Origin of the sequence: Weissella bombi (genome assembly GCF_900094835.1) — a bacterium.
GTDB lineage: Bacteria > Bacillota > Bacilli > Lactobacillales > Lactobacillaceae > Weissella > Weissella bombi.
The window spans coordinates 1-114,246 of sequence record NZ_FMAO01000005.1 but is presented as its reverse complement, the minus strand read 5'-3'; the positions used below and the strand labels follow the sequence as shown (position 1 = coordinate 114,246).

The following is a 114,246-nucleotide window of genomic DNA, read 5'->3' as shown; positions in this document are numbered from 1 at the left end:
CGATCCCTGTAACGTCCATTGGTCGCATGGTCTAGTTGGTTATGACGTTCGCCTGTCACGCGAAAGATCACGGGTTCGAATCCCGTTGTGACCGTATAATTAAGTATTGCATTATTGTTATAGGGGTATAGTTTAGCGGTAGAACAACGGTCTCCAAAACCGTCGGCGGGGGTTCGATTCCCTCTACCCCTGCCATGGCGGTAGTGGTGAAGTGGTTAACACACCGGTTTGTGGTTCCGGCACGCGTGGGTTCGATCCCCATCTACCGCCCTTGTTTAATGTAATACTTGATATAATGCCGTTGTGGCGGAATTGGCAGACGCGCTGGACTCAAAATCCAGTTCCCGCAAGGGAGTATGGGTTCGACCCCCATCGACGGCATATATGAAAGTCTCGAGGTCTTGTTTTACAAGGCTTTGAGACTTTTTCTTTTTGCTAGGTGATTACTAATTAATCTTTGTTTTTAGTACATTATGATTCGATTATCTTACACATGTTTCAAATTATAAAATTAATAATGGTTATCATTACAAGTAGCATGATATTATTTATTAAGTATAAAGAAAATGGAGGCAATGTTTATGGCAAATGAACCTATTACAAGTGACAGTCATCAACAGCTAATGTTAGATTTTAGTGTAGCAGGACCTCAAATAGGCGAAAAGAATATAACGTTACCAGATGGTATTTTAGTACGTGATGAAAGTGGTGATGAGACGTCATACTCTCACTGGGAGGTTATTCATCGTGCTGATGAGACGTACTGGTCACCATTAGATGGCGATCGTAAAACATTGTATGATATTACGGATTATAAAATTCAAAATAAGCGTGATAATCAATGGTTAACAGTCGCTGAGTGGTTTAATCTAGACAAGTTTTAAAAGAATACAAAAAACTTCTACGAAGAATACATTCGTAGAAGTTTTTTTGTATAAATATTTAAATTATTTTTTTATAAAAAGTAACACATGACGGATTAAAATTAACAACAAAATAATAAAACCAGTTAGACAAAGATACTTTGCCACACGCATGCCAGGTGTGTGATATGTTAATGTAACACGGTTTTGACCAGCTTTAAGGGGTATACCTATAAAACCACTATTTAGTTTGATTAGTTTATTATTACTATTTATTGTCCAACCATGACTATATGGGATGGTTGTTGCTAATATCTGAGGTTTCTTAACCTTTATACGAGTACTTACCTGATTGTCAGTTAGTTTATACTTTGGTGCTTGTTTGATAATTTTTTGAGCTACTTTGTCAAAGCGTTTGTCAGTAGGAATACCTTTAATTTGAACATCAAAACTGTAATGACCAGCTTTACTAAAAGTAAATGGAATAAATGTTTCCTGATTAGTCTTTACAGCTTGTCCAAGATTAAGGGTAATATTTCTTTGTGGATTATAAAATGATAGATTAGTTTGACCAGTTTGAGTAAAAGAATTGGTAACATCATTATATGTTGAGGTTATTGTATAACCACCAATGCCGTTGCCAATGCTACTAATATGCTTTTTATACCAATTCCATGAATAAGCTTGTGGATTATACTGGCGATTAGTTGGTCGTTGTGGATTTCGTTCCATTTGTTTTTGATTGTATTGGTAATCAGCTAAGTCCGCTTTTTGTCGTTGCTTAAACGTAAATGGTTTGAATTTTAAATTAGAAATTTCTAAATGTAATTCTGTACCTTTTAGTGCTTTAGATGGGCTAAGATACACACCTTCAGATAGTAGTTCCGGATGTGTTGTATAAGAAACGTGTTGTATCTGAGTAGGGGATTTAGTTAAATCGGTACGAAGATCACCCGTAACGACAGATTTAGCAAATTGAGAAGAATGCTTTTTACCAGTAGAAGTAACAACACTATCGGCTAAAATAGCTTCTTTTTCAGTAGCTGATAATTTATTATAAAATTTTTGGTTAACCGTGTTTTTTATTAAATATAATAGTGGGTAGGCATCGTTAGAATGTGTTAGCGTCTGCCCGTTAATGATTTGATTATTGTCGGCAATATAAGAATTGGGCGTGATTGTGTCTGGGTTTTCAAAACGATCGGATACACCTAGTACGTTACTTAGTACGTTTCGTGAATCTAAATTACCCGTAATATCGTTTGGATTAGCATTATTAATATTTAATGCTGATAGACCTTTTCCAACGGCACCATTTTGTAATGACCAATAACTTTCAACATTATTTAATGAACTGTTAATAGTTAAATTGGTTGCAGGGGCAATACCAGTTGCGTTGTTTAATTGATTATCAACATAAGATCTTGTAAAAATTCCTTGTTTGTTTTTAGGGTATTCTCTTTGTTGTTTTGTTAATTGTTTTACGATGTTGTTCGGTAATAAGTCAGTTTTACTTGGATCAGTATTATTAGTGTGATTTCTGGCTGTTATGAAAAATACATTCAATAGTACTATGGCTATTAACCATATTGGTTTAAAATTAGGAACGGCTTGTGTAAACCATAATATAAGTAATGTTACAAAATAAATGGCGATAACCATCCCGTAGCGACTATTAAGGCTTAAATTACTAGTTATAAAAAGTGATGCGGTTGAAATTATACCAACAATAAGAAACCAAATATAATCTTGATTGGTTAATTCGGCTAAATGATTGAGCATTAAGAAAAGCATGAAACTAATAGGTAACGATAGCATAAATACCCAACGATTAGATGGGGATGAACCACCATTCAAGATAGCTGCGAATACAGGTATGCAACAACCAATTAAACTGATAATCCATAAAATGTTGAATGATTGATAAGTGTGCCAGCGACGTAATGAAAAAATGATAGCCATAACACTAATTGCGCTAAAGCCACCGGTTAACCAAAAAGATGGTGTATTGAGATTGGCAATTAAATTACCAGGTAATGCTAAATAATAGTAAAGTGGGTAAATATGCAAGCCATTAGCTAAACCACTATTACTACGAGCTGAATTTAAGACAGCGTCAATGCTTGGTAAAAATAATGGTGCCGCTAACAAAGTACCAATGGCACCGGCACCTAATATTTTGAGGTGCGAATGCCAATTTAACCACGTTTTGTTTTGAAAATGATGACCTAACCAGAATATGAATAAACCAATGATTAACATAAAGGCAAAATAAAAGTTATTCCAAATTGTCCAAAAGCTCATGAAGATGAGTGGTAAATATTTATGGTGCGCTAATGCATAATGCATTGCTAAAATAAGCAACGGGAAGATGATTAATGGATTAATAAAAAAAGGATGCTCAAAAGTGGCAAAAGCAGTGTAACCAGAAAAAATATAAGTAAACGATGCTAGTTGATATTGCCAATTTAAAGCTTTTTTAAACCAGTGATAAATAAATATTAAGCAGCTTAGTCCGGCTAAATACAGTCTTACAACAATCATTGTATTGTAATAAGTTAACAAATGGGCTTTTGAAATAAAAGCAATGCCATATGTGAAGATATCACCTAATGTATAGTAAGAAAAGGTCTGATAATAATCAGCACCAAGACCTAATTTCCAAGACCAATTGGTGGGAAATGTGTGGTGAAAAATAATGTTCTTAAGATCTGATTGCCACTGTATTAAAGCTGGATAATGTTGTGCAATACCATCCGACTGCCAAATTAAAGAAGTGTTGGTGAAATAATAAGGTGCAAATATAAAAATTGCTAAAATAAAAAATAAAATTGTATAAGTCATAACGAGTTTATATGACTGTTTTAGTTGCCTGGGCATGGTTGATACCTCCAAAAGACTATCAAGTCATTATATCATTTTAAGAGGTTGTATCGGATTAAAAAATATGGACATGCATCATGTAATTTTGATGTTTTTAAAAAACTAATAAAAGTCTCATAAATGGCTCTATTGCAACCGTTTACAGGTTCTATAACATAGTTTATAATAAAAGTAATACAGAGCGATTTGTATGTTGATTTTAATATATATATTAAGGAGCGTGGCAATTATGGTAAATTTCATTATTGCTAGTCATGGTGAATTTGCTGCGGGTATCCGACAATCTGGACAAATGATCTTTGGGGAACAGGAAAATGTACAAGTTGTTACATTTATGCCTAATGAAGGCCCAGAAGATTTGATGAAGAAGTTCGAAGATGCCTTAGCAACATTTGATCCTGAGGGGCAAGTATTGTTCCTCGTTGATTTATGGGGAGGATCACCATTTAATGCTGCATCTCGTATTCAGGCTTTGCATGAGGACCGTATGGCCATTATTACAGGCTTGAACTTGCCAATGTTAGTAGAAGCTTATGGGGCTCGTTTCACAATGGAAACGGCTGCTGAGATTGCAAGTTACTTGATGCCAGTGGCACGAGATGGTGTTAAAACATTACCTGAGACTGAAGATGTAGCGGAGGCACCTAAGGAAAGTGCTGAAACTGCAGAACCAGCTGTCGAAGCTGGCGATGTGAATGAAGTTATTCACACCGGTTCAGCAACGATGGATGTTCGTTTGGCACGTATTGATTCACGTTTGCTACACGGTCAGGTTGCAACGGCATGGACTAAGACTGTGGCACCTAATAGAATTATTGTTGTGTCAGACAGTGTATCAAAGGATGAGCTACGTAAGACTTTGCTAACACAGGCTGCACCGGTAGGAGTTAAGGTTAATGTTGTCCCAATTCAAAAGTTAGTTGATGTTTGGGATGATCCACGTTTTAAGAGTGTTAAGGCTTTACTTTTGTTTGAAACACCGCAAGATGTCGCTAAAGCAGTTGAGGGTGGTGTCAAATTAGGTGAAGTGAATATTGGGTCAATGTCTCATTCGGAAGGTAAGCGTATGTTGACTAATGCGGTTGCCGTTGATGATGAAGACGTTAAAACTTTAGAGTACTTACGTGATAATGGCGTTACGTTTGACGTACGTAAGGTTCCTGCTGATCAAGGCAAGGATGTTTTTGATTTATTGAAGAAGTCATAATTACTTATATTAGAAAATTATTCGGGAGGATAACGCATGATTTCAGCGTTTTTCGTAGTTATATTTGCATTCCTAGCTGGAATGGATGGAATTCTGGATCAGTTTCAATTCCATCAACCATTGGTAGCTGCCACATTAATTGGGCTTGCGAATGGTCATCTAACTGAGGGAATTATTCTTGGTGGAACATTGCAAATGCTAGCGCTAGGTTGGATGAACATTGGAGCCGCTGTTGCTCCTGATGCCGCTTTAGCATCAGCAGTTTCAGCATATTTGGTTACTGGTCCAGCACAAGTTAGTGTTGATACTGGAATGGCTATTGCTATTCCTTTGGCCGTAGCCGGTCAAGTTTTGACAATTGGTGTTCGTACATTAACAGTTGCTTTGGCTCATATTGCTGATAAGCAAGCTGAAAAGGGAAGCTTGCGTGGTGTTGAAACAGTTCACTGGACAGCGCTAAGTTTACAAGGATTGCGTATTGCAATTCCTGTTATTATCGTAATGGCTGTTGGTGCTGGTCCTGTTAATGATGCATTGAACGCAATCCCTGATGTGATTACTAAGGGATTGGCCGTAGCCGGTGGATTTATTGTTGTTGTTGGATACGCAATGGTTATTAATATGATGGCTACTGCTGAACTTTGGCCATTCTTCTTCTTGGGATTTGCTTTATCAGCAGTTTCAGAGTTGAACTTGATTGCCATGGGTATGATTGGTCTTGTGCTAGCTTTGATTTACCTACAACTATCACCACGATTTAATGGTGGTTCAGGTAAGGGCGGTTCAGGAAACGGCTCAAACGGTGGCGATCCAATCGATACCATTTTAAATAATTACTAGGCTTGGAGGAAAGTACATCATGAGTGAAGAAGCAAAGAATGAAGTTCACTTGACTAAAGGTGATCTTGTTAATACTTGGTGGCGTTCAACTTTCTTGCAAGCTGCATGGAATTATGAACGTATGCAAAACGTCGGATGGGCATTCTCAATGATCCCCGGTATCCGTCGTTTGTACAAAACAAAAGAAGACCGTGCTGGTGCTTTAAAGCGTCATTTGGAATTCTTTAATACACATCCATATGTAGCTTCACCTATTTTAGGTGTTGAGTTAGCTATGGAAGAGCAACGTGCTAATGGTGCTGACATTAATGATGAAGCAATCAACGGTGTTAAAGTCGGAATGATGGGACCTTTAGCCGGTGTTGGAGATCCAATTTTCTGGGGAACAATGCGTCCTGTGCTAGGAGCTTTCGCTGCTGGTATGGCACAAGGTGGTTCAATTTTGGGACCTATCATTTTCTTCGTTGTTTGGAATGCAATTCGTATGTTGTTCCTATGGTATACCCAAGCATTGGGATACAAAGAAGGAACAAATATTACACAAGACTTAGCTGGTGGTGCAATGCAAAAAATTACCACTGGAGCTTCAATCTTGGGTATGTTTATCATGGGAGTGCTTGTTCCACGTTGGACAACGATGAATTTCCCAATTGTTATGTCAAAGGTTAAGGTACAAGATGGTGCTGCAGCCGATATTCCAGGTTTGGCAAAAGCAATTAACGGTGGTGATGTATCGGCATCAAAAATTGCAGATGTTGTTACTCAAATTCAAGGTGGCCAATCATTATCAGCTTATAAGGTGACGACACTACAAGATACATTAGATCAACTATTGCCAGGTTTGGCACCACTATTGTTGATGTTCATTGTATTGTGGTTGCTACGTAAGCGTGTATCAGCTATCACGATTATCTTTGGATTGTTTGTTGTTGGTATTTTGGCATATGCATTTGGTATTATGGCATAAAAACAAATATAGATAAATTTGTTAAAATAGAGATGGAACAGTCAGATAACAAACTGTTTCATCTTTTTTGTATAAACAGGAGAATAAAATGGTACAAGCTTTAAACGTAAATATATCACTAGCAGGTAGTGCCAATGCGATGATGTCACCTGTCAATATTCAGCAAGGTCGAATATTTTATGGGGATCGTGGAATTGAGTTTCGTGCTAATACTGGTGGGGGTTACATTCAAATTCCGTGGCGGAATGTTGAATCAATTAGTATGGAAATCTTTTTAAACTTTTATTATCGTGGTTTTTTTATCAAAACAACAGATGGTAAAACTTTTGAATTTGTTGGTGGTAAAGCTAAAAAGGCGATCGCTATTTTTAGAGAACATTTAAAAGGTAGTCAAATATTACGACGTAAGGGTATTTTAGAACGTAGACGTAAATAAGTTTAATCATAGGGGGATAGGATTATGAAGACGTTGCACTTATATGTTGTTCGTCATGGGAAAACATATTTTAATCGTTATAATAAGTTGCAAGGGTGGGGCAATTCACCACTGATGGCAGCAGGGATTAAGGACGCTCAAGTTGCAGCACAGCGTTTGGCTAACGTTGATTTAAAGGCCGCTTATAGTTCTGATACGACAAGAGCAATGGATACGGCTAAAATTATTATCGAGGGTAATAAAAATAAGCAGCACTTACAGCTAATTACGGCACCAAACTTTCGTGAAGAATTTTATGGTAGTTTCGAAGGTTCTAATATGGATGTTGCCTGGACAAATGCTGGTGCATCGGTTGGACTTAAAACGTATACAGAAATCGTTGACAAATTTGGTGTTGATAAAACAAAAGATTTATTAAAGGCAGCAGATCCATGGCACGATGCTGAAAATAGTGAGGAATACTGGCAGCGTGTCGATAAAGGGTTACAACGTATTTTAAATAACCCAATTCTAGATGATGGTGATAATGTTTTATTGATAAGTCATGGTAACACGTTAATTTCTTTAGCTGATCGTTTTGGAGAGGGAAAAATTCAAGTTCATGAGCGACCAGCAAATGGTTCAATCGCACGTATGGAATTGAATAAAGAGGGATTAACAATTTTGACGTACAATGATAAGCCTGTACAGGATTAAGTTGATTAAAAAGAATTTCTATTACAAATAGCATAATAACTTTTTATGACATGATATACTTATTCAGGTTATAAAAAGGAGATTTAGATGGCACGTAAAAAAAAGCAAAGAACAAAGACAATTTCTATTAGTACGATTGTAGTGGTTATCGGTGTTGCTATTTTGCAGCAGACAGGAATTATTTCTGATGTTGATAATTTTATACAACCTTCTAGTAGCAAAACGTCAAGTTCCAAAGTTAGTCAACCAACAGTAAATGTCAAAGATGGTGTCAACTACGGTACTGTTTCTGATGAACATCCCAGTGAGTCTCTAAGTAAAACAGTACTAACTGAAGACGTGGTTACTCAACTTAATGCTAGTAAGGCGACATTTAACAAAACAGGGTCGTATATCATTAATGATGATAAAACTGATTTGAATGCAAATGTTAGAGTTGCACCATATGTTCAACTTTCATCACAAGATGCACAGGGACGTCCAGGTGTTGCAAATGCGTTTTTAAATAAGAGTAGTCGTCAGTATCGTTCACGTACTGAAACCGGAAATTCAAAAACAATTGATCCGGTTGGGTGGCAGCAAGCAACGATTGGTGGTACTTATCGCACTTTATATAATCGCGGTCATCTAATTGGCTATGCATTGGCGGGAAATATAAAATCTTTTGATCCGTCCGAAGCAAATCCACAAAATATTGCTACGCAAACAGCTTGGGCAAATCAAGCATCAAATGGAAATGATGCTAATACAGGTCAAAATTATTATGAAACACAAGTTCGTCGAGCATTAGATCGTAATGAGCAAGTTCGCTACCGGGTTACACCTGTTTATATTGGTAATAACTTGGTTCCTTCAGGAAATCATATGGAAGCTAAATCAAGTGATGGTCAATTACAATTTAATGTGTTTGTACCAAATGTGCAGCCAGGTGTGAAAATTGATTATGCAACGGGTGCTAGCACTCTTGTGAAGTAAAATATTGAATTAGTATAAAATCTGTGAAACTAATAAAGCACTAACATCTTGATGTTAGTGCTTTATTCTAGTTATTGTAGAGAAAAACCACCAAGTGTAGATGACTAACACTTGATGGTTAAAAATTTTTGCCACTAATTCGGCACTAAGTACAAGGTAAATACCTTTAAAGCAACGTTCAGAGAACGTATAAAATGGACCCGGGGGGAATCGAACCCTCATCTCCGGAACCGGAATCCAACGTGATATCCATTACACTACGGGTCCATAACAAATAGTAATTATAACTCAATAGATTAGTATTAGCAATAGAGGTGGATGTGTGTTATCAATATAATTAGGTTAAACCTTGCGAATGGTTAAGTTTACCTTTATAATGAAGAGTATAATAATTTAATTCTAAGATAGAAAAAGGTGAAGACAATGGCATCATCAGAAGGAAAGGCCACGATGGGCCGTAATATTAAACGCTACATTAAACAAAATGAGATAACAGCAGCTCATTTGGCTGAGATTATTGGCGTGTCAACAGCGACTATTTCAGATTGGTCAAATGGTAAAACCTATCCAAGAATCGATAAAATTGAAGCAATGGCAGAATATTTTAAGATTTCAAAATCAGACCTTGTTGAAGAACCAAATCGGGTATCAAAAACTGATGTTTCTGATGAACCGGTACTAATGGCAGCACATTGGGGATTAGACATTTCGGGATTACCCGATGAAGAACGATCACGTGTTATTGATCGTGCAAAATCATATATAGAAGGTTTAATTGCTGATTACGAGGATCGGAATGGGAACAGATAGTTACGATAATCTTTTAATAAGGGTTGAAAATGATTTGATAGATTTGGGGATGACACCGGTTATTTTGGATACGATGCCTTTAAAGGAAAATTCAGGATTAGATGGTGTTGCCTATCTTAAGGGAGATAAAGCTTATATTTTTATCGATAAGACTCTATCAGTCTTTGATAAGGCTCGTACTTTGGTAGAAGAGTTTCACCATGCAATTTCTGATATTGGAAATCACTTAGATTATAACTCTAATCTAGCACATAATGATGAAATTACTGCACGCGAAGATGTTATAAGGTATATGACTAGTGAAGCAACAATTATTAAAATAGCTCATGAATATGAGAATCAAGCATTTGAAGCCTGGATGTTGTGCGAATATTTAGGATATCCGTTAGATTTTGCACAAGAAACGGTGGATCTATATAGGAAAAGTGGCTTGTTAAATTAAACCTAATTAATTTGTTGATTTTAGTTTAAACCTATTATATACTTAATTGAGTCCTAAGTTATTGTACTTAGGACTTTAATTAGACATTTTGATTAAGTTTAAACTAACAGGAGGCGGAGTTATGACTAATGCTATGATTGCATTTTTTGTTGTTTTTGGGGTTTTTATTTGTTTATGGATTGTGACAGTAGCAATCATAACAATGCTTGAAAACTTGTTTATGAATAAACTATATAGGTACGTTCGGGGAATAATCTTATTAATACGATATGCCTTAATAAGATTAGGTGGAGCTAATGATGAAGAAGCGCATCGAATTGTTTTAGAAAAATGATTTGTGAAACATTTCCTAATCAGAGAGTAATTTTGTAAAATAATTGAAAAATAAATAGTTATGAATATTAATACAAAACAGATTGTTGATATTTATTTTGTATTAATATAGTTGGATTAAGCGCTTTCAACTGAGAATAATTAATATATTGTAATTGATTTAATATAAATTTTATTAAAATAAACTTGTATGATGTATGTTTGTTTAAAAGGGGCGCTTTGTTTGCGAAAATATAATTAAAGTCGTATAATAAATCATGTAGAAACGTAACAAAAAAGAATTTTTTGGGAGGGATCTTAATAATATGACTGTTAAGATTGGTATCAACGGTTTCGGCCGTATTGGTCGTTTAGCATTCCGTCGCATCCTTGAGTTGAAGGATACTGCAGATGACATTGAAGTTGTTGCAATTAACGATTTGACAAACCCTGCTATGTTGGCATACTTGTTGAAGTATGACTCAACTCATGGTACTTTGGCAGCTGAAGTTTCAGCTGACGAAGAGGGTATTATCGTTGACGGTAAGAAGATTCGTGTATACGCTGAGCGTAACGCAGCTGACTTGAAGTGGGTTGCTAATGATGGTGTTGAAATTGTTTTGGAATCAACTGGATTCTACACTTCAGCAGAGAAGTCACAAGCTCACTTAGACGCTGGTGCTAAGAAGGTGTTGATTTCAGCACCTGCTGGTAACATTCCAACGGTTGTGTATGGTGTTAACCAAGATACATTGACTTCAGATGACAATATTGTATCTGCAGGTTCATGTACTACACAATCACTTGCTCCATTGGCAAATGCTTTGGACAAGGAATTCGGTATCGAACTTGGTTTGATGACTACTGTTCACGCTTTCACTGGTACTCAAATGCTATTGGATGGACCTAAGGGTAAGAAGATGCGCTCAAACCGTGCTGCATCTGTAAACACTATCCCTCACTCAACTGGTGCTGCTAAGGCTATCGGTTTGGTTGTTCCTGCAGTTGCTGGTAAGTTGGATGGTCACGCACAACGTGTTGGTGTCGTAGACGGTTCAATCACTGAATTGACTTCAGTATTGTCAAAGACTGTTTCAGCTGAAGAGATTAATGCAGCTGTTAAGAAGTACGAAAATGATTCATTTGGATACAATGATGATGAAATTGTTTCATCAGATATCATTGGCGACACACACGGTGCCGTATTTGATCCAACTTTGACTAAGGTTATCACTGTTGGTGATAAGCAATTAGTACAAACTGCTGCTTGGTATGATAACGAGTATGGTTTCACTTCAAACATGATCCGTACTTTGTTGCACTTGGCAACACTTTAATAGTTAGATAACTATTATTGAAAACGGGTGGTTTAGTAATAGTCTGAACCGCCCGTTTTTTATATAAATTTCCTAGTGATTTTTAACAAAGAAAAGAGGAATCTCATGGCAAAATTAACAGTTGATGACTTAGAGTTAAAAGGTAAAAAAGTATTGATGCGTGTTGACTTCAATGTTCCGCTAAAGGAAGTTGATGGTCAACAAGAAGTTGCTAATGATAACCGTATTGTGGCAGCTTTACCAACAATTAAGCATGTTTTGTCAGAAGGTGGACGTGCTATCTTGTTCTCACACTTGGGTCGTATTAAGAGTGAAGACGATAAGCCTGGTCTATCAATGAAGCCAGTTGCACAACGTTTGGCTGATTTACTTGGTCAACCTGTAACGTTTGTTCCTGCAATTGAAGGCCCTGAACTTGAAGAAGCCATCAATCAATTAGAAGATGGTCAAGTATTGATTTTTGAGAATACACGTTATGCAGATGTTGTTGATGGCGAACAAGTTAAGCGTGAGTCAAAGAATGATCCTGAATTAGGTGCATACTGGGCATCATTGGGTGATGTATTTGTAAATGATGCGTTTGGAACGGCTCACCGTTCACACGCTTCTAACGCAGGTATTGCAGCTAATATTGCACAAACTGCTGCTGGTTACTTAATGGAAAAGGAAATTAAGTTCTTGGGTGGTGCAGTTGAGAACCCAGAGCGTCCATTTGTTGCCATTATTGGTGGTGCAAAGGTTTCTGATAAGATCACAATCATTCAAAATCTGCTAGCAAAGGCCGATAAGGTTATCGTTGGTGGAGGAATGGCTTATACTTTCGCTGCTGCAAAGGGTGAGAAGATTGGTAATTCATTGTTTGAAGAAGACAAGGTTGAACTTGCTAAGCAATTAATTGCTGATGCTGGTGATAAGCTAGTATTGCCTGTTGATGCTGTTGCGGCTGACAAGTTTGCAAATGATGCTGACACATATGTAGCTGAAGGTGACATTAAAGATGGTTACATGGGACTAGATATTGGTCCTAAGTCAGTTGAATTGTTTAAGTCAGTTCTTGCTGGTGCAAAGACAGTTGTTTGGAATGGACCTATGGGTGTATTCGAAATGGAAAACTTTGCTAAGGGAACTTTGGCTATCGGTGAAGAACTTGTTAAGGTTACTGAAGAAGGCGCTACAACCATTGTTGGTGGTGGTGATTCAACTGCAGCCGTACAACAATTGGGTGTTGCTGATCAATTAAGCCACATCTCAACTGGTGGTGGTGCTTCATTGGAGTACCTAGAAGGTAAGACTTTGCCAGGAATTGCTGCTATTTCTGAAAAGTAATTAATTTAAAATATGATAAAAGACTGAATGCAATTGTGTTCAGTCTTTTTTTATATATTCTATTATAGTCATATTTGTGATAAACTATTCCAAATAGTAATGTTTATTAAGGAAGATTGTTATGGATATTAATAAATTTAACGTGTTTTTAGATTTAGCTAAGACCGGAAATTATTCTGAAACAGCACAAAGACTATATACAACGCAAGGAAATATCTCTAAGCAAATACTAGCTTTGGAAAAAGAGTTAAAAACGAAATTGTTTATACGAGGACATCGTCAAATTACGTTAACTGAATCCGGCCGTATTACAGAGATGTATGCAAAAAAAATTTTGCATGAGTTTGATGCATTACAACAGACATTAAACAAACATAATGTTGAATCTGATAATGTTTTAACGATTCATACAATGTCGTCCTTCTCCAATTATGAAGGCTTTTCGTTGATGAGTGCCTTTCATCAAAATTATCCTGAAATTACTTTACATTTTTCAGAAATTAAAGATAGTGATTTAATTAATTCGGTAATGGATAATCAAGCGGATATTATTTTTGGACATTATACACCCGATTTAAATCACCGTTTGGAAACATTATTGACTGATCAGGACAACTTAGTTGCCGTTTTACCAGCAAATCATCCTTTATCGGCAAAAAAAATACTTTCACTAAATGATATAATTCAGGAAGATCTCTTATTACTTGAAGGTGAAGAAACGTTAATATTTAATAAATTTAAAGTTATGGTTGAAAAAAAGCAATGGCAAAATGCAGTTGCTTATCAGGGTAAGCGTATTGATATTATTTTAAATATGGTGTCTAACGGTATGGGAATAGCTTTGGTGATGGATAAACGTGTTGATACCAGAAATGATAGTCAATTAATAAAACGTAAGATAGGATTAAATACAACAAGTAATTTTGGCTTTATGCGTCTAAAACAAGCACACGAGTCTCACGGTAATGAATTATTTTGGAATTACATCACACAAACAATTAATTAACATATTAATTAGTCAGTATTTTTATAATTAATGTGATATTATAGAACTATAAAAGAATATTAATCACAAAGGGGAGCCATTCTTGGCTGAGAAAGAGTATTACTCTAAACCCTTCGTACCTGTTTTAGTTATTTAAGCGTAGGAATTGTGAAAAACCATTATCAATACTTGTATTTATAAAGGCCTTTTTGTAATTTCTTATTACAGGAAGGTCTTTTTATGTTGTTGTCATAGGGGGTAGAAGAGTTGGGAGAAATAGGATGAACTCGAATATTAGAAAGATAACATATTTAGCGATGATGATTGCCTTAGATGTTGTGTTATCACCAATTTTACGTATTGAAGGGATGGCACCTATGTCAAGTGTCATTAATATTTTGGCGGGTGTATTAATGGGGCCTTTATATGGCACTATCATGGCAGTGTGCTGTGGTGTTATACGAATGATGTTAATGGGTATTCCGCCATTAGCATTAACGGGAGCTGTTTTTGGTGCTTTGTTAGCCGGTGTTGGTGCACGCCTGACACGGAATATTTATGGTTCGATTGTGGGAGAAATTATTGGAACCGGAATTATCGGATCATTGGTATCTTATCCAGTAATGGTACTATTTACTGGCACAAAGACTGATTTATATTGGTTACTGTATACACCAAGATTTTTAGGTGCAACCATAATGGGCGCGGTGGCTGCATGGCTAATTTGGCAACAAGCAAAGAAAATTTCTTTATTTAAAGATATGATGCAAGTATTTAATGGAAAAATGGTGATACGATAATGAAAAAAATAACGATGCCTTTAACTAATTCACCATTGGTTCACTGTATAACGAATACAGTTACTGTTGAAACAATGGCTAATGCATTACTCTATGTAGGAGCAAAACCAATCATGACGGAAGATGTCCGTTCTTTTGATGATTTAGCAAAACAAACAAATAGTCTATTACTAAATCTAGGTAGTTTATCAGTGGAAAGAGAAGAAAGTCTTTTTGCTGCTGCTAAGCTGGCTTATGATAATAAACAGCCCTTTGTTTTAGATGTGGTTGGTGTGGCAAGCGCTAGTACTGCGATGACAACAGCACGTCATATTATGGATTATGAGCCAACAATTGTTCGCGGTAATATTTCTGAAATGCGAGCAATTGCTGGATTAGAAACGAATGGGCGTGGTGTTGATGGTAATCCGCTTGATCAAACGGATGTAGCACTAGAAGAATTGACAGGTGCGCTTAAGAAAATGCCTGTGACATCAGCTTATGTTGCAACCGGGGCTAAAGATATTATAGTGGCGCAAAATAATGTGTGGATTTTGGAGAATGGTGTTCCTGAATTAGATTGTTTTACTGGTTCAGGTGATATTTTGGGAGCACTATTAGCTGCTCTATTAGGTGAAAAGCATTCAGTAGAGAATGCAGCCGTCCATGCAATTAGTTATTTAAATATTGCTAGTGAAAAAGCTAAAAAAATAGTGCCAACAAAGGGAATTGCTGATTTTAGGCATTACTTTTTAAACGAATTATCACTTTTGGGTGTGGAAGATGCAGATTGGATTAATCAAATAAAGGGGAATGTAAATGGCGAAGGTATTGAATTTAGTAACGGCACGTTACGGTGAAGATGAAGCAACGTTTTTAGAACGAGTGGCTTTAGCATGTGAGAATGGTGTAACATCGGTGCAATTACGTGAGAAAGATTTATCAACACGTGCTTACTATGAATTGGCAGTTAAGGTTAAAAAGATTACTGATCAGTATCAGTTACCTTTAATTATTGATGATCGTATTGATATTTGTTTGGCAGTAGATGCAAATGGTGCTCATATTGGTGATGATGAATTGCCAGTAGACGTTGCTCGTAAGTTATTGGGACCTGATAAGATATTGGGTGTATCAGCTAAAACAGTTGCTCGAGCAGTTGAAGCTGAAGAACAAGGTGCAGACTATTTAGGAACTGGTGCAATGTTCCCAACTAAAACGAAGGTTATTACGGAGCCAACCACTAAGGAAACATTAGAGGAAATTACAGCAACCGTTAAAATTCCTGTTTTAGCAATCGGGGGTATTAAAGAGCACAATATTGATACTTTGTCAGGTACTGGAATTGTTGGAGTTGCTGTAGTGAGTGAAATTATGCAAGCAACCGACATTGCAAGTAAGGTGCAACATTTAAAAGAGGCAGTTAAACTATTGTAGTTAAGGGAAGACTGGGAGTAATTACCCAGTCTTTTTTATATACTTATCCTTCTAAAAAAATGTTATATTTGAACAATATAAAACGAAAGGAATATTAAAATGATTGTATTTGAAAATGTTATTAAAACATATCAAAACAAGCAGGTTGTTAATAAAATTAATTTGACTATTGCTTCTGGTGAATTTTTTGTGTTGGTTGGACCAAGTGGTAGTGGGAAAACGACAATTTTAAAAATGATTAATCGGTTAGCACAACAAACATCTGGAAAAATTTTGATAGATAATCAGGATGTGGCGCAAGTTAATACGACTAGTTTAAGACAAAATATTGGTTATGTTTTGCAGAATATTGCGCTTTTCCCAAATTTGACTATTAGCCAGAACGCAGGTCTTTTGTTAGAAGCAAATGGTGTAAAACGTTCTGAAAGACAACAGCTTGTTCAGGAGTTATTGGATAAAGTAGGGTTACCGTATGAACAGTATGGTTCAAGAATGCCTAGTGAATTATCTGGTGGTGAGCAGCAAAGAGTTGGTATTGTTCGCGCTTTGGTTACAAAACCTGAAATTATTTTGATGGATGAACCTTTTAGTGCCCTGGATCCGTTATCTCGAAAGCAATTGCAAGATTTAATTTTATCTTTATATCAAGAATTTAAACCAACCATTGTGTTTGTAACGCATGATATGCAAGAAGCCTTGCGACTAGGAACTAAAATTGGCGTTTTGGTAAATGGTGATTTGCAACAAGTAGATGAACCACAGGTGATTATTAATCACCCTGCCAATCAGATTGTGTCTTCATTGTTTAACAATCAAAAAATTACGCTAATTGATGATTTGATACGAACTGGGTTAAAAGAAACGATTACGGAAAATATTTCTTTTGATGTACCTCATTTGACAAGTACACAAACTATTCAAGAATTGGCAACGGCCTTATATGATTATGACTATGTTATTGTTGATCAGCATTATATTATTAATCAAAGGCAATTGTTGATGTACATTAGTAAGCATTAGGGAGGGAAAAATGTTAAATGATTTGTTACATCTAGTAACGACACATACGAATGACATTGTTGTAGCTTTAGAAGAACATATATTACTTTCTTTAGCAGCAATTTTGATTGCCGCCGTAATTGCAGTTCCTTTAGCAATTAGTTTAATGAATCATCGACGCGCTGGTGAAGTTGTTTTGCAAATTGCAGGGGTTATCCAAACAATTCCTAGCTTAGCAGTTTTAGGTGTGCTAATTCCGTTTGTTGGTATTGGAACAATTCCTGCTATTATCGCATTAGTGCTATATGCAATAATGCCAATTTTCCAAAATACTTACGCCGGATTAACCGAAATTGATGATAATTTGTTGGAAGCTGCCGAAGCATTTGGTTTTTCTAGACGATTTAAATTGTTTAAAATTCAATTACCATTGGCAATGCCAATGATTTTATCTGGATTAAGAATTGCAATGGTTATGATTATTGGAACGGCCACTTTAGCTGCTCTAATTGGTGGTGGTGGTCTAGGTTCGTTTATCATGATTGGAATACAGACCAATGACAATGCGCAATTATTACTTGGCGCAATATTGTCTGCTTTGCTGGCACTAGTATTTTCTTGGTTAATTAAGCTTATTGGTCGGTTATCTTTGAAAAAGATGGGAATTTTGGTTGCTGTCTTTTTTGTACTATTAGGTGGTTATTTTGGTGGTAAAGCATTCATGCAGCCAAAAGGACAAATTACAGTTGCTGGTAAACTTGGTGGTGAGCCTGAAATTTTAATTAATATGTACAAGGATTTAATTGAGGCAGACAATCCACGCTTAGATGTGCAATTGAAGCCAGATTTTGGTGGTACTACGTTTATTTATAAGGCAGTTAAGAGTGGGGATGTTGATATTTATCCAGAATTTACTGGAACGGTTTTACAAAATTTGATTAAGGGTAAGACAGTGAGTCATCAACCCAAGAAAGCATATCAAGATGCTAAAGAAGCTTTAGATAAGCAAGCGAATTTAGCTTATTTGCCACCAATGCGTTATCAAAATACTTATGCATTGGCAGTGCGTCAAAGTGATGCTAAAAAATATAATTTAAAAACGACGAGTGATTTAGCTAAAATGTCACCACAACTAACGGCAGGTTTTGATCATGATTTTTATGAGTTAAAAGATTCATATCCAGGAATAAAAAAGGCTTACCAATTACAGTTTAAAGATGTAAAGAGTATGTCATCAAGCTTACGTTATAAGGCGTTAGCTAATGGTCAAATTGACGTGACTGATGCCTATACAACTGATCCGCAATTAAAGGCTGATAAATTAGTGACTTTGGTAGATGATAAGAATTATTTTCCACCATTCCAAGGCGCACCGTTAGTTAGAAAAGATATTTTAACGAAGTATCCAAGTGTTAAAAAGAGCTTACTACGTTTAAAGGATAAAGTGACTAATCAGGACATGATTGATATGAACTATCAAGTAACGGTAGAACATAAATCTGCTGATAAAGTAGCACGTCAATACTTAGAAAAACATGATTTATTAAAGTAATCTTTCAATTGTAGCGATTGACATGTTGCTGGCATATAAACCTGATAGAATTAGGGTATTATTCAAAAGGAGAGTAGTTATGGCAGAACATTGGTTGATAGTGTTAATTGATACTATTTTCGTAATTAATACTTTTGCAGCTATTTTAACGGTTTTTAGAGACCGTTATCGTGACATTACTTCTATTTGGGCATGGATGCTGGTACTATTGTTGTTCCCTGGAATTGGTTTTTTAATTTATTTTTTATTTGGACGAAAATTATCAGGACATCATATTTTCAACATGCAAACGCAAGAGGTCTTTGGTATCGATAAAATAGCAGAAAATCAACAAAAAGAAGTTGTAGAATTTTCTGATTCAGAACACTATGTTGAAGAACAAGCTTTTGTTCGATTATTTTTACAAAGTGAACAGGCTATTTTTTCTAATCAAAATGACGTCAAAATTTATACGGATGGTCATGAGAAGTTTAAGCAATTATTCGCTGATATTAAGGCTGCCAAGCATCACATTAATATCGAATATTATACGATTTACAATGATAAATTAGGTAACGAGTTAGTTGATTTATTGACGGAAAAGGCTAATAAGGGTATTCGTGTTCGTGTTATTTACGATAGTTGGGGTTCTGGTGGTAAGAACAATAAACTGTATAAACGATTGCGTGAAGCAGGTGGGCATGTAGAAGCGTTCCTAATGCCTAAATGGCAATTTATGTCACTTCATGTTAATAATCATGATCACCGTAAGTTAGTAATTATAGATGGTAATATTGGTTATATTGGTGGCTTTAACGTAGGTGATCAGTATTTAGGTCGATTAGAAAAATTTGGTTATTGGCGTGATACTCATCTACGCGTTGTTGGTGATGCGGTTTTGGCAATGCAGAGTCGCTTTTTCATGGATTGGAATGCGACTACTCGACATGAAAAGCTTATGTTTGGCGATTCGTATTTTCCATCGCATGATACAGGTGGTGATGTGGCGATGCAAATTGTTTCGTCAGGACCAGATTCTGATATGAATCAAATTTATCAAGGGTATCTGCGCATGATTTCGATGGCCCATGAAAGCATTACGATTCAGTCACCTTACTTTATTCCAAATCAGGCAATCATGGATTCACTTGCAATTGCCGCTAAGTCAGGCGTGCATGTTAGAATTATGATTCCATCAAAGCCTGATCATATGTTTGTTTATCGTGCAACTGAATATTATGCCAGTGTTTTGGCTAACGAAGGAATTGAAGTTTATGCATATGAAAAGGGATTTTTACATGCTAAAACAATAGTGATTGATAATCGTATTGTATCGGTAGGTAGTGCAAATATGGATATTCGATCATTTTCCTTGAATTTTGAGGTAAATGCCTTTCTATATAGCGAACGCTTGGCATTAGAAATGGAAGAAATTTTTGAAAAAGACTTGTCAGATTCAAAGCTTTTGACACCAGCATATTTCGAAGCACAATCATCATGGATGAGATTCAAGCAATTTTTCTCAAGGCTATTAACGCCAATTTTATAATGGATTTTAAAAAGAGAGCGAGACAAAAGTTGTTTTGAAGCCGGAGTGTATCGTGATTACCGTAATTTTTGGCCGTAGCAACGCGAAGAACAAGGATTGCGGTAATTGCGTTACATTGAGGCTTCAGACTTTTGGAACGCGTTTATGCTATAAAACTTATAGGCTTATAATTAATGCATTTTAAACTAAAGAGGTTGGAACAATTTTTTTGTTCCAACCTCTTTATCTATAGTATTTACTTTTTTGTGTTTAAATCATTTTTATGACTGAAGAAACTAACAAGCAAGAAGAAGATACCCAACAAATCAGTGTAAATACCTAATATAATTTGCATAGTGTGTGTTGAGTAGTCTGTGAACAATACTAGGAATAAACCTAAAACAAGTCCAACTGCACCAATAATTAGCCCAACTAAACGTTGCCAACCAATTAATAGTTCAGGTACCCAAGTTTGAGCCAAATTGCTAGTAGCATTAAATAAAATCCAAAAACCAAAAACTAAACCAATGAAATCTTGGGTAAAATCTTGACGGAATAGTAGCACTAGCCCCATCACTGCGCTTAGTAAGGCACTCATTAAGTGAGCGCCGCGTAAGTAGACACTATTGCTAAATAGCATGAGGTCGATAAAAGCAATAAAAATTGAAAAGAGACCAAAGATAATTGAAACGGCTAATAGCCATTCAGTATTAAAAACAAATGCAAAAATACCTAAAATAATTGAAATAACACCAGCAGCAGCCAATAGTTTGCGGACAAAATAAGAAATAACTGGCTTTTGTGGTTGTGGTGATTGTGTTGAACGTCGTGACGTCACAACTTCTTCACCGTTATTGGGTTCATGTTTAACTTCTGGCAAATCAGCCATGAGAATGCCTCCTAATATAAGTTGTTTAAATTGAGTGTAATTGAAAATGCTGTAAAATACAATTGAAGACTTATTTAAAATAAAAAATATTAACTATTTATAAAAAGGGGATGGGGACGATGCTAAAATGGATAATTATTATAATTTTGTTGGTGGTTTTTTTGTATACACAATATCGACAAAGAAAGTTTGATAAATCAGTGACAAAAAAAGCGAAAGAAATAACTGATAAATTAGATAAAAAATAATGAATATTGGAGCACTACCATGATATTAAGAATACCTGTATAATGGTAAGGACAGAATAAATACAAAATAGGAGCGCAAATAATGAATATAGAAGAGATGCAGGCGCGCCAAAACCATATACGTAATTTTAGTATTGTGGCTCATATTGATCATGGTAAATCAACAATATCTGATCGTATTTTAGAGGCAACGCATACGGTTACTGAACGTGAGATGCAAGATCAGCTATTGGATACGATGGACTTAGAGCGTGAACGCGGCATTACGATTAAAATGAATGCTGTTGAGGTTCATTATAAAGCTAATGATGGTGAAACTTATATTTTTCATTTGGTAGATACACCAGGTCACGTTGATTTTTCATATGAAGTATCACGTTCTTTGGCGGCAGCCGATGGAGCTATCTTAGTTGTTGATGCGGCTCAAGGAGTTGAAGCACAGACATTAGCGAATGTTTATTTAGCTATTGAAAATGATTTGGAAATTTTACCAGTTATTAATAAAATTGACTTGCCAGCAGCCGACCCTGAAGCTGTTCGAACTGAAATTGAAGATGTAATTGGTATTGATGCATCTGAAGCAGTGTTAGCATCTGCTAAGAAGGGCATTGGTATTCCAGAACTATTAGAAAAAATTGTAACTGATATTCCTGCTCCTGAAGGAGATTTGACGGCACCATTACAAGCACTAATCTTTGATTCAGCCTATGATTCATATAAAGGTGTCATTCTAACGGTTCGTGTAAAAACAGGTGTTTTAAAACCTGGTGAAAAGATTAAGTTTATGAATTCTGGTGCAGAATATGAAGTGACAGAAGTTGGCGTAAATTCACCAATGCCTATCAAGCGTGATTATTTGATGGCAGGTGATATAGGTTATGTTGCTGCTTCCATCAAAAATATTCGTGATGCCCGACCTGGTGATACCGTTACCCATGTTAAGCAACCTGCTGTAGAACCACTACCAGGTTATCAGCCAATGACACCAATGGTTTATTCCGGGTTGTATCCAACTGATAATGCAAAGTACAATGATTTACGTGACGCACTAGAAAAGTTGCAATTAAATGATGCTTCTTTGGAATTCGAACCTGAAACTTCTCAAGCACTTGGTTTTGGATTTAGAACTGGTTTCTTAGGACTGCTACACATGGATGTCATTCAAGAACGTCTTGAACGCGAATTTGATTTGGATTTGATCACTACAGCACCGTCTGTAACGTATCATGCTTATACGACTGATGGCGAAATGGTTGAAGTCGCTAATCCATCTGAATTACCTGATGTCTCTGAAATTAAAACAATCGAAGAGCCATTTGTTCATGCCCAAATTATGGTGCCAAATGATTACGTTGGGGCAGTTATGGAATTGGCGCAATCTAAGCGTGGTGAATTTGACACAATGGACTACTTGGACGAGAATCGTGTTAATGTTAAATATTACATGCCTTTGTCTGAAATTATCTTTGATTTCTTTGATAAACTAAAATCAAGTACACGTGGTTATGCCTCATTAGATTATGAGATATCAGGATATCGTCAATCAGATTTGGTAAAGATTGATATCTTACTAAATGGAGACAAAGTTGATGCTTTAAGCTTTATTGTACATCGTGATTTTGCGCAAGAACGTTCACGTGTGATTACAAAGAAGCTAAAAGAAATTATTCCACGTCGTAATTTTGAAATTCCAATTCAAGCTGCAATTGGTTCAAAGATTGTTGCGCGTTCAACGATTAAGGCTTATCGTAAAGATGTTACATCTCGTATCCACACGGGTGATCCAGATCGTCGTGCTAAATTGTTAGATAAGCAAAAGCGTGGTAAGAAACGTATGAAATCAGTTGGTACCGTTGAAGTGCCTCAAGAAGCCTTTATGGCCGTTTTGAAAGCTGATGAAGAATAAATTCTTGTGATAGTTTTTAGTGAAAAACTATCATTATATAAATATTTATGTTAATATAGTTTAGTTAAATAAACTGACTCTGGTTTTTATAAATCCAGGGCGATAAGGAGAAAATAATGAAGGCTGATATTCATCCAGATTACCACCAAGTGGTTTTCGTTGACTCAACTACTGGTTACAAGTTCTTGTCAGGTTCTACTCGTACTTCTGACGAAACTATCGAATTTGAGGGTGCTACTTACCCAATGATCCGTGTTGAAATTACTTCAGATTCACACCCATTCTACACAGGTAAGCAAAAGTTTACTACTGCAGATGGTGCTGTTGATAAGTTCAACAAGAAATATGGACTTGCTTAATCGCAAATTCCTACAAAAGCCGTTGTATAGCGCTAAATGCCTATATGACGGCTTTTTTGTGTGCTTTTTAAAGTGTTGTGAAGTATCGTGAAGTATCGTATTTTGGGAACTATTTGGGCACTTCATCCACCTTTTATCCACTATATTCATCAAATAAATTAATGATTTTTTGACTAATCTATACATTTTTCGTTTAGCAAATACATTTTTTGGATTACGAAAACAGAAGAGTGACCTAAATGTTCACTGACATATGCAATATCAATTCTGTTCTTAATCGTTCTTTTTCTTTTGACATGGACTGTTAAACGGCAAACTTTACCTATTTTTTAGCCCGAAATCAGTTAAAAATTAACATTATATGCAAAAAAATAGATAGTTTAAAGACATATCTGGGTCTGGCTTTCCGTTGCTTTCAAATATTTTTATAATTTTAGAATATAGTTATCAATGTTAATTTGATAAGTGTAGGATTAATGCTTTTTTAGCTCCAATTATAGAGATTGTTGCAAATGTAATCCTAACAACCTTTAACGTGTTTAGATTCACGTGTATATGTATGCCACCTAATAGGTGATTTTTTTATTTTAATGGCAAAGGATGTGATTGTTTTAATTTTTTGAATATGGTAATTAGAGTAGGGCGAACTATAAAGAAAAATACAGGAATGGCAACAAAAAAAGTTTTTACCCAATTACCTAAATAACCAGGTACGAATTGTGGATATAGTTGACGATGTATCTCTGTAAACCAAATCATCATAATTGAAACATTAAATGTGATAACGAGCATAGGAACACTAATTTGTTTGGGAATATTATTAGCTATAACAGTTGGAAAGTAGTTATGTAATTTTAAAGCAAGTGGTAAGGTAACGTATGTACGTAAACAATATATAAATATAACGATTAAAGGATATATAATGAAAACTTTTTCAAGCATTCGTTCTGAAAAACCATATCGAATGATTGTGTTGTAAATAGCCATGATTGCAACCATAGTACCGATGAAGGTCCAAGGCATAGTATTGGGGTGATGTAGTACTTTTTTTAACCAAAACTTGATAGATTTCATTTATTACTCCTGACAGCTTTTAACGTGAATCAGCTATTACACGTATTAATTAGTTTGTAATTTTTAAATGTTATGCATATCTAACTGATTATGCTAGTCGCCGAAAATCACACGTAACAAATTCTTATCGTGGTCAGTTATGGGGTGACCGTCAGAAGATAAATAATCATCCCAACTGTCATCTTTAGCAATCTGTTTTAGATCAACGAGCGCATTGTTAGTGTTTTTTTTATTTGCGTGCAAATCTTCTGTTTTATCTAATAAGTAATCTACTGACACGCCTAAAACGTCAGCTAATACTTTTAAAGTTTCTGTCTTAGGATTTACTGTCTTGTATTGATAAATCATATTAGAAGATAGACCAGCCCGTTTAGCGACTGTTTGCAAATTCATGCCACGCTTTTTAGAAATTTCTTTTATTTTTTCATATACTGTCATATCAAGTGTTCTCCTGATTTTGATAAATTACAGTTTTACAGCTGAAATAATTAAGCTTTTGTGAGCAAATAATTGATATGTGTGCTTATTACAATTATTTTGCCAACCTTTCCATATTACAGTATAACTGTAAATAAAGCAATGATTCGATGAATAAACTACAGAAGGATGAGGGACGAGTGATTTAGAAATAGTTTTTAAGATATGGAAGGTCACTTTTCAAATAGTGTTATTACACTAGAAATAATGCCGGTACAAATTAGTCGAGCGTTAACAGGACAGATTACGTTAAGAGTATAAAATCACTAAAACATTTGCGTATTTTTATTTATCGGTTGACACGTCTGTATTAGATGCGTACAATAATGCACATTGGTAGAACATTTCATTGTATGTCAGAGAAGCTACGGGAGCTGTGAGTAGCGCAGGTGAAGTGATTGAACTATTTATAAAATATAAATAAATTAAAGTGGGTTAGTTCGCAGTGTACTAACTAATTTTTGGGTGGTACCGCGGAAACTTTTCGTCCCAGTGATGAGTCAATTGACTTGTCACTGGGACTTTTTTATTGCTGAAAGGAGCAAAACATTGGGGTATTAGAACATATCAATCACGTTGGTGGACTTAGTCGTTATCTCTTTTTAGGGTAATTATCGGTAGGTAAGTAATGACAAAGGAGAGAAGAAATATGAATAAGTCAGTAACGTTTAAACAAAGTATGATTTTATTAATTGCAGTCATTTTAATTTTTAGTATTAGTATTTTAGGGTTCGGATTATCACCCAATGTGCCACTGGTGATAAGTATTATTTTTGTCATGTTATTCGCTAAAATGCGACAAACGTCTTGGCAAGATATCCAGGGACAGTTGTTGAAAGGGATTGAACAAGCATTAGCACCGTTATTTTTGTTCTTGCTAATCGGTATGCTGATTGGTCTTTGGATGGAAACTAATACAATTCCTACACTGCTATGGGCGGGGTTGAAATTAGCTAATGTTGAATGGTTTTTGCCTAGTACTGTTTTGATTATGGCAATTATGGGTACGATGGTCGGATCTGCATTTACCACTTTAGCAACGGTTGGTGTTGCACTAATGGGGGTTGGGACAGCGATTGGCTTTGATCCAGGAATGGTTGCTGGTGCAGCATTATCTGGTGCAATTTTTGGTGATAAGAGTTCGCCATTATCAGATTCAACTAATTTAGCATCATCAATTGCAGGCACTGATTTGTTTGCCCATATTAAAAACTTAATGTGGACAACGATTCCTGCATTGCTTGGCTCATTATTAATTTTTACATTTTTAAGCACGCAAACAAAAGTCACTAGTGATGTGCACGAATTACAACATTTGGCGTCATTATTATCACCAAATTGGTGGTCAATGATTCTGTTAATTTTGTTATTCATTATGGCTTGGCATCATGTGCCAGCGATTCCAACGTTGTTGGTGAACATTGCAGTAACGGGCGTTATATTTATGTTTAATCATTCAATACAGCAGTTTTCTGATGTTATTATGAATGGTTCAACAACAACAATAAAAAATGAAATGCTTGCTAGTTTGTTAAATCGTGGTGGTATGTTATCAATGATGCCAACGGTGATTATTATTATGTTAGCATTGGCGTTAGGTGGACTACTAACAGAGCAGGGCATCCTTAGTGCCTTCATGACACCATTGGTAACGCGTATTAAGACCCAAGCTGGTGTGATTACAGGAACGGTTATTACAGGTATCTCAGCTAACTTTTTGATTGGTGAGCAATACTTAGCTACTATTTTGCCTGGTCAATTATGGAAGGAAAGTTTCACACGATTAAAAATCAACCCATTAACTTTAGGAAGATCATTAGAAGATTCAGGAACGGTTATTAATTACCTAGTACCATGGGGAGTTGCAGGAAGCTTTGCCGCGCAAGCGTTAGGTGTTTCAGTAGTCTCGTTTGCACCATTTACTTTTTTTGCCTTGTTATCACCTGTGTGCTCATTAATTAGTGCGTGGACAGGAATTGGGCAAATTAAGCGTGATGAATAGCTTGCCAAGCGAGTTGATGTGCACCGTGATTTTGTTTTTCAGGAATCCAGTTTGGAATTAGTAGTTCATATTGATCTTGGTGCGCTAACAAGTTTGATAATGGTTCACTAAAATGTTTGGCATAACGTTTCTTGATACTATCGATAACTAATTTAGAATCTGCATAGTACATGATAGTGTCATCAGAATTAGCAATTTTGGCTAATTCTTCAAATGCCCAGATAGCTGCTGCAAACTCGGCTTCATGGTTTGACATTACGCCCAGGTAATGATGCTTTTGAATTTGTTGGCCGTTATATAAAATTACAACACCAGCGCCACTACGTCCTGGATTTCCCTGACTAGCAGCGTCGGAATATATTTTGATTAACATGACAAGTACCTCCAATTTTATTATACTAAAAGACAGAGACATTCTGAGATGATTTGTCGAATATGCACAGATCGGAAAGGATTTGAGAATGAAAGGATACTATCAACCAGCTGGTTTGTTAGGTTTGATTAATTGGTTATGGGTTATCATGATTGCGATGTTTGCGTTAGTAATGCAACTTGAAGTTACCCATTTAAATATTTGGACAATTATTGCGACAATTATATTCGTATTTGTTGCACTGTTAACATATTTTAGGCGGCAAGTTACGTTGTCAACAGGTGCTATTTTGATTATGCCAATGTTTGGCGTTCATACAGAAAAAATTCGTTTTAACGAGATGCAACAAGTTCAGTTTACTAAAAGAACGGTTATTTTTAGCTATGAAGATGAAAGATATAGTTATTGGATGAATAAGAAGTTCTTGGACCAGTTACAAAAGGAAATTAAAGGTAAATAAATGACTGAAGAAACATTGACGATTACAGAACAAACTGGTCGTCTTGACAAGGTAGTAGCGGATGAATTTACCGACTATACACGTACGCAAATATCAAAATGGATTGATGATGGCGTATTATTAGTTAATGGTGATATAAAAAAAGCGAAGTATAAAGTTCATGAAGGGGATGTTGTAACATTTACAGTTCCTGAACCTGTTGTATTAGATGTACGACCACAAAATATTCCTTTAGATATTATATATGAAGATGATGATTTATTAGTTATTAATAAGCCACAGGGAATGGTTGTTCATCCGGCTGCTGGTCATCCGGATGGTACGTTAGTTAACGCTTTGATGTATCATACGAAGCTTTCAACAATTAACGGCGTAATTCGTCCAGGAATTGTTCATCGAATTGATAAAGATACTTCTGGACTTCTAATGGTTGCTAAGAATGACAAAGCACACGAGGCATTGTCAGCTGATTTAAAAGCTAAGAAAAATTTGCGTCAGTACTATGCTTTGGTACATGGTGAATTTACGGAAAATAAAGGGACAATTAATGCACCATTAGCTCGTTCAAAAGCTGATCGTAAAAAACAAGCTGTTGTTGCGGGCGGACGTGATGCGGTAACCCATTTTGAAGTTGTTAAACGATTTGTTGGTTACACGTTGTTACGTGTTACCCTAGAAACAGGGCGGACGCATCAAATTCGTGTGCACATGGCTTATATTGGACATCCAGTTGCTGGTGATCCATTGTATGGTCCGAAAAAAACACTGGCAGGTAATGGTCAGTATTTGCATGCCGCAACGTTAGGATTAACACAACCTACAACTCAAGAAGCAATGCAGTTTGAGGCGCCATTACCAGATTATTTTGAACAGGCGTTAGATCAGTTAAAACCCTATGCAGAATAAGTGAACCGTTTGTTCGCAAATAGTGTTGAACATGATAAAATAGATGTATAAAAAATAAATTGAAACTTTCTTAAGGTGGTTCAGTGAGATTGCTAGAAGGTAATGTGATAAATAAATTTGACGAGACGTTACCCTTTTAGATTAAGAGTGTAGTGTCTCTTTTTTTATTAGGTTTGAATAACGAGAGAAAAGGAATAAATTATGGCAAAAGAAATTGTTGATGCAATGGCAATGCAACGAGCACTTACAAGAATTACTTATGAAATTATTGAAAAAAATAAAGGTGTTACAAACTTAGCAATTGTTGGCATTAAGACGCGTGGTGTTTTCATTGCACAACGTATTGCTGATCGTCTACAACAATTAGAGGGTGCAACCATTCCTGTTATTCCACTAGATATTACGCACTATCGTGATGATGATAATCATCATGTGGGTGAAAAAATATCATTTGAGGAAAATATTGATAATAAGCGTATTATCTTAGTTGATGATGTGTTATTTACAGGTCGTACAATTAGAGCTGCATTGGATGCCATTATGGATAATGGTCGTCCTGCAGCAGTTAATTTAGCTGTGTTGGTTGATCGTGGTCATCGTGAATTACCAATTAGAGCTGATTTTGTTGGCAAAAATATTCCAACGGCAACTTCCGAAAGTATCCGAGTAAAGATGAAGGAATTTGACGGCATGGATGGTATTGAAATTCAATAGTTTTGACCGTTAAACGGGAAGGAGGAATCGTTTAGAAATTTTGCTAAACGATACCAACGTCATGACAACACGTTATTTAATTTTACAAGATGGTACCGTGTATGCGGGTGAGGCCTTTGGTGCACCTGCAACAACTTTTGGTGAATTAGTATTTAATACATCTATGACCGGGTATCAAGAAATTATCACGAATCCAATTTATTATAATCAAATTGTGATGTTTACGACACCAACTATTGGGGCTGCAGGTATTAATCATTATGCAGATGAGTCAATTGTTCCCTCAGTAAAAGGTGTTGTGGTTCGTGAAATAGCTGAAATATCAACTAATCGTTTACGAACACTTAGCTTGAATGATTATTTAAAACGACATAATGTACCAGGAATTTCACAAATTGACACGCGAGCTTTAACGCGCCATTTACGTGAAACAGGTGTCCAAAAAGCATCAATTGTTGATCAGCCGGATGACCACGCTTTTGACCAGTTACGAGCAATGGTATTGACAAATCAACAGGTGGCACAAGTATCGACACCAAAGGCTTATGCCAATCCAGGGCGTAGTGCGAATGTAGTGGTGATTGATCTAGGTCTTAAAAATGGTATTTTAAGAATGCTGAGTGATTTTGATGCCAATGTTACGGTATTGCCTTATTCGGCGACGATAGATGAGGTTGCTAACCTTGATCCAGATGGGATTGTTATCTCTTCTGGCCCAGGTGATCCAAACCAAGTACCAGAAACAACATTAGATATTATTCGTGAATTTGAGCAACGAGTACCTTTGTTTGGTATTGGGTTAGGTCATGAATTATTTGCAGTTGCGAATGGTGCAAAGGTTACTGAATTAGCTTCGGCTCATCATGGGATGAATCATCCAATCCGAGAACAAATTACGAATGACATCATTTTCGCAACACAGGGACAAGCATATTATGTTGATCATGCCTCAATTAAAGATACTCCTTTATTTGTGACGCATATTGATATTACGGATAATCAAATTCAAGGTTTACGTCACCGTGATTATCCCGCATTTAGTGTGCAATTTTTCCCAGACGCTGCCCCAGGCCCATTAGAAGAAACCCAGGCTTTTGCTGAGTTTATGGAAATGGTGATGGCGCGGCGAGGAGGTGTAGTATGACAGAACGAGTCCTAATTATTGGTGGCTCTGCTAACGATTTTGGGCGTGAAACTGAAGGGGATGCTGCAACATACCAAGTAGTTGATGCAATCAGAAAATATGGTCATGAAGTCGTGGTTGTGGACGATAATCCATACGCCTTTACGACAAGTCGTCATGATATCCAGGTTATCGAAAAAAAGTTAACTGTTGATAATTTAATGACAATTATCAATGAAGAACATATTACCGCTATGGTAACTTCAGTGGGTGGCTCAACAGCGACACGTTTAGGTGCTGATATTTTAAAGCTAATGGGTAATGGTGCACCAAAAGTTTTAGGATTATCATTACCAGTTATGCAGGCAACGCAAAATACAAAGTATTTACATGAACGATTGATGCAGTTAAATATTCCAACGGTACAATCACGTTTGGCGGGTAATGTCAGTGAAGCATTTGATGCTGTTAGGGATTTTGAGCTACCAGTTGTGATACGCCCAATTGCACCTAATGGTCAAACACTGCGACTACAGGTGACAGATATTGATGATTTAGAGGATGCTGTTGAAACGGCACTTAATCGCTCAATTACCCATCAAGTGAATATTGATAAAAGCATTCAGGGTCACCAAGAAATTTCCATGCTAGTGGTTCGTGATAAACGCGATACAACAGTACTAATTGGTGGAGTTGAAGATATGGATCCAGTCGGTATTCACTCTGCAGATTCGATTGCGATTACACCTATTCAAACGTTACCAGATCCTGTGTATCAAAAATTACGGGCAGCAGCTTTCAAGGTTATTCGTGGTTTTGATGTCATCGGTCTATTAGAAGTTAGATTTGCGGTTGATCCAAAGGAAGATGATTATGTCATAACTCGTGTGACACCATATTTTGACCGCACGGCAGCATTATTAGTTGCAGCAACTGGCTATCCACTTATGCCCGTTGTAACACGTTTGATTTTAGGCGAGACCCTTGAATCAGTGAAAACACCTGTCATAGGTGCTAATCATACGGCGTTACTGGAGCCGACAATGGACCATATTGTGATTCGTTTCCCTATTTTTTCATTTGGGGATTTTGAATCTAATGGTGTTAAAACTGAACATCGCTTAAATACAGTTCAAAAATCAGTAGGGACAACAATCGGAGTGGGACGCAGTGTAGAAGAGGCGCTCGAAAAGGCAATTCGTGCTGCTCATTTTAATAATCGTAATTTTTCACCAACCGTGATGAATGCGTTGACGGATAATGAGATTATTGAGCAACTTATCCATCCCCGCGACAATCGTATTTTTGTATTGTTGGAAGCCTTAAGACGTGGTTATACTGTTGATGAATTAGCTGAAATGACCAAAATTAATGCGTTTTATTTCTATAAATTAGATCAAATTAATAAATTAGAAGAAACTGTAAAAAATACGCCATGGCAAGTTGATGTTATTAAACTAGCAAAATACTATGGCCTTTCGGATGGTTTGATTGCCCGTTTGTGGAATGCAAAATATGAAGAAGTACGTCGTTATCGTTGGGATAACGGTATTTTGCCAACTTATAAGGCCTTCGAACCATCTGCAGGTGAGTTTGAGGAAGCAGCTAATCAGTATTATTCAACGTTCGAATCAGAGAATGAAAGCACACGTCTAGGAACACATACGGCACTAGTCATTGGTAGTGGTGGTTTCCGTCTGGGTGATGGTGCTGCTGCTTCTTATGTTATGGCAATGGTTGTAGCTGAGTTACAAGCACAAGGTATTGAAACAGTACTTATGAATAACAGTCCGACTGATTTGATGTTTATGCCTCAATTAGGAAATAAGAAGTACTATGAACCACTAGAGATTTCCGATGTAATGAACGTTATTGAAATTGAACAACCAACACAGGTTTTTGTACCGGGAAATCGTATCAAATTAATTAATAGTTTGCGTAGCAATGGTATTAATGTGCAAGTGATTGCAAAAGAAAAATATTTGCCAAGTAGTATGGAGGCTGATACGTCACGCCGGATTGTTAATTACTTCTATGACGGTCAAACGATTTATTTGATTGGTATTAGTAATCAAAGTAATGATGGTATAACTCTAGATCAGTCAGCAATGACTGAAGATCTTTGGAATAAAATACCGCGACCACAAATGAATTCAGAAACACCTGGTTTATATCAAATGTTATTAAAGCAACAGCCTAGTCATGATGGGGAACCATTGATGATTGTTCGACCAATGCCATTTACGATGGTTGCTTTTTTGGATAAAGTAACAGGCATTGATTGGATGCGTTTAGTGGTTCGTTATATGCTCCATCGTCAAACACATGTTGAACAACAATTTTTGGCACAACTAAAAACATTGCAATGGCGTATTCCCAAAGCGCAGTTAACATATTGGCATGCAGATTTTGAGGAACACATGGAAATTCATCAAGAATTGGACAATGGACGCTATGCAATTGGTGCAACTTATCATTTAATTTAAGTATCAGTTGTGTTTATATGATAAACTAGAAAAGTTGTAATATTAAATAAAATCAAGAAAGAAGGCACTACCCATGTGGAAAAAAGTATTAGGTGTGCTAGTAGCCGTTGCCGTAGCAGTTGGTCTAGCAGCCTGGGGAATCGGTCCTAAATCAATCGTAACGACTGATGCAGGTAACGTTTCACAAGCTGAGTATTATAAAAATTTGAAGAAATCGCCAGCAGGACAACAAGAATTGGCTAATATGATTATTCAAAAGGTTTTGGATGATAAGTATGGCGATAAGGTTTCAAAGAAGTCTATCGAAAAACAATTTAAAGATGCTAAGCAACAATATGGTTCACAATTCTCACAAACTTTGTCACAAAATGGTATGGATGAGGATAGTTTCCGACAATCATTGGAGATTCAAGCGCTAGAAAAGCAAGCAGTAATTGCTAACGAAAACTACTCAACAAAGCAATTGCGCAAAGCTTATAACAGCTACCAACCAAAGACAAATGTTTCTGTTATTTTGACATCATCTGAAGATGACGCTAAGAAGGTCATTGCTGAGCTAAACAAGGGTGGTGACTTTGCTAAGTTAGCAAAAGAAAAGTCAATTGATACTAATACTAAGAAGAATGGTGGTAAGATGACTGCCTTTGATTCTACTGATGCTAACTTGGAAGATGATTTTAAGTCAGCAGCCTTCAAGCTAAAGAAGGGTGAATACACAAAGACACCAGTGGCATCTCAATCATCACAAGGTTACTTCATTATTAAGAAGAACTCACAAGCTTCAAAGAAGTCATTTAGTGCACTTAAGTCAAAGATGAAGAGTATCTTGGTTGAACAAACAATGTCTGATACAACTAAAGTACAAGCAATTGTAGGTGATGAATTAGGTAAGGCTGATGTTAACATTAAGGATTCTACCTTGCAAAATGTTTTGTCAACTTATACACAAGCTGCTGCAACAGCTAAGGCTGCAAAGAGTAGCACATCATCAGAGTCATCAAGCTCAAAGAGTAGTGAATCATCAAGCTCAGCCAGCTCGAAGAGCAGTGAGTCATCAAATTCAAGCTCAAGTGAGTCTAGTGAGTCATCAAGTTCAGCTAGTTCACAAGATGATAAATAGTTAATAATAAAAACTGCAGTCATTAACTGCAGTTTTTTATTTGAAAAAAGCTGAAAATAATTCGTATTTACGATACAATAATTAATATATGAAATGCTTCGTTCGCGTTTTTGAAAAACATTAAGGGGAATTAAAAGATGATTGATCGTTATACTCGTCCTGAAATGGGACGTATTTGGTCGCTTGAAAATCAATACCAATCTTGGTTGGATGTTGAAATCGCAGCTACAGCAGGTTGGGTATCAGTTGGGCATGTTCCAGCAGAAGACCTAGCAGCTATTCGTCAAAATGCAAAGTTCGACGTTGATCGAATTGCTGAAATTGAGGCGACAACACGTCACGATGTTGTTGCTTTTACTAGAAATGTTTCTGAGTCATTGGGCGAAGAACGAAAGTGGATTCATTATGGTTTGACGTCCACTGATGTTGTTGATACTGCGCAAGCATTACGTTTACGACAAGCTAATGAAGTTATTAAGGCTGATTTGCAAACGTTGAAAGATACATTGGCAGAAATGGCTTTAAAGTATAAAGATACAGTTATGATGGGTCGTACACACGGTGTTCAAGCAGAACCAACAACGTTTGGATTAAAGATGGCACGTTTTTACCAAGCAGCGGTACGTAACATTGAGCGATTTGATAATGTCGCTAAGGCTATTGAAACTGGTAAGCTATCGGGGGCTGTGGGAACATTTGCAAATATTCCACCACAAGTTGAAGAAGTTGCAATGAAGGAACTAGGATTAACACCACAACCAATTGGTTCACAAATTCTACCACGTGATTTACATGCAGATTACATGACAACGTTGGCAATTATTGGGTCAAATTTGGAAGAAATGGCAACTGAAATCCGTAGTTTGCAACGTTCTGAAATTCACGAGGTAGAAGAGGGATTCCGTGGTGGTCAAAAAGGATCATCAGCGATGCCCCACAAGCGTAACCCAATTGGTTCAGAAAACATTGTCGGATTATCACGTGTTTTGCGTGGCTATTCAGTGACGGCGTTAGAAAATGTGACACTATGGCATGAACGTGATATTTCTCATTCAAGTGCAGAACGCATTATTTTGGTTGATGGTACGACGGTTGTTGATTACATGTTGCACCGTATGACAAATATCTTAAAGAATTTGCAAGTATTCCCTGAAACAATGAAGCAAAATATGACACGCACATACGGTTTAATTTATTCACAACGTCTATTACTTAAATTAGTTGATGCGGGTATGTCACGTGAGGCAGCTTATGATACTGTACAACCATTAACAGCACAATCATGGGACAAGCAATTGCAATTCCGTGACTTGGTTGATGCAGATGAAACGATTACCAATAATTTGACCACTGAACAAATTGATGATGCATTTGATTACCACTGGCATTTAAAGCATGTTGATGATATCTATAAGCGATTAGGCTTGCTTTAATAATGTAAATTAAAATTATAAATATAAGGCTGAGTGAGACAATTTTTATGATAATTTGTTTTATTCGGCTTTTTTTGTGAATTTTAAAGTATGTTTAATTATTTTAAAAACGCCCGTCGTCTTTTTAAAAAAGTAAAAAATATATTTTATTTTTTAAAAAACAGCGTTACAATTATAAATGTTGACGAAATAGATTATTATGATTTTTAAAACGTTCCTATATACAGGTATTCTGGGAGGTTTATCAATGCAAGTGCAAGACTTATATTTAACAAATCCAACTGTTCGAAAAAAGTGGCAAAGTTTTTTAATTGATCGCGGTATAACAGGTTTTAGTGAAAATGAAGTAGCCACAATTGATGAAACAGTTGGCATTTATAATGACGAAAAATTGGTTGCAACTGGATCAATTGCTGGGCATGTTATTAAATATGTGGCAGCTTGCGAAAAAGGAGTCACAAATGGTGCTAGATTTAATGCTATTTTGACCGAATTAACAAATCGAATGGCCCAGCGTGGCGTTTATCATATTTTTGTTTTTACAAAGCCAAAATATGAGACTAGTTTTGAACATGTAGGTTTCAAAAAATTAGCTGGTACCGCACAGGGCGTATTGTTGGAAAAGGGGCGTCCAAATATTGATGATTATTTAGCTAATATACCCCATGTTGTGGATTTAAAGGATAAACAAATTGCAGGAATTGTGATGAATGCTAATCCGTTTACCTTAGGACATCGATATTTAATTGAAAAAGCCGCCAATGAAAATGATTTTGTGTATGTTTTTGCGGTAAATCAAGATGCCTCTTTATTTACAACTACAGAACGAATTAAGCTGATTTCTGATGGTGTATCTGATTTAGAAAATGTCATTGTAGTAAATGGCGGTGATTATATGGTTAGTTATGCAACTTTCCCAGCTTATTTTATTCAATCTGCCGATGACGTGATTGTGTATCAAACAGAATTAGATGCGCGCTTATTTAAGTCAGTCATTGCGCCAGAATTCAATATTACACGACGCTATTTAGGTAGTGAACCATTGTCGCATACAACAAGTATGTATAATCAGACATTGCAACGTGAATTAGGTGATGAGATTCAAGTATGTATTGTACCTCGTAAGGAGCGTGATGATGGCAAGGTAATTTCAGCGACATCAGTAAGACAATTTATTAAAACAAATCAAATACAAGCGATTGCCAGTGTAGTACCAGAAACAACCTTGAATTTTATCAAAGAACATATGGCGGTATTACAAGATCGTATTAAAGAAGGACAAAATATTAATGGTAATTAATAAAATGTCGATTGGTAGTACTCAAAAAGTATCTATTGTATAAAGATTATTTTAAAGTACTGTTTAACCGGCAAGTCATGATTTTTAAATCATGACTTGCCAATACATATATAGGGAGTTGGAACATATGGTTGATATTTTTAATGAAGGAACACCAGTGACATTGATGGATGTGTTGAACAATAAAGAATGGCGTGTTGATCAACAAAGAGAACTAATTGCAAAATATACTAATAAAGTTATTGTGGCAGTGAAATTAAATGTTCCAGGAAAAATTAAAAGTAATCGGTATATCACTTGTCTGTTTCAAGCAGGTTGGAAAAAATTAATTGCCAATTATGCAGAACAACAGGTGATTACTGATATGGTTTATGTTGATCGTCTTACAGGACCAGAAGGGTTTATTGTAATCGATGATGATGTTAATACAGTTAAACAACAGGCTATAAAATTTGAAATTAATTTTAGGGCAGGACGATTGTTTGATGTAGATGTCATGGGCGGTGATGGGAAGGACAAGCAATTGTCACGAACAGATTTAGGATTTGATCCAAGAAAATGTTTTGTTTGCGACCAACCGGCAAAAGTATGTGCGCGGTCGCAAAAACATGATATTAACACAATGAAATCGGCGATTAACACATTATGCAATGAATATTTTGAGGTAAATGAATATGCATAATAAACAACAAATTGTAGATATGGCATTGCAATCACTATTATATGAAGTTTCAGTTACACCAAAGCCAGGACTAGTTGATCCAGCAAGTGTTGGTGCGCATAAAGATATGGATGTTTTTACCTTTATCGATAGTACGATTGCTTTGCAACCATATTTTAGAAATGTTTATGAACAGGCGACTAACTTCGAAGGTCATGATTTAACAAATTTATTTAATCAAATCAGACCATTAGGCATTGAAGCAGAAAAACAGATGTTTGCAGCGACAAATAATGTTAATACCCATAAAGGTGCCATATTTTCTTTAGGCATTTTGGTAGCGGCAACAGGATATTTAAATCGTAAAGAAATGGTATATGATACGTCAGTCTTAATGGATATTGTGACTAAGATGCTAGCAAATCTGTTAAAAGATGATTTTACACATCTATCAGAGAAAGAAACTTTAACAGCTGGTGAAAAACAGTTTTTAAATTATGGTAAAGGTGGTATTAGATCAGAGGCAGCAGCAGGGTATCCAACGGTTACGAAAATTGCACTACCTTATTTACGTCGTAGCACAGGTACGCGTAACCAAAGGTTATTAAATACGTTGATGGTAATTGTAAAAAATTCTGAAGATTCTAATTTAATAAAGCGAGCCGGCAGTGTAGATGTTCTGACTTGGGTGCAAGATAAAGTAGATTTTTTCTTTTCTCTAGGGGGAAGTAAAACAGGAGCTGGTGAATTATATTTAGAACAATTGGATAGCTTATTTATAGAAAGAAACTTAAGCTTAGGTGGTTCGGCTGACTTACTTATTTTAACGATTTACTGTGCATTATTAGAAGGCATTTTATAATGAAATTTAAAACAAGTGATGGTGTTTTCTTAAGTTATACCGATAGCATGAACGAAGGGCAACCAATTATATTTTTAGCCGGTTACTCAGGTGTTAAAGAGGAGTGGTGCGTCCAAAAAGAATATTTTGTAGCAGCTGGATATCGTGTGATTACGTTGGATCATCGCAACCATGGGGAATCGGCGCAAACGATGAAGGGACTAAGAATTGCACGATTGGGGCAAGATTTAGCTAATTTAATTAATTTCTTGCAGTTACAAAATGTTATTTTGGTTGGTCATTCGATGGGGGCAAGCGTTATTTGGGCGTATTTGTCTTTGTGGGGTAGTCAATTAGTGTCACATATAATCACTGTTGATCAGTCACCTAAAGCGTTAAATACTGATTATTGGCCATTCGGTGCTTTAGATTTAGATTGGCAGAATTTGTCTTTAAAGGCGCAGGCGGTTACAGAAATACAAATGACTAAGAAACAGGTTGCCACGACAACTCGTAAACAAATTGCATTAGCACATCAGGCTCATACTTTTAATTACGAACGTAATCTAAAATTATTAATTAATCATTTATCACAAGATTGGTGTGATGTTCTGATGAATATTAATAAGCCGCAATTATTTTTAACTGGTGGTGCCTCGCCGATGTGGTCATCAGAACATGGTAAGCGCTGTGTGGCGTTGACGAATAATAACTATGGTAAAACATATGAATTTAAAGGTGTGGGCCATATGCCACATATTGAGTCTCCTAATGAATTTAACCAAATATTACTAGATTTTATTAAATAAGCTTAAAAGTATGATATTTGACGCATTTTTAATATTAATTTAAAAAATAATGTTTATCATTTGCATTGTTAATAAATATTAGTTAACATGAAGGTATCTTAATAGGGGGAATTTTAATTATGGCAATTGAAGATGATTTAAAAGGTAAAGTAGACGAGGCTTCAGGTAAGGCTAAAGAGGTTGCAGGTGCTGCAACTGATAATGAGCAACTTGAAACAAAAGGTAAGGCTCAAGGATTAGCTGGTAAGGCTCGTGGTGCATTTGGTGACGCTAAAGATAAGGTCGAAGATGCTGCAGAAGATTTGAAAGAAAAGGCTGAAGATGCAGTTGATGATCTAAAGTCAAAGTTTGATAAGTAATTTATTAATTGAAAACCATATTGATTAAATCGATATGGTTTTTTTATTTTGCCACTAATTAAGGCGGGGTGTCCGGCTAATAATTTGACAATTAAGGCAAAAAGCAATAAGATTTGAATATCGAATATTTCGATGTTCGAAATAAATTTTGGAAGGAGAACAACTGTGGCAGTTCTATCTACGACAGAGATTATGGATTTAATTCCAAATCGCTATCCTATCTTATATATGGATTACGTTGATGAAATGACTCCTGGAGAATCATTGGTTGCAACAAAAAATGTAACAATTAATGAACAATTTTTCCAAGGTCATTTTCCAGGTAATCCGGTAATGCCAGGTGTTTTGATTATTGAATCATTGGCACAAGCTGCTTCAATTTTGATTTTGTCATCTCCACAATTTGTTGGTAAAACAGCTTATATGACAGGAATTGACAACGCTAAATTCAAGCACATGGTTAAGCCAGGTGATGTTTTAAAGTTGCATGTTGAGTTTGGTAACTTACGTGAAAACATGGGAACGGTAAAGGTTAAGGCAACGGTTGACGATAAGTTGGCAACGAGTGCTGAACTAATGTTTGTCGTTTCACCTGAAGAAAAGTCAGCTAATAATGCGGAGAAATAAGTATGAGTGCACATGGAGAGAATTCTTTTGAAGAAATGAATGAAACATTAGTAGATGTGTTCAATAACGTGATGTGGATTGAGGAAGCTTCTCTTCGCAAGTCACGCTTTAAGGATATCTCGATTAAAGACATGCACACGATTGTTGCGATTACGATGTACGAAACTCGTACAGCTTCTCAATTGGCTCAAATGATGCACTTGACACCAAGTGCTATGACGAGTGTTATTGATAAGCTTGAAAAGAAGGGTTATGTTGTCCGTAATCGTGATACGAAAGATCGCCGAGTGGTAAGAATTGGTTTGACCCATAAAGGTCGTACTGTTTTTCGAGCTCATGAGGCTTTTCATCGTGGTATGACGCATTCTTTATTTGATTCATTAGAAAAAAGCGATGCCCCGGTAGTTGAAAAAGCAATTGGGAATTTGCAGGAATACCTTCATGAGCTAATACAGTTTTAATTGAGGACGATATGGAACAATTTACAATTGTTGAGTCTGCCCACACGGTACCACAACGAGTCGTAACAAATGATGAATTAGCGACATTTATGGATACTTCTGATGATTGGATTTATCCACGTACTGGTATTCATCAACGGCATATTGTGGATAATGAGAATACGAGTGATTTGGCAACAAGTGTTGCTAATAAATTATTGTTAAAATCTGGGATAACTGCAGAACAACTTGATTTTATTATTGTTGGTACGATGTCACCAGATAATTTAACGCCGAGTGTTGCACAACAAGTACAAGGTAATATCGGAGCAGTTAATGCATTTGCTTGGGATTTATCTGCAGCATGTTCAGGCTTTGTTTATACAATTAGTATGGCAAGTGCTTTGCTGGCAACAAAATATCAACGTGGGCTAGTGATTGGTGCCGAAGTGCTAAGCAAGCTAGTTGATTGGGAAGATCGATCAACAGCAGTTTTGTTTGGGGATGGCGCATCTGGGGTTTTGTTAGAAAAAACCCCAGAGCAAGTTGGTTTACTAGCTGAGTCATTAAAGACGTATGGCGCTCAGTCAGAGTTTTTGACAGCTGGTCATCAACGTAATAGCAATCATTTTACTGGTGAACTGTCATCAGCTGATCCCTACTTTCATATGAACGGTCGTGAAGTTTATAATTTTGCGACACGCCAAGTACCAGCAGTTCTGTCGGAAGCTTTAGAAAAAGCTGACTTAACTGCTGATGATATTGATGTTTATTTATTGCATCAAGCTAATGCGCGCATTATTGCAAGCATTGCAAAACGATTTGGGCAACCGATCGAAAAGTTTCCGATTAATGTCGTCAATTATGGTAATACAAGTGCCGCAAGTATTGGGATTTTGTTAGATGAACTACGCCAAGAAGGTGTCGTTCATGCTGGACAAAAAGTTGCCCTTGCTGGTTTCGGTGGTGGATTAACTGCTGGTGCATTAATCATTCAATTATAATTAATAACAAAAATTTAAAAACAGAAAAAAGAGGATAATAACATGACTGAAACAGAAATTTTTAACAAAGTAAGCGAAATCTTGGTTGACCAATTTGATTTGGAAGATGGCGAAATTAAGTTGACAACTAACATGAGCGAAGATATTGATGCTGATTCATTAGACTTGTTCGAAGTTTTGAACCGTGTTGAAGATGAATTTGATATTAAGCTAGCTGTTGCTGAAGAAGTTGTAACAGTTCAAGACTTGGTTAACAAGGTAGCAGAACAAGTAAACGCTTAAGAAAAACTGTTAGTTAGAAGGGACGATATTATGAGCTTTGAGCTAAATAATCCACTTTTTGAAAAGTTGGGCATGAAATATCCTATTATCCAAGGTGGAATGGCTTGGGCTGGTACGGGTCACTTGGCTGGATCCGTTTCTGAAGCCGGCGGGCTAGGTATTATTGGTACAGGATATTGGAAAGCTGATAAAGTCCGTGAAGAAATCCACCGCGCTCGAGAAGTAACTGACAAGCCTTTTGGTGTTAACGTTATGTTGCTATCACGACACATTCGTGAAGTATTTGATGTCATCATTGAAGAAGGCGTTAAAGTCGTTGCAACTGGTGCGGGTGATCCATCACCATTTATTGAAGAATTACACAGTCACGATATCTTGGTCATTCCAGTTGTACCATCAGTTGGTTTAGCTAAAATGATGGAGAAAAAAGGTGTTGATGCTGTGGTTGCCGAAGGTATGGAATCAGGTGGACATATTGGTAGCCTAACAACCATGACTTTGGTACCACAAGTAGTCGATGCTGTTAATATTCCCGTTATTGCTGCTGGTGGTATCGGAGATGGCCGTGGTGTTGCTGCTGCATTTATGTTGGGTGCTTCAGGTGTTCAAATGGGAACTCGTTTCCTAGCATCTGAAGAATCAGAAGTGCATGAAAACTTTAAGAATGCAGTTGTTAAGGCTAAGGATATTGATACATTGGTTACTGGTGAAATCATGGGTAACCGTGCACGTGTTTTGAAAACAAAGATGTCAAAGAACTTTGTTAAGCAAGAACGTATTGAAATTCAAAAGCCTAAGCCAGATGCCGATGCTATTGAAGATTTGGAAAATGGATCACTACGTCGTGCCGTTAAAGATGGTGATAAGACGACGGGTGCTTTCATGGCTGGTCAAATTTCAGGATTGATTACTGAATTAAAGCCAGTTTCCGCTATTTTAGAGGATACTTGGGCACAAGCAGAAAAACTTTTGAATTAATCATTTTGGAGGACATATGAAACTTGGAATTTTAATGAGCGGTCAAGGAGCTCAAAAAGTTGGCATGGGTGCTGATTTGTATGAGCAAGTACCTGCTTATAAAGAAACCATTGATGAAGCCAGCAAGGTGTTGGGTTATGACATTATGTCTACCATTGTTAATGATGAAGATAATGTTAAGCAAACGCAATATACGCAACCAGCTATCTTGGCTATGAGTACGGCAATTTATCGGTCATTAGCTGATGTTATGCCAAAGCCTCAAGCAACGCTTGGACTAAGCTTGGGTGAGTATAGTGCACTAGTTGCTGCTGATGTTTTAGATTTTGATCAAGCAATGCGAATTATTAAAGATCGTGGTGCGTATATGCAAAAGGCCGGTGATGAAAATCCTGGTAAGATGGTTGCTGTTATGACTGATGATCAAGATTTGGTTGTTAAGACTGTTGAGACATTGCAAGCAAATGGTAAAAGAGTTTATCCAGCTAATTACAACACTTTTAACCAATTGGTTATTGGTGGAGTTGAAGCTGATGTTAATGAGGCGATGCAAGCTTTGACCGATGCCGGTGTTGCTCGCATGGTGGAGTTGCCTGTCTCAGGACCATTCCACACGCCTTTGATGTCATCAGCTGCTGATAAGTTAACTGATCGTTTAGCAGATGAAGAATTTGCGCCAATGTCATTTGATGTTTATTCAAATACAACAGGTCAAAAATTTACGGATGTTAAAGCAACGTTGTTGGACCAAATTGTCTCACCAACTTATTTTGCGCAAGCATTACAAGCAATGGTGGATGATGGAGTTGATACTTTGATCGAATTTGGACCAAGCGATACATTATACAAGTTTGCTCGTAAAATTGTGGGTAAAGATGTTAAGCGTTATAAAGTAACTAACTTTAAAACGTATCAAGAAGTACGTGAAATGCTAGCAGCAACAGAATAGGGGACGAAGTAATGAATCTCGAAGGAAAAACAGTGTTAGTAACGGGTTCTACTCGTGGTATTGGTTTAGCAATGGCGCATGCTTTTGATGCTGCCGGTGCAAATGTGATTTTGCATGGACGTTCAGCACCTAAGCCAGAAGTGCTAGCTGAATTTAGTGAGAATACAATGGCAATTACGGCAGATATTGCAGATGAGGCTAGTGTTAAAGAAGCATTAGATGGTTTATTTGCTGAAGTTAAGGGCATCGATATTCTTGTTAACAATGCTGGTATTGTCAATGATAAATTAGCTATGGGTATGAAACCAGCCGATTTTGCACAGGTTGTAAACACGAATTTAAATGGCACATTTAATGTTACCCAACCAATCTTTAAAAAGATGTTACGTGCAAGAACAGGTCAAATTATTAACATTGCATCTGTTGTTGGGTTAATGGGGAATGTTGGTCAAGCTAACTATGCAGCTTCAAAGGCCGGTATTGTTGGTTTGACAAAAACATTAGCTAAAGAGGGTGCAATGCGTGGTATTCGTGTTAACGCAATTGCGCCAGGTATGATTGTATCTGATATGACAAATGCTTTATCTGACAAGGTAAAGGATCAAGTGTTGGAAGCAATACCATTGAACCGTTTTGGTGAAGCAACTGAAATTGCAAATACAGCTGTTTTCTTGGCTCAAAACGATTACATCACAGGTCAAACGATTACAGTTGACGGTGGTTTATATATTTAAAGCGACCTTTTACGTATGGTCTGCACTTATTTTATATTTTACTTACTTTTTTCATACGTATAGCGATGCTAACAAATAAAGGAGAACAAGATGACACGAGTTGTTATTACAGGTTTAGGGGCTGTTACCCCTGTTGGAAATAGTACTGAAGATTTTTGGAACGGTATTTTTAACAGTGAAGTTGGTATTGCACCAATTACAAAATTCGATGCAACTGAAACGGGTATTACTGTTGCTGGTGAAGTTAAAGACTTTGATCCAGCTGCCCGTGTAGGTAAGCGTGAGTCACGTAAGATGGATTTGTTTTCACAATACGCCGTTCATGCCGCTGGTGAAGCGCTTGAACAAGCAGGATTAGCTGACGGTGTTGATAATCCTGACCGTTTTGGTGTAATTATGGGAACAGGTATCGGTGGTTTGACGACTATCGAGCAACAAGTTATTAAGATGCATGACAAAGGACCACAACGCGTTAGTCCAATGTTCGTACCAAATGCTATCCCAAATATGGTTTCAGGTAACGTTTCAATGCGCTATGGTGCAAAAGGGGTTAACTACACTGTTTCAACCGCTTGTGCAAGTGCTACTAATGCGATTGGTGAAGCATTCTGGCGTATTCAATCTGGTAAGATGGACGTTATGATTACCGGTGGTGCTGAAGCTTCTGTTAACGAAATGGGAATTTCAGGATTCGCTGCTTTGACAGCTTTGTCAAATGAACCTGATCCACTAAAAGCTTCAACGCCATTTGATGTTAACCGTCATGGATTCGTCATGGGTGAAGGTTCAGGGGTTCTTATTTTAGAATCACTAGAACATGCACAAGCACGTGGTGCAGAAATTATCGCCGAAGTGGTTGGTTATGGTTCAAATTCTGATGCTTACCACCTAACAAGTCCTACTCCTGATGGATCAGGACCTGCTGGATCAGTTAAGTTGGCATTGGAAGATGCTGGTATCCAAGCTAGTGATATTGACTATGTTAATGCTCACGGAACTGCTACAGGTGCTAACGATGCTGCTGAATCAAAGGCAATGGAATTGGTCTTTGGTAAGAACGGTGTCTTAGTTTCATCAACTAAGGGTATGACTGGTCACTTGTTAGGAGCCGCTGGTGCCATTGAAGCAATTGCTGCTATTGGTGCAATTGTTCGTGAGCAATTGCCAGTTAACGTTGGTTTAACTGAGCAAGACCCTGAAACTTTGGGTGTTACACTTGTTAACGATGAAAACAAGCATGTGGCACCAAATTATGTACTATCAGCTAACTACGGTTTTGGTGGTCATAATGCAGTTGTTATTTTTAAGAAGTGGAGCGAGAATTAATGGATTTGCAATTAGATGAAATTCGAACTTTGATGCAAGATTTAGAAAATAGTTCGCTACGTGAGTTTTCATTACAAGCGGAAGATTTCAATTTACATTTGAGTAAGAATGAGATGTCACAACCAGTTGTAGCTGCACCACAGTCAGTTGTGCCAGCAGCACAACCAGCTGTAGCGGAGTCAAAGACGGCTGAAGGAACGGCTGATTTGGGTACTGATAACAGTGTCTTAATTGAAGCATCATTGGTTGGAACGGTTTACCTAAAGCCAAAGCCAGATGCACCGGCCTTTAAAGAAGTTGGTGATCACGTTAGTGTTGGTGAACAAGTTGCGATTATTGAAGCAATGAAGTTAATGACTCCTGTTAAGAGTGAGGTTTCTGGAACTGTTAAGGAAATCTTGGTTGAAGAGGAAGATGTTGTTGATTACGGACACGCTTTGTTCCGTATCCAACCTGATGCATAAGGAGAATTTGAAATGTCAGTATTGAATACACAACAAATTCAAGAAATTTTACCTCATCGTTACCCAATGTTGATGTTGGATACAGTTGAGGAACTAGTTCCTGGTGAAAGTGCTGTTGCTATCAAGAATGTCTCAGTTAACGAAGAAATTTTCCAAGGACATTTTCCTGGTGACCCAACTTTCCCTGGTAACTTAACGATTGAAGCCTTAGCACAAACAGGTGCTGTTGTATTGCTTTCAATGCCTGAGTATAAGGGTAAGACTGCTTACTTTGGTGGTATTAAGAAGGCACGTTTCCGTAAGATGGTTCGCCCTGGTGACCAATTACGTTTGGAAGTGAAACTAACACGTTTGCGTGGCCCAATTGGAGAAGGTAAAGGAACGGCTTATGTCAATGGCAAGCGTGTCACGACAGCCGACTTAACGTTTATAGTTGGAGATTAATATGTTCAAAAAAGTTTTAGTGGCAAATCGTGGTGAAATCGCGGTTCGTATTATTCGAACGTTGAAGGAGATGGGCATCAAGTCTGTTGCCATCTATTCTTCAGCAGATGCGGATAGCCTACATGTGCGACTAGCTGATGAGGCAATTGCTGTAGGTGGTCCTAGATCAAAAGATAGTTACTTAAATATGAAAAATATTTTAAGTGCTGCACTTTTGACTGGTGCCGAAGCAATCCATCCTGGTTATGGTTTCTTATCAGAAAATGAAGCCTTTGCTGAGATGGTTGGAGCAGTTGGTATTAAATGGATTGGTCCAAGTCCTAAGGTTTTGGAATTAATGGGTAACAAGGCTAATGCGCGTGAATCTATGCGTGAAGCTGGTGTGCCAGTTATTCCAGGTTCTGAAGGCTTTATTCATAATGCCGGCGAGGCTCAAAAAATTGGTGAACGCATCGGATATCCTCTACTATTAAAAGCTGCCGCTGGTGGTGGTGGTAAAGGTATGCGCTTTGTGTACGCTGAAGATGAATTAGCGGATAAATTTGATGATGCACAACATGAGGCCAAAGCCGCCTTTGGTGATGGTCACATGTATGTAGAAAAAGTTATGACAAATGTACGTCATATCGAAATGCAAATTATTCGTGATCAACAAGGTAATGTTATTTACTTCCCAGAACGTAATTGTTCATTACAACGTAACAACCAAAAGGTTATGGAAGAAAGTCCAGCCGTTGGCGTTACGCAAGCAATGCGTGATGAATTAGGTGGTATTGCAACACGAGCTGTTAATGCTTTGGATTATGAAAATACTGGAACGCTTGAATTCTTGGAAGACCATGATGGTAATTTCTACTTTATGGAAATGAATACACGTATTCAAGTTGAGCACCCAGTAACGGAAATGGTCACAAATGTTGATTTAATTAAGATGCAAATTCAAGTGGCAGCGGGTGAAACTTTAACTATGCAACAATCTGACGTTAAAGTTAGTGGTCATGCTATTGAAGTTCGTCTAAATGCTGAACAACCAGAACGTGGCTTTGCGCCAAGTGCTGGAAAGGTGAAGTTTGTATTCTTACCAACTGGTGGTCCTGGTATTCGAATTGATTCAGCAATTTATTCTGGTGATATTATTCAACCATTCTATGATTCAATGATTGGAAAATTGTTAGTGCATGGTAACAATCGTGATGAAGCGGTTGTTAAGATGAAGCGTGTTTTGGATGAATTGGTCATCGATGGTGTTAACACTAATGCCGCTTTCCAAGAAGCCTTGTTAAATGACGCTGGTGTTGCTGAAGGTTTGTTCACAACGCAATATCTAGAACATGACTTTTTACCAGCTTGGCAAAAAACATTAACAGCTGACAAGTAGGAGGCAAGAGATGGATTTATTTAGTCATGCGAATGTCAAACTACCCAAAATCAAAAAAGATGCGCATATTGATGATCAAATACCAGATGGTTTATTTTTGGCATGTCCTTATTGTGGTGAACAACTATACTCTAAGCAGTTAGGAAAAGAACGTGTATGTCCTAAGTGTGGTTATGGGTTCCGTTTGCAAGCATATGAACGTGTACATTTAATGACGGATTCTTTTGAAGAATGGGATGCTGATTTAACATTAGCTGATCCTGATTTTCCTGGTTATGCTGATAAGTTGGCTCGTGCTAAGTCACAAACCAATTTAAAAGAGGCTGTTTTGACTGGAAAAGCCGTATTGGATGATGAAACTGTGGCATTAGGGATTATGGATTCTTACTTTATGATGGGTTCTTTAGGAACCGTAACCGGTGAGAAGATTACGAAGTTGTTTGAAAAAGCAACGAGTCAAAAGCTACCAGTTGTGCTCTTTACGGCTTCTGGTGGTGCCCGTATGCAAGAAGGTATTGATTCACTAATGCAAATGGCTAAGGTTTCAGGTGCCGTGGCGGCTCATCAAGAAGCAAAGTTACCATACTTTGTTGTTTTGACTGACCCAACAACTGGTGGTGTGACTGCTTCGTTTGCTATGCAAGGGGATGTTACATTAGCAGAACCACATGCATTAGTTGGATTTGCTGGTAAGCGTGTTATCGAACAGACAATTCATGAAAAGGTACCTAAGGATTTCCAGCGTGCTGAAACAGTGCTAGAAAATGGCTTTATTGATGCCGTTGTGCAACGTAAAGATTTAACACATGTTTTGTCACAATTGGTTAAGTTTCACCAACCACAGGGAGGACGTTAATCATGGTAAATTTATTTAGACGTGAGTTGACGCCTGTACAAATTGTAAAGCGATCACGTGAAGATCGTTTTATGGCGCGTGAAATTATTAATGGTATTTTTACTGATTTCTTTGAGTTACATGGTGATCGGTATGCCGGCGATGATGAAAGTGTTATTGGTGGGCTAGCTAACTTAAATGGACGTCCTGTGACGGTTATTGCGATTGATAAAGGGGTCGATATTAAGGATAAGCTTGCTAAGCGTAATGGTTCGCCAGAGCCTTACGGTTATCGTAAAGCGGAACGTTTAATGAAGCAGGCGGCTAAATTTGGCCGTCCAATCATTACATTCATTAATACTCCTGGTGCTTTTCCTGGTAAAACAGCTGAGGACCAAGGTCAAGGTGACGCAATTGCACAGAGCATTCTTGAAAGTTTGAAGTTACCAGTTCCAATGATTGCCATTATTTATGGTGAAGGAGGATCTGGTGGTGCGTTGGCATTAGCAACAACTGACCAAGTTTGGATGTTCCAAAATTCAACTTATTCAGTGCTTTCACCAGAAGGTTTTGCATCAATTCTTTGGAAAGATGCTAAACGCCATGATGAAGCAGCAGAAGTTATGGGCTTAACGCCTAACGACTTATTAGCTAAACATATTATTGAATATATTGTGCCAGAAAGTCGTTCACATTCACGTGTATTCTCATTAATCCGCGCTAAGTTGGATGAAGAGATTGTTAAATTGGCGGATATGCCTGCTGAAAAATTGTTGGCACAACGTCGAGCACGTTTTAGAAAATTTTAATCTAAAAAGCTGAGGTAGGATTACTACCTCAGCTTTTTTTGTATCTTTTTAGTCCATTTAGCTTTAAAATTACAGTATTAGAGGTCTATTAGGAGAACGTGCAATGGCAGACAAACAGACACTATATAAAAAGCAAGCAGGGGAATATGCGGCTAGTTTAATTGAAGATAACATGGTTGTTGGTTTAGGAACGGGGTCAACAGTTCGTTTTTTTATTGAAGCATTGGCGCAACGAATTAATATTGAAGGTTTAGATATTATTGGTGTAACGACATCATCCAAAACATCATCATTGGCAAAAGCTTTGGGAATTAAACTGTCATCAGTTGACGAGGTGCCTTATATTGATTTAACAATTGATGGGGCTGATGAAGTTGATAGTGCCTTTAATGGTATTAAAGGTGGCGGTGCAGCGTTATTATTTGAAAAGATTGTTGCTTTAAACGCGCATAAAAATGTGTGGATTATTGATGAATCTAAATATCATGACGTTATAGGTCAGTTCCCGTTACCAGTTGAAGTTGTTCCTTATGGTAGTCATCAACTGTTTAAACGATTTGATGAAGCGGATTTACAACCGTTGTTTCGGCGTACTGAAACTGGTGAACGGTTAACAACTGATGCCGGTAATTACATTATTGATTTAACATTAGAACGAATTAATCATCCAAAAAGTTTGGCTTACTTTTTAGAGCAAACCGTTGGTGTTGTTGAACATGGTTTGTTTTTAAATATTGTTGATGAGGTGATTATTGGTGGTGAGCAACTAAAAATAATTACTAAACATCCTGATAAATTGTTCGATAATTAAATACAATCATCCTATGGTACAATTAAACTTAGTTATGTTGGGGAATATGAAAGTAATAAAGGAGATACGATTAAGATGACTTGGCAAGAAAACTATCAAGTATGGGCAGAACGCACGGATTTGCCAGAATATTTACAAACAGAGATGGCCGCATTAGCTAATGATGACAAGCAAGCTGAGGATGCTTTCTATCAACCACTATCATTTGGAACTGCTGGTATGCGTGGTCTGCTAGGGGCTGGTATTAACCGTATGAATATTTATACGGTGCGTCAAGCAACTGAAGGGTTAGCTAGTTTGATGGATTCTTTGTCTGATGATGTGAAGCAACGTGGGGTTGCAATTTCATATGATTCACGTCATTTTTCACAAGAGTTTGCTTTTGAATCAGCAAAAGTTCTTGGTGCACATGGTATTAAGGCTTATGTTTTCGAATCACTACGCCCAACACCGGAGTTATCATTTACGGTACGTCATTTTAATGCCTATGCTGGTATTATGATTACAGCATCACATAATCCAAAAGAATACAACGGTTACAAAATTTATGGTGAAGATGGTGGTCAAATGCCACCAAAGGAATCAGATATTATTACGGCATCAATTCGTGAAGCAGATATGTTTACTGTACCGGTTAAACCACAAGCAGAATTAGAAGCAGCCGGCTTGTTAGTAACGATCGGTAAGGATGTTGATGATGCTTACTTAGCTGAGGTCAAAAATGTCACAGTTGACCAAGATTTGGTGAATAAAGTTGGTAGTGATATGAAACTTGTTTATTCACCATTGCATGGAACGGGTGCTTTAATCGCTGGCCAAGCTTTAGCTAATGCGGGATTTAAAAATGTCACAATTGTTCCTGAGCAGGAAAAGCCCGATGGTGATTTTCCAACGGTAAAGTTACCAAACCCCGAAGACCCTGATGCATTAGCTATGGGTATTGCCTTGGCAAAAGAGCAAGGGGCTGATGTTGTTATTGGTGTTGATCCCGATGCTGATCGTATGGGAACAGCTGTCCGCTTACCATCAGGTGATTACCAACTATTAACAGGAAACCAGATTGGTGCTTTGTTGTTAAATTACTTGTTAACAGCCAAGAAGGCTGCTGGTACTTTACCAGCTAATGGTGTGTTGGTAAAGTCGATTGTGTCTTCAGAATTTGCTGCTGATATTGCTAAAAGCTTTAACATTGAAACAATCAATGTACTAACAGGGTTCAAGTATATCGCTGAACAAATTCAAAGTTATGAAGAAACCCATGAGCATACTTTCTTGTTTGGTTTTGAAGAATCGTATGGATACTTGGTTAAGTCATTTGCCCGTGATAAAGATTCAATTCAAGCAACTGTTTTGTTGGCAGAAGTAGCAGCATACTACAAGTCATTAGGTAAGACTTTATATGACGGTTTGCAAGATTTGTTTAATGAGTATGGATACTTTGTTGAAAATACACAATCGTTGACCTTCAAAGGAATTGATGGTGCCGATAAGATTGCTGATTTGATGGCAAAGTTCCGTTCTGAACAACCAGTGGCTTTGGGCGATGTTACAGTTACTGAAGTGGCCGATTTTGCGCTACAAGTACAAACAGATACACAAACTGGTGTTGAAACAACGTTGACCTTACCAAAGGCGAATGTGTTGAAGTATTGGTTGGCTGATGGTTCGTGGGTAGCTGTTCGTCCTTCGGGTACCGAGCCAAAGATTAAGCTATATGTTGGTACTAAGGGTGAAACACAGAAAGTTGCTGATCAAAAATTAGCGGCGATTCAAGCATCTCTTGCAGAATACGTTAAGTAAATACCAATCAGTTAAATAATCAAAAAAGCCGAAGCAGAAATGTTTCGGCTTTTTATGAATAGAAAAAATTAAATTTCATGTCTTTTTTTATACATGGTACAATGTACTTAAATAAAATAGTGATTTAAAACTAGTATTAAGATAGGAGAAAGCGATGATTGGATGGATTATTTTCGGTGTAATAGTAGTTATAATTCTGTTATGGATAGGAATTTATAATGGGCTTGTGCAAGCACGTATGCGGACACAAGAATCATGGAGCCAAATTGACGTACAATTAAAGCGACGTAATGATTTAATTCCCAATTTAGTTGAAACGGTAAAGGGTTCAGCTAAGTTTGAACAGGGAACTTTAGAGAAGGTGGTTGGTTTACGTAATGCAATTACGCAGACACCAACAAATGATCACCAAAAAACAATGGAATTGTCTGACCAACTAACAAATGGGTTAAAGTCTATTTTCGCTGTAGCGGAGTCTTATCCTGATTTAAGGGCGTCAAATCAATATAATAAATTGATGGAAGAACTAAGCAATACTGAAAATAAAATTGCTTATTCTCGTCAATTGTTTAATACAACAACTGCTAACTATAATACAAAGCTACAATCTTTCCCAACTAATTTGGTGGCTAAGGTACACAGCTTTAAGCCAAGTGAATTCTTAGAGACACCAGCTGAAGAGCGTGAGGTTACTAAAGTATCATTTGATGAAAATGGACTATAAAGAGGTAAATAACGATGTTATTTGAACAAATTGCAAAAAATAAGCGCAAAACGATTGTGTTATTTGTTGGTTTCTTTTTGTTCATGGGAGTTGTTGGTGCTGCATTGGGTTATTATTTGTTAAGTGCATGGATTCCAGGTGTTGTGATAGCGCTGATTACAGGAATTGTTTACGCGGGTTACATGTTTAGTCAGTCAACTGATGTTGTCATGAGTATGAATCATGCGCAAGAAATAACTAATGCGGATCAAGCACCTGATTTATGGCACATTGTCGAAGATATGGCCTTAGTAGCAAATGTACCAATGCCACGAGTATTTATTATTGACGATCCAAGCCCTAATGCGTTTGCAACGGGTAATGATCCAGAACATGCGGCAGTTGCGGCAACCTCTGGTATTTTATCGGTGTTAACACGTGAAGAGTTAGAGGGAGTTATGGCTCACGAAATGACCCACGTTCGTAACTATGATATTCGCCTACAGACGATTGCTGTTGCGATGACATCAGCAATTGCAATGCTAGCTAATTTTGGAACGCATTTCTGGTATTTTGGTGGTAATCGTCGTAATAACGATAAAGAGGGGAATATAATTGCAATGATTGCATCTATTTTAGTGCTAGTTTTGGCACCAATAGCAGCAACGTTAGTACAACTCGCCATCTCTAGAAATCGTGAGTTTTTGGCGGATGCTGGTGCAGTTGAATTAACCCGAAACCCACAAGGTCTAATTCAGGCGTTGAATAAGATTTCTAATAGCGAGCCAATGTCAGATGAAAATGTATCACCTGAAAGTGCAGCACTATATATTTCAAATCCCTTACAAACAAAAAAATTAACTAATTTATTTTCAACGCATCCGCCGATGTCAGAACGGATTGCGGCGTTAGAAAAAATGTAAATTTTTAAGACACTTAGCTATTAATTGATAGTTAAGTGTTTTTGTTTGCGGTCGGCTATGATACAATAAAATGATTGTTGGTCGTCGCAAAGGCCAAAGAAGGAGAAAGTAATGAAGAAGAAAGCCCCAGTGGTTAAAAATCAAGAGTTTGATGCTGAAGTTATTGATCTAACCTACCAAGGTAATGGTGTGGTTAAGGTTAATGATTTTCCCATCTTCGTAACAAATGCAGTGCCTGGAGAAAAAATTCGGGTAGGTATTACTAAAGTTACAACTAATTATGCTTTCGGACGTGTTGTAAAGACGTTAGAAGCATCCCCAAACCGTAATAACGATGTTAATAGTGCAGCCCTAACAACGGGAATTGCACCATTGGCACATCTAAAATATGATGCACAATTAAAGTTTAAGCAACAACAAATTAGTGAGTTGTTCCGTAAGCAACACGTTGATGTTAATGTTGCCCCAACAATTGGGATGGAAAACCCAACTGGTTACCGTAATAAGGCACAAATTCCAGCACGTGAAATCAAAGGTCAATTGACAACTGGATTCTTCCGTCGTGGTTCACACCGCCTAATGCCAATTGAAGATTTCTATATTCAAGATCCTGAAATTGATAAGGCCATTGTAATTATTCGTGATATTTTGCGTAAATTCCACGTGGCTGCCTATGATGAGGTTAATCATAAAGGTGTTATCCGTAACATCATGGTTCGCCGTGGTTACTACTCACATGAAATGATGGTTGTTTTGGTAACACGTTCAAAGCGTATTCCTGGTGCAAATATCATCATTCCAGAGATTAAGAATGCTTTGCCTGAAGTAACGTCAATTATTCAAAACGTTAACCAAGATAAGACAAATGTTATTCTAGGGGATGTAAACCATGTCCTATGGGGAAACAAGGTTATTAAAGATACTTTGTTTGATAAGACATTTGCTATTGGACCAAATTCATTCTACCAAGTTAACCCACAAACGACTGAAGTTTTGTACAAGTTAGCGGCTGATAAAGCTGAATTGACTGGTGATGAAACGGTTATCGATGCTTATTCAGGTATTGGTACAATTTCATTGACGATTGCTGATAAGGTTAAATCAGTTATCGGTGTTGAAGTTGTTCCTGCAGCTATCGATGATGCTAAGCGTAATGCAGATTTGAACAATGTTCATAATGTTAAATTTGAATTAGGTAAAGCTGAAGAAAAGATGGTTGCTTGGCAACAAGACGGCTTGAAACCTGATGTTATCTTCGTTGATCCACCACGTAAGGGATTGACACCTGAATTGATCGATGCAGCTGCTAAGATGGCACCAAAGAAGATTGTTTATATTAGCTGCAATCCGGCAACCTTAGTACGTGACATTGTACAATTTGAAGAAAATGGTTATGAAATCAAGGGGGATGTACAACCCGTTGATCAATTCCCACAAACAACGCACATTGAATCAGTAACGGTACTTGAGCGTAAAAATTAATAATTTATGAAAACAGTTAGCGAAGATATTTTGCTAACTGTTTTTCATTTAAAAGCGTGGTACAATCAATGCAGGAGGGTGACAAGACATGACAAAAGCACTACTGATTATTGATTATACAAACGATTTTGTTGATGATAAAGGTACTTTGACTTGTGGTAAACCAGGTCAAGCTTTGGAACCATATATTTTGGAGCAAGCACAAAAATTTTTAGATAATGATGATTATGTTATTTTGCCTACTGATGGGCATTTTGAAAATGATATTTATCACCCAGAGCATAAGATATTTCCACCGCATAATATTGTGGGCACATGGGGGCAACAATATTACGGTCGCTTGCAGGATTGGTATGTAGCAAATCAAGATAATGAAAAAGTTTATCGTTTTGACAAAAATCGTTATTCAGCTTTTCAAAATACGAACTTAGATAATTTTCTAAGAGAGCGACACATTGATGATTTGTGGCTTGTTGGGGTATGTACAGATATTTGTGTGCTGCATACAGCAGTATACGGTTATAATCTAAATTATAATTTGACGATTCCACAAGCTGGCGTAGCCACTTTTACTGAACACGGTCAGGAATGGGCCTTACAACATTTTAAAAACAGTCTAGGCGCAACCGTTATTTAAATTACGAGGTGTTTGTTGCTTTTTATCATTTATATGATTTAAGGCAACTTTTTTTATTGTTGTAAATGGTATAATAAACATTGGCTAATCGCATGAAACGGATTAAAAGGAGATGGATTATGACTTACAAACTGGGTATCATCGGTACAAACTGGATTACAAAGCAATTTGTAGAAGCAGCGCATGAATCAGGTAAATATGAGTTGACCGCTATTTATTCGCGACACACAACAACCGGTCAAGAATTTGGTCAAGATTTTAATGTTGATGCTGTTTATACTGATTTGGAAGAATTTTATAACAGTGGTATTAACGTCGTTTATATTGCTTCACCCAATAGTGTTCATTTTGAACAAGTTAAAGCAGCCATTAAGCATGATCTTCATGTCATTGTGGAGAAATCAGCATTTTCAAATCCTGATGAATATGATGAAATTATGGCATTGCTTGCAGAACATAAAGATGTACGTATGTTTGAGGCAGCTCGTCATATTCAACAACCTAATTTTAAAATCATTGAAGACCAAGTAGCAAAAATGGAGAAAATTTCAGGTGCTACGTTTGTTTATGAAAAATATTCATCACGCTTCGATGATTATTTGGCAGGCAAGGAACCTAATGTTTTGAGTCGCAAATTTAGTGCAGGTGCGTTGACAGATTTAGGTATCTATCCAATTTATGCAGCGATTAAATTATTCGGTAAGCCACAATCAACTCACTATTTTGCAACACCATTACGTAATGGGTCAGATGGTCGTGGGATTGCTATTTTCCGTTATCAAGATTTTGATGTCACAATTGAATTTGGTAAAGGATCTAATAGTCATTTAGATTCAGAAATTTTGGGATTGCGCGACACATTAGTGATTGGTGATATTGCTGAAGTATTGGATATTACTTATTATGATGCAGATAAGGTTGCACATGAATTAAGTCAGGCGCCTGTCGATAATCCGATGGTTCCTGAAGCAGAAATTTTTGCGGATATGATGACAAATCAAGCTGAGACAGCTGAAGAATATCAGAAATTATTGACATTAAGTCAAACTGTTAACCAAGTGCTATTTGACTTACGACAAGATGCAGGTATTGTATTTCCTGCCGATAAATAGCACTTGTTAGATATAAGGAGAAAACATGGATTCCCGTTTTGAAGAACGTTTAACAAGTGTGGGGTTTACAACCCTAACACCGATACAAGAGGCTGTTGCTGAGCCTTTAGCAGAAGGAAAATCAATTGATGCGTTGGCACCAACTGGTACTGGTAAGACTTTGGCATTTACATGGCCATTATTACCCGAATTAGTACCAGATGATGGTGAACAATTATTAATTTTGGCACCTTCACAAGAGTTGGCGATGCAAACGACACGTGTTGTGCGTGATTGGGCCAATGTCTTGTCATTAAAGGTACTATCATTAACGGGTGGTGCTAATGTTAAACATCAGTTGGATCGCTTAAAAAAGCATCCTGAAATTTTAGTTGGTACACCTGGGCGAGTTAGCGAATTAATTGGTAATGGTAAATTAAAGTTAAAACGTTTGCGAACATTGATTCTTGATGAAGCCGATGAATTGCTTCGTGATGATACAGCTAACCAAATTGATCAAATTTGGGACGCAATTGATGATGAAGATGTGCAAGTCGCTTTGTTTGGTGCAACTGAAGTTGATACAACTATAGCTAGTGGTCTTTTTGAGCGTGATTTCTTACGAATAGATCAACGCCATGTAGAAATTCCAACGGCGATTAAACATGAATTTTGGCCAACAGCACGTGATCAACGCCAAAAACGCTTACGTCAATTAGCAACACAAAAGCATTTTCAAGCGATGGTATTCTTTAATACAACTAAGCAATTAAAGATTACAGCTAGTTTCCTAGCACATGAACACGTTGCCATGGCAACATTGGTGCGAGGTGATTCAAGTACAACACGTGCGAAGTCATTAACTAATTTCCGTAAGGGAACAGCAAAGTTTTTGTTAACAACTGATGTTGCGGCTCGTGGTTTGGATATACCAGATTTGCCGGCTGTCATTAATTTTGATTTACCACGTGATGGTGAGACTTATACGCATCGCGCTGGTCGTACTGGGCGCATGGGGAAAGCTGGTCTTGTTATTTCATTTGGTAATGATCATGATTTACGTGATTTGAAGAAAATGGTGGCCGTTGAAATTAAGACAGTTAGTGGTGTTAAAACGATTGTTTCTCAAAAAGCTACGCCGGTCGCAAAGACTGATAAAACTTATCAACAAAAGAAACATAGTGGTAATCAGCAGCGTGTGGCAACTCAGAAAACTGGTGTTCGCGTTGAGGATAAAGACAATACGCAATCAAAGAAAACGGTCAAAAAGGCAACTAGCAGTCAACCTAATGTGTCACGACAAGATCGCTTAGCAAAAGAGAAGCATGCGAAAAGAAAGCATCGTAAAAATAAAGGAAAGCCAAAGTCAAAGCACTAATTATAGTGTTTCAAGCAAGCACCTTATTGAAGTAAACCGCTTACAAAAAAGCCTGGTTTGTGAATTATTAATTGTTATTTCATTCACATAAATTGCTGCTTATGGTATGATTATAGGTAGTGGTGGTTTCACAATATTTAATTTTGCTTGTGAAACTTGTTAAATTTTTAAAAACGAGGTCGAACTAAATGGTTGAACATGATATTCCTAGAGCAACGGCAAAGCGATTGCCAATTTACTATCGTTATTTGAAGTTGTTACTTGATTCTGGGACTGTTCGCGTTTCATCAAATGAATTATCTGAAGCGGTAAAGTTTGATGCCGCAACAATTCGACGCGATTTTTCTTATTTTGGGGCGCTTGGTAAGCGTGGTTATGGTTATGATGTTGAAGCTTTGATGAATTTCTTTGGTGAAATTTTGAACCAAGATACATTGGCTTCTGTTGCATTAGTTGGGGTTGGTAATCTAGGCCAAGCACTATTAAACTTTAATTTCCATCAAAGTTCAAATGCACGTATTGCGGCGGCATTTGATATTAATCCGGAAATTGTGAATACCATTCAATCAGGTATTCCAGTATATAGTCTTGATGATTTGGAAACACAAATTATGGATCAACGAATTGATGTTGCAATTGTCACCGTACCGGCAGACGTTGCACAAGATGTTGCTAAGCGTTTAGCTAGTGCAGGTATTCGTGGTATCCTTAATTTCACGCCATTACGTTTAGATGTGCCAAGTAACATTCGTGTACAAAACGTGGACCTTACAAATGAGCTTCAAACATTGTTGTACTTTATCAATAATTTTGGAGACAAATAAACAAAAAACTGACGTTACATACATGTGTAACGTCAGTTTTTTATAGTTTATTATAAAATTTAATCATTTACATAAATGAAGTCAGCCGCATGCTGGGTTACCTGTAAGGTTGCATCATCGGATACTAATACTAATGGACCCTCAAATGGTAAACGTTCTTTAATTGTCCAGACAGTGTTAAGACCTAAGTGTAATGTTTCCGTGTATTGTAGTAATTCTAAATCTTCTGTGAAACTATTAATTGTAATCGTTTCACCATCATTAGCTTCACGTAGGGAACGTAGTGACTTTGGTGAGTAGTGATGTTCAATATCGGGAATAACTAGACCATGTGGGCTTAATTTTGGGAATCCTAAATATTTATCAAGGGCGTTAATGAATTGGTCATCGGCATCATGATCGAGGTTATCGGCATTTGAATGTGCTTCAGAAATTGATAGGCCCAACTTAGTAGCACCGAATGTTTCAATTAAACGATGTGAACGGATTAAACGTAAAGCAGTTGCACGACCGGGTTTTGTAAGGGTAACGCCGTAGTAAGGAACAACGTCAACTTCACCAGCTTCTTGTAGCTTTGCTAGCATATTTGATACGGAAGAAGGGGTGACATTTAAGTGTTCAGCAATTTGGTTATTTGAAATTTTTGTTGATTCATCGCCACCGCTTAATTCTAATATTGTTTGCAGATACTGTGTTTTAGAAATGGATTCGGTCATAATGTAAAAATTCCTCGTTTTATGTATTGGTTAATGGTATTAATTATAACATATTTTTTTGATGATAATTTTTTCTAGAATGAACATTGTCGTGTACTTGATAAAACAAAAATAATTAGTTATGATGAAAATATAAGTTTGTTTAGTTGTTAATTATTGTTGTGGAAATGGGAGGATAAGTATGGTACTAACGACGGCAAGTGGTAATAACAGGTTAACGAGTTGTGCAATTATTCATCATTTATTGAAGAATACACGAGATATTCCGGATTACCTTGTTAAAGAATTAGTTACTGCATTAGAAAACACAAGGTCATGTCAGCCTGAGGTATATGTTGGTCAAGTGTATGACAGTTGTGTGTATCGAGTTGGTTGTGGTGATATTTATACAGAGACAAAGTTGGTATTTGCAACGCCTGATGTGCGTAATAAGTTTGCTAATGCATTTGAAGCAGCGTGTTGTAATAGTGGTTTTACTGTTCATCGAAGTTACTAATAATAGGTTAAAAGCAATTTCTAATTTCTATAATTAGTAATTTTGATGGATTTATAAATTTGTAATATAAACAAAAGGGACAGCAATTTCACCATGATAATGGTAAGATTGCTGTCCCTTCTGTTATTAAATTTTACGATGTACTTCTTCAATTGTTTTATTATTAAGCAAAAAATATAATAGAATACTCTGGATTGGCCAGAAAATAACTTGTTTGATAATACGCAACCAAAGCAATGACATAATGGTTTGCATATTATGAATATTACCAATCATTGTCACCCATAATGTATTAAGCATAACGTTGACGATGAGTAATACTAAGAAAACGGTAATAATCAGGCGCAACCAAGAAATCGTTTGGCGACCATAAAATGAAAAACCATAAATACCAGCAGCAACAATTGCTGAAATGGTAAAGCCCCAAAAGTAGCCATAGCCATTCATTAAGCTGCTAATAACATCCATAACAGTAGCAACCAGCATCCCCCAATAGGGGCCGTACCATTTGGCAATGATGCCGACAATCAAGAAGGTAAAACCAACTTTAAGTGTTGCTGTCCCGAGTGAGAAGCGGCTAATGACAAGTTGTAAGGCCATTAAAATGCCTAACAATGCTAACTGCTTTGTGCGTAATCGTGGTAATCCATATGCTAATGTTTTCATTTGAAAACACCTCCTTTGATATTGGAGGGTTTCACTTGTTACAGTGAATGTGATTAAGATATCGCGGGAAATCCTTCGTCCGTGGCCCACATTCCGTTTCCACAGCACTTGACGCATCTTAATCTACCCTGTGTGACTTACAAATTAATATTATACTGCTCTTGTGATTAAAGTAAACAGACATTTTATATAAAATGAGGTAAAAAGGTTTTTAAATTGTTTAAATGTTGGTAAAATGTTTTAATACACGTTATCTGAATTTAAAAAATAATCCATGATATATCGTTGTCAATGACATGGCGATTTGCGTTACAATATACTTTATGGAATAGAGGTGTTTAAATGGGGAAAGTTTCAATTAGAGATGTGGCCAGTTTAGCTGGTGTATCCATTGCTACTGTTTCACAAGTTTTAAATGGTAAGGGCAGTCGTTTTTCAGAGAAAACGAAGGCAAAAGTTTTAGCTGCCCGTGATGAAATTGGCTATGTACCAAATGCTAGTGCACGTAGTTTAAAGCAGGGCACTAATATGTTGATTGGTGTGGTCGTGCCAAGTTTACAGATTCAATTTTTTGGCAATATTGTGCAAAAAATGCAAGAATATTTGCCTGAAAATACGTCGTTATCAATTATGACGGCCGAGCGTCATGCAGCTGATCAAGCCATTGAAACACTGGTTAATTCAGGCGCTCATGGTATTATTGTGGTTAGTCAATTAACAGAACCAGTTGCGATTTCTCAAAGTTTAAAAAAACGTGGCATTGCGATGGTTGTATTAGAAAATCATGATGAACTAGCTGATGCTGATGCTGTTTACGCATCAGATAAAGTTGGGGGTCGTTTAGTAGCGCAACATTTGTTAGACTTGGGTCATAAGCACGTTGTGTTGTTGGGTAATCAACTTTACACTGATAATTTATTGTATCGAACGGCTGCATTTAAAGAAACGATGTTAGCCGCAGGTGCAAAAATTAGTGAAGTGACGACTCGTAATTTAACTAAGCATGCTGGTCGTGCTGCTGCGATGGCTGTTTCAATTACGCAGGCTACAGCCGCTTTTGCTTTAAATGATGAATTAGCGGTTGGATTGATATCTGGGTTAACAGCCCATGGTATTCGAGTGCCTGAAGATATGTCTGTTGTTGGTTATGATGATACAGATTATGCTGAGTTTTTTACACCAGCATTAACAACGGTACAACAACCGGTGGATCTAGTAGTTAAGGCAGCAATAAAGACGGTTATCGAACGTATTAAAGAACCGGATATGACGCGTCAGGTCACAGCATTTGACACAAAATTAATTACTCGGTCTTCAACGGCACCGTTAATGTAAAATATGGTAAGCTATTTGTAGCGAGGAGGTCATTTTAGAATGACAGGATTGTTTAAACGAACGCGAGAATTAATAAAGTCGCCCAAGAAGGTGGATAAGCGCCGGACATTAATGACAGCAACTTTATCAACACAAACTACGCATCTCGTGAATGATGGTTGGCTACCAAAATCAATTGCAGCTTATGTTGACGAAATTTTTGATAATGAGCAATTAAGCGACGAGACCATGCAGGATGTACTATCAACAGCGTGGTCCCAAGCACACCGTGTTGGTTCAGCTTTATTTACGAAAATGTATGTGGCCGGTTTTCATCGTGGTGGTACGCCAGCAACTGATCGATTAGAGATGTTGTATAGTATTTTGGGGATGACAGTTGGTTCAACAAATTTCGTTAAAATGACTAAATTAGGTAATTGGCCAACTAGAAATGAAAATCAAAATGCTGATTTATATTATTTGCATGTTGAAAATATGGCGGAAGTACAAGACTATCTAGAATTTGTTAAGCAAGTTGCGTTTATGATGCGCTTAAAGCACCATGCATGGAACGGAATTAATTCTAAATATGAAACTAGCCGTCAACTAGATAAAGTGATCGACAATCAGTTACGCTACTATTTAAGCAAACCAGTGGTTGATTTAATACAACGTGATAGTTTGAAACAAGAAGATGTTGCGGAAGGTATTGTACAGTTAACGGGTACACCAGTTTCATATCCGAAGGCTGATTTCCATAACCGTGGTGTTGCTGATAAAAGTAATGTAAAGATGGCAATGCCGGGTTATCACTTAGAATTAATTTTTGATGGTCAAGGCGAATTAGTATCAATGTGGACAGCGTTGGAGGCACATGAAACGGTCACAAAACGTGGTGCGCTCATGTTTTCTGATGTAACAACAGATTATTCATTGGCTGAATTACAGATGATTGCTAATACTGAATCAACTAATTATGCAAATGCAGGTGGACAAATTCATCAATCATTAGATGTGAAACCTGCCAATCGTCATGCTGGGTTAGAATCAGAGTTACGTAATTTTGCTAAAAATAAATTTTAGAATAAAAATATTAAAAAGGACATCGATTCATAAAATTGTGAATTGATGTCCTTTTAATATTAAATAATTTTTTTAAAAAACAGCGTCATAAATAACTTGAACGGCTTGCTTCATCTTATCAACTGGTACACCGAGCATCGTTGAAATTTGCGAAGCACCTTGATTAACCATCGGTAAGTTAATATTGGCCTCGGCTAAAGCAGCTGTGATCTTTGTTAAGGTACCAATATTTTTTTGCATACCTTCACCGACCACCATAATAATGGCGTAATCATCAAGCCATTCAAGCTCATCGGGAGCAATTGTTTGATACAAATCATGGCTAATATGGGCCTTAATAGTGGGAGATAATTGAGACTTATCAAAGATGATTGTCATGTCATCAATTCCAGAAGGCATATGTTCATAACTGACATTGTATGATGCGAGAATTTGTAAAATTTTCAATGTAAAACCAACTTCACGGTTAAGCAAATAACGGTGTAAATAAAGTGCTGCAAAACGATCGTCGTTTGCAATCCCAGTTACTGGTGAAGTGGGTGTAATTGCTTGATTAGGCACAATCATTGTGCCCGGGGCTTCAGGGTCATTAGTGTTTTTAACATTAATTGGTATATTTGCCTCGATAACAGGAATAATGGCTTCATCGTGGAAAACTGCGAAGCCGGCATATGAAAGTTCACGCATCTCTCTGTAAGTCATTCTTTCAATTGATTTAGGATTAGTGACGATGCCCGGATTGACAGAGTAAATTGCTGAAACATCAGTGAAATTTTCATACAAATCGGCGTGCAATCCCCGTGCTAAAATTGCACCTGTGATGTCAGAACCACCTCGACTAAAAGTGGCTGCATAACCATCATTGGTATATGTGATAAAACCAGGAACAATTAATAATTTATTTGGGTCATATTGAAAATTGTGCATGCGTTCATAGCTAGTTGGATCTAAGCGAGCGGCACGAGGTGAGCCACTAACTACCATCCCCAAGTCCATGGGTGACACAAAAACAGCCGGTTGACCAATTGCTTGTAGGATACAAGCAATTAGTTGTGCATTGAGTAGTTCACCATGTCCCATGAAGGCAGCGTATAAGTGGTCAAATGAAGGATAATGCACGCGATTTAATTGTATTAACTGGCGCTTTATTTGAGGAATAATCTTATTTTCTTCTAATCCAAAATATTGAGCAATATCTTGGTAACGATTTAAAATAGTTAACAAAATATCTGTGATATCTTCACCAGCAATGGTTTGATCAGCATATGTTTTTAGTAAATCAGTTACCTTGATGTCACCACTGAAACGCTTACCAGGTGCTGATACAACAACGACTTTACGATTTTCATCGGCTTGGATGATGTTAAAAACTTTTTGTACTTGCTCACCAGTTGCGAGGGATGAACCACCAAATTTTACAACTTTCATTTTTTTCCTCCAAATAAAATTCTAATTGGCACTAATTAAAAGTGAAAAAAAGATTAATGTCAAGTGTTGACATGACACAAAAATTAATATATTCTAATGATACGTTAATGATTAATAGAGGTTGCAACCAATAAGAGTCGCTTAATGGAGCCTGCACAGGTGAAGAAATTAAGTAAAAGGAGCGGTTGCCGAAGTGATTCAAATAGTGCAGTTTGAATTGTTGGGATGATAGTTAACAGCTATTAGACTGTCGCTAGTAAGCGGGGAGCTATTGTCACAGTCTTATGGAATGAATTTATGTCCGGTTGACAGTGCAGTGGTGCCTGTCGACCGGTTTTTTTGTGTCAGAAATTGAAAATAGGGGTTCAAAACATGGTAGTAGCAATAACAAGACCAACTAAAATTAAGATTTCGAAATCTGCAATTACGCATAATGTCACTGTTACGAGGGAGATGAGTGGCGCTAAGTTTATGTTCCTAGCAGTAAAGGCCAATGCTTATGGTTTTGGACTACAAACAATGGCACAAGCAGCAATTAAGGGTGGCGTCGATGGTTTAGCAGTTGCTGTTTTGGACGAAGCATTAGCATTACGCCAAGTCGGGATTACCGTACCAATTCTAATTTTAGGCATTACTTTACCGCAATATGCTAAGTTAATGGCAGATAATGATCTGATTGCAACCGTTAGTGATGTAGCATGGTTAAGGCAAGCAGCTGATAACCTTGGCGCAACCGCTAATCCACTACAAGTTAATTTGGGTGTTGATACCGGTATGGGTCGAATTGGTTTTAGAGAACGTGATGAGTTGGCTGAGGCAATAACGTATCTACAACAATCCGAAACGCCATTTATATATCAAAGTATCATGACACACTTTGCGGAAGCTGATTCATTGAATAATGATTATTTTCATGAACAGTTGGCTAATTGGCATACATTAACAGATGATTTGCCAATGCCACCAATGGTTCATTTAGCAAACTCAGGTGCAGCATTATATCATGCCGATGAAATACCAACTGATTATATTCGAGCAGGTACGGTGATATATGGTATGGAACCTTCAAGAGGGTCAGTATTACCAGATAATTATTTAAAACCAGTATTAACATTAGAAACAGAATTGATTTATGTTAAAAAAATGCCTGCCAATGCAGCAATTAGTTATGGTCATACGTACCATACTCAGGAAGGCGAGTGGATTGGTACTCTGCCAATTGGATATGCTGATGGGTTGCCAAGACCGTTAAAGGGTTTTGAGGTATTAGTAAATGGTCAAAAGGCACCTATTGTTGGTAACTTAGCAATGGATCAAATGATGATTTCATTGCCGGAAGAGCTACCAGTTGGCACAACCGTCACGATTATTGGTCAACAAGGACAATATGAAAATACACTAGAAGATGTTGCACAACATGTTTCATTAGCACCATGGGTTGTTGCGACTGGCTTACAAGAACGCTTAATGCGTGTAATCGTAGATTAAAGGGGAAAATTTATGGCAGTACCATATCAAGTTAATCAAGCTGGTGAACTAACAATTGGTGGTGTAACCGCCACATCATTGGCACAAAAGTATCAAACACCATTGTATGTATACGATGTAAATAGTATTCGGAACCAAATGCGCGCTTTTAAGACGGTTTTTATTAACCGCCACATAGATTATGCCGTTTCATATGCTTCAAAGGCATTTGCAACAGTGGCAATGTATGAAGTTGCTGCGCAGGAAGACATTCATTTGGATGTTGTTTCTGGTGGTGAAATTCAAACGGCATTAGCCGCTAATTTCCCAATGGCCAATGTTTCTTTCAATGGTAATAATAAATCAGCTGAAGAATTAGGGATGGCTATTGATAATGGTTTGGGAACTATTATTTTAGATAATTTCTATGAGATTAATCTATTACATGATTTATTAGCAGAGCGTAACCAAAAGCAAAATGTTTTGTTGCGTATTACGCCAGGTGTTGAAGCTCATACACACGACTATATTTCAACGGGTCAAACTGATAGTAAGTTTGGTTTTGATGTTAATAGTGGTCAAGCCCAGCAGGCGTTGGCACAAACATTAGCTGATCCTTATTTGAATGTATTAGGAGTTTCGGCTCACATTGGTTCGCAAATCTTTGATGTTACTGGTTTTCAGATGGCCGCTACCAAGTTAGTTGATTTGGTTCATGAGTGGGGCTTTGAACCACAAGTTATCAATACAGGTGGTGGGTTTGGTATTCGTTATACGAAAGAAGATCAACCATTACCTGCAACTGAATTTGTTGAGGCAATTATTGATACGATTACTGAAAAAACCACTGCATATGGTATGACAATGCCAACAATTTGGATTGAGCCAGGACGAGCAATTGTAGGACCTGCTGGTTATAATCTATATACGATTGGGTCAAGAAAAGATGTGCCCGGTATTCGTAGTTACCTGTCTGTTGATGGTGGTATGGGTGACAATATTCGCCCAGCATTATATGAAGCAAAGTATGAAGCTGTGTTAGCAAACAATCCATCAGCACCGTCTGAGCAGGTGGTTCGAGTAGCTGGTAAATATTGTGAATCTGGGGATGTGTTAGTTTGGGAACAAGCGTTACCACAGACGAAACCAGGGGATGTTCTAGCAGTGTTGGCAACCGGTGCTTACGGTTATTCAATGGCTTCAAATTATAATCGCAATCCACGTCCGGCTGTTGTCTTTGTTGAAGATGGCAAAGACCAATTGGTTGTAGAACGTGAGACTTATACGGACATGCTTCGTTTAGATAAGCACTATCAATAAAAAAAGAATTTGGGAGAAAAATAATGAACAATTTAGATGCACAAGAAATTATTAATTACATTGCGACGGCTCCTAAAAAGACGCCAGCACGCGTTACTTTAGCTGGTGATTTGGCACAGATTACTTGGCCAGAAACTGTACAAGTTTTTATTGAAACTAAAACTGGTACAGTAATTGGTGATTATCAAGAAATTCAACCAGTTATTGCAGCAGCTGGTGATAAGATTACCGACTATCATGTTGAATTGTTAGCACGTAATAGTGGTGTACCGTTGTTGGATTATGAGAATGTACCCGCTCGTATTGAACCAGGGGCAATCATTCGTGATCAAGTTGCGATTGGTGAGAATGCTGTTATCATGATGGGCGCAGTTATTAATATCGGCGCTGAAATTGGTGCCGGTACCATGATTGATATGGGAGCTGTCCTAGGTGGTCGTGCCATTGTTGGTGCTCATAGCCATGTTGGTGCAGGAGCTGTATTGGCAGGCGTTGTTGAACCTGCTTCAGCAACACCAGTAACAATTGGGGATAATGTCTTAATTGGTGCCAATGCAGTTGTCATCGAAGGTGTTCAAGTTGGAGATAATGCTGTCATTGCAGCGGGCGCTATTGTTACGAAGGATGTACCAGCAAATACCGTTGTTGCAGGTGTTCCTGCCAAAGTTATTAAAACAATTGATGAAAAGACACAAGCTAAAACAGCTTTGGTTGATGCATTACGTTCATTATAATAGGAAAGGGGAGTTGCAATGGCAATAGCTGATATTGATTTAATTGCGATTCGCCGTCATTTACATACCTATCCGGAATTATCGATGGCGGAGTTTAAAACGCAGGCTTATCTAAAAGATATTATTTTGTCTTGGGAGTCACCATGGTTAACTATTCGGGAAATTCCGGCTGTTCCAACGGCCTTGTTAGTGCGATTAACCGGTAGTAATCCCAAAAGAACAGTAGGTTATCGGACAGATATTGATGCCTTACCAATAAGTGAAGAAACACAGTTACCATATGCATCACAAAATGCGGGCGTGATGCATGCTTGTGGTCATGATATTCATATGACGGTTGCATTAGGTGTATTAGCGCATTTTGCAGAGCATCAGCCAACAGACAATATGATTTTTTTGTTTCAACCAGCTGAAGAAGAACAGGCAGGTGGTAAACAATTATATGAATTGGGAACGTTTGTTGATGAATGGCGACCGGATGAATTTTATGCATTGCATGATCAACCGGCAATGCCGGCCGGTCAAATTGCAACGCGACAAGGAACGCTATTTGCAGGGACTACTGAAATCCATTTGACGATTAAAGGACATGGTGGTCATGCGGCTTTTCCACATCAAGCGCAGGATGTAATCGTGGCGGCTGCCTCATTTGTGATGGCAGTCCAAACAGTGGTTTCACGAAATGTTGATCCAGTACATGGTGGCGTTATTACGATTGGTAAATTGCAGGCAGGAACGATTGGTAATGTTATTCCTAATGAAGCGCAGTTGGCTGGTACCATTCGCGCCTTTCAACAAGCTGACTTAGAAATGATGCAACAGCGTGTACGTGAGATTGCCCAAAGTTTAGCAACGATGTATGGCGTAACCTTTGATCTTGAATTAAATCAAGGTGGTTATTGGCCGGTTAATAATGATGAAAAGACAACCGCTGCATTTATGACTTTTATGGCAAATGACGAAGATGTTGATTTTGCGGTATCACAACCAGCGATGACGGGTGAAGATTTTGGTTATTTAATTAATCAAATTCCAGGCACGATGTTTTGGTTAGGTGTTGGTGATGCTGAACATGGGTTACATGATAGTCACTTAGCACCTGATGAATCAGCAATTGAGCCGGGTGTTCACGCAATGATTAAGTTTTTGGATTGGCGAATGAAACAATAGAAAGTGTGAATAAAATGTATGAAGATATTTCTTTGATTACGGCGATTATTACGCCATTTACGCAAGATAATACCATTGATTATCCGGCTTTGGATTCATTGACAAGCCGTTTGATTTCTGAGGGTTCACAAGGATTTGTGATTGGTGGCACAACAGGTGAATCACCAACATTAACACATGCTGAAAAGATTGCTTTGTATGCATACTTTGCAGCCAAGGTTGGTGACCATGGGCCAGTGATTGCAAATGTGGGTGATAATAACACTGCTAACTCAGTTGCACTAGCAAAAGAGGTAAGTGGTATTGCTGGTGTTGATGCTGTTTTGGCGGTGACACCTTATTACAGTAAGCCAAACCAGAAGGGGATGATTGCGCATTTTAAGGCAATTGCCGATGCTTCAACTGTGCCAGTGATGGTTTACAATATTCCGGGACGTTCAGTAGTCGGTTTGACGAATGAAAGTGTTCTAACATTAGCAGAGCATCCAAATATTAACGCAGTTAAACAAGTCACAAGTATTGATGATTTAGCCTATCTAGTTGAACATGCGCCAGCTGATTTTAAGGTTTACACAGGGGAAGACTCACAAACTTTGGCTGCTAAGGCTGTTGGTGCTGCTGGAACTATTTCAGTTGCGGCCCATTTATATAGTAAAGAAATGACGGATTTGTTTGCAGCGCTAGCTTCAGGTGATGTTGTTAAGGCAGGTGAAATGCAACGCTGGTTAACCCCAAAGATGTTAGCCTTGTTTAGCTACCCATCGCCATCACCAGTTAAAGCGGTTTTGGCACATCAAGGTGAGGTACAAAATGTAACCCGCTTGCCAATCTTACCGTTGGATGAAGCGGAAACGCAGGACGTTTTAGCAAAACTTGATCGAAAGGGATAATGTACATGACAACTGTATTTTTAGCTGGTGGCTTCGGTAAGATGGGGCGCGCTATTCAACAATTAATTGCAAATGAAGCGGATTTAGAACTTGTCGGCATTTTAGCACATACGCCAAGTGAAAGTGATGTGCCGGTCTTTACATCTTTGACTGATGTTAACGTTACGGCCGATGTGTGGGTTGATGTTACACGACCAGATGCAGCGTTCGATAATGGCACATATGCATTGCAACATGGTTTTAATTTAGTGGTTGGTACGAGTGGTTTACAAGCAGAGCAAGTTGATCAGTTAGCACGGCTGAGTGAAGACAATGGTCAATCAACTTTGATTGTACCTAATTTTTCACTGTCAGGTGTTTTGCTAATGCAGTTTGCCGCCCAAGCTGCAAAGTACTTACCAGATGCTGAAGTGTTAGAAATTCATAATCCTAAGAAAGTCGATGCACCTTCTGGAACAGCACGTGCTACAGCTCAGGCAATTGTCCAAGCACGTGAACAAACACCAGTTGTTACTAACCATGAGGACGCTGCTCGTGGTGATCAAATTGATGGTGTACCTGTACATGCGATGCGTTTACCGGGTTATGTTGCTGAAGAAGAGGTTGTATTTGGCGCTCCAGGAGAAACATTACGTATCAAGCAAACATCATTTACTCGTGAATCATTTATGGGTGGTGTTGCCTTAGCCATCCGTCAGATTGAGACTGTTGAGGGATTGCAAACAGGCTTGGACAAGGTATTATAATAGATAATAGAACATAGGCTAGGATGCCAAGGAGAAGTAAAAAATGGTGGAAGTGAATGAAGCGTTAGTCGGTCAAATCAATAAAACATTGGCCAATGTTGTCCCATCACCAATTCGGGTGGTTGACGATAAGTTTTCAAAGATAGATGGTATTTTAAAATTAACATTGGGTGAGCCTGATTTTTCAGCACCGGAACATGTTAAGCAGGCAATTATTGATGACGTTGCTGCTGACGATTCACATTATTCACCATCTCAAGGTGTAATGGCATTACGCGAAGCTATTTCAGACTATTTGACAGAGCGTTTTGATACTCCAAGATATGATCCAAAATCAGAGATTAGTGTTACAGTAGGGGCTGCTGAAGCAATTAATGCAACTTTCCATGCTTTATTTAATCCAGGAGATGAGTTAATTGTGCCAACGCCAACATTTCCACTTTACGAGTCAGTTGCAAAGACACGTAATATTGAAGTAATTGGGTTGAATACAGCACCTGATTTTATCGTAACGCCAGCAAAACTAACCGCAACGTTAAATGCACATCCGAATGCAAAAGCAATTTTGTTGAATTATCCATCAAATCCAACAGGTGTGACTTATTCGGTTGCTGAATTAGAAGCATTAGCTGAAATTTTGCGCGAACATAACTTGTTGGTTATTTCTGATGAAATTTATGCAGAGCTAGTATACGATGCTAAGCACACGTCAATGGCTAAATTGCTACCAGAGCAGACCATTTTGATTAGTGGTTTATCAAAGTCACATGCTATGACAGGTTATCGTGTTGGTTACGTTGTCGGTCCGGCTGCACTGATGGCTCAGGTTGGTAAAGCCCACCAGTCAATGGTGTCAACAGCACCAGGCCCAATGATGGCAGGTGCTACGGAAGCATTGCGTAATGGTCGTGAAGATCCTGTCGCTATGCGTGACGTTTATAAAAAGCGCCGCGATCTTGTCTTAGATGGTCTAGCTAAGGCAGGGTTTACAGCTGCACAACCGGGTGGTGCCTTTTATATTTTCGCCAAAATCCCAGAATTCCTAAATACAAATGATCTTGAGTTTGTATATGATTTAGCAGACACGGTTAAATTAGGTATTGCACCAGGTTCAATTTTTGGTGCTGGTGGTGAAGGCTATATTCGTATTTCTTATGCAGCTTCAACGGAGGATTTACAGACTGCAATGACACGTCTAAAGCATTATGTTGATTTGAAAAAATAAATAATATTGTAAAGCACAACTGAGTTTTTCAGTATTGTGCTTTTAGTGTAGAAAAATTTTTGGGGGAACAAAGGATGAGTGAAGGATATCAAGTTGCAATTTTAGGAGCAACCGGTGCAGTAGGGACACGTATTTTGGCACAGTTAGAACAATCAACGATTCCAGTAAAATCATTGAAATTATTAGCATCATCACGTTCAGCTGGTCAAACACGTCAATTTAAAGGACAATCAATTACGGTAGAGGAAGCCAAGCCAGAATCTTTTGATGGTGTTGATTTAGTTTTGGCTTCAGCAGGTGGAACTTTAGCAGGTGAGTTATTACCAGAGGCTGTAAAGCGTGGAGCGGTTGCTGTTGATAATTCATCAAGATGGCGTATGGACCCAAATGTCCCTTTGGTGGTACCAGAAGTTAATCCAGATGCGTTAACTAACCACCATGGTATTATTGCTAATCCTAATTGTTCAACAATTCAAATGGTGGTGGCACTTGAACCGTTGCGTAAGGCATATGGCTTGAAGCAGGTAATTGTTTCAACATATCAAGCAGCTTCAGGTGCAGGACAACGTGCTTGGGATGAATTACTACAACAAGCACAACAACATTTAGATGGTGAAACTGAAACAGCTGAAATTTTACCAACTAAGGGCGATAAGAAGCATTATCCATTAGCTTTTAATTTGTTGCCACAGATTGATGTGTTCCAAGATGATGGTTACACCTATGAAGAACAAAAAATGATGCAGGAGACGAAAAAAATTATGTTTGGGGATCCTAAGGCAACACAAATCAAGGTGACTGCAACGGCTGTGCGAGTACCTGTACCAGTTGGTCATGGTGAGTCGGTCTATGTTACTGTTGATGATGAAACTGCAACTCGTGCTGATGTGCAGCAACTTTTGGCAACAGCACCAGGTGTTGTTTTAGAAGACGATCCGGCTAACCAAGTTTATCCACAACCATTAAATGCAGTTGGTAAACGTGAAACTTTTGTCGGTCGTGTTCGTGCTGATGTTGAAAACCCAGGTAGTTTTAATATGTGGGTTGTTTCCGATAATCTGCTAAAAGGCGCTGCGTGGAATACAGTTCAAATTGCTGAAGAACTAGCCAAGCGTGATTTGATTCATAGTCAAGCCTAGATATAAGTGTTTAATAAAATAAAAAGCGTTAATCTCGCCACTTTAATGGTTGGATTAACGCTTTTTGTTTGTATAGTTATTTATGTTTAATAGGCTTTTACCCAAGGAAAGACAGGCTTTGTTGCCCCGTAAAGCGCAGCATCTTGGTTGCTTAATTTAGCCCAATTTTGATTACCATAATCAAAATGCCACCACTCTTCAGTATAGTTGGTAAAACCAGATTGAATCATGATGTGGTAAAGTAGTCGACGATTACGACGTGCTTCATCATACTCATCAGAAGTATCGTCTACCTCATAATAGGTTGTTTTTGCACGCAAGCTGATGTCATCAAAGGGACTACCCATGTTTAATAAACGTCCTTTTTCATCAATGATTGATAGATCGACTGAGCCACCAGTGTTATGTGGTGATGGCTTTTTTGGATCAGTTGAAGGTAATGCAACAATTCGTAGTGCGGCTTGTTGGACTTCTTCATCTGAATAATCAGGATTATCACGTTTAACGAATAATTTCATTTGGTCAAATAGGGCTTGTTGTGTTGGAATACTACGCCAAGTGTCAAAGATAACAAATTTATAACCATAAGGTAGCTTACGAGCAGCCTCGACTAATTTTTCTTGCACGTGTGCGCGCACGTATAATTCAGGGTAGGTACCTGGTAAATCCTGAATGAAATATTGTGGGCTAACAATCATTTTTTCAGGTAAATAACTTAATGAAACCAAGGGCTCGTTATTATCTTTAATTGGAACTTCTTTGATGGGTGCCCATTCCCAATCCTTAATGGGTGCTTCAATTGGCGTGTCAGTAAAATCTAACATCTTGTGCCTCCTTGGGTTTAATAATTAAAAAATAGTTATTTTATGAGAATACTATATTCTATAGTTTATCATAAAATTGATATAATAAAGCGCTTTAATGACTGTACTAAGGTTGATGAAAATAGTAAAATTAAGACTAACTCTAATAAGTAACACGATATTTATAGAAATACCATTTTACTTTATAATGATATTAGATTAAAAAATAAATAGAAATGTGAGTGAACTAAGATGACGCAAAATGAATTTGTACAACCGCTAAATACAAAAGTCACTAGCCTAGTACCTGATGGGTTGACTGGCTTTCAAAAACAAGTGCGTGACATTCCAGATTTGTTACGTTTAACATTTGGTGAACCGGGATTTAATGTTGATGATAATATCAAGAACGCTGTAATTTCATCGATTACTAATAACAATTCACATTATGCTGATGCGCAGGGGGAGCGTGATTTACGTCAAGCAGCCGCAGCATACTATAGTTCACGTTATGACTTGCCATTTGATAATGAAAATAATGTTATTGTTACAGTGGGGGCATCAGAAGCTATCAATGTTATTTTTATGACTTTGCTAAATGAAGGGGAAGGATTGATGATTCCTGAACCAGCGTATGCACCATATACGGCATCGTTAGATTTAGCGCGTGGTAAAAAGATTGCTGTTAATACACGACCAACTAATTTTAAATTAACACCGGAGTTAGTCGCCCAGACTATTGAAGAGTCTGATGTAAATATCAAGGCTGTGCTATTTAATTATCCTGTGAACCCAACTGGGGTAACTTATAGTCGTGAAGAGTTAGAGGCACTTGCAGATGTCTTTAAGAAGTATCATCTATGGGTGATTTCTGATGAAATTTATGCACAATTAACATATGATCAAGAGCACGTCTCAATGGTTAGTCTATTGCCAGAACAATCAATTTTGATGACTGGTTTATCAAAGTCACATGCGATGACGGGTTACCGTATTGGGTTTATTATTGCTGACAAGGCTTTCGTTGATCAGGCGCAAAAAGTTCATGAGGCACTAACATTTGCTTTGCCTAAGTTTATTCAAGATGGTGCAACTGTTGCTTTGACAAAATCTGCTAATGTTGCGGATGGAATGCGCAGTGTTTATAAGAAGCGTCGTGACTGGATGGTACCACGCTTAGAAGAACTAGGCTTTGAAGTTGTGCCGGCCGAGGGTGCTTTTTATATCTTTGCCAAAATTCCAGCTGATATGAATCAAGATAGTGAAGCTTTTGCAATGGATTTGGCTCAAAATGGTCACGTTGCAGTAATTCCTGGTGCGGCTTTCTCAGAATACACACCAGAATATGTTCGTATTTCTTATGCAGCATCTGATGAAGATTTGCAAGAAGCAATTCGACGTATGAACGTTTATTTTGATAAGAAACGTAGTAATAAATAAAAATATCGAAAGGGGATGCTTAAAATTTGCATCTCCTTTTAATTTGCTTTATAAACAATATAAAAGATTTTGTATAATAATTCTAAACATTTGTTGTATGATAATTAATGGATATTTTTTATAAAATTTAACAATGAATTTGGAGGAACACGGATGCAACCGCGTATGAATAAAAGTAGACAGTTGGTTTTAACTGCCTTATTCATTGGAATTGTTTTGTTACAATCAATCGTCCCTTGGCTAGGTACTTTGCCGTTAGGAGCATTCGCCATCGGGGCAGCAGTGACAATTATTACCTATACAGTTGCGATTGGTGGTATGGTTTTAGGACCTAAAGGTGGTGCTTTACTAGGTTTTGTTTGGGGTGCATATTCACTTTGGCATGCTTGGTCTAGCGTTCCTAGTATTGGTGCTTTAATTTTTCGTAATCCAATTACAGCATTAGTACCACGAATAGTAGTTGGACTTTTGATTGGTTATTTATATCAAAAATTTGTGCAACAACGTGATGTCAAAAAACAAGGTCTGTGGTTAAGTGTGTTAGGTGGTTTGTCAGCTGTAGTAAATACTGGCTTAGTCCTTATCATTACTTGGTTGAGTTTTACGATTATGGATACTTCATTTACAGGTATTCCTAGTACGAATTTAGCACAGTGGTTAATTGTCTCAATTGCAGGCTTTAACGGTATTTTTGAAATTATTGCGGGTGCAATTTTAGTACCGTTGATTGGCATACCCGTTTTAACTTATTTAAAAAGACAGTTAAATTAATATGAAGACCGTCAATTTACGAATAGAGTAGATTGGCGGTTTTTGTATGCACGCTTGCTACCTAATCTAGCTTTAATAGTGTATTGTCTGATAATCAGGACTATTTTTTACTATGGAAAAATTCTTACTTTAAGTCATGAACATTTTTGATTTTATAACGTGTATAATTAAGGCGAATTATCAGGAGGTATAACATGAAAGCAAGTCAAGATTTAGCACAAAGAAATAATATTATTCGTGCAGCTGTAATGGGCGCTAACGACGGTATTTTATCTGTCTCCGGTATTGTTATTGGTGTTGCCGGCGCAACTGTGAGTTCCTTTGCAATCTTTATCGCTGGCTTTGCAGGTGCTTTAGCCGGAACCGTTTCTATGGCGATGGGTGAATATGTTTCAGTTCATTCCGAAAATGATGCTCAAGTGCAAGCTGTTGCTTCACAGAAAAAAGCGCTCCAAGATCATTATGATCAAGAGTTCAACTTTGTTCAACAGCGTTATATGGATCAGGGGATTTCAAAGGAATTAGCATTGACTGCAACCACTGAATTAATGAATCAAGATCCATTGGGAACAACAATTAAAGAACGTTATGGCTTTACACAAAATCATGAAATATCTGCTATTTCAGCAGCAATAGCCTCAATGATTTCATTCCCACTGGGATCGTTGTTACCAATGTTAGCAATTACGTTATTGCCACAGCATATTCGTATTCTTGCAACCGGGGTTGCTGTTTTAATTGCTTTAGGTATCACTGGATTTTTAGCAGCACGGTTATCCGGCGCTGATGAACAAAAAGCAACCATTCGTAATTTAATGGCAGGCGCTTTTACGATGATTATTACTTATTTAATCGGTTCATTGATAGGAGCATAGTGTAATGGCAGAGAAATCAAGTATTATGGCAGAAAAATTAAACACTATCCGTGCAGGTGTTTTGGGATCAAATGATGGTATTCTAACAGTTGTCGGTGTACTATTTTCAGTTGGTGCAGCAACAACTAATCAATTTACAATTTTATTAGCTGGTTTAGCAGATTTGCTAGCATGTGCGTTATCGATGGCTTCAGGTGAATACGCTTCGGTTAGTTCGCAATCGGATGCACAAAAAGTTGTAGTTGTTGCTGAAAAAAAGCGGATTAAAGAACATCCTGATCAAGTACAACAGGATATTTATCAATTTTATTATGAACAAGGTTTAAGTGTAGTGACTGCTAATAAAATTGCATATGAATTAATGAATAAAGCGCCACTGGCAACGATTATAAAGGTGAAGTATGATATGACTTTAGGTCATTATGTTAGTCCATGGTCGGCAGCATTTTCATCATTGATTTGTGCCGCACTGGGAGGTATATTACCGCTCGCAGCAATGTATTTTGCACCAGTAAATTGGCAATTTTTAGCAACGATTGGGGCAACGGTGATCGCTGTTGCATTAACTGGATTTTTAAGTGCAAAATTAGGTCAAGGATTACCTAAGCGTGCTATTATTCGTAACATTATTATTGGCTTAGTAACAATTGCAATTCATTACGGTATTGGAAAGCTCTTCTGATTTTAGTAAACTAATTAGTTGAGAAGAGTTTATCGTCAAAAAAGAGACGGCTTCTTGTTGGTCTCTTTTTTTGATAGTTAAAAATATAAGATTTCCGGAGATATTAATGACAGATCATTATGGATTAATTGGTTATCCGGTGGAACATTCCAAATCACCAATTATGCACAATCAAGCGTTTCAGCTTGCCAATATTGATGCTGATTATCAATTGTTTGCTATCGAACCCCAAAACCTAGTAACTGGTTTGTCGCAGTTGGTGCATCAAGGGATTAAAGGACTTAATGTCACGATGCCATTTAAACAAGCCGTTGTACCTTATATGGATGAAATTTCTGATTTATCTAAGCGACTTGGTGTTGTAAATACAATTTCGATTAAGAATGGTCGTTTGTTTGGTGATACAACTGATGGACAGGGCTTTTGGTCAACTATAACGGGTACGCCTGAACATGTGATAATTATTGGTACTGGTGGTGCTGCACAGGCAATTATTGCCAGTGCACCTGCTTATAGTCAGGTACATGTGTTTAATCGGATGAGCAATCGTTTTACTGCTAAAGCGGATATGTTAGCACCCTTATTAACGGAACCACTTCACGATTTGACAACGATTACGCAATATTTATCAACAGCTGATTTAATTGTGAATGCAACTAGTGTGGGGATGCAAGAAGAGGCATCGCTATTATCACCAGATCAATTTGCCTTAACACCACCACAAGCCCAAGTAGTTGATATTATTTATAAAACAAGTGACACACCTTTTGTCGCTGCGGCAAAGCAGGCAAAACGAAAGGCAATGGATGGGTTGCCAATGTTGGCAGGTCAAGGTGCATTAAGTTTTGCGACTTGGACGGGTGTATTTCCTGATCAACAGCGTATGCTGGCAGTGATTTCAAAAGAAAGAAGAAATTAAAATGATTATTATAATGAAGGATGCACTCACAGCAAAGATGGTATTAGCGGAAGCTCAGAATCGCCAATTGCCACATGTTTATCGATTTGAAAATCGAGTGGGTTTTGCTGAAATTAAAAATATTAATGAGTTATCGTTCATTAATCAGGCGGATATTGTTGAGACGATTGCAGATCATCCAGCAGCTATGCAAGTTAGTCGTACTTTTCATCCAGATGATACGATTATTCAAACACCGCATAGTAAAATCGGTGGTGAGAATTTTAATTTAATAGCTGGTCCTGATGCTATTGAATCAGCTGAACATGTTTTGGCTATGGGCCAAGCGGCTAAAGATGCTGGCGCAACTATTTTACGTGGTGGTTCATATAAACCACGGACTAATCCGTACAGTTTTCAGGGATTGGGTGAACAAGGTCTTCAATGGCATCGAGCAGCGGCTGATGCTTTGGGGATGGATATGATGACAGAGATTATGAGCCCGACTGATGTTGATTTAGTAGGCAAGTATACTGACATATTCCAAGTTGGTACCAGAAATATGCAAAATTTTGCGTTATTAAAAGCGGTTGGTAAGCAATCTAAGCCGGTATTATTAAAACGTGGTATGAGCGCAACAGTTGATGAGTGGTTGAGTGCTGCTGAATATATTGCATCAGAAGGTAATTGTCAGATTATTTTGATGGAGCGTGGTATTCGAAGTTTTGACCAAAAATATTTGCGTAATACAATGGATGTTAGTGTGATTCCAGTACTAAGGGAGTTAACGCATTTACCAGTTTTAGCTGATCCATCGCACGCAGCAGGTGTTACTGAACATGTGACACCAACTGGGTTGGCAGCTGTTGCCGCTGGTGCACAAGGGCTAATGATCGAGATTCATGACCAACCAGATAAAGCATGGGTTGATGGTAAGCAAGCTTTAACCCCAGAGCAAATGGTTAATTTGTTTACAAAGGCACAAACAATTCACGACATAGTAAAGTGAGGCAAGCTAATGGTAACTGTATCTCTGCCAAATAAGACATATCGAGTAAAAATTGCGACTGGATTGCGTGAGAATATTGGGGCGCAAATTGAAGGTGTCTGGTCAAAACGTCAGGTGCTAATCATGACGGATGAGCAAGTGGGTGGTTATTATTTGGCTGAAACGCGTAATCAATTAGAAAAATTCGGCTACAAAGTTACAACATTAGTGTTGCCTGGTGGTGAACAAACAAAGACGTTGCCTTACTTAGAGCAAGCTATTACGCTATTGGCAGATAAACATTTTACCCGTGACGATGGTGTGATTGCACTAGGTGGTGGTGTAATTGGTGATTTAGCAGGACTAACTGCAGCAACCTATATGCGTGGGATTGCCTTTATTCAAATTGCAACATCTTTAACTGCACAAGTCGATTCAAGTGTGGGTGGTAAAACAGCGATTAATTTAGGTCAAACTAAGAATATTATGGGAACATTTTATCAACCGGATTTGGTGATTATTGATCCATCATATTTGAAGACATTAGCTACGCGTGATTTAATCGAAGGCTATGCTGAAGTGGTTAAAACAAGTGCATTAGCTGGTGGTGAATTTTGGGATTTAACAGGTACCATTCAATCTAAAGATGATGTTTTAGACAATGCGTTAGCTTTAATTGTAAAATCAGTTGCGTATAAGGCAAAGATTGTTATGCAAGATGAACAAGAAGCAGGTATTCGTAAGTATCTTAATTTTGGACATACGATTGGGCATGCAATCGAATTATTAGCGCATGGTGACTTACGGCATGGTGAAGCAGTTGCCATTGGTATGATTGCAATTACCAAACGGTTTGTTGTAAACAATATTAGTTCAGCAGAATTTTTAAAGGCATTACAGCAACGTTTAATAGATGTTGGGTTGCCAATAGATTCGACTTTAGTACATACTAACGTAATGCTAGAACAATTAGTACACGATAAGAAGAATCGTGCAGGAATTCTGCAACTTGTTGCGGTTGAAAGACCAGGACAACCTAAAATAATCAAAAAACCATTGGACGAAATGAAAAATTTTATTGAAGGAGCGTGATGCAAAATGCGTTATATGACGGCAGGTGAAAGTCACGGACCAGAAGAAGTTGCAATTATTGAAGGTATTCCAGCTGGTTTAACGATTACGGCTGAAGATATCAATGAACAATTAGCACGGCGTCAGCATGGCTATGGCCGTGGACAACGACAAGTAATTGAAACGGATACTGTGACAATTATGGGTGGTGTTCGTCACCAGGTGACACTAGGATCACCAATTGCGCTTAATGTGCATAATGATGATCATAATCACTGGTCAAAAATTATGGATCCAAATATACCGGCAACGGCTGAAAATAGTTTGCGTAAAGTGATGCGTCCACGACCAGGTCATGCTGACTTGGTTGGTGGTATGAAATATCGTCATCAAGATGACTTGCGTAATGTATTAGAGCGTTCGTCAGCACGTGAAACGGTAATGCGTGTTGCGGTTGGTGCTGTGGCAAAAAAATTGTTAGCGGCATTAGATATTGATGTGCACGGTTTTGTGGCTAATATTGGCCCAGTACAAAGTGATTTAACACAGTTAACAAAATATCATAACTTAGCAGAGCTACGTGAAGTGACAGAAAGTTTTGCAACGCGTTCTTTGACAGCTGATGATGATAAAGCAATGCAAGCAGTGATTGATCAGACAAAACGAAATCGTGATACAGTTGGTGGAACAGTTCAGGTAATGGCAACTGGTGTACCAGCTGGGTTAGGTTCATACGTGTCTGCTGATGAAAAATTAGATGCTAAGATTGCGCGAGCAATTGTTGGTATTAATGCATTTAAAGGTGTTGAATTTGGTGGCGGTTTTGATAATGCTACTAAATTTGGTAGTCAAGTTATGGACGAAATTTATTGGTCTGCTGAGCGCGGCTTTTATCGTGGTGCGAATAATCTTGGCGGCTTTGAAGGTGGCATGACTACTGGTGAAATGATCGTGGTTCGTGGTGTAGTTAAGCCAATACCAACGTTATACCAGCCAATGCAAAGTGTTGATATCGATACGCATCAAGATCATCGGGCCTCAACAGAACGTTCTGATACAACTGCCGTGACTGCAGCTGCAGTTATTGCTGAAGCAATGGTTGCTATTGAACTGGCAAAAGCAGTTTTGGATAAATTTGATACGGATAGTTTGCCTCGTTTGCAAGAGCAAGTGGCGGCCTATCGAGAGGAAATTAAGAACTTTTAGCGAGAAAAGAATTGTAGGTTAAATAATGGGCAATCTGAAGTTACAAACAGTGGGGAAGCATCTGCGGGGAACACTAACAATGCCTGGTGATAAAAGTATTTCACATCGTGCGGTGATGTTGGGAAGCATTGCATCGGGTGATACACATATCAAAAATTTGTTAGATTCACAAGACGTTAATAGTACAATTACGGCGATGTCCAACCTTGGTGTGACTTTTGATCGTGACGGTGATGATTTAATCGTCCACGGCAAATCGTTAGATATGTTAATTGAGCCTACGCAGATGCTAAATATGGAAAATTCAGGTACGTCGGCACGTCTATTAATGGGCTTATTAGCTAAACAACCATTCACTTTAACATTTCGTGGTGACAGTAGCTTATCTAAACGCCCATTTGGACGTGTTATCAAGCCCTTAATGGCGATGGGTGTAAGCTTTGTCACTAAAAATGATCGCTTGCCGATTACGAAATTGGCAACGAAACATTTAAAAGGGATAACATATGAATTACCCGTTGCATCAGCGCAAGTTAAGAGTGCAATCATTTTAGCTGCGCTACAAGCCGATTCAACAACAACAATTATTGAACCAATTGCAACACGCGATCATACGGAACGCATGTTAGCTTCTTTTGGCGTTCAGTTAGAACGTGACAATAATAGAATTATTGTGGCACCTCAAACAAAGTTAACGGCAACTAACATTCAAGTACCGGGTGATATTTCATCAGCAGCTTACTGGTTAGTAGCAGCACTATTAGTGCCCGATAGTGAGTTAACGTTACAGCAAGTAGGTATTAATCCAACGCGTACAGGTATTATTAATATCTTGTCACGAATGGGGGCATCCTTCGATCTTGATAAAGCAAAGACAACTAGTGAACCAATGGCAAATATCCGTGTACAATCGCAAGAATTACATGGCACAACTGTGACAGCAACGGATGTGCCAACAATGATTGATGAAATGCCATTGGTTGTATTAGCAGCGACCCAGGCACAGGGTGATACCCTTATTACCGGAGCTAGTGAATTACACGTTAAAGAATCAGACCGTATTGCAACGGTGACTACCCAACTTAATAAGTTAGGCGCCCACATTGAAGCAAAAGAGGACGGTTTTTATGTTCATGGTGGTACACCACTGCATGTAACAGAACCTACAACGGTTGACTCTTGTGGGGATCATCGTGTTGGCATGATGTTAACAATTGCAGCTTTAATTACAGAGGGCGATGTCTCTTTGGCTAGAGCAGATGCAGTTAATATTTCATATCCCCAATTTTTTGAAGATTTAAATGAGGTTTTATCATAAAATGGATGTAATTTTAATTGGCTTTATGGGAGCTGGTAAAACGACTGTAGGTCATTTACTAGCAGAAAAGGTGGGACAGCCGTTATTAGATACCGATCAACTAATTACTGAACGGACAAACCAAACACCTGGTGAAATTTTTGCTGATATTGGTGAGGCTGGATTTCGTGATTTAGAACATACTATTTTAGGTGAAGCAATTACCGAATCGGGGGTGATTGCAACTGGCGGTGGTATTATTGAACTCAGCAAAAATCAGCAGTTATTGTCTGAAGTAACAGTGCCAGTCATTTATTTGTCTGGTTCATTTGGACAAACGATGGAGCGCTTAGTTAAAGATAATTCACGACCAATTGTGCGAAATAAATCATTACTTGAGTTAGCAGAGTTGTGGGAGGCTCGATTGCCTAAGTATGCAGCTATTGCAACGCAAACCGTTTATACTGATAATAAGAGTGCTAATCAAGTAGCAGAAGAAATTATAAACTATGTGAAAGGTATTGCGGATGGTACGGTTAAAGATTGGTGAGGCTGTTGCATCAAGTGAACGTCCGCTGATTGCAGCACCAATCACAGCCAGTACATGGCAACAAGTATTACAAGAAGCTGATATATTAAGTCATAGTGCTATTGATGTTGTTGAGTGGCGAATTGATTATCTTACACGATTAAATGAATTAACGGTTGATCATATCAGACAGGTTCGTCAAACTGTTATGAAACCAGTTATTTTTACCTGGCGTACGCTGGCAGAAGGTGGCAATAAGCAGTATCACGCTGATATGTATGAACGGATTTATTTAAATGCATTAGCAGCCGGGGTTGCGGCATTAGATATTGAAATTGATTTGTTAAAAGATCAAAAAGCTTTGTTAAAACAGGTTCCTACTAATGTACAAATTATTGGTTCAAAGCATTATTTCGATAGAACGCCGCATAATTTAGTGCAGGCGTTAAATAATATGTTGATGTTGCCAACTGATATTGTTAAGTTGGCTGTTATGCCACAATCTACAAGTGATGTTGACTATTTATTAGTTAGTACTAAACAAGTGGCAAATGATGCAGCAAAACCATTGATTACAATGGCGATGGGTGAAATGGGGATGCCGTCTCGAATATTAGGGTACCAATTTGGTTCGCAACTAACATTTGCAACAGTAACCGGGAGTTCCGCGCCAGGTCAAGTGACCGTATCAGCTTTATTGCAGAAATGGGGATCAAATCATGATGTACAATAGTCGATTTTTTGAAAATGATAGACAGGAACTCATTACTAAAATTCCCGGCACCATGGGTTATTCATTAATTACTTTTCATGGTGTTGGGGATGATATCGGCATAGATAAGATAAAGTTACGTCTTGATTGGCGTGCGCCTGATATTTTTCGCCAGTATTTAAATAAAGCATTACAGGCAGATGAAAATTTTGATCGGATTGGTTATGTGACACGTACTGAAATGCTCTTGGGCCAGGCAATGTTTGATTATAATGGCAATTTTACTTTATCAACAAGGGCGTTAACTGCTTCTATTGAAAATTATAGTCATGAAGAAATGCAATTGGAGGCTGTTGCAGCCGATATGATTTTGCCGACTGGTTTGACTGATTTACGACATGTTGTTTATCTAACCAAATGGCAACATGAAAATCATGTTTTATACCATTTGGTTGCAGGTTTACCCGCGTTAGAACAAAAGGTTGACGATTTGCGTAATGCCGGTATATTCAAAAATAAAGGACCTGTACTACTCCATGAAGCTGAAATTGATAGTCAGGCGTTATTGGTATTTATGACTGATTTAATTCAAGACTATTTTGGGGTGGAAAGTAATCAACTACGTTTGACACGGGCGGCTTTTGGTAAGGCGGATCCTAATCAAACAGCAGCTGGTAATCGTGTGTTAATTGGTGACTTTGAAAATTAAATATGAGATAAACAAAAAGACGTTGAAACATCTTCATTTGAAGTATTTCAACGTCTTTTTAATTATAGACCTGCGAATTTTATAGTATAAATGACTATTGGATATCACCAAGGCTTGTATACAATAGCAATTACTAAATATAAGATAGCAAGCACAACGGGGATGCCCCATTGCCATTTAGGCAAAATATCTTTTACTGTCTGCGTCCGTGGAAACCCTTCTGAAAAGCCATGCGATGTCATAGCGATAGCCAAGTCATCAGACCAGTGTAACGCACTCAAAATAGCCTTAAAGTAAATTTGTGGTTGCCATAAGTGGTAAGTAACGCCGCGTAAAGCACCGGCGTAGCGAATAATTTGAACTTGACGACGAACACGTGGAACCAAATTAAAGGCTGCTAACAAACCATAGGTAAATGTATTTGATATTTTAGCATGCTGATTTAGACTAAATAGTAATTCTTTGACAGGCACCGTTAATGTTACGGCGGCTCCTAAAAACAAATAGGCATACAAACGACTTGCGTAGACTAATGCTAAATGGTGCGTATCGCCAGTACCGAATGCGATAAATGACCACCATGTTCCAAACGCAAGCGGGATAGAGATTAAAATCATTAAACCAATTAATTTAAAATTAGGACGTTGCATCAGTAGGTAAATACCACTTATTAAAACAACGATACCGTTTAAAATAATCGAGCGGACAAAAGAAGTTTCAACACCAATACTTAGCATGATAGCAACTAGAATAGTTGGATTTATTTTAAACATTTGGCGCCTCCCCAATTAGTGATAACGATTGGTTCTTGAATACCAGTTCATAATCGATAAATTCAGCTAAACCAGTGCGTTGATGAGAAATCATTAGGACACTGGTTTGTGTTGCAAGAATGCTATCACGGATTAATTGCATGACAACTTGAACAGACTCGCTGTCGAGCCCGGCCAGTGGCTCATCTAATAGCAAAACGGGTTGGCCCATGATTAACATGCTTAGCACTTGGAGCTTTTTTTGTTGCCCACCTGATAGTTGGTAAACGACATGATCTAATAAATAATCCAAATGTAAAATAGTTAAGGCTGTTTGAATACGATCATCCGTCCAATAAGTCGCTGCTAAACTGTGCTGTTGTGATAACATAATTTCTTCTTGTACCGTCATTTTAACGAATTGATCAGTTGCCGATTGGAAAATCAATGCGACTTGTTTAGACCAATTTTTTAATTTAATTTTACGTGTATCTTGTGCGTCCCAATTGATTTGTCCCTCATACTTTATCTGATGACCTAATGCCTTAAATAAAGTAGATTTACCGATACCATTGGCACCAGATAATAAACCGATTTGTCCATTTGGTAGAGTAAAAGAACTATCTGCTAGTAGTGTGCGACGTTTACCAACGTTTAAAGTTAGCTGATGCCAACTAAGGTGACCATTTACCTGTGGTAAGCCATAAAATGGTGTCACCACAGGTAAGTTATCTAGTTTAGACAATGGTTGTTGTGCCAATGTACCGGTTTCCGTATCGATAGCGTATAAGTAATCAACTAGGTTTTCATAACCAGATAAATCGTGGTCGGAAACGATAATGGTCTTATGCTGTTCTGTTTGCAATTTCTTCAAATCAGCTAGCAAAGACAAACGTGCCACCGGGTCAACACTAGCAAAAGGTTCATCTAGTAAAATAATGTCACTATCCATTGCTAGAACAACGGCTAAGGCAACTCGTTGTTTTTCACCGCCTGATAGGGTTAATAGGTCTTGATCTGCGATATCATTTAAGTGCAGTGCAGTAAGTGCTAATGGTACACGTTTTTTGATATTATCAGCTGACAGTTGGAGATTTTCTAATGCAAATACTAGTTGCAAGCGAGGGGTTCGCATTGCAAATTGACGGTCTGGATTTTGAAAGAGCATAGCAATTCGTTTTGCCCTTTCAAAAGGTACAATCGGTTGAATCGGCTCATTATTTAATAAAATTTGTCCATTAGTAATAACACCACCAAATTTTGGTAGCAAACCAGCCATTGCTTTTAACAAAGTAGATTTACCAGATCCAGAAGGACCAATTAGCAGATTAAATGATCCGTTTTGTGGAGACCAATTTATTTGATTTAGGACATTTGGCTGATTATCAACATACGCAAAACTAAAATTTTCAACTTGTAAATTTGTCATAAGCTTAATGTTTTAATACACCAGATTTGGCAACTAATTTTTGAATATAATAAACTAATACACCACCAAAGAAACCGGCTGATATTAGACGAATGATGAATAGGGTAATCATCAAGCTTGGCTTATAATCGGCATAACCACTATTAAATAAGTCCCAAATAAAGGTTACGATAGTTGTTGTAATAACAGAGAATGTCAAACCGAGCTTACCCCAGTTTTTATAACCAGTTGCAGCAAAACCAAGTTCGGTTCCAATACCTTGAATGAAACCAGAAATTAGATTTGCGGCACCCCAACTTGAAAATAGCATCATTTCAACGGCAGCCGCTAAAACTTCACCTAGTAATGAGCTCCCAACTTTTTGTAAAATGGCACCGGCTAGTGGTGCGGCCATTAACCAAACACCTAAAGTTAAGTCATTGGCGTAAGGCTTTAGTGGAGTTGCTGCTACTGCATAATAAGCTGCACTCCATACTTCAAAAATAACTCCGAAAAAGATGGCAATGATTGCTAGAAAAATAACATCTCGTAGTGACCACTTTGCCTTTGATTCATTAACTGTTTGCATAATAATTGCAAACCTCCTTAAAATAATGTAATCGAATCGCCGAAGCTTTGGTAGCAAAAAAAGCCCCAGTACCGCAAAGACACATGTCTGTGCGGGCACTGGGGTTGTTTACTGTCATGATAAACAAGAAGCTCCCTAGCAAAATTACATTGCTCAGGTTCTATGGGTATTTTCTCAGCCAGCTCTTGGCACCCCAGCTTATTTGATTCGCTTGTTTTAGTATAGGGGGAATGGAAGTTATTTGCAAATTAAACTTAAAAAACACAAAATTTTAGTTTGGCAATGAAATATAAAGGATACCGTAATATGCTATCTTTTGGTAAAATAAAGGGGACGAGAAGTAAGGATGAGAAATGGAGGCATTCGTTCGTGGAATCTCAAATAACATTGTTGGGACTAAGTACAAATAATGTTCTAGCAAAATCTGTAGCCGAAGAGCTAAACATACCATTGACACCAGTTGATATTCAACGCTTTGCTGATGGTGAAATTTATGAACGAGTTCAAGAAAGTATTCGTGGGGATGACGTTTATGTTATTGCTCCGATTGCTGAAGAAGTAAATGACTCATTCATGGAAATAATGATTGTGGTTGATGCGCTACGCCGTTCTTCAGCGGGACAAATCAACTTAGTTATTCCATACATGGGTTATGCACGTCAAGATCGTAAAGCAAAATCCCGCGAACCAATTACTGCTAAAATGGTCGCTTCACTAATTGAAATGAATGGAGTCGACCGAGTTGTCTCTATTGATCTACATGCTCAGCAATTGCAAGGATTCTTTGATATTCCTGTGGATCATTTAAAAGCAGCACCACTATTGACTGATTACTTTTATAGTCGTAAGTTAACAGATGATTTGGTGATTGTTTCACCAGATCATACTGGTGCTGGACGTGCACGAACATTTGCGGATATTCTAAAGTCGCCATGGGGAATTGTTAATGACAATGTCGCTATGACTAACCCAGAATCAAAGGATGCAATTGTCGGTGACGTTAAGGGTCGTCGTGCTGTTATTGTTGATGATATTGTTGATACGGGTTACCGTGTGCAAATGACAGCTCGAGCATTATTAGCTAATGGTGCAACTGAAGTTTATGTTGCAGCAACTCATCCAGTTCTATCAGGGGATGCTGCGCAAAACTTAGATGTAGATGATAATATTGAACGTTACATTTTTACGGATACAATTGATATTCCAGAAGAAAAGCAAAGTGCAAAGTTTACGGTATTGTCTGTTGCGCCATTACTAGCAGAAGCTATCCAGCGTATTCACGATAATAATCGTATCGATGTTTTACTACGTTCAAGTAATAATCCAGATGTTAATATTTACTAATTAATTGAATTTTGGAGGTACAATCATGGTTTATGCAGCAGCAGATAATCGTTATGACGTTATGCCATATCGTCGAGTTTCAGATTCTGGCTTAATTTTGCCAGCTCTGTCATTTGGATTATGGCGTAATTTAGGCGATCAAATGCCATTATCTAATTCACGTGAGGTTATTTTAAAGGCATTTGATAATGGTATCTTTTCTTTTGATAATGCTTCTAATTATGGGCCATCAAACGGAACTGCTGAAGAAACGTTTGGTGCAGTATATGAAAAAGATTTGAAGCCATATCGTAATGAATTAGTGATTACAACTAAGGCTGGTTATCATATGTGGCCTGGTCCGCTAGGTGAGTTTTCAGGTAAGAAGACTTTGACGGCTGCCTTAGATTTGTCATTACAGCGCATGCATTTGGACTATGTGGATATCTTTTATGCGCACCGCTGGGATCCTAATACTAACTTGCGTGAAACGGCCGAAGCACTTGATTTGATGGTTCGTCAAGGAAAGGCGCTATACGTTGGCGTATCTAATTACACAACTGAACAAGTGGCTGAAATTTCAAAAATATTTGATGAATTGCATACGCCGTTTATTGGTAACCAAATGTCGTATAACATGTTCAATCGTGAAGCTGAAGAAGATGATATGTTAGGTACTTTGGATGCGCATCATGCAGGACTAATTGCATACGGTCCATTGGCAGAAGGCTTGTTAACAGATCGTTATTTGGATGGTATTCCTGCGGACATGCCATTACATCGCACAAATTCATTTATTCAAGATGATCCCGAAGGGGCAGTTGCTAAACTTAATGCACTAAATAAGATTGCAGCTGATCGTGGACAAACCTTGGCACAACTAGCAATGGCTTGGTTGTTGCGAGATAAGCGAGTACCTTCAATTGTGATTGGTGCTTCTTCAGTTGACCATTTGTTGGACAACGTTAAGGTTGCTGACAACATGACTTTGTCAGCAGAAGAGCTAGGTAAAATTGACCAAATCCTAAAGGGATAAATTAAAATTGTTTATTTTCAAGGTAATAAGACGAAAATAAACAATTTTTTTATAAAAAAGGAAAGAAGTTAAGCATTAAATGCATAATAATGATATCGTTCGGCGTTTACAATATATTTTCAATATTAGTACTAAAGATATGTTAACCATTTTCAAATTAGGTGATTTGAATTTAACAAAGGCTGAATTTTTAGCAATTATCGCAAAGCCTGCACAAGATAGTGCGCGTGATGCGCAATTATCACGGCATGACTTAGAAAAATTTATGAATGGTCTAATCATATCGCAACGTGGGCATAAGAAAAATGAAGATGGTTCTGTAGCACCGCAAGATTATAGTATGCAACGAGATAGTGATATTAATAATGTTGTTATTAAAAAGTTGAAAATTGCGATGTCCTATACAGTTGAAGATTTGTTAGCCTTTTGGCAGGCAGCTGATTTTAAAGTTACTAAAGGTGAAGTAGGGGCTATGGTCCGGCGTAAGTCACATCCGAAATATTTAGTGGCAGGTGATCAGTTTATGCGTAAATTATTAATTGGAATGGCTGAAGCTTTACGTTAAGAAAATAAAACAATTGATGTTAGAAAAGTAAATAAATATGAGCGCCTATTCTTAAGTTTCATTAGAATAGGCGCTTTTTATTGATGTTTTTCACGTATCATCTAAAATAATTTAGTCTATGGTAAAATTATAAAGAGTTTATCGATAAACTTTTTAGCGATTGTACGTAAAAAAAATAAAATCAAAGAAAATAAATGGTTGCATCTTGTTTGACAAAAGCGTAACATATTCACTGCGGGTGAGAAAATTCCCGGTTAAGTAAAAGTCATAAGCTTTCAACAACCAAGTTGAACGAAAATCTTTATGAATTTTATTTAGCACTATATACAAAAAGTAAATAGTACACTGGGATGACCTTACGACGACGATTTTTATCTTAGGAGGTTGTCATGTCTGAAGAAGAAGTGACAGAAAAGAAAGGCTTGATTCAAAGCACAGCTGATGATGATAGTCTTGGCGATGTGAACGGCTCAGTGGAGATACCTAAAAGTGGTTCATTTTGGCGTAAACTATGGACTTTCTCAGGTCCAGGAGCATTAGTTGCCGTAGGGTATATGGATCCAGGTAATTGGGTAACATCAGTTACTGGTGGTGCGACCTATCATTACACGTTGTTATCAGTTGTTTTGATTTCATCATTAATTGCGATGATGCTACAATACATGGCTGGTAAGTTGGGGATGGTTAAGCACGAAGACTTAGCGCAAGCTACTAGAAATCGTACCAACAAAACTGGTGGTATTATTTTATGGGTTATTAGTGAGCTTGCTTTGATGGCCACTGATATTGCCGAAGTCATTGGTGGTGCGATTGCGCTACACTTGTTATTTGGTTGGTCAATGATTGCATCTGTTTTGACAACGGCTTTGGATGTTGTCTTGTTATTGTTGTTGATGCGTTTTGGATTCCGAAAAATTGAAGCTATTGTTGTAACGCTTATTTTAACGATTTTATTTATTTTCGGATACTTAGTCGTTTCGTCAGATCCTAACATGGTAGCATTGTTTGGTGGTTATCTACCACAAATTCAAGCAGTTAGCACAACTGGTATTCATGGTGCTGATTCACCATTAGTGATGACATTAGGAATTATTGGGGCAACAGTTATGCCGCATAATTTGTACTTACACTCATCAATTTCACAAACACGTAATGTGAACCGTGATAATAAAGCAGAGCTAAAAGAAGGTGTTCGTTTTATGACATGGGATTCAAATATCCAATTGTCGTTAGCCTTCATTATTAACTCATTCTTGTTGATTTTAGGAGCTTCATTGTTCTTTGGCCATGGTGATTCAGTTGGTACATTCGGTCAAATGTATAATGCTTTGGGTGATAGCAGTATTGCCGGTGCAATTGCTTCGCCAGTTCTATCAACATTGTTTGCTGTTGCATTGTTAGCATCAGGACAAAATTCAACAATTACTGGAACTTTGACAGGTGAAGTTATCATGGGTGGTTTCTTACACTTGAAGGTACCTATGTGGTTACGTCGTGTGATTACGCGTGGTCTAGCTTTGATTCCAGTCGTTGCCTTTACATTGATTTATGGTGGTGATGAAGGAAAGCTTGATCAATTACTTGTTTATTCACAGGTCTTCTTATCAGTTGCGTTACCATTTGCAATGGCACCGCTAATTGCCTTTACTTCTTCAAAGAAGGTTATGGGTGATGATTTTGCTAATCCAAAGTGGATGACTTGGTTAGCTTGGATTATTTTCATTGTTTTGACAGCTTTGAATATCCAATTGATTTTCCAAATTATTGGTCAAATGTTTGGTTAATAAGGTTAACTACGAGTATAAAAATTAAACGTAAGGATAGTACTTTGAGTATTATCTTTACGTTTTTTTGTTTAATAAATATAACTTAAAAAAAGACAAGCGGTATCCTTGACATACCATTATATGTCATATAATATAATGGTATACGAAATATAACATAGGAAAATAAGGAGAACAGCCATGAATATTCAGGTACCAACAGTGGTACTAGATGGCTCAGTATTAGCAGTATTAACTAAAGAAGATACATATGGATATATTATTACCAAGGCAATGCAAGAGTTACTAGGGGTAAGCGAATCCACCATGTATCCAGTGCTTAGACGGCTAAAACGTGATGGCTATCTAGAAACATATGACAAACCTTTTGAAGGGCGTAATCGACGTTATTATCACATAACGGATATTGGTCGGGGTCATCTGCAAGAAATTATTCACTCGTGGGCATCATTTAGAGCGGCAGTTGATTCGTTATTGGAGGAGAGTAATGATTAAAGAGTATTTAGAGAATGTGAGATCGTATCTAAAGGATCTACCGACTGATGAGCGGGAAGAACTATTACAATTTTATGAAGAACAAATGTTAGATGCCGGTTATTCCATGGCAGAAATTGAAGAAAAATATGGTACGCCTAAGCAATTTGCTCGTTCGTTAAAAATTGAATATTTTATCGAAAATGATGAAATTTCTGATGAAACAGTGACACGTAGTACGCGCACAAAAAATCGGATGAATTTAGTCTGGTTAGTAATCCTAGGCTTGTTTGCTTCACCAATATTAATACCGGTTGCAATTGGATTAATTGGTATTTTATTTGCTGCGGTAATTGGTTTCTTAGGTATTATATTTGGTATTTACGTTGGTATTATTGGTGTGTTGGCAGGTGGCTTGATTGCCTTTATTAATGGTGTTATTTTACTTTGGCAGTCAGTTGCAACAGGTGTCTTCTATATCGGGGCAGGTTTGTTATTGACTGGTGCCGTTATCTTCTTTGCACCAATCGTTTGGCGTATAACACACTGGCTATTTGAAGTGTTAGTAACATTTATCAAATGGGTAGGTAACCGTTATTTGAGTAAAAATAATGTTAAGGGGGCACGTTAAGATGGGATTAAAAGCAGCATTAATTACTGGTGGTAGCGTCATGGTTGTTGGTGGCGTAATGGTAGTTACTGGTCTATCTACGGGTGCTAATACAGCAATTACTTGGGATAACGGGCCCAAAATTGTTAAGACACATAAATTTAATAAAACACTTGCAGACCATCAGTACAAAAAATTAATCATTAATGGTGGCTCGAACAGTATTGTGAAGTTGGTGCAGGGTGACGATTGGCATGTTTCGGGTCGTTATACAAATATTGATCAATTTAAATTGCATGCCGATAATGATGATTTGAAGGTTACAATGCACGATCGTGATCGAGCTATGTTTGGTATTGAACCATCAAGTCAGAAGTTAACGATTACGGTACCTCGTGGTGTTAATTTAGATCAATTATCAGTTAGAACAGAAGGTAGCGGTGTTGTAACGAAAGGCATTTCAGCTAAAAATGTCGCTATTACGAATTATTATGGTGGTGTTCGTTTACAATCATTACATGCTGATAAAATCAGTATGAACGGTGAATCAAGTAATTATCGTCTAAAAGATGTTACTGCAAATCAGTTGCATGTAAATGGTGATGACGCTACCTTTAATGCTGAGCGACTAACACTAAAGGAAGCTAGCGAAATTAAGAGTGATAATTCAGATATTACATTAAAGAATATTGTTGTCCCCGGCATGAAGGTGATTAATAGGGACAGTGATCTTGAGGTAGACAATAAAGATCAAGGTGAGACTGATTACGTGACTGGTGATCAAAATAAAGCATTGAAACTAACTGGTGAATATGCATCAATAACAATTAATCATTAAATTTTTTCTACATTTCAGGAGTATCAATTTATCATTTTGGATGATAGATTGATACTCTTTTTTAGTATTCTCTTTTGGACCAGTTCTCATTATGTTTTAATGTTTGTTATAATGTAAGCATTGAAATGGAGATAAATTTATGAAGATAAATCAATTTGGGGTTATTGAAACAACTTTTGAACAAAAATTGTTTGAATTAAAGTCAATTGGATTCTATGATGCAGCAATTAAAGCAGCTGCACAAAAAGGACCGGTTGCATTATTTGCAGCATTATTGCAGCAAGCAGCTACAACTACTGCTGTTACGACGAATTTTTCTAATTACATGGTTAGTGAACATCAAGATTTAGCTGATTTTTTTGCTAATAGTATGCAATTAAATGTGCAAGAATTTGATAGTGTTGCATTACAACTATTACAATTTGTAGAAAATGTTGATTATACGTTGGCAGAAGCAGTTAAAGCGGCGCAAACGCTTGGATTACCACTGGCTGACATAGAAGGTGATTGGTCAACCGATGATGTATTAACGGCCTGGTACAGCTTGTTGACGACACATACTAAAAATGGGTTACAGTTCATCGACTTGCTAGCAAGCCATGGTTATTTTAAAGCAACTAATGAGTCACTATTCTTTAATGGTAAAGCAATGGTCACTTTTGATACCAATAATTTGAAAAAAGAAGTGGTATATGTTGAAACAGATTTAGATACAGATAACGACGGTATTAAAGATTTAGTACGCGTGGATATTATTCGGCCAACAACGAAACAATTAGTGCCAACTTTGTTTACGGCATCACCATACTATCAAGGTACCAATGATGTAATAAGTGATAAGAAGATGCATTCAGTCAATGTACCGTTAGAGCGTAAGCGACCTAATCGCGTGACATATGATGATATTGCTTATCAGGAAGCACCTGCAAAGGTATTAGCAAGTCATGAAGCAACAGGTGAAGCGATGGAAGCGACTGAAACATTTTATCCAACTTCGCATGTTGATTTAAATAATTATTTCTTATCACGTGGCTTTGCAGTTGCATATTCTGCAGGAGTGGGAACGCGTGATTCTGATGGGATGCAAGATACTGGTTCTCCTGATCAGGTTGCAAGTATGCAAGCTGTTGTTGAGTGGTTAGCTGGTAATCGACGTGCATTTGTGGACCGTACAAGTGGTGTAACAATTAAAGCACAATGGTCAAATGGTAAGGTTGCAATGACTGGTAAGTCTTATTTAGGGACATTAGCGACAGCAGTTGCAACGACTGGAGTTGATGGTTTGGAAACAGTTATTTCTGAAGCGGCAATTTCTGATTGGTACCAGTATTATCGTGATAATGGTTTAGCAATTGCACCAGGTGGTTTTCCAGGCGAAGATATGGATGTTTTGGCTGAATTAGTTTATTCACGCATGCAGGACGCTGGGGATTGGCATCGAACTAAGGAACAATGGACGCAAAAGCAGACTGAAATGGCGCAAGCAATGGATCGAGTAGGTGGTAACTATAATACCTATTGGGATGCACGCAATTATCTAAAAAATGTACCAAATATTAAAGCTGATGTTGTTATGGTTCATGGCTTGAATGACTGGAATGTTAAACCACGCCAAGTTTTTCGTTTATTCCAAAAGTTACAAGAATTAAACATCGTTAAAAAGTTGTACTTGCATCAAGGACAGCATATTTACATTAATAATAATCGTTCTTTGGACTTCAGTGATCAAATGAATTTATGGTTAAGCTATAAATTGTATGATGTTGATAATCAAGCAGTAACGCAATTACCTGACATAACGTGGCAAAGCAACCAACAACCCGATACTTGGCAAACGCAAGCAAGTTGGGGTCAAGTTACACCGACGGCTATTTCATTAGCGAATGTGCAAACGCCAGTTAGCTATACAGATCAGCAAACTAAGCAAGCGTATGTAAATTATAGTCAAGATTACCAGACTTGGCGTTCATTAATGATGGACCGTGATAAACATGAATTAGACCATGCACGAATTATGTTTTTACAACCACAACAAGCGCAAGATTTATTAATTGATGGCGAAGTGTCATTACAGTTACGTATGAAGTCATCGGCAAACGTTGGTTTGGTTAGTGCGATGCTAGTTGATTACGGTAAAGAGCGTCGTTTGACCACGAAACCTGTTCCACAAGGAGAACAGATTGATCGTGGTCAAAATTGGCAACCAACATCATTAATGGAATTTGAATTAGCAAAAGCAACGCCGTTTAAGATGATTACAATTGGCCATATGAATATGCAAAATCGCGAAAATCCTTGGCATGTTGATGATTTACGTCCGCATGAGTATGTTGATTTAACATTGACGTTGCAACCAACGTTATACCAATTAACAGCGGGTCATCAATTAGGGATTGTTATTTACGGTACTGATTTTGAAATGACCGTACGAGGCAATCAACACATTACGTATACAATTGATACAAAACATAGTCAATTATTGGTACCAGTTGCACAAGTAACAGATTAAAGATGATAAGGAAAAATTGAGTATGGGACGTAAACTAATTGGAATTGATTTGGATAGTACAACGTTAAATGATGCTGGTGAGGTGTCAGCAGCAACGCAACAAATGGTTCAAAAGATGCAACAAGCAGGTCACGTGGTCGCAATTGTGACAGGACGTCCCGTCCGCTTATCAACAGACATTTACCGACAGTTAGGGTTAGTTTCACCGATGATTAATTTTAATGGTGCACTTGGTGGCATTCCTAACACAGCGTGGGAGCATGCTTATTCATATCAGGTTGATCGTGAAATTGCGTTTGATTTACTTGAAAACGCAGCAGATATGGCGATTAAAGCAGTCGTTGCCGAAAACGATGCGGATGTTTGGACAAATAGTTTAATCGCACCAAAAAATCCTGACGAAGCTTTTTTCTTTCCGCAAAAAGATGATACAACGCATATGTTGGATCGTCTGAATTTAAAACATAACATTAACTCAATTTTGATTGAAGCACAGAATGAAACACATCAAAATGAAATTCAACAATATGTGACGAATCGATATGGTGCAGATCGTGTCACAGTTAAAACTTGGGGTGCTAAATCACCGGTATTAGAAATAGTGCCTGCTGGTATTGCTAAGGATACGGGATTACAGATTTTACAACATGCTTTTGATATTAATAAAGATGATGTTTATGCATTTGGTGACGAAATGAATGATTATGAAATGATTGATTACGCCACCCATGGTATTGTGATGAAGAATGGTAACAACGCACTAAAGGCCATTGCAAATGATATAACAGAATATACTAATGATGAAGATGGCTTAGCAAAGTATTTAGCTAAAATTATTTGAACGTTTTTAAAGCGCTTAAAAACACTGTTTAAAGCAAAAAAAACGTGTAAAATGGATATATTATATTGATTAGAGTGTTTATTAAATGGTAGTGGCTTACTTTGTTGTGAAAAAACGTTAAAGCAGGGGGGACATTACCGATTGTAATCTAGCAAATTTGCCAGATAACATATACTAAATGTAAAATCTTTTGTAAAATAGCTATATTAAAGCATGAAAGGAATTAACATGGCAAACGAGCAAATTACACGTGAAGAAGTTGAACATGTGGCTAACTTAGCAAAGTTAGCTTTAACAGATTCAGAAGCTGACATGTTTACTGATCATCTAGGTAAAATTTTTGATGTGGTAACAACGTTGGCTGAGGTTGATACAGAAAATGTTAAACCAACGTATTCAGTGACTGAAATGCATACAGTATTACGAGACGATGTGGCTAATAATGCCCACCAATCGCAAGAATTGTTGCATAATGCACCAGAGCACCAAGACACCTTAATTAAGGTGCCTGCAATTCTTGATGGAGGAGCTAAGGATTAATGAATTTTTTGCATACAGATATCCAAAAGTTGCATGAAAAGCTTGTTAACAAAGAGATAACAGCTGTTGATTTGGTAAAAGAAACTTTAGCAAACATCGAACAGACTGATGCAACTTATGATGCTTTTCTAACGACAATGACAGATAAGGCTTTGGCCGAAGCAGCTGCAATTGATGAAGCAGGTATTGATCCAGATAATGTTTTATCAGGAATTCCATATGGTATTAAAGATAATTTAATTACCAAGGACGTTACGACGACTGCCGCATCAAAGATTTTGGAAGGATTTAAGCCAATTTATGACGCCACGGTAGTATCACGTTTGCGCGAGCAAGGTGCAGTTGGTGTTGGTAAGTTGAACATGGATGAATTTGCCATGGGATCAACAACTGAAACGTCATATTATAAGCAAACTAAGAATGCTTGGGATCAAACTAAGGTTCCTGGTGGTTCTTCTGGTGGTTCAGCTGTGTCGGTTGCTGCAGGGCAAGTGCCATTTGCTTTGGGAACTGATACCGGTGGTTCAATCCGCCAACCAGCAGCCTTTAACGGTATTGTTGGGATGAAGCCAACATACGGTCGTGTTTCACGTTTTGGTGTCATCGCCTTTGCATCTTCTCTTGATCAAGTTGGTGTATTCACACGTAACGTTAAGGATAATGCTAGTGTATTGGGTGCTATGGCAGGTATGGATGTTAATGACCAAACGTCATCAGACCAACCCGTTCCTGATTTTACAGCTCATTTAGATGGTGACATTAAAGGTTTTAGAATTGCCGTTCCCGCTGAATACTTTGCAGAGGGTGTTGATAATCAAATCAAGGAAACTGTTCGTGCCGGAATTGACAAACTACGTGAATTGGGTGCAACGGTTGATGAAGTATCATTACCACACACAAAGTATGGCGTAGCTGCTTATTATATCTTAGCTTCTGCTGAAGCATCATCAAACTTGCAACGTTTTGATGGTATCCGTTATGGTTTCCGTCCTGAAAACGTTAAGACTCTGGAAGACTTGTATGTTCAAACACGTACACAAGGTTTTGGGGATGAGGTTAAGCGTCGTATTATGCTTGGAACATACTCATTGTCAGCAGGTTCATACGATGCATTCTTTAAGAAGGCTGCACAGGTACGTACATTGATGAATGATGACTTCCAAAAGGTCTTTGCAGAATATGATTTGATTGTTGCACCAACAACACCAAATGTTGCTTATGATTTTGGTGCTAACCAAGATGATCCTGAAGTCACATACATGAACGATGTTTTGACAATCCCAGTTAACATGGCTGGTTTGCCAGGTATGTCAGTACCAGCCGGTTTTGTAGATGGTTTGCCAGTTGGTATGCAATTGATTGCTAACCGCTATCAAGAAGAAACAATTTATCGCGCAGCTTATGCTTACGAGCAAGCAACGCGTTTGTTTGAAAAAGTACCAGGAGGTAAGGATTAATGGCAGTCCCAAATTTTGAAACAACGATTGGTCTAGAAGTCCACGTTGAGTTAAAGACAAATTCTAAGGCAATGTCACCTTCTCCAGTACAATATGGTGCACAACCTAATGCAAATACCAATGTTATTGATTGGGGTTATCCTGGAGTTTTGCCACAAGCAAACAAGGGTGCTTTGGAATTTGGTATGATGGCTTCTTTGGCTTTGAATGCTGATATTACTCGTGATTTGCATTGGGATCGTAAGAATTATTTCTATCCAGATAATCCTAAGGCATATCAAATTACACAACAACAAGAGCCTATTGGCCGTAATGGCTGGTTGGAGATTGAATTTGAAGGTCAAAAGAAGCGTGTAGGAATTACTGAATTACACGTGGAAGAAGATGCTGGTAAGAATACCCACGGAACAGATGGCTACTCTTATGTTGACTTGAACCGTCAAGGAACACCTTTGATTGAAATTGTTGGTGCACCTGATATTTCTTCACCTGACGAAGCATATGCTTACTTAGAAGCATTGCGTCAAGCTATTCAATTTACGGGTATTTCTGACGTTAAGATGCAAGAAGGTTCAATGCGTGTTGATGCCAACATTTCAATCCGTCCAGTCGGTTCTAAAGAATATGGTACTAAGGTTGAGTTGAAGAATTTGAATTCATTTAACTATGTCCGTAAGGCTTTGGCATTTGAAGAAAACCGTCATGCTAAGATTTACATGTCAGGTGGTACCATTAAGCAACAAACTCGTCGTTTTGATGAAGCAACGGGTGAGACTGTTTTGATGCGTGTTAAGGAAACGGCTGATGATTACCGTTACTTCCCAGAACCAGATTTGACACCAGTTCATATCACTGATGATTGGGTCGAAGAAGTTCGAGCAAAGTTGCCAGAAGCAGCTAGTGTTCGTAAAGCACGTTATGTTGATGAATTAGGTTTGGAAGTTTATGATTCAGAAGTGTTGACGCAAACGTTGGCAATGTCTGACTTCTTTGATGAAACTGTTGCACAAGGTGCTGATCCTAAGCGTGCAGCTAATTACCTAATGGGTGATGTTAATGCCTTCTTGAATGAGCAACAAGCTGATTTGGAGAACACACCATTAACACCAGCTCACTTGGCTGATATGATTAAGTTAATTGATGACGGTACAATTTCAACTAAGATGGCTAAGAAGGTATTTAAGGCAATCACTAAGGGTGAAGATCCTGTTGAATTCGTTGAAAAGAATGGTTTGAAGCAGTTATCTGATCCAGCTGTGTTGACACCAATGATTGATGAAATTTTGGACAACAATGAGCAATCAATTATTGATTTCCACAATGGAAAAGATCGTGCAGTCGGTTTCTTGGTTGGTCAAATCATGAAACAAACTAAGGGTAGTGCAAACCCAGCAGTCGTTAATAAATTATTGATGGCTGGATTACAAGCGCGTAAACCAGAATAAAGAAGCTACACATCATTTAATGTTATGTGGCAAAGAAACCAGGCTATTGGTCTGGTTTCATACATATATCAATAATAGGAGCAAGAATGTAATGAAACGAGCACGAATTATCTATAATCCAACTTCTGGTCGCGAGGCGATTCGTCGAGATTTAGTTGATATTTTAGACGTTTACGAACAAGTTGGTTATGAAACAAGCGCGTTTGCGACAACACCTGAAGAAAATTCAGCAATGAATGAGGCAACACGTGCTGCCAAAGCGGGCTTTGATTTAATTATCGCTGCTGGTGGGGATGGTACTATCAACGAAGTTGTAAACGGTATTGCACCTTTGGAGCATCGACCAATGATGGCAATTATTCCAGCTGGTACAACCAATGATTATGCACGTGCATTACGTATCCCACGTGAAGATCCATTAGCCGCAGCGCGCGTAATTTTAAAGGGACGTGCTGCCAAAATGGATATTGGTCAGTCAAATGATTCATACTTTATTAATATTGCAGCTGGTGGTTCTTTGTCAGAATTAACTTATTCAGTTCCTTCAAAGTTGAAATCAATGTACGGTTACTTAGCTTATGTCGTAAAGGGTGCTGAAATGTTGACTAGCATTAAGCCGATGGATTTGCACATTAAGTATGATGACGGAGAATTTAAAGGTAAGTCAGCAATGTTTTTCTTGGCACTAACTAATTCGGTTGGTGGCTTTGAACAAATTGTACCTGATGCTAAATTGGATGATGGTAAATTTACGTTGCTAATTGTTAAGACGACTAAATTTGCTGAAATTTTGAACTTGATTACAGAAGTTCTAAAGGGTAAACATGTTAATAACCCTAATTTAATTTACGCTAAGTCTGAGCGTGTTGAAGTATCGTCATTGAAGAATGATAAGATTATGATTAATCTTGATGGTGAATATGGTGGGGATGCTCCTGTAACGTTTATCAATCATAAGCAACATATTCAAATTATTGCAAATATTGATGATAGTTCAAGAGATATGTTAATTAGTGAGCCAGTTAATTTAATTGATTAGTATAATACTGTACGACTAAAGTCGGCAATCTATTAGGTTGCCGACTTTTTGTATATAATCGCTTTGATAATTTTACGATATTTAAAAATTGCACATCTATATTATATTAGTATCTAAAAAAGACTATTAGGCATATTTATTAGATTTCTTTGCTATAATGATAATTAGTTTACGTAGGCTATTATTAGTTAATTTCGGTATACCCAAAATATATTTTTAGGAGTTATAAATGTTGTTATCAAACAGTAAATTAAAGAATTCAATTTTAGTAACGTTGTCTATATTAGGTGTTTCAACAGTAGCAGTAGTTCCTGCTTATGCTGATGGGGCAAACTATACAACATCTGCAAATGTAAATTTCACCCCTAGTCAAGATACGGTAGGTCCGGTTAATCCTGATAAACCAGACGCTAATCAACCGGTAAAACCAGTTACTCCTGATGGAAATGATGTTAAGCCCGGAACTACTGGACCCTTATCATTAGATTATGTATCAGATTTTGATTTTGGTTCACAAAAAATAAGCCCTAAAAACCAGACTTATTATGCTAAAGCGCAAGGATATCAGGGCGTTTCGGATAACTCAGTCTTGTACGCACAAGTAACAGATAGTCGTGGTACTGGTGCAGGTTGGACATTGTCAGTAGCTCAGCCATCTCAATTTATGAATAATGGTAAAGAATTGAAGGGTGCACAAATTGGCATTAGTGATTTGTCTGCGGCTACGCAGGCAGATAGTGATGCGGGGAGTGCAACTGCAGGCGGCAATATGACATTAATTCCGGGAACTGGTGCGCAAACAGTTATGAGCGCAAAGGCTAATACTGGTCAGGGAACCTGGGTAGCACGAATGGGAAAAGCTGATAATTTAGTAACTGAAAAAGGGGATGGTGATACGAGTCGTACGGTTGATAATGCCGTGTCATTAAATGTGCCAGGTTCATCAAATAAATTAGCTGGTGAATATACGACGACTTTAAATTGGACTTTGAGTGATGTTCCAAGCAATGAAAAATAAACAATCATTATTTTGGTTTATCTGTTCATTATTTGTGATGTTCATATTCATTTGTTTGGATAATCAACCTATTAGTGCAAGTGAATTAAATTTTGCCGTGGTGCCACAACAGCCGCAAAATCAAGTGAATAGTAAAAAAAGTTATTTTGATTTAAAGGTGCATCCAGGACAGCAGCAAAAACTTGCAGTAACGTTAACGAACGATACGAATCAACCAGTTATAGTTAAGGCAACTGTTGGTCGCGCTTATACAAATATGCATGGTGTTGTCCAGTATGATAGTCAACGGGAATCGGATTTAAAGGATAAATTCGATTACTCATATCAAAAACAAGGTGACATCAAACAAGATATTTCAATACCCAAAGAAACAACTATTCCGGCAAAATCGTCCGTTGATGTGCCAATTGCGTTACATGTTAATGAACAAAATTTTGAAAATGTGAAAGTTGCTGGCATTAACTTTAAAGAAATACATTTAAAAGATCGGTCAACGCAGAAAACAACAAATGTTATTAATCATTATAGCTACACTGTGGGGGTTGTTTTACATAATGCCGAGAGTAATTCGGTTATAAGCCCACACTTAGCGTTAGGGACGGTTATACCAAAAGCGATTGGTACACAGCGTTTTGTCATGGCTAATATTCATAATCAAACCCCAGTATTTATAAATCGAGTATCAGTTAAAGGTAGTTTTAGAAAAGAAGGATTACTTCATAAAACTTATAAGGTAAATATTGATAATAAAAAATTAGGTAGTCAAATTGCGCCGAATAGTATTTATGCAATTCCTTTTGATATTGGGACTACTAAGTTATCAGCAGGTAAATATAAGTTGCATTTGGTAATGAAATCTGGTCATCAGACGTGGCGGTTTGATCGTACTGTAACACTTACGGATCATAAGACAAATAAAATAAATGGTTACCATCAAACAGACTGGTTGATGATTGGAACGACAATGGGAATCATCATTGTGATGATCTTAATATTGTCGGCTATTTACATTTATTTTAAGAAACGATCGGTTAAGTAATGTGTTTTTTTAAAGGGGAATAAATGTGTTAAATCAAAATTATTATTTGAGGAGTATATGGGTAGTTATTTGTGTTGCATTATGTTCTTGGTGCATTGCAACTAGCGTTTATGCAGATGACGCAACCACAGGTACGACAACGATAAATGTATCTTCTTCGTTATCGCCTGCTGAGGGGATTATTATTGAACAAGCGCCAAATCTTGATTTTGGAAATATTAGTAGTAACAAGCAGCATATTACTGGAATTGGTGATAGTGATTATAAAATCAAAGATTTGGCGAATAAAACAATTAGTTTTCAAGTACAAGTTGAAATTAGTGACTTTCAAGCACTTAATAATGAAGAAAAGTTACCGGTAAAAAACATATGGTACCATGTCGAGACAAATGCAGATAGGTCCTTACAAGGCCTTGAAAAGGCGGATATTTATCATCAGCCAGCGACTGTGATTACTTCAGGAAACAATAATGCAAGTATTGAAGAGTCAGGAAACGTATCTGCTGAAATGGTTTTGGATCCTAGAAAAGTAATGCTCGTAAAACCAGATAGCTACTCTGCAACGATACAGCATACAGTCGTCGTAGGAGTATAAAATGTTAAAGAAAATATTAGCAACTTTGGTATTAATGAGTTCAGTCATAATTGCGTTACTTTTAAAGACAAGTAGCACTAGTTATGCGGCTGTGATGCCAGCTAAAGTTGATACTGATGGTTCAATTACTGGTGTTGTTAATGCCAAGTATTATGATGTTTCGAGTTGGCGTGATATGTATGATACTTATCAAGCACCAGTTGCGGGACAAACAATCTATTTAAATGTTGTAAAGGATATTCCAGGTGATGCGCAAGCTTTGAAGGGCGTACCGATAGGCGAAACCAAGAATTTGACCATAATTGGTAACGGTCATCAATTATATTTTGCGGCTTCTCCAAATGACAGAGTGGGGACGTCAAGGTTTAGCGCGGGATTTTCCAATCCAGGATTTTATTCTAATAATGATGCCAAGGTAACAGGAAAAACAACATTGACTGTTGAAAATGCAAAAATTGTTAATGGTATTTCGAATGGTATTTTTTCAATAACAGGTGTTTCCGCTGCAAATACAGTTTATAAAGATGTTACTGTGACAAATGGTGGTGCACGTACCGGAGCAAGTCCAATTCGTAATGAGCAAGGCAAAGTTTTGCTCGAAGGGAATAATGATTTTAGTATTAACGCTGATTTTAATTTTAATACACCATCGACAACGTCACGTGGTGATGATAATAATGGTGAATGGATTCAAGGTGGTCATTGGGTTGAAGTCGTAAATGGTCGGACAAATTTAAATCAAAATTGGGCATGGGATCAACCGTTCTATACTTATAATAACGGTAATTCTGCGACAATGAAAATTGATGACAATGCATCATTAAATTGGAATTTAAATGATACGTACACTATGTATTATGGTAGTTCTACCGGCCCGCTCAATTGGGATATCGGCAAGAATGCTAATTTTACGGTTAATGGAACTAGTGCTACTGCCAGTCATGCTAATTATTGGTTTATGTCAACGTCATTTACTAACTTTAATTGTCATGTACATGATAATGGTAATTTAAGAGTAGAAATGGCTGGTGGACCAATTAATTTAGATGCGTTTACTGGTCAAGTTAATTGGCAATTTGATCAGGGGTCTAAAGTTGATATTCAAGACTTAGGCAATGGTAACGTTATTAAAGGAAAAGTAAATACTGGTTCAGCAATTCAATTTAATAATATTAATAACTTTACGCTGCAATCAAGTAAAACAGCGGTTATTAGTTCAAATATCCCGTTAAACTTTAGTGGTGGAAATGGTGTGAAGTTACATGCCAGCACTAATTTTGATGGTGATGATACACCACCAAATAGGTCTTTGTATAAACGTGCTAGCAATGGTAGTTTGGATGGTAATTTTACAACTTCGACAATGGCACCAAATCAGTATAGTGCTAGTGATTTGACTTTTCTTAGAACGGCTAAGTATATCGATTGGCGCGTGCCGAGTGGTTTAGCGATAGTAAATAGTAAGATGAATCGTAGTTACAATGTCGATTTAGCTGATTTGCCACGTGATGGTACTTTTGGACCAACGTTACCTGGTAATGACAATATGCAACTGAGTGTGCAAGATGACAGAACTGCGAAGCCAAACTTTTCCATTCAAGCAACAATTTTAAATAATCAGTTACCAAATATGACAAAATATTCATGGCAATCGTTAACGTTAGCCAATAAGAAGCATGAGTTGAGTAATGTACCGCAAACGATTGAAACGGTAACTGATGACGCAACTTTGCCAACTGATGTGACGACTTCACAAGGAGGTATGAATTATACCTTTAATTATCATAATAATAATGGATTGTTACTAAGAACAACGAATAATCTGCAACAAGGTGATGGTCAAGGCGGCGCAACGATTCGATATGATGTTGTGAATGGTCCACAATAGTGAGATTAAATATGAAAATATTAAAAATTGTTAGATGGCAAAAGCTGTTAATGACTGTTTTGATGGTTTGGATATTGCTGTTTTTATTTAATACCACTGTTTTTGCGAATGAACAGCCAGTTAAAGTTTATAAAAATGACCAACAAACTAAGATTAATGGTTATACAGTTGTGCCAATGTTTGCTAATAATCAAGATAAAAATCAGACTGGTTATTGGCACGTAAATATTTCGACACAAAAGGAGCAATTATTGCGTTTTAAAATAGTGACAGGTGATAGTGAAGGTAACTTTAATTTATCATTGCATAATGCTTTTACTAATCAGAATTTGGCGGTTGATTATAGTAATCAAGCAAAAGCAAATCGTTATGGTCATTTGAATGTTAATTATGACAAGCAAGCAATTTTTTTGCAGAATCATCGCAATCAAATGCATCTTAGAGTACCGGCTAATCATACTGCCGAAGTGGTCATGAAATTAAGGCGTTTAGACAAATCAAGTAATGGCACTGCTGTTGGTGGTTTACATGTTGTTGATTTAAATGGCTCTAAAACGTCAGGAACTATGCAAAGCCAGATTGCTTATAGTTATGCGATTGTTGCTAAAATGGGGCATCCAAATAAGGTGCCAATACATTTGCGATTAGCAGATGTTAAACAGCAAAACCATCATTTGATCAACTATACGATTATTAATCAAAATAATAAATTATTACAACACGCTAAGATTATCACGAAAGTTTATGATGGTGATATGAAGTTAATTCAAAAAAATATTGTTTCTAGGCAAGCAACTTTAACACCTCATACTAAGTTACATTTAGATACGACGGTTAAAGAAAGGTCACGGGTAGCAAAAAAATTACGAATAATCATACAAATTAATGGTAAAAACAAAATTTTAAATCATACTATTAATTAAAACTTTTATTAGTTAAATAGTTGTTAATCAAAGAACTGGTGTTCACTTTGTAAGGTGAACACCAGTTCTTTTTATTGACAATCGAATTACTATTATAATATAAATGAATTTATATATAATTAAATGCTAATTTTTTGATACAATTTATCCTTTTTTATAATGCTTATCATTTACTACTTTTAATAGAATGAAATATGTATGATATTTTGAAGGGTAGGAAAATAATGAAGGATATAGATACAAAAGAACATTACAAAATGTATAAAGATGGTAAAAAATGGGTATTTGCTTCAATATCGGTTATGTCATTTTTGATAATGGGCGCATTTTCTATTGAAAATGTACATGCGGATGTTGTTGTAGATTCGTCAACATCAAGTAGTGAGGCTGCTTCATCGGCAAGTAATCTGCTAGGATCATCTTCAGAGGTTGTGTTGCCTGACAAACAAGCATCGTCAGCAGCACAAAGTACGAGTGAAACTGCACAAAGTAATGTTACTTCTGCGAGCGAAAGAGATGATGTGATTGCCAGTAGTGAAACTAGTTCATCTGCTGTGAATGACGAGTCACAAACTGATACGAAGGAACAACCTTCATCAAGTGTCGCTACTGATGTATCTAGTGTAAGTGATGATAAGGTGCAGAATAATACAAGTAGTACAGCTGTACCGCAAAGTGCTGTCGCTTCTTCGGAAACTTCATCACAGGCATCTTCGGCTAATGATTATTCTGCGACAACAGCTGTTAGTGATGCTACTCAAAATACTGTTGCTTTATCATCCGCAGCTGCTTCGTCATCTGTTTCAGTTGTATCTGATAATGATATTGTTAATTCTAGTGAAAATGTATCAGAATCAGATAATCATAAGGCTAGTGATGCTAATGAGCAGGTAAAGCCAAACGTTACTGATACGATAAATATGGATAATCCAGCTAAAGAAGTTGTTGCAAATAACACATCAACTGCAGATAATAAAAACCTAACTAAGGCAAATAGTGATAATGTGCCAACTGTTAAGGCTACAAGTAGCCGTCATGTGGCAACTTGGGATGAATTTAAAAATGCTTTAAATGATTCAACCATTAACGAAATTATTATTGATAATAATTTAAAAGACCCAACATGGGGTGGTGGTGTTGACGTTGCTAGTCGACCTGATAATTCATTATTAATTCGTTCAAATGATGGTGCACGTTATGCCATTGATTTTCAAGGTAGTTACCCGTACCCAGTAAGCGGCAAATTGAATTTAACTTATGAAAATTTGGATATGTATGGAACGACCTATTATGGTGTTGTTAACAGTTCACGTTTGGATAGTGCAACGATTACTTTTAGAAATACCAGTTATACCGGTGCGCAATTAGTATATGCTGGTGCCAACACAACTGTTATTTTTCAGGGTAAAAATACGGTAAAAACGGTTGATCATTATGTTAGTCCAGTAGATGGTGCAAATGTTAATGTGGGTTCGTCTCAACAAGGACTTGAGTTTACGTCTGATAATGATCATATTATTTTTGATGTTGATTCGGAGTTTGATGGTTCTACTTTCAAAGATAATGTTATTCATATGACGGGGAATAACAGTACTATCGAGATTAAGAAGGGGGCGGTTGTTACATTAACACCTCATGATAATGGTGATGGTGCTTGGGGTAATGCTGAACACGGTTGGAATGCTAATGGTATTTATATGGCCGGTTCAGGAACTTTGACGGTTGAAACTGGTGGTACATTAAAGATTGACGCTGGTCAAGACTCTAAACAAGGGGTTGCTGCCATTAGTATTATTGATGCAAATACGACTGTTAACATTGAAGATGGTGCTGATGTTGAGATTTCAGTAAACGGTAATGTTATGAATTCCAACTCTGCAAATACTTCTGTTTATATCAATGGACAATTAAATGTTGGTAAGAATGCTAAATTTATTGTCACTGGTCATGATATGGGAAGTTTTGCTGGTACGCTAGTGAAAATAAGTGGTAATGCTAATATTACAGGTAGTGTGTTTAAAATCCGACTTGATGATGCAACTGGTGGCACAGGCAAGCTAACATTGTTGAATGTTGGTAATAATGTTTTAATTGATAACCCAAAAGATTTTCTACTATACAAAGGAAATAACAATAATGCGCAATGGATTGGAAATGGTAGTTTTAACTTAAATGTTGTTCGTTTGCAATATAATGGTACGCAGACAGGTCCGTTTAAGCATGTTAGTTTTACTGGTAATGGAGGGGCAATTTCGGTATCTTCAGCCGATCGTAATAAAATTGTTGGGTTGACGAAGGATGACGAAGATAGTTTAGTTAGTCAGTTAAATGAATTAGGTTCTGATGCAAATGTTAATACATTGGAATTCGTACAGGCTAACGATTTTGTTACTATCATTGATAATACAGTGAATGTTATAAATAATGAGGATGGTTCAAAGACTATTGAGGGATTTACTGATACACCTGGTGCTTACATTCATGCCACAAGTAACGGGAATGAAATTATTGGTAATAACCTTCAAAGTCCTTATTGGCAGGAAAATACAGGTTTGTCAAAGGTTATTTATGCAGCACAAGCTTCTACAACAAAGGATCCGAGTGGAAAGGGTTATAAATTCTCTTTCACGATACCTGCAGATGTTGTAAATAATTTGCCAGCTGGTGCAACGGTAGATGTTTATGGTACACAAAACTTCGTCGATAGTGATACTGTTTCACAAGACTTGGGTATTATCAGTTTGGATCAAGTTAAAGATGCAATTAATAAGGCGGGTTCGAATGCTAAGGAACATATTAATCAATTACCAAATCTTACTACGGAGCAACGGAATCAAATTAATTCCACAATTGACAACCTAGTAAATGCAGCTGTTGCTTCAGACGGTAGTGTTGATAAGGCGCCAAATGTTAATGCGGCCAATAAAATCTATAATGATATTGTTGATCAGTTAAAGGATATGACGAACTTGTCCGATGCGAAGAATAAAGCATTGGCAGAAGTTGGTCAATCTGAGGAAGATTTAATTAACCAGATAAATAGTAACGATAGTTTAACAGCGGCTGACAAGACTGACCTGGTTAATGAAGTGAATGCGGCAGCTGACCGAGCAAAGGCAAATATCAATAATGCAACGACACCAGAGACGGCACAAAGTGCTGCAAGTGACGGTGTAACGGCCATCAATGATGTAAGTGTTGCAGCAAAGTTACAGGCAGCGAAGAATGATGCCAACCACGCATTATCAGACGCAGCACAAACAGCAATAGCTGCAATTAATGGTAATGATAGCTTAACAGCAGACGAGAAGACTGATTTAGTTGGGCAAGTAAACACTGCAGCAGAGCAGGCAAAAGAAACCATTAATAATGCAACGACATCAGAGACAGTACAAAGTGCTGAAAATGTTGGTGAAACAGCTATCAATGATGTAAGTGACGCAGTCGAGTTACAAGCAGCAAAGAATGATGCCAACCATGCATTATTAGACGCAGTACAAACAGCAGTCGATGCAATTAATGGTAATACTAACTTAACAGCAGACGAGAAGACTGATTTGGTTAGTCAAGTGAACGCAGCGGCTAACCAAGCAAAGTCAAACATTAATAATGCAACAACACCGGAGACAGCACAAAGTGCTGCAAGTGACGGCGAAACAGCTATTAATGGTGTGAGCGAAGCTGCTAAATTGCAAGCAGCAAAGAACGATGCCGTTAAGCAATTAGATCAAGTACGTAATGAAACTATTAAGCAGGTAAAGAACTCAGGTCTAAGTGCAGCGCGTCAGCAAGAATTGATTAACGAAGCAAATGCAGCACATGATGAGGCAGTTCAAAAGGTAAATGCAGATACAACCATTCCAGCAGTTAATCAAGATGTTGAGGATGGTTTGGTCGCAATTACTCAAGTGCGAGCAACGATGACGAATGAGAGTGATCAATTACATCTTGCTCAAAATGCCGCCAAGAATAAGCTTGATAGTACAGTACAAGATGTAATAGCCGCAATTAATGGCAATGATAGCTTAACAGCAGACGAGAAGACTGATTTAGTTGGGCAAGTAAATACCGCAGCTGACCAAGCAAAGGCAAACATCAATAATGCAACGACACCAGAGACAGCACAAAGTGCTGCAAGTGACGGTGAGACAGCCATCGAAGGAGTAAGTGAAGCAGCTAAGTTACAAGCAGCAAAGAACGATGCCGTTAAGCAATTAGATCAAGCACGTAATAACACTATTGAGCAGGTAAAGAACTCAGGTCTAAGTGCAGCGCGTCAGCAAGCATTAATTAACGAAGTAAATGCAGCGCATGATGAGGCAGTTCAAAAGGTAAATGCAGATACAACTATTCCAGCGGTTAATCAAGATGCTGCGGATGGTTTAGCCGCAATTAGTCAAGTTCAAGCAACAATGACTGGCGAGAGTAATCAGTTACATGCTGCTCAGAATACTGCCAAGAATAAGCTTGATAGCACAGTTCAAGATGCAATAGACGCAATTAATGGTAATGATAGCTTAACGGCAGACGAGAAGGATGATCTGGTTAATCAAGTAAACACTGCAGCAGAGCAGGCAAAAGAAACCATTAATAATGCAACGACACCAGAGACAGCACAAAGTGCTGTAAGTGACGGTGAAACAGCCATCGAAGAAGTAAGCGAAGCAGCTAAGTTACAAGCAGCGAAGAATGATGCTAACCAAGCATTGTCAAACGCAGTACAAACAGCAATAGCCGCAATTAATGACAATGATAGCTTAACAGCAGACGAGAAGACTGATTTAGTTGGGCAAGTAAATACCACAGCTGACCAAGCAAAGGCAAACATCAATAATGCAACGACACCAGAGACGGCACAAAGTGCTGCAAGTGACGGTGTAACGGCTATCAATGATGTAAGTGATGAAGCCAAGTTACAGGCAGCGAAGAATGATGCAAATCACACGTTGGCGGAAGCAACTCAAAATGCGATCGATGCGATTAATGGTAATGATAGCTTAACGGCAGACGAGAAGACTGATTTAGTTGGGGAAGTAAATACCGCAGCTGACCAAGCAAAGACAAACATTAATAATGCAACAACACCGGAGACAGCACAAAGTGCTGCAAGTGACGGTGAAACAGTCATTGAAGAAGCAAGCGAAGCAGCCAAGTTACAAGCAGCAAAGAATGATGCAAATCACACGTTAGTGGAAGCAACCCAAAATGCAATCGATGCGATTAATGGTAATGATAGTTTGACTGCAGACGAGAAGGCTGATTTGATTAGTCAAGTGAATGCAGCGGCTAACCAAGCAAAGGCAAATATCAATAATGCAACGACACCAGAGACAGCACAAAGTGCTGCAAGTGACGGTGAGACAGCCATCGAAGGAGTAAGTGAAGC

110 protein-coding genes, 5 tRNA genes and 3 riboswitches are annotated in these 114,246 nt (G+C 37.6%); of the genes, 102 read left to right on the top strand and 13 right to left on the bottom strand.

Annotation, left to right across the window (positions count from 1 at the left end):
* Positions 1-20: 20 nt before the first annotated feature.
* The 5 genes from GA0061074_RS04990 to GA0061074_RS04970 all read left to right on the top strand — a co-directional run bounded on the left by GA0061074_RS04990 (position 21) and on the right by GA0061074_RS04970 (position 884).
* Positions 21-94 (top strand) — tRNA-Asp (locus GA0061074_RS04990).
* Positions 95-121: 27 nt separating this feature from the next.
* Positions 122-195 (top strand) — tRNA-Trp (locus GA0061074_RS04985).
* A gap of 2 nt (positions 196-197) precedes the next feature.
* Positions 198-270: transfer RNA gene (locus tag GA0061074_RS04980), tRNA-His, on the top strand.
* 27 nt (positions 271-297) lie between these two features.
* Positions 298-381 (top strand) — tRNA-Leu (locus tag GA0061074_RS04975).
* A gap of 200 nt (positions 382-581) precedes the next feature.
* A complete protein-coding gene (locus tag GA0061074_RS04970; RefSeq protein WP_092462457.1) occupies positions 582-884 on the top strand; it encodes a hypothetical protein in 303 nt (100 codons plus the stop codon).
* 63 nt (positions 885-947) lie between these two features.
* Here the strand turns inward: GA0061074_RS04970 and GA0061074_RS04965 are convergent, their stop codons facing one another.
* Complete coding sequence (locus tag GA0061074_RS04965; RefSeq protein ID WP_167550168.1) at positions 948-3,743, bottom strand: YfhO family protein; 2,796 nt, start codon at positions 3,741-3,743, stop codon at positions 948-950.
* Between the two features lie 232 nt (positions 3,744-3,975).
* Between GA0061074_RS04965 and GA0061074_RS04960 the strand changes: the two genes are divergently transcribed.
* From GA0061074_RS04960 to GA0061074_RS04935, 6 genes are all read left to right on the top strand, one after another.
* Positions 3,976-4,953 carry a mannose/fructose/sorbose PTS transporter subunit IIB gene (locus GA0061074_RS04960; RefSeq protein ID WP_092462455.1) on the top strand — a complete coding sequence of 326 codons (978 nt, stop codon included), beginning with the start codon at positions 3,976-3,978 and terminating at the stop codon, positions 4,951-4,953.
* 36 nt (positions 4,954-4,989) lie between these two features.
* Entirely contained in the window at positions 4,990-5,793 is an 804-nt protein-coding gene (locus GA0061074_RS04955; RefSeq protein WP_092462453.1) for a PTS mannose/fructose/sorbose transporter subunit IIC, read from the top strand.
* A gap of 19 nt (positions 5,794-5,812) precedes the next feature.
* A complete protein-coding gene (locus GA0061074_RS04950) occupies positions 5,813-6,760 on the top strand; it encodes a PTS system mannose/fructose/sorbose family transporter subunit IID (protein ID WP_092462450.1) in 948 nt (315 codons plus the stop codon).
* Between the two features lie 88 nt (positions 6,761-6,848).
* On the top strand, positions 6,849-7,196 hold the full coding sequence (locus GA0061074_RS04945) for a DUF956 family protein (RefSeq protein ID WP_092462447.1): 348 nt from the start codon (positions 6,849-6,851) through the stop codon (positions 7,194-7,196).
* 24 nt (positions 7,197-7,220) lie between these two features.
* Positions 7,221-7,892, top strand: a complete 672-nt coding sequence (locus GA0061074_RS04940; protein ID WP_092462444.1) for a histidine phosphatase family protein — start codon at positions 7,221-7,223, stop codon at positions 7,890-7,892.
* An 87-nt stretch (positions 7,893-7,979) separates the two neighbouring features.
* Entirely contained in the window at positions 7,980-8,867 is an 888-nt protein-coding gene (locus GA0061074_RS04935; RefSeq protein ID WP_092462442.1) for a DNA/RNA non-specific endonuclease, read from the top strand.
* A gap of 195 nt (positions 8,868-9,062) precedes the next feature.
* Here GA0061074_RS04935 and GA0061074_RS04930 read toward each other — a convergent pair.
* Positions 9,063-9,134 (bottom strand) — tRNA-Arg (locus tag GA0061074_RS04930).
* A gap of 156 nt (positions 9,135-9,290) precedes the next feature.
* On the opposite strand from GA0061074_RS04930, the gene GA0061074_RS04925 reads away from it, so the two are divergent.
* From GA0061074_RS04925 to cls, 12 genes are all read left to right on the top strand, one after another.
* Positions 9,291-9,677 carry a helix-turn-helix transcriptional regulator gene (locus GA0061074_RS04925; RefSeq protein ID WP_092462439.1) on the top strand — a complete coding sequence of 129 codons (387 nt, stop codon included), beginning with the start codon at positions 9,291-9,293 and terminating at the stop codon, positions 9,675-9,677.
* Positions 9,664-10,119 carry a hypothetical protein gene (locus GA0061074_RS04920; RefSeq protein ID WP_092462437.1) on the top strand — a complete coding sequence of 152 codons (456 nt, stop codon included), beginning with the start codon at positions 9,664-9,666 and terminating at the stop codon, positions 10,117-10,119. Before GA0061074_RS04925 ends, GA0061074_RS04920 begins: the two co-directional genes overlap by 14 nt.
* Positions 10,120-10,240: 121 nt before the next feature.
* The gene (locus GA0061074_RS04915) at positions 10,241-10,453 is read left to right on the top strand and encodes a hypothetical protein (protein WP_092462435.1); all 213 of its coding nucleotides are present in this window, start codon (positions 10,241-10,243) and stop codon (positions 10,451-10,453) included.
* A 304-nt stretch (positions 10,454-10,757) separates the two neighbouring features.
* Positions 10,758-11,768: a type I glyceraldehyde-3-phosphate dehydrogenase gene (gene gap, locus GA0061074_RS04910; RefSeq protein WP_092462433.1), complete on the top strand. Its 1,011-nt coding sequence runs from the start codon at positions 10,758-10,760 to the stop codon at positions 11,766-11,768.
* 105 nt (positions 11,769-11,873) lie between these two features.
* A complete protein-coding gene (locus GA0061074_RS04905) occupies positions 11,874-13,094 on the top strand; it encodes a phosphoglycerate kinase (protein WP_092462431.1) in 1,221 nt (406 codons plus the stop codon).
* A 121-nt stretch (positions 13,095-13,215) separates the two neighbouring features.
* The gene (locus GA0061074_RS04900) at positions 13,216-14,100 is read left to right on the top strand and encodes a LysR family transcriptional regulator (protein ID WP_092462429.1); all 885 of its coding nucleotides are present in this window, start codon (positions 13,216-13,218) and stop codon (positions 14,098-14,100) included.
* A gap of 59 nt (positions 14,101-14,159) precedes the next feature.
* A riboswitch (TPP riboswitch) is annotated at positions 14,160-14,262 on the top strand.
* Positions 14,263-14,360: 98 nt separating this feature from the next.
* Positions 14,361-14,879 carry an energy coupling factor transporter S component ThiW gene (thiW, locus tag GA0061074_RS04895; RefSeq protein ID WP_092462427.1) on the top strand — a complete coding sequence of 173 codons (519 nt, stop codon included), beginning with the start codon at positions 14,361-14,363 and terminating at the stop codon, positions 14,877-14,879.
* The gene (gene thiM, locus GA0061074_RS04890) at positions 14,879-15,718 is read left to right on the top strand and encodes a hydroxyethylthiazole kinase (RefSeq protein WP_092462425.1); all 840 of its coding nucleotides are present in this window, start codon (positions 14,879-14,881) and stop codon (positions 15,716-15,718) included. The genes thiW and thiM overlap by 1 nt, the downstream gene beginning before the upstream one ends.
* Positions 15,678-16,295, top strand: a complete 618-nt coding sequence (thiE, locus tag GA0061074_RS04885; protein WP_092462423.1) for a thiamine phosphate synthase — start codon at positions 15,678-15,680, stop codon at positions 16,293-16,295. Before thiM ends, thiE begins: the two co-directional genes overlap by 41 nt.
* Before the next feature lie 99 nt (positions 16,296-16,394).
* Positions 16,395-17,315: an ATP-binding cassette domain-containing protein gene (locus GA0061074_RS04880; RefSeq protein ID WP_092462421.1), complete on the top strand. Its 921-nt coding sequence runs from the start codon at positions 16,395-16,397 to the stop codon at positions 17,313-17,315.
* A 10-nt stretch (positions 17,316-17,325) separates the two neighbouring features.
* The gene (locus tag GA0061074_RS04875) at positions 17,326-18,846 is read left to right on the top strand and encodes an ABC transporter permease/substrate-binding protein (RefSeq protein WP_092462419.1); all 1,521 of its coding nucleotides are present in this window, start codon (positions 17,326-17,328) and stop codon (positions 18,844-18,846) included.
* A gap of 79 nt (positions 18,847-18,925) precedes the next feature.
* On the top strand, positions 18,926-20,374 hold the full coding sequence (gene cls / locus GA0061074_RS04870; protein ID WP_240005861.1) for a cardiolipin synthase: 1,449 nt from the start codon (positions 18,926-18,928) through the stop codon (positions 20,372-20,374).
* 235 nt (positions 20,375-20,609) lie between these two features.
* Here cls and GA0061074_RS04865 read toward each other — a convergent pair whose 3' ends face one another.
* Entirely contained in the window at positions 20,610-21,242 is a 633-nt protein-coding gene (locus tag GA0061074_RS04865; protein WP_092462415.1) for a DUF308 domain-containing protein, read from the bottom strand.
* A gap of 330 nt (positions 21,243-21,572) precedes the next feature.
* Between GA0061074_RS04865 and lepA the strand changes: the two genes are divergently transcribed.
* Both lepA and GA0061074_RS04855 read left to right on the top strand, forming a co-directional pair.
* Positions 21,573-23,396, top strand: a complete 1,824-nt coding sequence (lepA, locus tag GA0061074_RS04860) for a translation elongation factor 4 (protein ID WP_092462413.1) — start codon at positions 21,573-21,575, stop codon at positions 23,394-23,396.
* 116 nt (positions 23,397-23,512) lie between these two features.
* Entirely contained in the window at positions 23,513-23,755 is a 243-nt protein-coding gene (locus tag GA0061074_RS04855) for a type B 50S ribosomal protein L31 (protein WP_092462411.1), read from the top strand.
* A 582-nt stretch (positions 23,756-24,337) separates the two neighbouring features.
* On the opposite strand, the gene GA0061074_RS04850 is transcribed toward GA0061074_RS04855, so the two are convergent.
* Positions 24,338-24,829, bottom strand: coding sequence for a DUF2798 domain-containing protein (locus GA0061074_RS04850; RefSeq protein ID WP_092462409.1), 492 nt, complete (start codon positions 24,827-24,829; stop codon positions 24,338-24,340).
* A 93-nt stretch (positions 24,830-24,922) separates the two neighbouring features.
* Positions 24,923-25,267 (bottom strand): XRE family transcriptional regulator, encoded by a 345-nt coding sequence (locus GA0061074_RS09100; protein ID WP_159426656.1) that lies wholly within the window; start codon positions 25,265-25,267, stop codon positions 24,923-24,925.
* A gap of 688 nt (positions 25,268-25,955) precedes the next feature.
* Between GA0061074_RS09100 and GA0061074_RS04840 the strand changes: the two genes are divergently transcribed.
* A complete protein-coding gene (locus GA0061074_RS04840; RefSeq protein ID WP_092462407.1) occupies positions 25,956-27,308 on the top strand; it encodes a Na+/H+ antiporter NhaC family protein in 1,353 nt (450 codons plus the stop codon).
* Here the strand turns inward: GA0061074_RS04840 and GA0061074_RS04835 are convergent.
* A complete protein-coding gene (locus GA0061074_RS04835; protein WP_092462405.1) occupies positions 27,292-27,681 on the bottom strand; it encodes a ribonuclease HI family protein in 390 nt (129 codons plus the stop codon). The two genes, GA0061074_RS04840 and GA0061074_RS04835, sit on opposite strands and share 17 nt — an antisense overlap.
* A gap of 88 nt (positions 27,682-27,769) precedes the next feature.
* On the opposite strand from GA0061074_RS04835, the gene GA0061074_RS04830 reads away from it, so the two are divergent.
* The 34 genes from GA0061074_RS04830 to GA0061074_RS04670 all read left to right on the top strand — a co-directional run bounded on the left by GA0061074_RS04830 (position 27,770) and on the right by GA0061074_RS04670 (position 59,812).
* Positions 27,770-28,141: an EbsA family protein gene (locus GA0061074_RS04830; RefSeq protein WP_092462403.1), complete on the top strand. Its 372-nt coding sequence runs from the start codon at positions 27,770-27,772 to the stop codon at positions 28,139-28,141.
* Complete coding sequence (locus tag GA0061074_RS04825; RefSeq protein WP_092462401.1) at positions 28,142-29,047, top strand: RluA family pseudouridine synthase; 906 nt, start codon at positions 28,142-28,144, stop codon at positions 29,045-29,047.
* 201 nt (positions 29,048-29,248) lie between these two features.
* Entirely contained in the window at positions 29,249-29,761 is a 513-nt protein-coding gene (gene pyrR / locus GA0061074_RS04820) for a bifunctional pyr operon transcriptional regulator/uracil phosphoribosyltransferase PyrR (RefSeq protein ID WP_092462399.1), read from the top strand.
* A 61-nt stretch (positions 29,762-29,822) separates the two neighbouring features.
* Positions 29,823-30,905, top strand: a complete 1,083-nt coding sequence (locus tag GA0061074_RS04815; protein ID WP_092462463.1) for a carbamoyl phosphate synthase small subunit — start codon at positions 29,823-29,825, stop codon at positions 30,903-30,905.
* On the top strand, positions 30,902-33,370 hold the full coding sequence (locus GA0061074_RS04810) for a carbamoyl phosphate synthase preATP-grasp domain-containing protein (RefSeq protein WP_092462397.1): 2,469 nt from the start codon (positions 30,902-30,904) through the stop codon (positions 33,368-33,370). Before GA0061074_RS04815 ends, GA0061074_RS04810 begins: the two co-directional genes overlap by 4 nt.
* 73 nt (positions 33,371-33,443) lie before the next feature.
* Positions 33,444-34,490, top strand: a complete 1,047-nt coding sequence (locus tag GA0061074_RS04805) for a peptidylprolyl isomerase (RefSeq protein ID WP_092462395.1) — start codon at positions 33,444-33,446, stop codon at positions 34,488-34,490.
* A gap of 137 nt (positions 34,491-34,627) precedes the next feature.
* On the top strand, positions 34,628-35,923 hold the full coding sequence (purB, locus tag GA0061074_RS04800) for an adenylosuccinate lyase (RefSeq protein ID WP_092462394.1): 1,296 nt from the start codon (positions 34,628-34,630) through the stop codon (positions 35,921-35,923).
* 247 nt (positions 35,924-36,170) lie between these two features.
* On the top strand, positions 36,171-37,223 hold the full coding sequence (gene citC, locus GA0061074_RS04795; protein ID WP_240005860.1) for a [citrate (pro-3S)-lyase] ligase: 1,053 nt from the start codon (positions 36,171-36,173) through the stop codon (positions 37,221-37,223).
* Positions 37,224-37,350: 127 nt separating this feature from the next.
* Positions 37,351-37,905 (top strand): citrate lyase holo-[acyl-carrier protein] synthase, encoded by a 555-nt coding sequence (gene citX, locus GA0061074_RS09190; RefSeq protein ID WP_167550167.1) that lies wholly within the window; start codon positions 37,351-37,353, stop codon positions 37,903-37,905.
* Positions 37,898-38,746, top strand: coding sequence for a triphosphoribosyl-dephospho-CoA synthase CitG (gene citG / locus GA0061074_RS09185; RefSeq protein WP_167550166.1), 849 nt, complete (start codon positions 37,898-37,900; stop codon positions 38,744-38,746). Before citX ends, citG begins: the two co-directional genes overlap by 8 nt.
* Entirely contained in the window at positions 38,746-39,534 is a 789-nt protein-coding gene (locus GA0061074_RS04785) for an alpha/beta fold hydrolase (RefSeq protein WP_092462391.1), read from the top strand. Before citG ends, GA0061074_RS04785 begins: the two co-directional genes overlap by 1 nt.
* 119 nt (positions 39,535-39,653) lie before the next feature.
* A complete protein-coding gene (locus GA0061074_RS04780) occupies positions 39,654-39,893 on the top strand; it encodes a CsbD family protein (protein WP_092462389.1) in 240 nt (79 codons plus the stop codon).
* Positions 39,894-40,058: 165 nt separating this feature from the next.
* Positions 40,059-40,520, top strand: a complete 462-nt coding sequence (fabZ, locus tag GA0061074_RS04775; RefSeq protein WP_092462387.1) for a 3-hydroxyacyl-ACP dehydratase FabZ — start codon at positions 40,059-40,061, stop codon at positions 40,518-40,520.
* A 2-nt stretch (positions 40,521-40,522) separates the two neighbouring features.
* Positions 40,523-40,981 (top strand): MarR family winged helix-turn-helix transcriptional regulator, encoded by a 459-nt coding sequence (locus tag GA0061074_RS04770; RefSeq protein ID WP_092462385.1) that lies wholly within the window; start codon positions 40,523-40,525, stop codon positions 40,979-40,981.
* Between the two features lie 11 nt (positions 40,982-40,992).
* The gene (locus tag GA0061074_RS04765) at positions 40,993-41,964 is read left to right on the top strand and encodes a beta-ketoacyl-ACP synthase III (protein ID WP_092462383.1); all 972 of its coding nucleotides are present in this window, start codon (positions 40,993-40,995) and stop codon (positions 41,962-41,964) included.
* Positions 41,965-42,006: 42 nt separating this feature from the next.
* Positions 42,007-42,246, top strand: a complete 240-nt coding sequence (locus GA0061074_RS04760) for an acyl carrier protein (protein WP_092462381.1) — start codon at positions 42,007-42,009, stop codon at positions 42,244-42,246.
* 30 nt (positions 42,247-42,276) lie between these two features.
* Positions 42,277-43,224, top strand: a complete 948-nt coding sequence (locus tag GA0061074_RS04755; protein WP_092462379.1) for a DUF561 domain-containing protein — start codon at positions 42,277-42,279, stop codon at positions 43,222-43,224.
* Between the two features lie 16 nt (positions 43,225-43,240).
* Positions 43,241-44,173, top strand: a complete 933-nt coding sequence (locus GA0061074_RS04750) for an ACP S-malonyltransferase (protein WP_092462377.1) — start codon at positions 43,241-43,243, stop codon at positions 44,171-44,173.
* A gap of 11 nt (positions 44,174-44,184) precedes the next feature.
* Positions 44,185-44,907 carry a 3-oxoacyl-ACP reductase family protein gene (locus GA0061074_RS04745; RefSeq protein WP_092462375.1) on the top strand — a complete coding sequence of 241 codons (723 nt, stop codon included), beginning with the start codon at positions 44,185-44,187 and terminating at the stop codon, positions 44,905-44,907.
* Between the two features lie 90 nt (positions 44,908-44,997).
* Positions 44,998-46,233 (top strand): beta-ketoacyl-ACP synthase II, encoded by a 1,236-nt coding sequence (gene fabF / locus GA0061074_RS04740; RefSeq protein ID WP_092462373.1) that lies wholly within the window; start codon positions 44,998-45,000, stop codon positions 46,231-46,233.
* Complete coding sequence (gene accB, locus GA0061074_RS04735) at positions 46,233-46,697, top strand: acetyl-CoA carboxylase biotin carboxyl carrier protein (protein ID WP_092462371.1); 465 nt, start codon at positions 46,233-46,235, stop codon at positions 46,695-46,697. The genes fabF and accB overlap by 1 nt, the downstream gene beginning before the upstream one ends.
* Before the next feature lie 12 nt (positions 46,698-46,709).
* A complete protein-coding gene (gene fabZ, locus GA0061074_RS04730; protein ID WP_092462369.1) occupies positions 46,710-47,141 on the top strand; it encodes a 3-hydroxyacyl-ACP dehydratase FabZ in 432 nt (143 codons plus the stop codon).
* Between the two features lies 1 nt (position 47,142).
* Positions 47,143-48,519 carry an acetyl-CoA carboxylase biotin carboxylase subunit gene (gene accC / locus GA0061074_RS04725; protein WP_092462367.1) on the top strand — a complete coding sequence of 459 codons (1,377 nt, stop codon included), beginning with the start codon at positions 47,143-47,145 and terminating at the stop codon, positions 48,517-48,519.
* A gap of 10 nt (positions 48,520-48,529) precedes the next feature.
* On the top strand, positions 48,530-49,375 hold the full coding sequence (gene accD, locus GA0061074_RS09295; protein ID WP_092462365.1) for an acetyl-CoA carboxylase, carboxyltransferase subunit beta: 846 nt from the start codon (positions 48,530-48,532) through the stop codon (positions 49,373-49,375).
* 2 nt (positions 49,376-49,377) lie between these two features.
* The gene (accA, locus tag GA0061074_RS09290; protein WP_092462363.1) at positions 49,378-50,163 is read left to right on the top strand and encodes a carboxyltransferase subunit alpha; all 786 of its coding nucleotides are present in this window, start codon (positions 49,378-49,380) and stop codon (positions 50,161-50,163) included.
* 103 nt (positions 50,164-50,266) lie between these two features.
* Positions 50,267-50,974: a ribose-5-phosphate isomerase RpiA gene (rpiA, locus tag GA0061074_RS04710; protein ID WP_092462361.1), complete on the top strand. Its 708-nt coding sequence runs from the start codon at positions 50,267-50,269 to the stop codon at positions 50,972-50,974.
* Between the two features lie 75 nt (positions 50,975-51,049).
* Positions 51,050-52,774, top strand: a complete 1,725-nt coding sequence (locus GA0061074_RS04705) for a phospho-sugar mutase (RefSeq protein WP_092462359.1) — start codon at positions 51,050-51,052, stop codon at positions 52,772-52,774.
* A 154-nt stretch (positions 52,775-52,928) separates the two neighbouring features.
* Positions 52,929-53,498: a LemA family protein gene (locus GA0061074_RS04700; protein ID WP_092462357.1), complete on the top strand. Its 570-nt coding sequence runs from the start codon at positions 52,929-52,931 to the stop codon at positions 53,496-53,498.
* A gap of 14 nt (positions 53,499-53,512) precedes the next feature.
* Positions 53,513-54,400, top strand: a complete 888-nt coding sequence (gene htpX / locus GA0061074_RS04695; protein WP_092462355.1) for a zinc metalloprotease HtpX — start codon at positions 53,513-53,515, stop codon at positions 54,398-54,400.
* Between the two features lie 111 nt (positions 54,401-54,511).
* Entirely contained in the window at positions 54,512-55,882 is a 1,371-nt protein-coding gene (gene rlmD / locus GA0061074_RS04690; protein ID WP_092462353.1) for a 23S rRNA (uracil(1939)-C(5))-methyltransferase RlmD, read from the top strand.
* Positions 55,883-55,970: 88 nt separating this feature from the next.
* Entirely contained in the window at positions 55,971-56,519 is a 549-nt protein-coding gene (locus GA0061074_RS04685; protein WP_092462351.1) for a cysteine hydrolase family protein, read from the top strand.
* Between the two features lie 119 nt (positions 56,520-56,638).
* Positions 56,639-57,631, top strand: coding sequence for a Gfo/Idh/MocA family protein (locus GA0061074_RS04680; protein ID WP_092462349.1), 993 nt, complete (start codon positions 56,639-56,641; stop codon positions 57,629-57,631).
* A 25-nt stretch (positions 57,632-57,656) separates the two neighbouring features.
* Positions 57,657-58,988 (top strand): DEAD/DEAH box helicase, encoded by a 1,332-nt coding sequence (locus tag GA0061074_RS04675; RefSeq protein WP_092462347.1) that lies wholly within the window; start codon positions 57,657-57,659, stop codon positions 58,986-58,988.
* 188 nt (positions 58,989-59,176) lie between these two features.
* Positions 59,177-59,812, top strand: a complete 636-nt coding sequence (locus tag GA0061074_RS04670; RefSeq protein WP_092462346.1) for a redox-sensing transcriptional repressor Rex — start codon at positions 59,177-59,179, stop codon at positions 59,810-59,812.
* A gap of 59 nt (positions 59,813-59,871) precedes the next feature.
* Here GA0061074_RS04670 and GA0061074_RS04665 read toward each other — a convergent pair whose 3' ends face one another.
* Complete coding sequence (locus GA0061074_RS04665; protein ID WP_092462344.1) at positions 59,872-60,528, bottom strand: metal-dependent transcriptional regulator; 657 nt, start codon at positions 60,526-60,528, stop codon at positions 59,872-59,874.
* Positions 60,529-60,709: 181 nt separating this feature from the next.
* Here GA0061074_RS04665 and GA0061074_RS04660 point away from each other — a divergent pair, with 181 nt between their 5' ends.
* Positions 60,710-61,024 (top strand): hypothetical protein, encoded by a 315-nt coding sequence (locus GA0061074_RS04660; protein WP_092462342.1) that lies wholly within the window; start codon positions 60,710-60,712, stop codon positions 61,022-61,024.
* A 126-nt stretch (positions 61,025-61,150) separates the two neighbouring features.
* On the opposite strand, the gene GA0061074_RS04655 is transcribed toward GA0061074_RS04660, so the two are convergent.
* The gene (locus GA0061074_RS04655) at positions 61,151-61,690 is read right to left on the bottom strand and encodes a folate family ECF transporter S component (RefSeq protein WP_092462340.1); all 540 of its coding nucleotides are present in this window, start codon (positions 61,688-61,690) and stop codon (positions 61,151-61,153) included.
* A gap of 39 nt (positions 61,691-61,729) precedes the next feature.
* Positions 61,730-61,823: riboswitch (THF riboswitch) on the bottom strand.
* Between the two features lie 209 nt (positions 61,824-62,032).
* On the opposite strand from GA0061074_RS04655, the gene rbsR reads away from it, so the two are divergent.
* Together rbsR and GA0061074_RS04645 are read left to right on the top strand one after the other, a co-directional pair.
* Positions 62,033-63,025, top strand: a complete 993-nt coding sequence (rbsR, locus tag GA0061074_RS04650; RefSeq protein ID WP_092462338.1) for a ribose utilization transcriptional repressor RbsR — start codon at positions 62,033-62,035, stop codon at positions 63,023-63,025.
* Positions 63,026-63,064: 39 nt separating this feature from the next.
* Positions 63,065-64,087 (top strand): DUF3114 domain-containing protein, encoded by a 1,023-nt coding sequence (locus GA0061074_RS04645; RefSeq protein WP_092462336.1) that lies wholly within the window; start codon positions 63,065-63,067, stop codon positions 64,085-64,087.
* 72 nt (positions 64,088-64,159) lie between these two features.
* Here the strand turns inward: GA0061074_RS04645 and GA0061074_RS04640 are convergent, their stop codons facing one another.
* Entirely contained in the window at positions 64,160-65,515 is a 1,356-nt protein-coding gene (locus tag GA0061074_RS04640; RefSeq protein WP_092462334.1) for an aspartate kinase, read from the bottom strand.
* 107 nt (positions 65,516-65,622) lie between these two features.
* Positions 65,623-65,794: riboswitch (Lysine riboswitch) on the top strand.
* Between the two features lie 93 nt (positions 65,795-65,887).
* Between GA0061074_RS04640 and alr the strand changes: the two genes are divergently transcribed.
* The 8 genes from alr (at position 65,888) to GA0061074_RS04600 (ending at position 74,206) form a co-directional block, all read left to right on the top strand.
* A complete protein-coding gene (alr, locus tag GA0061074_RS04635; protein ID WP_092462332.1) occupies positions 65,888-67,003 on the top strand; it encodes an alanine racemase in 1,116 nt (371 codons plus the stop codon).
* A 12-nt stretch (positions 67,004-67,015) separates the two neighbouring features.
* Positions 67,016-68,302, top strand: coding sequence for a diaminopimelate decarboxylase (gene lysA / locus GA0061074_RS04630; RefSeq protein WP_092462330.1), 1,287 nt, complete (start codon positions 67,016-67,018; stop codon positions 68,300-68,302).
* Between the two features lie 23 nt (positions 68,303-68,325).
* Positions 68,326-69,036 carry a 2,3,4,5-tetrahydropyridine-2,6-dicarboxylate N-acetyltransferase gene (gene dapD, locus GA0061074_RS04625; RefSeq protein ID WP_092462328.1) on the top strand — a complete coding sequence of 237 codons (711 nt, stop codon included), beginning with the start codon at positions 68,326-68,328 and terminating at the stop codon, positions 69,034-69,036.
* 18 nt (positions 69,037-69,054) lie between these two features.
* Positions 69,055-70,206, top strand: a complete 1,152-nt coding sequence (locus tag GA0061074_RS04620) for an N-acetyldiaminopimelate deacetylase (protein ID WP_092462326.1) — start codon at positions 69,055-69,057, stop codon at positions 70,204-70,206.
* Between the two features lie 14 nt (positions 70,207-70,220).
* Positions 70,221-71,096, top strand: coding sequence for a 4-hydroxy-tetrahydrodipicolinate synthase (gene dapA, locus GA0061074_RS04615; protein WP_092462324.1), 876 nt, complete (start codon positions 70,221-70,223; stop codon positions 71,094-71,096).
* Between the two features lie 5 nt (positions 71,097-71,101).
* The gene (dapB, locus tag GA0061074_RS04610; RefSeq protein ID WP_092462322.1) at positions 71,102-71,842 is read left to right on the top strand and encodes a 4-hydroxy-tetrahydrodipicolinate reductase; all 741 of its coding nucleotides are present in this window, start codon (positions 71,102-71,104) and stop codon (positions 71,840-71,842) included.
* Between the two features lie 43 nt (positions 71,843-71,885).
* Positions 71,886-73,067, top strand: a complete 1,182-nt coding sequence (locus tag GA0061074_RS04605; protein ID WP_092462320.1) for an aminotransferase class I/II-fold pyridoxal phosphate-dependent enzyme — start codon at positions 71,886-71,888, stop codon at positions 73,065-73,067.
* 74 nt (positions 73,068-73,141) lie between these two features.
* Complete coding sequence (locus GA0061074_RS04600; protein ID WP_092462318.1) at positions 73,142-74,206, top strand: aspartate-semialdehyde dehydrogenase; 1,065 nt, start codon at positions 73,142-73,144, stop codon at positions 74,204-74,206.
* Between the two features lie 86 nt (positions 74,207-74,292).
* On the opposite strand, the gene GA0061074_RS04595 is transcribed toward GA0061074_RS04600, so the two are convergent.
* On the bottom strand, positions 74,293-75,030 hold the full coding sequence (locus GA0061074_RS04595) for a M15 family metallopeptidase (protein ID WP_092462316.1): 738 nt from the start codon (positions 75,028-75,030) through the stop codon (positions 74,293-74,295).
* A gap of 231 nt (positions 75,031-75,261) precedes the next feature.
* Here GA0061074_RS04595 and GA0061074_RS04590 point away from each other — a divergent pair, with 231 nt between their 5' ends.
* The 12 genes from GA0061074_RS04590 to GA0061074_RS04535 all read left to right on the top strand — a co-directional run bounded on the left by GA0061074_RS04590 (position 75,262) and on the right by GA0061074_RS04535 (position 86,187).
* Complete coding sequence (locus GA0061074_RS04590; RefSeq protein WP_092462313.1) at positions 75,262-76,449, top strand: aminotransferase class I/II-fold pyridoxal phosphate-dependent enzyme; 1,188 nt, start codon at positions 75,262-75,264, stop codon at positions 76,447-76,449.
* Positions 76,450-76,602: 153 nt separating this feature from the next.
* The gene (locus tag GA0061074_RS04585) at positions 76,603-77,220 is read left to right on the top strand and encodes an ECF transporter S component (protein ID WP_092462311.1); all 618 of its coding nucleotides are present in this window, start codon (positions 76,603-76,605) and stop codon (positions 77,218-77,220) included.
* Positions 77,221-77,414: 194 nt separating this feature from the next.
* Positions 77,415-78,095 carry a VIT1/CCC1 transporter family protein gene (locus GA0061074_RS04580; RefSeq protein ID WP_092462309.1) on the top strand — a complete coding sequence of 227 codons (681 nt, stop codon included), beginning with the start codon at positions 77,415-77,417 and terminating at the stop codon, positions 78,093-78,095.
* A 4-nt stretch (positions 78,096-78,099) separates the two neighbouring features.
* On the top strand, positions 78,100-78,777 hold the full coding sequence (locus tag GA0061074_RS04575; RefSeq protein ID WP_092462307.1) for a VIT1/CCC1 transporter family protein: 678 nt from the start codon (positions 78,100-78,102) through the stop codon (positions 78,775-78,777).
* A 106-nt stretch (positions 78,778-78,883) separates the two neighbouring features.
* Complete coding sequence (gene aroE / locus GA0061074_RS04570; RefSeq protein ID WP_092462305.1) at positions 78,884-79,696, top strand: shikimate dehydrogenase; 813 nt, start codon at positions 78,884-78,886, stop codon at positions 79,694-79,696.
* Between the two features lies 1 nt (position 79,697).
* Positions 79,698-80,684: a 3-deoxy-7-phosphoheptulonate synthase gene (aroF, locus tag GA0061074_RS04565; RefSeq protein WP_092462303.1), complete on the top strand. Its 987-nt coding sequence runs from the start codon at positions 79,698-79,700 to the stop codon at positions 80,682-80,684.
* A gap of 9 nt (positions 80,685-80,693) precedes the next feature.
* Positions 80,694-81,755 carry a 3-dehydroquinate synthase gene (gene aroB / locus GA0061074_RS04560; protein WP_092462301.1) on the top strand — a complete coding sequence of 354 codons (1,062 nt, stop codon included), beginning with the start codon at positions 80,694-80,696 and terminating at the stop codon, positions 81,753-81,755.
* Positions 81,756-81,761: 6 nt separating this feature from the next.
* On the top strand, positions 81,762-82,940 hold the full coding sequence (gene aroC, locus GA0061074_RS04555) for a chorismate synthase (protein WP_092462299.1): 1,179 nt from the start codon (positions 81,762-81,764) through the stop codon (positions 82,938-82,940).
* Between the two features lie 25 nt (positions 82,941-82,965).
* On the top strand, positions 82,966-84,258 hold the full coding sequence (gene aroA, locus GA0061074_RS04550) for a 3-phosphoshikimate 1-carboxyvinyltransferase (protein ID WP_092462297.1): 1,293 nt from the start codon (positions 82,966-82,968) through the stop codon (positions 84,256-84,258).
* 1 nt (position 84,259) lies between these two features.
* Positions 84,260-84,787, top strand: a complete 528-nt coding sequence (locus GA0061074_RS04545; RefSeq protein ID WP_092462295.1) for a shikimate kinase — start codon at positions 84,260-84,262, stop codon at positions 84,785-84,787.
* A complete protein-coding gene (gene aroD, locus GA0061074_RS04540; RefSeq protein ID WP_092462293.1) occupies positions 84,765-85,499 on the top strand; it encodes a type I 3-dehydroquinate dehydratase in 735 nt (244 codons plus the stop codon). The genes GA0061074_RS04545 and aroD overlap by 23 nt, the downstream gene beginning before the upstream one ends.
* Positions 85,486-86,187 carry a hypothetical protein gene (locus tag GA0061074_RS04535; RefSeq protein ID WP_240005859.1) on the top strand — a complete coding sequence of 234 codons (702 nt, stop codon included), beginning with the start codon at positions 85,486-85,488 and terminating at the stop codon, positions 86,185-86,187. The genes aroD and GA0061074_RS04535 overlap by 14 nt, the downstream gene beginning before the upstream one ends.
* 104 nt (positions 86,188-86,291) lie before the next feature.
* Here GA0061074_RS04535 and GA0061074_RS04530 read toward each other — a convergent pair whose 3' ends face one another.
* Genes GA0061074_RS04530 through GA0061074_RS04520 form a run of 3 tightly spaced genes read right to left on the bottom strand, consistent with a single transcriptional unit; the run spans position 86,292 to position 88,936 of the window.
* The gene (locus GA0061074_RS04530) at positions 86,292-86,960 is read right to left on the bottom strand and encodes an energy-coupling factor transporter transmembrane component T family protein (RefSeq protein WP_092462291.1); all 669 of its coding nucleotides are present in this window, start codon (positions 86,958-86,960) and stop codon (positions 86,292-86,294) included.
* Positions 86,953-88,368 (bottom strand): ABC transporter ATP-binding protein, encoded by a 1,416-nt coding sequence (locus GA0061074_RS04525; protein WP_092462289.1) that lies wholly within the window; start codon positions 88,366-88,368, stop codon positions 86,953-86,955. Before GA0061074_RS04525 ends, GA0061074_RS04530 begins: the two co-directional genes overlap by 8 nt.
* A 4-nt stretch (positions 88,369-88,372) precedes the next feature.
* Positions 88,373-88,936 (bottom strand): ECF transporter S component, encoded by a 564-nt coding sequence (locus GA0061074_RS04520; RefSeq protein WP_092462287.1) that lies wholly within the window; start codon positions 88,934-88,936, stop codon positions 88,373-88,375.
* Positions 88,937-89,305: 369 nt separating this feature from the next.
* Between GA0061074_RS04520 and GA0061074_RS04515 the strand changes: the two genes are divergently transcribed.
* The 19 genes from GA0061074_RS04515 to GA0061074_RS04425 all read left to right on the top strand — a co-directional run.
* Positions 89,306-90,280, top strand: a complete 975-nt coding sequence (locus GA0061074_RS04515) for a ribose-phosphate diphosphokinase (RefSeq protein ID WP_092462285.1) — start codon at positions 89,306-89,308, stop codon at positions 90,278-90,280.
* A 25-nt stretch (positions 90,281-90,305) separates the two neighbouring features.
* Positions 90,306-91,295, top strand: coding sequence for an aldo/keto reductase (locus tag GA0061074_RS04510; protein WP_092462283.1), 990 nt, complete (start codon positions 90,306-90,308; stop codon positions 91,293-91,295).
* A 79-nt stretch (positions 91,296-91,374) separates the two neighbouring features.
* Positions 91,375-91,860 carry a DUF1456 family protein gene (locus GA0061074_RS04505; RefSeq protein ID WP_092462281.1) on the top strand — a complete coding sequence of 162 codons (486 nt, stop codon included), beginning with the start codon at positions 91,375-91,377 and terminating at the stop codon, positions 91,858-91,860.
* Positions 91,861-92,249: 389 nt separating this feature from the next.
* Complete coding sequence (locus tag GA0061074_RS04500) at positions 92,250-93,644, top strand: Nramp family divalent metal transporter (RefSeq protein ID WP_092462279.1); 1,395 nt, start codon at positions 92,250-92,252, stop codon at positions 93,642-93,644.
* 180 nt (positions 93,645-93,824) lie between these two features.
* Positions 93,825-94,139 (top strand): PadR family transcriptional regulator, encoded by a 315-nt coding sequence (locus GA0061074_RS04495; protein ID WP_092462277.1) that lies wholly within the window; start codon positions 93,825-93,827, stop codon positions 94,137-94,139.
* Positions 94,132-94,749, top strand: a complete 618-nt coding sequence (locus tag GA0061074_RS04490; protein ID WP_092462275.1) for a DUF1700 domain-containing protein — start codon at positions 94,132-94,134, stop codon at positions 94,747-94,749. Before GA0061074_RS04495 ends, GA0061074_RS04490 begins: the two co-directional genes overlap by 8 nt.
* Before the next feature lies 1 nt (position 94,750).
* A complete protein-coding gene (locus tag GA0061074_RS04485; protein WP_159426655.1) occupies positions 94,751-95,566 on the top strand; it encodes a DUF4097 family beta strand repeat-containing protein in 816 nt (271 codons plus the stop codon).
* Between the two features lie 139 nt (positions 95,567-95,705).
* Positions 95,706-98,075, top strand: a complete 2,370-nt coding sequence (locus GA0061074_RS04480; RefSeq protein ID WP_092462272.1) for a Xaa-Pro dipeptidyl-peptidase — start codon at positions 95,706-95,708, stop codon at positions 98,073-98,075.
* A 22-nt stretch (positions 98,076-98,097) separates the two neighbouring features.
* Entirely contained in the window at positions 98,098-98,916 is an 819-nt protein-coding gene (locus tag GA0061074_RS04475; RefSeq protein ID WP_092462271.1) for a Cof-type HAD-IIB family hydrolase, read from the top strand.
* 228 nt (positions 98,917-99,144) lie between these two features.
* On the top strand, positions 99,145-99,456 hold the full coding sequence (gatC, locus tag GA0061074_RS04470) for an Asp-tRNA(Asn)/Glu-tRNA(Gln) amidotransferase subunit GatC (RefSeq protein ID WP_092462269.1): 312 nt from the start codon (positions 99,145-99,147) through the stop codon (positions 99,454-99,456).
* Positions 99,456-100,913: an Asp-tRNA(Asn)/Glu-tRNA(Gln) amidotransferase subunit GatA gene (gene gatA / locus GA0061074_RS04465; protein WP_092462267.1), complete on the top strand. Its 1,458-nt coding sequence runs from the start codon at positions 99,456-99,458 to the stop codon at positions 100,911-100,913. Before gatC ends, gatA begins: the two co-directional genes overlap by 1 nt.
* Positions 100,913-102,358: an Asp-tRNA(Asn)/Glu-tRNA(Gln) amidotransferase subunit GatB gene (gene gatB / locus GA0061074_RS04460; protein ID WP_092462265.1), complete on the top strand. Its 1,446-nt coding sequence runs from the start codon at positions 100,913-100,915 to the stop codon at positions 102,356-102,358. Before gatA ends, gatB begins: the two co-directional genes overlap by 1 nt.
* A 91-nt stretch (positions 102,359-102,449) precedes the next feature.
* Positions 102,450-103,397, top strand: coding sequence for a diacylglycerol kinase (locus GA0061074_RS04455; RefSeq protein ID WP_092462263.1), 948 nt, complete (start codon positions 102,450-102,452; stop codon positions 103,395-103,397).
* Between the two features lie 229 nt (positions 103,398-103,626).
* The gene (locus GA0061074_RS04450) at positions 103,627-104,415 is read left to right on the top strand and encodes a WxL domain-containing protein (RefSeq protein WP_092462261.1); all 789 of its coding nucleotides are present in this window, start codon (positions 103,627-103,629) and stop codon (positions 104,413-104,415) included.
* Positions 104,405-105,454 (top strand): WxLIP family cell surface protein, encoded by a 1,050-nt coding sequence (locus GA0061074_RS04445; protein ID WP_159426654.1) that lies wholly within the window; start codon positions 104,405-104,407, stop codon positions 105,452-105,454. The genes GA0061074_RS04450 and GA0061074_RS04445 overlap by 11 nt, the downstream gene beginning before the upstream one ends.
* A 25-nt stretch (positions 105,455-105,479) precedes the next feature.
* Positions 105,480-106,049: a hypothetical protein gene (locus GA0061074_RS04440; protein WP_092462257.1), complete on the top strand. Its 570-nt coding sequence runs from the start codon at positions 105,480-105,482 to the stop codon at positions 106,047-106,049.
* Between the two features lies 1 nt (position 106,050).
* Positions 106,051-107,937, top strand: coding sequence for a pectate lyase-like adhesive domain-containing protein (locus GA0061074_RS09180; protein ID WP_167550165.1), 1,887 nt, complete (start codon positions 106,051-106,053; stop codon positions 107,935-107,937).
* An 11-nt stretch (positions 107,938-107,948) separates the two neighbouring features.
* On the top strand, positions 107,949-108,860 hold the full coding sequence (locus GA0061074_RS04430; RefSeq protein ID WP_092462254.1) for a WxL protein peptidoglycan domain-containing protein: 912 nt from the start codon (positions 107,949-107,951) through the stop codon (positions 108,858-108,860).
* A gap of 224 nt (positions 108,861-109,084) precedes the next feature.
* The coding region (locus GA0061074_RS04425) for a DUF1542 domain-containing protein (RefSeq protein WP_159426653.1) at positions 109,085-114,246 on the top strand (5,162 nt) is incomplete at its 3' end.

Excerpts from the sequence above, each read along its gene's own strand:
- GA0061074_RS04485 (WP_159426655.1), top strand. The coding sequence starts at position 94,751 with ATGGGATTAAAAGCAGCATTAATTACTGGTGGTAGCGTCATGGTTGTT.
- dapD (WP_092462328.1), top strand. The coding sequence starts at position 68,326 with ATGAACAATTTAGATGCACAAGAAATTATTAATTACATTGCGACGGCT.
- GA0061074_RS04950 (WP_092462450.1), top strand. The coding sequence starts at position 5,813 with ATGAGTGAAGAAGCAAAGAATGAAGTTCACTTGACTAAAGGTGATCTT.
- citX (WP_167550167.1), top strand. The coding sequence starts at position 37,351 with ATGGTTGATATTTTTAATGAAGGAACACCAGTGACATTGATGGATGTG.
- GA0061074_RS04805 (WP_092462395.1), top strand. The coding sequence starts at position 33,444 with ATGTGGAAAAAAGTATTAGGTGTGCTAGTAGCCGTTGCCGTAGCAGTT.
- thiM (WP_092462425.1), top strand. The coding sequence starts at position 14,879 with ATGAAAAAAATAACGATGCCTTTAACTAATTCACCATTGGTTCACTGT.
- GA0061074_RS04620 (WP_092462326.1), top strand. The coding sequence starts at position 69,055 with ATGGCAATAGCTGATATTGATTTAATTGCGATTCGCCGTCATTTACAT.
- GA0061074_RS04840 (WP_092462407.1), top strand. The coding sequence starts at position 25,956 with ATGAATAAGTCAGTAACGTTTAAACAAAGTATGATTTTATTAATTGCA.
- GA0061074_RS04490 (WP_092462275.1), top strand. The coding sequence starts at position 94,132 with ATGATTAAAGAGTATTTAGAGAATGTGAGATCGTATCTAAAGGATCTA.
- thiE (WP_092462423.1), top strand. The coding sequence starts at position 15,678 with ATGGCGAAGGTATTGAATTTAGTAACGGCACGTTACGGTGAAGATGAA.
- GA0061074_RS04430 (WP_092462254.1), top strand. The coding sequence starts at position 107,949 with ATGAAAATATTAAAAATTGTTAGATGGCAAAAGCTGTTAATGACTGTT.
- GA0061074_RS04755 (WP_092462379.1), top strand. The coding sequence starts at position 42,277 with ATGAGCTTTGAGCTAAATAATCCACTTTTTGAAAAGTTGGGCATGAAA.
- GA0061074_RS04575 (WP_092462307.1), top strand. The coding sequence starts at position 78,100 with ATGGCAGAGAAATCAAGTATTATGGCAGAAAAATTAAACACTATCCGT.
- aroE (WP_092462305.1), top strand. The coding sequence starts at position 78,884 with ATGACAGATCATTATGGATTAATTGGTTATCCGGTGGAACATTCCAAA.
- purB (WP_092462394.1), top strand. The coding sequence starts at position 34,628 with ATGATTGATCGTTATACTCGTCCTGAAATGGGACGTATTTGGTCGCTT.
- fabF (WP_092462373.1), top strand. The coding sequence starts at position 44,998 with ATGACACGAGTTGTTATTACAGGTTTAGGGGCTGTTACCCCTGTTGGA.
- GA0061074_RS04835 (WP_092462405.1), bottom strand. The coding sequence starts at position 27,681 with ATGTTAATCAAAATATATTCCGACGCTGCTAGTCAGGGAAATCCAGGA.
- htpX (WP_092462355.1), top strand. The coding sequence starts at position 53,513 with ATGTTATTTGAACAAATTGCAAAAAATAAGCGCAAAACGATTGTGTTA.
- GA0061074_RS04810 (WP_092462397.1), top strand. The coding sequence starts at position 30,902 with ATGACAGAACGAGTCCTAATTATTGGTGGCTCTGCTAACGATTTTGGG.
- lysA (WP_092462330.1), top strand. The coding sequence starts at position 67,016 with ATGGCAGTACCATATCAAGTTAATCAAGCTGGTGAACTAACAATTGGT.
- GA0061074_RS04655 (WP_092462340.1), bottom strand. The coding sequence starts at position 61,690 with ATGAAAACATTAGCATATGGATTACCACGATTACGCACAAAGCAGTTA.
- GA0061074_RS04825 (WP_092462401.1), top strand. The coding sequence starts at position 28,142 with ATGACTGAAGAAACATTGACGATTACAGAACAAACTGGTCGTCTTGAC.
- accA (WP_092462363.1), top strand. The coding sequence starts at position 49,378 with ATGGTAAATTTATTTAGACGTGAGTTGACGCCTGTACAAATTGTAAAG.
- aroD (WP_092462293.1), top strand. The coding sequence starts at position 84,765 with ATGGTACGGTTAAAGATTGGTGAGGCTGTTGCATCAAGTGAACGTCCG.
- GA0061074_RS04585 (WP_092462311.1), top strand. The coding sequence starts at position 76,603 with ATGCAACCGCGTATGAATAAAAGTAGACAGTTGGTTTTAACTGCCTTA.
- GA0061074_RS04640 (WP_092462334.1), bottom strand. The coding sequence starts at position 65,515 with ATGAAAGTTGTAAAATTTGGTGGTTCATCCCTCGCAACTGGTGAGCAA.
- GA0061074_RS04925 (WP_092462439.1), top strand. The coding sequence starts at position 9,291 with ATGGCATCATCAGAAGGAAAGGCCACGATGGGCCGTAATATTAAACGC.
- GA0061074_RS04965 (WP_167550168.1), bottom strand. The coding sequence starts at position 3,743 with ATGCCCAGGCAACTAAAACAGTCATATAAACTCGTTATGACTTATACA.
- GA0061074_RS04480 (WP_092462272.1), top strand. The coding sequence starts at position 95,706 with ATGAAGATAAATCAATTTGGGGTTATTGAAACAACTTTTGAACAAAAA.
- GA0061074_RS04475 (WP_092462271.1), top strand. The coding sequence starts at position 98,098 with ATGGGACGTAAACTAATTGGAATTGATTTGGATAGTACAACGTTAAAT.
- gap (WP_092462433.1), top strand. The coding sequence starts at position 10,758 with ATGACTGTTAAGATTGGTATCAACGGTTTCGGCCGTATTGGTCGTTTA.
- GA0061074_RS04675 (WP_092462347.1), top strand. The coding sequence starts at position 57,657 with ATGGATTCCCGTTTTGAAGAACGTTTAACAAGTGTGGGGTTTACAACC.
- GA0061074_RS04850 (WP_092462409.1), bottom strand. The coding sequence starts at position 24,829 with ATGAAATCTATCAAGTTTTGGTTAAAAAAAGTACTACATCACCCCAAT.
- GA0061074_RS04495 (WP_092462277.1), top strand. The coding sequence starts at position 93,825 with ATGAATATTCAGGTACCAACAGTGGTACTAGATGGCTCAGTATTAGCA.
- GA0061074_RS04510 (WP_092462283.1), top strand. The coding sequence starts at position 90,306 with ATGGTTTATGCAGCAGCAGATAATCGTTATGACGTTATGCCATATCGT.
- GA0061074_RS04705 (WP_092462359.1), top strand. The coding sequence starts at position 51,050 with ATGACTTGGCAAGAAAACTATCAAGTATGGGCAGAACGCACGGATTTG.
- GA0061074_RS04935 (WP_092462442.1), top strand. The coding sequence starts at position 7,980 with ATGGCACGTAAAAAAAAGCAAAGAACAAAGACAATTTCTATTAGTACG.
- cls (WP_240005861.1), top strand. The coding sequence starts at position 18,926 with ATGGCAGAACATTGGTTGATAGTGTTAATTGATACTATTTTCGTAATT.
- GA0061074_RS04960 (WP_092462455.1), top strand. The coding sequence starts at position 3,976 with ATGGTAAATTTCATTATTGCTAGTCATGGTGAATTTGCTGCGGGTATC.
- citC (WP_240005860.1), top strand. The coding sequence starts at position 36,171 with ATGCAAGTGCAAGACTTATATTTAACAAATCCAACTGTTCGAAAAAAG.
- gatA (WP_092462267.1), top strand. The coding sequence starts at position 99,456 with ATGAATTTTTTGCATACAGATATCCAAAAGTTGCATGAAAAGCTTGTT.
- GA0061074_RS04500 (WP_092462279.1), top strand. The coding sequence starts at position 92,250 with ATGTCTGAAGAAGAAGTGACAGAAAAGAAAGGCTTGATTCAAAGCACA.
- GA0061074_RS04780 (WP_092462389.1), top strand. The coding sequence starts at position 39,654 with ATGGCAATTGAAGATGATTTAAAAGGTAAAGTAGACGAGGCTTCAGGT.
- aroA (WP_092462297.1), top strand. The coding sequence starts at position 82,966 with ATGGGCAATCTGAAGTTACAAACAGTGGGGAAGCATCTGCGGGGAACA.
- GA0061074_RS04530 (WP_092462291.1), bottom strand. The coding sequence starts at position 86,960 with ATGTTTAAAATAAATCCAACTATTCTAGTTGCTATCATGCTAAGTATT.
- GA0061074_RS04670 (WP_092462346.1), top strand. The coding sequence starts at position 59,177 with ATGGTTGAACATGATATTCCTAGAGCAACGGCAAAGCGATTGCCAATT.
- aroF (WP_092462303.1), top strand. The coding sequence starts at position 79,698 with ATGATTATTATAATGAAGGATGCACTCACAGCAAAGATGGTATTAGCG.
- GA0061074_RS04520 (WP_092462287.1), bottom strand. The coding sequence starts at position 88,936 with ATGCAAACAGTTAATGAATCAAAGGCAAAGTGGTCACTACGAGATGTT.
- fabZ (WP_092462369.1), top strand. The coding sequence starts at position 46,710 with ATGTCAGTATTGAATACACAACAAATTCAAGAAATTTTACCTCATCGT.
- GA0061074_RS04970 (WP_092462457.1), top strand. The coding sequence starts at position 582 with ATGGCAAATGAACCTATTACAAGTGACAGTCATCAACAGCTAATGTTA.
- pyrR (WP_092462399.1), top strand. The coding sequence starts at position 29,249 with ATGGCAAAAGAAATTGTTGATGCAATGGCAATGCAACGAGCACTTACA.
- GA0061074_RS04915 (WP_092462435.1), top strand. The coding sequence starts at position 10,241 with ATGACTAATGCTATGATTGCATTTTTTGTTGTTTTTGGGGTTTTTATT.
- thiW (WP_092462427.1), top strand. The coding sequence starts at position 14,361 with ATGAACTCGAATATTAGAAAGATAACATATTTAGCGATGATGATTGCC.
- accB (WP_092462371.1), top strand. The coding sequence starts at position 46,233 with ATGGATTTGCAATTAGATGAAATTCGAACTTTGATGCAAGATTTAGAA.
- GA0061074_RS04505 (WP_092462281.1), top strand. The coding sequence starts at position 91,375 with ATGCATAATAATGATATCGTTCGGCGTTTACAATATATTTTCAATATT.
- GA0061074_RS04580 (WP_092462309.1), top strand. The coding sequence starts at position 77,415 with ATGAAAGCAAGTCAAGATTTAGCACAAAGAAATAATATTATTCGTGCA.
- GA0061074_RS04545 (WP_092462295.1), top strand. The coding sequence starts at position 84,260 with ATGGATGTAATTTTAATTGGCTTTATGGGAGCTGGTAAAACGACTGTA.
- GA0061074_RS04955 (WP_092462453.1), top strand. The coding sequence starts at position 4,990 with ATGATTTCAGCGTTTTTCGTAGTTATATTTGCATTCCTAGCTGGAATG.
- GA0061074_RS04855 (WP_092462411.1), top strand. The coding sequence starts at position 23,513 with ATGAAGGCTGATATTCATCCAGATTACCACCAAGTGGTTTTCGTTGAC.
- GA0061074_RS04880 (WP_092462421.1), top strand. The coding sequence starts at position 16,395 with ATGATTGTATTTGAAAATGTTATTAAAACATATCAAAACAAGCAGGTT.
- rpiA (WP_092462361.1), top strand. The coding sequence starts at position 50,267 with ATGGCAGACAAACAGACACTATATAAAAAGCAAGCAGGGGAATATGCG.
- gatB (WP_092462265.1), top strand. The coding sequence starts at position 100,913 with ATGGCAGTCCCAAATTTTGAAACAACGATTGGTCTAGAAGTCCACGTT.
- GA0061074_RS04680 (WP_092462349.1), top strand. The coding sequence starts at position 56,639 with ATGACTTACAAACTGGGTATCATCGGTACAAACTGGATTACAAAGCAA.
- GA0061074_RS09180 (WP_167550165.1), top strand. The coding sequence starts at position 106,051 with ATGTTAAAGAAAATATTAGCAACTTTGGTATTAATGAGTTCAGTCATA.
- GA0061074_RS04645 (WP_092462336.1), top strand. The coding sequence starts at position 63,065 with ATGACAGGATTGTTTAAACGAACGCGAGAATTAATAAAGTCGCCCAAG.
- GA0061074_RS04765 (WP_092462383.1), top strand. The coding sequence starts at position 40,993 with ATGGAACAATTTACAATTGTTGAGTCTGCCCACACGGTACCACAACGA.
- GA0061074_RS04875 (WP_092462419.1), top strand. The coding sequence starts at position 17,326 with ATGTTAAATGATTTGTTACATCTAGTAACGACACATACGAATGACATT.
- GA0061074_RS04745 (WP_092462375.1), top strand. The coding sequence starts at position 44,185 with ATGAATCTCGAAGGAAAAACAGTGTTAGTAACGGGTTCTACTCGTGGT.
- GA0061074_RS04945 (WP_092462447.1), top strand. The coding sequence starts at position 6,849 with ATGGTACAAGCTTTAAACGTAAATATATCACTAGCAGGTAGTGCCAAT.
- GA0061074_RS04600 (WP_092462318.1), top strand. The coding sequence starts at position 73,142 with ATGAGTGAAGGATATCAAGTTGCAATTTTAGGAGCAACCGGTGCAGTA.
- GA0061074_RS04525 (WP_092462289.1), bottom strand. The coding sequence starts at position 88,368 with ATGACAAATTTACAAGTTGAAAATTTTAGTTTTGCGTATGTTGATAAT.
- GA0061074_RS04535 (WP_240005859.1), top strand. The coding sequence starts at position 85,486 with ATGATGTACAATAGTCGATTTTTTGAAAATGATAGACAGGAACTCATT.
- GA0061074_RS04760 (WP_092462381.1), top strand. The coding sequence starts at position 42,007 with ATGACTGAAACAGAAATTTTTAACAAAGTAAGCGAAATCTTGGTTGAC.
- GA0061074_RS04900 (WP_092462429.1), top strand. The coding sequence starts at position 13,216 with ATGGATATTAATAAATTTAACGTGTTTTTAGATTTAGCTAAGACCGGA.
- GA0061074_RS04750 (WP_092462377.1), top strand. The coding sequence starts at position 43,241 with ATGAAACTTGGAATTTTAATGAGCGGTCAAGGAGCTCAAAAAGTTGGC.
- GA0061074_RS04605 (WP_092462320.1), top strand. The coding sequence starts at position 71,886 with ATGGTGGAAGTGAATGAAGCGTTAGTCGGTCAAATCAATAAAACATTG.
- accD (WP_092462365.1), top strand. The coding sequence starts at position 48,530 with ATGGATTTATTTAGTCATGCGAATGTCAAACTACCCAAAATCAAAAAA.
- GA0061074_RS04595 (WP_092462316.1), bottom strand. The coding sequence starts at position 75,030 with ATGTTAGATTTTACTGACACGCCAATTGAAGCACCCATTAAGGATTGG.
- dapA (WP_092462324.1), top strand. The coding sequence starts at position 70,221 with ATGTATGAAGATATTTCTTTGATTACGGCGATTATTACGCCATTTACG.
- GA0061074_RS04700 (WP_092462357.1), top strand. The coding sequence starts at position 52,929 with ATGATTGGATGGATTATTTTCGGTGTAATAGTAGTTATAATTCTGTTA.
- GA0061074_RS04590 (WP_092462313.1), top strand. The coding sequence starts at position 75,262 with ATGACGCAAAATGAATTTGTACAACCGCTAAATACAAAAGTCACTAGC.
- dapB (WP_092462322.1), top strand. The coding sequence starts at position 71,102 with ATGACAACTGTATTTTTAGCTGGTGGCTTCGGTAAGATGGGGCGCGCT.
- GA0061074_RS04685 (WP_092462351.1), top strand. The coding sequence starts at position 55,971 with ATGACAAAAGCACTACTGATTATTGATTATACAAACGATTTTGTTGAT.
- GA0061074_RS04815 (WP_092462463.1), top strand. The coding sequence starts at position 29,823 with ATGACAACACGTTATTTAATTTTACAAGATGGTACCGTGTATGCGGGT.
- citG (WP_167550166.1), top strand. The coding sequence starts at position 37,898 with ATGCATAATAAACAACAAATTGTAGATATGGCATTGCAATCACTATTA.
- GA0061074_RS04660 (WP_092462342.1), top strand. The coding sequence starts at position 60,710 with ATGGTACTAACGACGGCAAGTGGTAATAACAGGTTAACGAGTTGTGCA.
- lepA (WP_092462413.1), top strand. The coding sequence starts at position 21,573 with ATGAATATAGAAGAGATGCAGGCGCGCCAAAACCATATACGTAATTTT.
- GA0061074_RS04455 (WP_092462263.1), top strand. The coding sequence starts at position 102,450 with ATGAAACGAGCACGAATTATCTATAATCCAACTTCTGGTCGCGAGGCG.
- GA0061074_RS04865 (WP_092462415.1), bottom strand. The coding sequence starts at position 21,242 with ATGGCTGATTTGCCAGAAGTTAAACATGAACCCAATAACGGTGAAGAA.
- rbsR (WP_092462338.1), top strand. The coding sequence starts at position 62,033 with ATGGGGAAAGTTTCAATTAGAGATGTGGCCAGTTTAGCTGGTGTATCC.
- GA0061074_RS04665 (WP_092462344.1), bottom strand. The coding sequence starts at position 60,528 with ATGACCGAATCCATTTCTAAAACACAGTATCTGCAAACAATATTAGAA.
- GA0061074_RS04785 (WP_092462391.1), top strand. The coding sequence starts at position 38,746 with ATGAAATTTAAAACAAGTGATGGTGTTTTCTTAAGTTATACCGATAGC.
- GA0061074_RS04770 (WP_092462385.1), top strand. The coding sequence starts at position 40,523 with ATGAGTGCACATGGAGAGAATTCTTTTGAAGAAATGAATGAAACATTA.
- GA0061074_RS04450 (WP_092462261.1), top strand. The coding sequence starts at position 103,627 with ATGTTGTTATCAAACAGTAAATTAAAGAATTCAATTTTAGTAACGTTG.
- alr (WP_092462332.1), top strand. The coding sequence starts at position 65,888 with ATGGTAGTAGCAATAACAAGACCAACTAAAATTAAGATTTCGAAATCT.
- GA0061074_RS04830 (WP_092462403.1), top strand. The coding sequence starts at position 27,770 with ATGAAAGGATACTATCAACCAGCTGGTTTGTTAGGTTTGATTAATTGG.
- gatC (WP_092462269.1), top strand. The coding sequence starts at position 99,145 with ATGGCAAACGAGCAAATTACACGTGAAGAAGTTGAACATGTGGCTAAC.
- GA0061074_RS04905 (WP_092462431.1), top strand. The coding sequence starts at position 11,874 with ATGGCAAAATTAACAGTTGATGACTTAGAGTTAAAAGGTAAAAAAGTA.
- GA0061074_RS04445 (WP_159426654.1), top strand. The coding sequence starts at position 104,405 with ATGAAAAATAAACAATCATTATTTTGGTTTATCTGTTCATTATTTGTG.
- GA0061074_RS04940 (WP_092462444.1), top strand. The coding sequence starts at position 7,221 with ATGAAGACGTTGCACTTATATGTTGTTCGTCATGGGAAAACATATTTT.
- accC (WP_092462367.1), top strand. The coding sequence starts at position 47,143 with ATGTTCAAAAAAGTTTTAGTGGCAAATCGTGGTGAAATCGCGGTTCGT.
- GA0061074_RS04920 (WP_092462437.1), top strand. The coding sequence starts at position 9,664 with ATGGGAACAGATAGTTACGATAATCTTTTAATAAGGGTTGAAAATGAT.
- GA0061074_RS09100 (WP_159426656.1), bottom strand. The coding sequence starts at position 25,267 with ATGACAGTATATGAAAAAATAAAAGAAATTTCTAAAAAGCGTGGCATG.
- aroC (WP_092462299.1), top strand. The coding sequence starts at position 81,762 with ATGCGTTATATGACGGCAGGTGAAAGTCACGGACCAGAAGAAGTTGCA.
- rlmD (WP_092462353.1), top strand. The coding sequence starts at position 54,512 with ATGAAGAAGAAAGCCCCAGTGGTTAAAAATCAAGAGTTTGATGCTGAA.
- aroB (WP_092462301.1), top strand. The coding sequence starts at position 80,694 with ATGGTAACTGTATCTCTGCCAAATAAGACATATCGAGTAAAAATTGCG.